At 65.2% G+C, this 115343-nt stretch carries 107 protein-coding genes and 1 pseudogene (1 of these 108 running past the window's edge); 20 read left to right on the forward strand and 88 right to left on the reverse strand.

Annotation, left to right across the window (positions count from 1 at the left end; all coding sequences use genetic code 11):
- Positions 1-523 precede the first annotated feature (523 nt).
- The 13 genes from tyrS to argC all read right to left on the reverse strand — a co-directional run bounded on the left by tyrS (position 524) and on the right by argC (position 15343).
- Positions 524-1834 carry a tyrosine--tRNA ligase gene (gene tyrS, locus AC5RWO_RS00005; RefSeq protein ID WP_498728507.1) on the reverse strand — a complete coding sequence of 437 codons (1311 nt, stop codon included), beginning with the start codon at positions 1832-1834 and terminating at the stop codon, positions 524-526.
- A 13-nt stretch (positions 1835-1847) separates the two neighbouring features.
- Complete coding sequence (locus tag AC5RWO_RS00010; RefSeq protein ID WP_498728508.1) at positions 1848-4103, reverse strand: HelD family protein; 2256 nt, start codon at positions 4101-4103, stop codon at positions 1848-1850.
- Between the two features lie 127 nt (positions 4104-4230).
- A complete protein-coding gene (locus AC5RWO_RS00015; protein ID WP_498728509.1) occupies positions 4231-4770 on the reverse strand; it encodes an adenine phosphoribosyltransferase in 540 nt (179 codons plus the stop codon).
- A 108-nt stretch (positions 4771-4878) separates the two neighbouring features.
- Positions 4879-5523 carry a DNA-3-methyladenine glycosylase gene (locus AC5RWO_RS00020; protein WP_498728510.1) on the reverse strand — a complete coding sequence of 215 codons (645 nt, stop codon included), beginning with the start codon at positions 5521-5523 and terminating at the stop codon, positions 4879-4881.
- Complete coding sequence (locus AC5RWO_RS00025) at positions 5523-6521, reverse strand: SRPBCC domain-containing protein (RefSeq protein ID WP_498728511.1); 999 nt, start codon at positions 6519-6521, stop codon at positions 5523-5525. The genes AC5RWO_RS00020 and AC5RWO_RS00025 overlap by 1 nt, the downstream gene beginning before the upstream one ends.
- A 203-nt stretch (positions 6522-6724) precedes the next feature.
- The gene (gene argH / locus AC5RWO_RS00030) at positions 6725-8146 is read right to left on the reverse strand and encodes an argininosuccinate lyase (protein ID WP_498728512.1); all 1422 of its coding nucleotides are present in this window, start codon (positions 8144-8146) and stop codon (positions 6725-6727) included.
- 2 nt (positions 8147-8148) lie between these two features.
- Entirely contained in the window at positions 8149-9357 is a 1209-nt protein-coding gene (locus AC5RWO_RS00035; protein WP_498728513.1) for an argininosuccinate synthase, read from the reverse strand.
- Between the two features lie 40 nt (positions 9358-9397).
- Positions 9398-9946: an arginine repressor gene (locus AC5RWO_RS00040; RefSeq protein ID WP_498728514.1), complete on the reverse strand. Its 549-nt coding sequence runs from the start codon at positions 9944-9946 to the stop codon at positions 9398-9400.
- Positions 9943-10905 (reverse strand): ornithine carbamoyltransferase, encoded by a 963-nt coding sequence (gene argF / locus AC5RWO_RS00045; RefSeq protein ID WP_498728515.1) that lies wholly within the window; start codon positions 10903-10905, stop codon positions 9943-9945. The genes AC5RWO_RS00040 and argF overlap by 4 nt, the downstream gene beginning before the upstream one ends.
- Positions 10902-12251, reverse strand: coding sequence for an acetylornithine transaminase (locus tag AC5RWO_RS00050; protein WP_498728516.1), 1350 nt, complete (start codon positions 12249-12251; stop codon positions 10902-10904). Before AC5RWO_RS00050 ends, argF begins: the two co-directional genes overlap by 4 nt.
- Positions 12248-13156 (reverse strand): acetylglutamate kinase, encoded by a 909-nt coding sequence (gene argB, locus AC5RWO_RS00055; RefSeq protein ID WP_498728517.1) that lies wholly within the window; start codon positions 13154-13156, stop codon positions 12248-12250. Before argB ends, AC5RWO_RS00050 begins: the two co-directional genes overlap by 4 nt.
- Before the next feature lie 7 nt (positions 13157-13163).
- A complete protein-coding gene (argJ, locus tag AC5RWO_RS00060) occupies positions 13164-14315 on the reverse strand; it encodes a bifunctional glutamate N-acetyltransferase/amino-acid acetyltransferase ArgJ (RefSeq protein WP_498728518.1) in 1152 nt (383 codons plus the stop codon).
- Positions 14312-15343 carry an N-acetyl-gamma-glutamyl-phosphate reductase gene (gene argC, locus AC5RWO_RS00065; protein WP_498728519.1) on the reverse strand — a complete coding sequence of 344 codons (1032 nt, stop codon included), beginning with the start codon at positions 15341-15343 and terminating at the stop codon, positions 14312-14314. The genes argJ and argC overlap by 4 nt, the downstream gene beginning before the upstream one ends.
- A 156-nt stretch (positions 15344-15499) precedes the next feature.
- Here argC and AC5RWO_RS00070 point away from each other — a divergent pair, with 156 nt between their 5' ends.
- From AC5RWO_RS00070 to AC5RWO_RS00080, 3 genes are all read left to right on the forward strand, one after another.
- On the forward strand, positions 15500-16465 hold the full coding sequence (locus AC5RWO_RS00070) for a quinone oxidoreductase family protein (protein WP_498728520.1): 966 nt from the start codon (positions 15500-15502) through the stop codon (positions 16463-16465).
- Positions 16466-16597: 132 nt separating this feature from the next.
- On the forward strand, positions 16598-20413 hold the full coding sequence (locus AC5RWO_RS00075) for a Pls/PosA family non-ribosomal peptide synthetase (protein ID WP_498729295.1): 3816 nt from the start codon (positions 16598-16600) through the stop codon (positions 20411-20413).
- Entirely contained in the window at positions 20410-21822 is a 1413-nt protein-coding gene (locus AC5RWO_RS00080; RefSeq protein WP_498728521.1) for a M1 family metallopeptidase, read from the forward strand. The genes AC5RWO_RS00075 and AC5RWO_RS00080 overlap by 4 nt, the downstream gene beginning before the upstream one ends.
- Here the strand turns inward: AC5RWO_RS00080 and AC5RWO_RS00085 are convergent.
- The 3 genes from AC5RWO_RS00085 to pheS all read right to left on the reverse strand — a co-directional run bounded on the left by AC5RWO_RS00085 (position 21788) and on the right by pheS (position 26216).
- Positions 21788-22510 (reverse strand): 4'-phosphopantetheinyl transferase family protein, encoded by a 723-nt coding sequence (locus tag AC5RWO_RS00085; protein WP_498728522.1) that lies wholly within the window; start codon positions 22508-22510, stop codon positions 21788-21790. The genes AC5RWO_RS00080 and AC5RWO_RS00085 overlap by 35 nt on opposite strands.
- 79 nt (positions 22511-22589) lie before the next feature.
- Positions 22590-25133: a phenylalanine--tRNA ligase subunit beta gene (gene pheT / locus AC5RWO_RS00090; RefSeq protein ID WP_498728523.1), complete on the reverse strand. Its 2544-nt coding sequence runs from the start codon at positions 25131-25133 to the stop codon at positions 22590-22592.
- A 3-nt stretch (positions 25134-25136) separates the two neighbouring features.
- Positions 25137-26216 (reverse strand): phenylalanine--tRNA ligase subunit alpha, encoded by a 1080-nt coding sequence (pheS, locus tag AC5RWO_RS00095; RefSeq protein ID WP_074702669.1) that lies wholly within the window; start codon positions 26214-26216, stop codon positions 25137-25139.
- Positions 26217-26449: 233 nt separating this feature from the next.
- Between pheS and AC5RWO_RS00100 the strand changes: the two genes are divergently transcribed.
- Complete coding sequence (locus tag AC5RWO_RS00100) at positions 26450-26878, forward strand: hypothetical protein (protein ID WP_498728524.1); 429 nt, start codon at positions 26450-26452, stop codon at positions 26876-26878.
- A gap of 54 nt (positions 26879-26932) precedes the next feature.
- Positions 26933-27994 carry an Rv2578c family radical SAM protein gene (locus AC5RWO_RS00105; protein ID WP_498728525.1) on the forward strand — a complete coding sequence of 354 codons (1062 nt, stop codon included), beginning with the start codon at positions 26933-26935 and terminating at the stop codon, positions 27992-27994.
- A 71-nt stretch (positions 27995-28065) separates the two neighbouring features.
- On the opposite strand, the gene AC5RWO_RS00110 is transcribed toward AC5RWO_RS00105, so the two are convergent.
- Both AC5RWO_RS00110 and AC5RWO_RS00115 read right to left on the reverse strand, forming a co-directional pair.
- Complete coding sequence (locus tag AC5RWO_RS00110) at positions 28066-28347, reverse strand: hypothetical protein (RefSeq protein ID WP_498728526.1); 282 nt, start codon at positions 28345-28347, stop codon at positions 28066-28068.
- Positions 28348-28495: 148 nt separating this feature from the next.
- Complete coding sequence (locus AC5RWO_RS00115; protein ID WP_498728527.1) at positions 28496-28942, reverse strand: (deoxy)nucleoside triphosphate pyrophosphohydrolase; 447 nt, start codon at positions 28940-28942, stop codon at positions 28496-28498.
- Positions 28943-29117: 175 nt separating this feature from the next.
- Here AC5RWO_RS00115 and AC5RWO_RS00120 point away from each other — a divergent pair, with 175 nt between their 5' ends.
- On the forward strand, positions 29118-30377 hold the full coding sequence (locus tag AC5RWO_RS00120; RefSeq protein ID WP_498728528.1) for an MFS transporter: 1260 nt from the start codon (positions 29118-29120) through the stop codon (positions 30375-30377).
- Here AC5RWO_RS00120 and AC5RWO_RS00125 read toward each other — a convergent pair.
- The 5 genes from AC5RWO_RS00125 to infC all read right to left on the reverse strand — a co-directional run bounded on the left by AC5RWO_RS00125 (position 30311) and on the right by infC (position 34479).
- Complete coding sequence (locus AC5RWO_RS00125; RefSeq protein WP_498728529.1) at positions 30311-31261, reverse strand: cation diffusion facilitator family transporter; 951 nt, start codon at positions 31259-31261, stop codon at positions 30311-30313. The two genes, AC5RWO_RS00120 and AC5RWO_RS00125, sit on opposite strands and share 67 nt — an antisense overlap.
- A 2-nt stretch (positions 31262-31263) precedes the next feature.
- Complete coding sequence (locus AC5RWO_RS00130) at positions 31264-32229, reverse strand: TrmH family RNA methyltransferase (protein WP_498728530.1); 966 nt, start codon at positions 32227-32229, stop codon at positions 31264-31266.
- Between the two features lie 45 nt (positions 32230-32274).
- Complete coding sequence (gene rplT / locus AC5RWO_RS00135) at positions 32275-32979, reverse strand: 50S ribosomal protein L20, sunset domain variant (RefSeq protein WP_498728531.1); 705 nt, start codon at positions 32977-32979, stop codon at positions 32275-32277.
- 116 nt (positions 32980-33095) lie between these two features.
- Entirely contained in the window at positions 33096-33290 is a 195-nt protein-coding gene (rpmI, locus tag AC5RWO_RS00140) for a 50S ribosomal protein L35 (RefSeq protein WP_074702678.1), read from the reverse strand.
- A 139-nt stretch (positions 33291-33429) separates the two neighbouring features.
- Positions 33430-34479, reverse strand: a complete 1050-nt coding sequence (gene infC / locus AC5RWO_RS00145) for a translation initiation factor IF-3 (protein WP_498728532.1) — start codon at positions 34477-34479, stop codon at positions 33430-33432.
- Between the two features lie 363 nt (positions 34480-34842).
- Here infC and AC5RWO_RS00150 point away from each other — a divergent pair, with 363 nt between their 5' ends.
- Positions 34843-35274 carry a DUF1844 domain-containing protein gene (locus AC5RWO_RS00150; protein WP_498728533.1) on the forward strand — a complete coding sequence of 144 codons (432 nt, stop codon included), beginning with the start codon at positions 34843-34845 and terminating at the stop codon, positions 35272-35274.
- Positions 35275-35332: 58 nt separating this feature from the next.
- Here AC5RWO_RS00150 and AC5RWO_RS00155 read toward each other — a convergent pair whose 3' ends face one another.
- The 6 genes from AC5RWO_RS00155 to AC5RWO_RS00180 form a co-directional block, all read right to left on the reverse strand.
- On the reverse strand, positions 35333-36181 hold the full coding sequence (locus AC5RWO_RS00155; RefSeq protein WP_498728534.1) for an SseB family protein: 849 nt from the start codon (positions 36179-36181) through the stop codon (positions 35333-35335).
- Between the two features lie 5 nt (positions 36182-36186).
- Positions 36187-36930, reverse strand: coding sequence for a bifunctional 1-(5-phosphoribosyl)-5-((5-phosphoribosylamino)methylideneamino)imidazole-4-carboxamide isomerase/phosphoribosylanthranilate isomerase PriA (gene priA, locus AC5RWO_RS00160; RefSeq protein WP_498728535.1), 744 nt, complete (start codon positions 36928-36930; stop codon positions 36187-36189).
- A 199-nt stretch (positions 36931-37129) separates the two neighbouring features.
- Positions 37130-37771, reverse strand: a complete 642-nt coding sequence (hisH, locus tag AC5RWO_RS00165; protein WP_139006014.1) for an imidazole glycerol phosphate synthase subunit HisH — start codon at positions 37769-37771, stop codon at positions 37130-37132.
- The gene (gene hisB, locus AC5RWO_RS00170; protein ID WP_498728536.1) at positions 37768-38385 is read right to left on the reverse strand and encodes an imidazoleglycerol-phosphate dehydratase HisB; all 618 of its coding nucleotides are present in this window, start codon (positions 38383-38385) and stop codon (positions 37768-37770) included. Before hisB ends, hisH begins: the two co-directional genes overlap by 4 nt.
- A 75-nt stretch (positions 38386-38460) precedes the next feature.
- Positions 38461-39555: a histidinol-phosphate transaminase gene (locus AC5RWO_RS00175; RefSeq protein WP_498728537.1), complete on the reverse strand. Its 1095-nt coding sequence runs from the start codon at positions 39553-39555 to the stop codon at positions 38461-38463.
- A gap of 61 nt (positions 39556-39616) precedes the next feature.
- The gene (locus AC5RWO_RS00180; RefSeq protein ID WP_498728538.1) at positions 39617-39991 is read right to left on the reverse strand and encodes a LysM peptidoglycan-binding domain-containing protein; all 375 of its coding nucleotides are present in this window, start codon (positions 39989-39991) and stop codon (positions 39617-39619) included.
- A 354-nt stretch (positions 39992-40345) separates the two neighbouring features.
- Here AC5RWO_RS00180 and lexA point away from each other — a divergent pair.
- A pseudogene (lexA, locus tag AC5RWO_RS00185) lies at positions 40346-41032 on the forward strand (transcriptional repressor LexA); the annotation flags it as partial.
- Between the two features lie 305 nt (positions 41033-41337).
- On the opposite strand, the gene AC5RWO_RS00190 reads toward lexA, so the two are convergent.
- On the reverse strand, positions 41338-43308 hold the full coding sequence (locus AC5RWO_RS00190; protein WP_498729297.1) for an ATP-dependent DNA helicase: 1971 nt from the start codon (positions 43306-43308) through the stop codon (positions 41338-41340).
- 55 nt (positions 43309-43363) lie between these two features.
- Positions 43364-44911: a GTPase HflX gene (gene hflX / locus AC5RWO_RS00195; RefSeq protein WP_498728539.1), complete on the reverse strand. Its 1548-nt coding sequence runs from the start codon at positions 44909-44911 to the stop codon at positions 43364-43366.
- 417 nt (positions 44912-45328) lie between these two features.
- On the opposite strand from hflX, the gene AC5RWO_RS00200 reads away from it, so the two are divergent.
- Positions 45329-45940 carry a class I SAM-dependent methyltransferase gene (locus AC5RWO_RS00200; RefSeq protein ID WP_498728540.1) on the forward strand — a complete coding sequence of 204 codons (612 nt, stop codon included), beginning with the start codon at positions 45329-45331 and terminating at the stop codon, positions 45938-45940.
- A 2-nt stretch (positions 45941-45942) separates the two neighbouring features.
- On the opposite strand, the gene dapF is transcribed toward AC5RWO_RS00200, so the two are convergent.
- The 6 genes from dapF to AC5RWO_RS00230 form a co-directional block, all read right to left on the reverse strand.
- Complete coding sequence (gene dapF, locus AC5RWO_RS00205; RefSeq protein WP_498728541.1) at positions 45943-46878, reverse strand: diaminopimelate epimerase; 936 nt, start codon at positions 46876-46878, stop codon at positions 45943-45945.
- Complete coding sequence (gene miaA / locus AC5RWO_RS00210; protein WP_498728542.1) at positions 46875-47798, reverse strand: tRNA (adenosine(37)-N6)-dimethylallyltransferase MiaA; 924 nt, start codon at positions 47796-47798, stop codon at positions 46875-46877. Before miaA ends, dapF begins: the two co-directional genes overlap by 4 nt.
- A 13-nt stretch (positions 47799-47811) precedes the next feature.
- Positions 47812-49341, reverse strand: a complete 1530-nt coding sequence (gene miaB / locus AC5RWO_RS00215; protein WP_498728543.1) for a tRNA (N6-isopentenyl adenosine(37)-C2)-methylthiotransferase MiaB — start codon at positions 49339-49341, stop codon at positions 47812-47814.
- Between the two features lie 73 nt (positions 49342-49414).
- Positions 49415-49891 (reverse strand): regulatory protein RecX, encoded by a 477-nt coding sequence (locus AC5RWO_RS00220; protein WP_498728544.1) that lies wholly within the window; start codon positions 49889-49891, stop codon positions 49415-49417.
- 87 nt (positions 49892-49978) lie between these two features.
- A complete protein-coding gene (recA, locus tag AC5RWO_RS00225; RefSeq protein ID WP_074702693.1) occupies positions 49979-51031 on the reverse strand; it encodes a recombinase RecA in 1053 nt (350 codons plus the stop codon).
- Between the two features lie 205 nt (positions 51032-51236).
- Positions 51237-51458, reverse strand: coding sequence for a DUF3046 domain-containing protein (locus AC5RWO_RS00230; RefSeq protein WP_498728545.1), 222 nt, complete (start codon positions 51456-51458; stop codon positions 51237-51239).
- A 62-nt stretch (positions 51459-51520) separates the two neighbouring features.
- Here AC5RWO_RS00230 and AC5RWO_RS00235 point away from each other — a divergent pair, with 62 nt between their 5' ends.
- The gene (locus AC5RWO_RS00235; RefSeq protein ID WP_169996361.1) at positions 51521-52015 is read left to right on the forward strand and encodes a MarR family winged helix-turn-helix transcriptional regulator; all 495 of its coding nucleotides are present in this window, start codon (positions 51521-51523) and stop codon (positions 52013-52015) included.
- 97 nt (positions 52016-52112) lie between these two features.
- Here the strand turns inward: AC5RWO_RS00235 and AC5RWO_RS00240 are convergent, their stop codons facing one another.
- The 6 genes from AC5RWO_RS00240 to dapA all read right to left on the reverse strand — a co-directional run bounded on the left by AC5RWO_RS00240 (position 52113) and on the right by dapA (position 59398).
- Positions 52113-52553: a helix-turn-helix domain-containing protein gene (locus AC5RWO_RS00240; RefSeq protein WP_074702696.1), complete on the reverse strand. Its 441-nt coding sequence runs from the start codon at positions 52551-52553 to the stop codon at positions 52113-52115.
- Positions 52554-52694: 141 nt separating this feature from the next.
- Positions 52695-53195: a CinA family protein gene (locus AC5RWO_RS00245; protein ID WP_498728546.1), complete on the reverse strand. Its 501-nt coding sequence runs from the start codon at positions 53193-53195 to the stop codon at positions 52695-52697.
- Entirely contained in the window at positions 53192-53791 is a 600-nt protein-coding gene (pgsA, locus tag AC5RWO_RS00250; RefSeq protein ID WP_498728547.1) for a CDP-diacylglycerol--glycerol-3-phosphate 3-phosphatidyltransferase, read from the reverse strand. The genes AC5RWO_RS00245 and pgsA overlap by 4 nt, the downstream gene beginning before the upstream one ends.
- An 18-nt stretch (positions 53792-53809) precedes the next feature.
- Positions 53810-56650, reverse strand: coding sequence for an FtsK/SpoIIIE family DNA translocase (locus AC5RWO_RS00255; protein WP_498728548.1), 2841 nt, complete (start codon positions 56648-56650; stop codon positions 53810-53812).
- Positions 56651-56787: 137 nt separating this feature from the next.
- Positions 56788-58479, reverse strand: coding sequence for a ribonuclease J (locus AC5RWO_RS00260; RefSeq protein WP_498728549.1), 1692 nt, complete (start codon positions 58477-58479; stop codon positions 56788-56790).
- 7 nt (positions 58480-58486) lie between these two features.
- A complete protein-coding gene (gene dapA, locus AC5RWO_RS00265; RefSeq protein WP_498728550.1) occupies positions 58487-59398 on the reverse strand; it encodes a 4-hydroxy-tetrahydrodipicolinate synthase in 912 nt (303 codons plus the stop codon).
- A gap of 139 nt (positions 59399-59537) precedes the next feature.
- Between dapA and AC5RWO_RS00270 the strand changes: the two genes are divergently transcribed.
- On the forward strand, positions 59538-60740 hold the full coding sequence (locus tag AC5RWO_RS00270) for a heparan-alpha-glucosaminide N-acetyltransferase domain-containing protein (RefSeq protein ID WP_498728551.1): 1203 nt from the start codon (positions 59538-59540) through the stop codon (positions 60738-60740).
- Positions 60741-60768: 28 nt separating this feature from the next.
- Here the strand turns inward: AC5RWO_RS00270 and AC5RWO_RS00275 are convergent, their stop codons facing one another.
- Genes AC5RWO_RS00275 through AC5RWO_RS00330 form a run of 12 tightly spaced genes read right to left on the reverse strand, consistent with a single transcriptional unit; the run spans position 60769 to position 70231 of the window.
- Complete coding sequence (locus AC5RWO_RS00275) at positions 60769-61314, reverse strand: GNAT family N-acetyltransferase (protein WP_498728552.1); 546 nt, start codon at positions 61312-61314, stop codon at positions 60769-60771.
- A 14-nt stretch (positions 61315-61328) separates the two neighbouring features.
- Entirely contained in the window at positions 61329-61817 is a 489-nt protein-coding gene (locus tag AC5RWO_RS00280) for a tetratricopeptide repeat protein (RefSeq protein WP_498728553.1), read from the reverse strand.
- Positions 61810-62568, reverse strand: coding sequence for a 4-hydroxy-tetrahydrodipicolinate reductase (gene dapB, locus AC5RWO_RS00285; protein ID WP_498728554.1), 759 nt, complete (start codon positions 62566-62568; stop codon positions 61810-61812). Before dapB ends, AC5RWO_RS00280 begins: the two co-directional genes overlap by 8 nt.
- A gap of 16 nt (positions 62569-62584) precedes the next feature.
- Complete coding sequence (locus AC5RWO_RS00290) at positions 62585-63016, reverse strand: molybdenum cofactor biosynthesis protein MoaE (RefSeq protein ID WP_074702705.1); 432 nt, start codon at positions 63014-63016, stop codon at positions 62585-62587.
- A complete protein-coding gene (locus AC5RWO_RS00295; RefSeq protein WP_498729298.1) occupies positions 63006-63581 on the reverse strand; it encodes a MogA/MoaB family molybdenum cofactor biosynthesis protein in 576 nt (191 codons plus the stop codon). Before AC5RWO_RS00295 ends, AC5RWO_RS00290 begins: the two co-directional genes overlap by 11 nt.
- 50 nt (positions 63582-63631) lie before the next feature.
- On the reverse strand, positions 63632-64117 hold the full coding sequence (moaC, locus tag AC5RWO_RS00300; protein ID WP_498728555.1) for a cyclic pyranopterin monophosphate synthase MoaC: 486 nt from the start codon (positions 64115-64117) through the stop codon (positions 63632-63634).
- Entirely contained in the window at positions 64105-65319 is a 1215-nt protein-coding gene (locus AC5RWO_RS00305) for a molybdopterin molybdotransferase MoeA (RefSeq protein WP_498728556.1), read from the reverse strand. Before AC5RWO_RS00305 ends, moaC begins: the two co-directional genes overlap by 13 nt.
- Positions 65320-65348: 29 nt before the next feature.
- Positions 65349-66989, reverse strand: coding sequence for a molybdopterin-dependent oxidoreductase (locus AC5RWO_RS00310; protein WP_498728557.1), 1641 nt, complete (start codon positions 66987-66989; stop codon positions 65349-65351).
- A gap of 50 nt (positions 66990-67039) precedes the next feature.
- The gene (locus AC5RWO_RS00315) at positions 67040-68107 is read right to left on the reverse strand and encodes a sulfate/molybdate ABC transporter ATP-binding protein (protein WP_498728558.1); all 1068 of its coding nucleotides are present in this window, start codon (positions 68105-68107) and stop codon (positions 67040-67042) included.
- Positions 68104-68991, reverse strand: a complete 888-nt coding sequence (locus AC5RWO_RS00320; RefSeq protein ID WP_498728559.1) for an ABC transporter permease — start codon at positions 68989-68991, stop codon at positions 68104-68106. The genes AC5RWO_RS00315 and AC5RWO_RS00320 overlap by 4 nt, the downstream gene beginning before the upstream one ends.
- Positions 68988-69815 carry a molybdate ABC transporter substrate-binding protein gene (modA, locus tag AC5RWO_RS00325; RefSeq protein ID WP_498728560.1) on the reverse strand — a complete coding sequence of 276 codons (828 nt, stop codon included), beginning with the start codon at positions 69813-69815 and terminating at the stop codon, positions 68988-68990. The genes AC5RWO_RS00320 and modA overlap by 4 nt, the downstream gene beginning before the upstream one ends.
- On the reverse strand, positions 69812-70231 hold the full coding sequence (locus AC5RWO_RS00330) for a TOBE domain-containing protein (RefSeq protein WP_498728561.1): 420 nt from the start codon (positions 70229-70231) through the stop codon (positions 69812-69814). The genes modA and AC5RWO_RS00330 overlap by 4 nt, the downstream gene beginning before the upstream one ends.
- Positions 70232-70345: 114 nt before the next feature.
- Between AC5RWO_RS00330 and moaA the strand changes: the two genes are divergently transcribed.
- Positions 70346-71452 carry a GTP 3',8-cyclase MoaA gene (moaA, locus tag AC5RWO_RS00335; protein WP_498728562.1) on the forward strand — a complete coding sequence of 369 codons (1107 nt, stop codon included), beginning with the start codon at positions 70346-70348 and terminating at the stop codon, positions 71450-71452.
- Between the two features lie 7 nt (positions 71453-71459).
- A complete protein-coding gene (locus tag AC5RWO_RS00340; protein ID WP_498729300.1) occupies positions 71460-71732 on the forward strand; it encodes a MoaD/ThiS family protein in 273 nt (90 codons plus the stop codon).
- A gap of 123 nt (positions 71733-71855) precedes the next feature.
- Here the strand turns inward: AC5RWO_RS00340 and AC5RWO_RS00345 are convergent, their stop codons facing one another.
- From AC5RWO_RS00345 to AC5RWO_RS00385, 9 genes are all read right to left on the reverse strand, one after another.
- Positions 71856-73343, reverse strand: coding sequence for an alanine/glycine:cation symporter family protein (locus tag AC5RWO_RS00345; protein ID WP_498728563.1), 1488 nt, complete (start codon positions 73341-73343; stop codon positions 71856-71858).
- Positions 73344-73588: 245 nt separating this feature from the next.
- Positions 73589-74965, reverse strand: a complete 1377-nt coding sequence (locus AC5RWO_RS00350) for a M16 family metallopeptidase (RefSeq protein ID WP_498728564.1) — start codon at positions 74963-74965, stop codon at positions 73589-73591.
- Positions 74966-75031: 66 nt separating this feature from the next.
- Entirely contained in the window at positions 75032-77290 is a 2259-nt protein-coding gene (locus tag AC5RWO_RS00355) for a polyribonucleotide nucleotidyltransferase (protein ID WP_498729301.1), read from the reverse strand.
- Positions 77291-77620: 330 nt separating this feature from the next.
- The gene (gene rpsO / locus AC5RWO_RS00360) at positions 77621-77890 is read right to left on the reverse strand and encodes a 30S ribosomal protein S15 (RefSeq protein ID WP_074702713.1); all 270 of its coding nucleotides are present in this window, start codon (positions 77888-77890) and stop codon (positions 77621-77623) included.
- Between the two features lie 150 nt (positions 77891-78040).
- Positions 78041-79021, reverse strand: a complete 981-nt coding sequence (locus tag AC5RWO_RS00365) for a bifunctional riboflavin kinase/FAD synthetase (protein WP_498728565.1) — start codon at positions 79019-79021, stop codon at positions 78041-78043.
- Between the two features lie 102 nt (positions 79022-79123).
- Complete coding sequence (locus tag AC5RWO_RS00370; protein ID WP_498728566.1) at positions 79124-79567, reverse strand: hypothetical protein; 444 nt, start codon at positions 79565-79567, stop codon at positions 79124-79126.
- 14 nt (positions 79568-79581) lie between these two features.
- On the reverse strand, positions 79582-79956 hold the full coding sequence (locus AC5RWO_RS00375; RefSeq protein ID WP_498728567.1) for a hypothetical protein: 375 nt from the start codon (positions 79954-79956) through the stop codon (positions 79582-79584).
- Positions 79956-80945: a tRNA pseudouridine(55) synthase TruB gene (truB, locus tag AC5RWO_RS00380; RefSeq protein ID WP_498728568.1), complete on the reverse strand. Its 990-nt coding sequence runs from the start codon at positions 80943-80945 to the stop codon at positions 79956-79958. The genes AC5RWO_RS00375 and truB overlap by 1 nt, the downstream gene beginning before the upstream one ends.
- Positions 80926-81408, reverse strand: coding sequence for a nucleoside deaminase (locus AC5RWO_RS00385; protein ID WP_498728569.1), 483 nt, complete (start codon positions 81406-81408; stop codon positions 80926-80928). The genes truB and AC5RWO_RS00385 overlap by 20 nt, the downstream gene beginning before the upstream one ends.
- A gap of 197 nt (positions 81409-81605) precedes the next feature.
- On the opposite strand from AC5RWO_RS00385, the gene AC5RWO_RS00390 reads away from it, so the two are divergent.
- Entirely contained in the window at positions 81606-82739 is a 1134-nt protein-coding gene (locus AC5RWO_RS00390) for a ScyD/ScyE family protein (RefSeq protein WP_498728570.1), read from the forward strand.
- A 103-nt stretch (positions 82740-82842) separates the two neighbouring features.
- Here the strand turns inward: AC5RWO_RS00390 and rbfA are convergent, their stop codons facing one another.
- The 5 genes from rbfA to rimP all read right to left on the reverse strand — a co-directional run bounded on the left by rbfA (position 82843) and on the right by rimP (position 88489).
- On the reverse strand, positions 82843-83313 hold the full coding sequence (gene rbfA / locus AC5RWO_RS00395) for a 30S ribosome-binding factor RbfA (RefSeq protein WP_139005976.1): 471 nt from the start codon (positions 83311-83313) through the stop codon (positions 82843-82845).
- Positions 83314-83391: 78 nt separating this feature from the next.
- Positions 83392-86295 (reverse strand): translation initiation factor IF-2, encoded by a 2904-nt coding sequence (gene infB / locus AC5RWO_RS00400; RefSeq protein WP_498728571.1) that lies wholly within the window; start codon positions 86293-86295, stop codon positions 83392-83394.
- 136 nt (positions 86296-86431) lie between these two features.
- A complete protein-coding gene (locus tag AC5RWO_RS00405) occupies positions 86432-86833 on the reverse strand; it encodes a YlxR family protein (protein WP_498728572.1) in 402 nt (133 codons plus the stop codon).
- Between the two features lie 62 nt (positions 86834-86895).
- The gene (nusA, locus tag AC5RWO_RS00410) at positions 86896-87873 is read right to left on the reverse strand and encodes a transcription termination factor NusA (protein WP_498728573.1); all 978 of its coding nucleotides are present in this window, start codon (positions 87871-87873) and stop codon (positions 86896-86898) included.
- Between the two features lies 1 nt (position 87874).
- Positions 87875-88489 carry a ribosome maturation factor RimP gene (gene rimP / locus AC5RWO_RS00415; RefSeq protein ID WP_498728574.1) on the reverse strand — a complete coding sequence of 205 codons (615 nt, stop codon included), beginning with the start codon at positions 88487-88489 and terminating at the stop codon, positions 87875-87877.
- Between the two features lie 113 nt (positions 88490-88602).
- On the opposite strand from rimP, the gene AC5RWO_RS00420 reads away from it, so the two are divergent.
- Positions 88603-89841: a DUF4439 domain-containing protein gene (locus AC5RWO_RS00420; RefSeq protein ID WP_498728575.1), complete on the forward strand. Its 1239-nt coding sequence runs from the start codon at positions 88603-88605 to the stop codon at positions 89839-89841.
- Positions 89842-89846: 5 nt separating this feature from the next.
- Positions 89847-90821, forward strand: coding sequence for an aminoglycoside phosphotransferase family protein (locus AC5RWO_RS00425; RefSeq protein ID WP_498728576.1), 975 nt, complete (start codon positions 89847-89849; stop codon positions 90819-90821).
- A gap of 30 nt (positions 90822-90851) precedes the next feature.
- On the opposite strand, the gene AC5RWO_RS00430 is transcribed toward AC5RWO_RS00425, so the two are convergent.
- From AC5RWO_RS00430 to AC5RWO_RS00505, 16 genes are all read right to left on the reverse strand, one after another.
- A complete protein-coding gene (locus AC5RWO_RS00430; protein ID WP_498728577.1) occupies positions 90852-91661 on the reverse strand; it encodes a sulfite exporter TauE/SafE family protein in 810 nt (269 codons plus the stop codon).
- On the reverse strand, positions 91658-93457 hold the full coding sequence (locus AC5RWO_RS00435) for a proline--tRNA ligase (RefSeq protein ID WP_498728578.1): 1800 nt from the start codon (positions 93455-93457) through the stop codon (positions 91658-91660). The genes AC5RWO_RS00430 and AC5RWO_RS00435 overlap by 4 nt, the downstream gene beginning before the upstream one ends.
- A gap of 131 nt (positions 93458-93588) precedes the next feature.
- Positions 93589-94515, reverse strand: a complete 927-nt coding sequence (locus AC5RWO_RS00440) for a GNAT family N-acetyltransferase (protein ID WP_498728579.1) — start codon at positions 94513-94515, stop codon at positions 93589-93591.
- Positions 94469-95635, reverse strand: coding sequence for a flavodoxin-dependent (E)-4-hydroxy-3-methylbut-2-enyl-diphosphate synthase (ispG, locus tag AC5RWO_RS00445; protein ID WP_139005967.1), 1167 nt, complete (start codon positions 95633-95635; stop codon positions 94469-94471). The genes AC5RWO_RS00440 and ispG overlap by 47 nt, the downstream gene beginning before the upstream one ends.
- Positions 95636-95725: 90 nt before the next feature.
- Positions 95726-96016: a YciI family protein gene (locus AC5RWO_RS00450; protein ID WP_139005966.1), complete on the reverse strand. Its 291-nt coding sequence runs from the start codon at positions 96014-96016 to the stop codon at positions 95726-95728.
- A gap of 34 nt (positions 96017-96050) precedes the next feature.
- The gene (locus tag AC5RWO_RS00455; protein WP_498728580.1) at positions 96051-97691 is read right to left on the reverse strand and encodes a hypothetical protein; all 1641 of its coding nucleotides are present in this window, start codon (positions 97689-97691) and stop codon (positions 96051-96053) included.
- Between the two features lie 92 nt (positions 97692-97783).
- Complete coding sequence (locus AC5RWO_RS00460; RefSeq protein ID WP_498728581.1) at positions 97784-99151, reverse strand: M50 family metallopeptidase; 1368 nt, start codon at positions 99149-99151, stop codon at positions 97784-97786.
- The gene (gene dxr, locus AC5RWO_RS00465; RefSeq protein ID WP_498728582.1) at positions 99148-100359 is read right to left on the reverse strand and encodes a 1-deoxy-D-xylulose-5-phosphate reductoisomerase; all 1212 of its coding nucleotides are present in this window, start codon (positions 100357-100359) and stop codon (positions 99148-99150) included. The genes AC5RWO_RS00460 and dxr overlap by 4 nt, the downstream gene beginning before the upstream one ends.
- 120 nt (positions 100360-100479) lie before the next feature.
- Positions 100480-101145 carry an NAD(P)H-binding protein gene (locus AC5RWO_RS00470; protein WP_498728583.1) on the reverse strand — a complete coding sequence of 222 codons (666 nt, stop codon included), beginning with the start codon at positions 101143-101145 and terminating at the stop codon, positions 100480-100482.
- 61 nt (positions 101146-101206) lie between these two features.
- The gene (locus AC5RWO_RS00475) at positions 101207-102016 is read right to left on the reverse strand and encodes an HpcH/HpaI aldolase/citrate lyase family protein (protein WP_498728584.1); all 810 of its coding nucleotides are present in this window, start codon (positions 102014-102016) and stop codon (positions 101207-101209) included.
- Positions 102016-102570, reverse strand: coding sequence for a MaoC family dehydratase (locus AC5RWO_RS00480; RefSeq protein WP_498728585.1), 555 nt, complete (start codon positions 102568-102570; stop codon positions 102016-102018). Before AC5RWO_RS00480 ends, AC5RWO_RS00475 begins: the two co-directional genes overlap by 1 nt.
- Positions 102567-103220, reverse strand: coding sequence for a CoA transferase subunit B (locus tag AC5RWO_RS00485; protein WP_498728586.1), 654 nt, complete (start codon positions 103218-103220; stop codon positions 102567-102569). Before AC5RWO_RS00485 ends, AC5RWO_RS00480 begins: the two co-directional genes overlap by 4 nt.
- Before the next feature lie 2 nt (positions 103221-103222).
- Positions 103223-103993 carry a CoA transferase subunit A gene (locus tag AC5RWO_RS00490; protein WP_498728587.1) on the reverse strand — a complete coding sequence of 257 codons (771 nt, stop codon included), beginning with the start codon at positions 103991-103993 and terminating at the stop codon, positions 103223-103225.
- A 39-nt stretch (positions 103994-104032) separates the two neighbouring features.
- Positions 104033-105208, reverse strand: a complete 1176-nt coding sequence (locus AC5RWO_RS00495; RefSeq protein WP_498728588.1) for an acyl-CoA dehydrogenase family protein — start codon at positions 105206-105208, stop codon at positions 104033-104035.
- Positions 105201-107330: an acetyl/propionyl/methylcrotonyl-CoA carboxylase subunit alpha gene (locus tag AC5RWO_RS00500; protein WP_498728589.1), complete on the reverse strand. Its 2130-nt coding sequence runs from the start codon at positions 107328-107330 to the stop codon at positions 105201-105203. The genes AC5RWO_RS00495 and AC5RWO_RS00500 overlap by 8 nt, the downstream gene beginning before the upstream one ends.
- A 5-nt stretch (positions 107331-107335) precedes the next feature.
- A complete protein-coding gene (locus AC5RWO_RS00505) occupies positions 107336-108940 on the reverse strand; it encodes a carboxyl transferase domain-containing protein (protein ID WP_498728590.1) in 1605 nt (534 codons plus the stop codon).
- Positions 108941-109150: 210 nt separating this feature from the next.
- Here AC5RWO_RS00505 and AC5RWO_RS00510 point away from each other — a divergent pair, with 210 nt between their 5' ends.
- Positions 109151-109762, forward strand: coding sequence for an SACE_7040 family transcriptional regulator (locus AC5RWO_RS00510; RefSeq protein ID WP_498728591.1), 612 nt, complete (start codon positions 109151-109153; stop codon positions 109760-109762).
- Positions 109763-109796: 34 nt separating this feature from the next.
- Entirely contained in the window at positions 109797-110264 is a 468-nt protein-coding gene (locus AC5RWO_RS00515) for a GNAT family N-acetyltransferase (protein WP_139005954.1), read from the forward strand.
- 5 nt (positions 110265-110269) lie between these two features.
- Here the strand turns inward: AC5RWO_RS00515 and AC5RWO_RS00520 are convergent, their stop codons facing one another.
- The 3 genes from AC5RWO_RS00520 to pdhA are packed head-to-tail and all read right to left on the reverse strand — an operon-like array spanning position 110270 to position 113789.
- Positions 110270-111685 (reverse strand): dihydrolipoamide acetyltransferase family protein, encoded by a 1416-nt coding sequence (locus AC5RWO_RS00520; protein WP_498728592.1) that lies wholly within the window; start codon positions 111683-111685, stop codon positions 110270-110272.
- Positions 111685-112695, reverse strand: coding sequence for an alpha-ketoacid dehydrogenase subunit beta (locus AC5RWO_RS00525; protein WP_498728593.1), 1011 nt, complete (start codon positions 112693-112695; stop codon positions 111685-111687). The genes AC5RWO_RS00520 and AC5RWO_RS00525 overlap by 1 nt, the downstream gene beginning before the upstream one ends.
- Entirely contained in the window at positions 112692-113789 is a 1098-nt protein-coding gene (gene pdhA / locus AC5RWO_RS00530; RefSeq protein WP_498728594.1) for a pyruvate dehydrogenase (acetyl-transferring) E1 component subunit alpha, read from the reverse strand. Before pdhA ends, AC5RWO_RS00525 begins: the two co-directional genes overlap by 4 nt.
- A gap of 213 nt (positions 113790-114002) precedes the next feature.
- Here pdhA and AC5RWO_RS00535 point away from each other — a divergent pair, with 213 nt between their 5' ends.
- Complete coding sequence (locus AC5RWO_RS00535) at positions 114003-114500, forward strand: Lrp/AsnC family transcriptional regulator (protein ID WP_498728595.1); 498 nt, start codon at positions 114003-114005, stop codon at positions 114498-114500.
- Between the two features lie 24 nt (positions 114501-114524).
- A protein-coding gene (gene ald / locus AC5RWO_RS00540) for an alanine dehydrogenase (protein ID WP_498728596.1) crosses the window boundary here: on the forward strand, positions 114525-115343 show its 5' portion. 273 nt of this gene lie beyond the right edge of the window; 819 of the gene's 1092 nt are visible here — the first part of the coding sequence; the start codon lies at positions 114525-114527; the stop codon falls past the right edge of the window.

A 115343-nucleotide genomic window follows, 5' to 3' on the forward strand; every position in this document is an offset into this window, starting at 1 on the left:
CACCACGGAGGCGGTGCCCCACGACAATAATTCAACCAATAAAATAATTGGTATCAACAAACTTGGCACACTATTGAGTTCTCAAACAACAGGAGCAAACGAATACTCTTTGAAACTAGGATTCTTGTCGAATTCTTTTGTGTTTCGCATTTCTTCGCTGCGATGTTCATAAATTTATTTCATTCGATATCTCTTGTCAAATCGGTGTTTTCCGCGATTTTACATTCGATAAAGAATGCACCCGCAACAATTTTCGGCACCCCCGGCTTTTGCATCAAGTGCGTGCCGGAATTGCTTCCGATTTGTCTTGGGATTTTGTCCTCCTGCTCGCTTTGTCTTTTTCAACTCAGCGGCGGCGACTCAGAAAACAATACACAAGGTTTCGGACTCCTGCAAATCCGACTGAATTACCCGCTCCAAACCACAACGGACCCGTCCCCTGCCCGCCGCCTTGTCGGCAGCTGCAGGGACCGGGCCCGCGTTGTTGGCTCTGCCGGAATTGTTCCCGACGCGCAGCCTTTGGCTATGCAGGTACTTCGACCATTGCCAGGGTGCGCTTGCCCCTGCGCATCAGCAGGTACTTGCCGTGCAGCAGCTTCGTAGCGTCGATGACTGCATCCGGATCCGTGATTTTTTCGTTGTTCACGTACGCGCCGCCTTCGGCTACGGTGCGACGCGCGCCGGAATTGCTCGGCACAAGGCCGGAGGCAACGAGCAAACCGATGATGTTCAGGGAGCCGCGCTCCACAGTGGCGCTGGGCAGCTGCGAAGTGGCCGAAACCAACGTGGCTTCGTCCAGCGCTTCCAGTTCTCCCTGCCCGAACAACGCCGCCGAAGCAGCGATCACCTTGTCGGTTGCTTCCTCGCCATGCACCAGCGAGGTCACATCGTAGGCCAGCACGCGCTGGGCCTCGCGGGTATGGGCGCGTTCGGCTACTGCCTTTTCGAGCTCTTCGATTTCCGTTCTGCTCCGGAAGGTAAAGACCTTCAGCCGCTCGACAACGTCGGCATCTGCCGTGTTCAGCCAGAACTGGTACATCGCGTACGGGCTGCACATCGCGGCGTCGAGCCAGATGGCGTTGCCTTCGCTCTTGCCGAACTTCGTTCCATCCGAGTTGGTGATCAGCGGAGTGCCGATGGCGTGAACGGACTTGCCCTCGACCTTGCGGATCAGCTCGGTACCGCTGGTCAGATTGCCCCACTGGTCCGACCCGCCGGTCTGCAGCACACAGCCGTACTGGCGGAACAGTTCCAGGTAATCCATGCCCTGCAGGATCTGGTAGCTGAATTCCGCGTAACTGATCCCTTCCTCGGAGTTCAGCCGGGAAGCGACGATGTCTTTTTTGATCATGGTGCCGACGCGGAAGTGCTTGCCGATCTCGCGCAGGAAGTCCAGCGCGCTCATCGGCGCCGTCCAGTCCAGGTTGTTCACCATCCGGGCCGCGTTCTCGCCCTCGAAGCTGAGGAACCGCTGCACCTGGCCCTGCAGGTAGCCGACCCATTCGGCAACGGTTTCCTTGGTGTTCATCGTCCGCTCTGCGGTGGGGCGCGGATCCCCCACCAGACCGGTGGAACCGCCGACCAGACCGAGGGGCTTGTGGCCGGCCAGCTGCAGGCGGCGCATGGTCAACAGCTGGACGAGGTTGCCCAGATGCAGGCTTGGCGCCGTTGGGTCGAAGCCGCAGTAATACGTGATCGGTTCACCGGCCAGCAGCTTTTCCAGCTCCGCCTCATCGGTGGAGACGTGGACCAATCCGCGCCACTTCAGTTCCTGCCATACATTGGCGAAACTGGGGTCATTGCTTTGGGAACTCAGAAACGTATTAGTTGACACGGACTCTAAAATATCAGCCTTCGATGCCCGGTGGGATATCGCCCTCCGCCAGAAGACGCAGACGCTGGGTGGGACGCGTCATTGCGACGTACAGATCGCCCACCTTGCCACTGACACCGTCAAGCAGTTCCGCCGGTTCCAGCAGGACAACGCCGTCGAATTCCAGCCCCTTGGCTTCCTTCGGTCCAATGACCGTGATGTCCTGGTCCAACCCGCCGGCTCCCGCGCCCACGCGGCTGCCATAGACAGCCTCCAACACCTTGCGTGCTTCTTCCACGCGATGATCCGCGGCGATGACCGCCAACAGGCCGCCATCGAGGGCGTCGAGCTCCTCAGGCATGACCTCGCGCAGTCTGCCGAGGAGTCCGCCGTCGTCCACCTTGTCAATGATCGGATCCCAGATACCGTCCCGGACAGCCTTGGGCGCCGAGACCACAAGTCCGGCCGCATTGGCCATGCGCACCGCAGCTTCCGCAATTTGCGACGGCGTGCGGTAGTTCACCGTCAGCTCTTCCAGCCGCCAGCGGTCCTGGGCAAAGGGCTCAAGGACCTGCTGCCACGAGTGCGCGCCGGCAGCGGAGCTGGTCTGGGCGATGTCGCCCACAACCGTGAAGGACTTCAGCGGGCAGCGGCGCATCAACAGCCGCCACTGCATGGCCGACAGTTCCTGCGCTTCATCGACCACGATGTGGCCGAAGGCCCAAGTCCGGTCCGATGCCGCCCGTTCTGCCGCAGTGAAGCGCGTCTCCTGGATCTGGTTGTGGGCCGCCAAGTCCTCGGCGCTGACGAGACCGTCGATCCCGCTGGCCTTCAACGCCTCGTCCAGGTTCACGAGGGACTGCTCTGCATTCGCGACGTCGCGCGCACGCTGATGCTCCCGCTGGGACTTGTCCCGGGCGCTGGAAACATCCATCGGGCCGAGGAGTTCTGCCGCCTCGTCGAGGAGCGGCACGTCGGCCTCGGTCCATGGCGCAGACGGATCACGCAAGAGCAGTGCCCGTTCCGCGTCGCTCAGCTGGGGCGTAGCGCCTTCCAGATGCGCGGGCTTGCTCAGCAGTTCGCCGATCAGCTGCTCCGGCGTCAGCGGCATCCAGCACAGGTTCAGCGCCACGCGCACGTCACGGGAAGTACGGACATCTTCCGTCAGGTAACTGCGGTCCGCATTGTTGCCCGGCCCGGAGGACTCTTCCAGCGCCTGGGTCAACTGCTCGGTCAGTTCGCGCAGCAGGATCTTCACGAACGTCGTGCGCGCCTCGTTGTGCGGCTTGCCGGTGGACCGTGCCCTGTCCCGGGCGCGGATCACCTGCTTCGGAGTCAGCGTCAGGTTGGTGCCCTCGACATTGAGCTTGCGCGGGCCTGCCGGGATGCGCTGCCGGTTAGCCACCGCGCGCGCCACCACCTTGGCCATGGACGCGCGGCCCTTGAGCTCGGCGACGGCCTGGTTGGTTTCCGGCACGGCGTTAATGCCCGGCATCAGCTTGCCCAGAGTGGACATCACCACACCGGTCTCGCCGAGCGACGGCAGGACACGTTCGATGTACTTCATGAAGGAGTTCGACGGCCCGACCAGCAGGACGCCGGCGGACTTCAGCCGCTCCCGGTGCATATACAGCAGGTACGCCGCGCGGTGCAGGGCAACGGCGGTCTTGCCCGTCCCCGGCCCGCCCTGAACCACCAGCACGCCCGGCATGGGGCTGCGGATGATCCGGTCCTGCTCGGCCTGGATGGTGCCGACGATGTCCGACATCTGGCCGGTGCGTTTCGAGTTCAGCGCTGCCAGCAGGGCGCCTTCTCCTTGCAGGTTGCCCGAATCGAGCATCGACGCGTCCAGCACGTCGTCCTCGACGGCTTTAACGTCGCGGCCCTTCAGGATCAGGTGGCGCCGCCGTCGTACGCCTTGGCGTTCGAAAGCCGTGGCCTGGTAGAAGACTCCGGCCTCCGGCGCCCGCCAGTCCACCATGAGCCGCTGCAGATCAGCCGTGCTCAGGCCGATGCGGCCGATGTAGCGGGATTCCCCGCTGTCCAGATCCAGGCGGCCGAAGACCAGGCGGTCATCGACGGCGTTGAGCTGGGCGAGCCGGTCCTCGTACATGGTGGCGAAGGCGTCACGTTCAGAAATATTCTGCATCGTGCCCACGGCACCGCCGCTGCGGACCCGGTCCAGCTGCTGCTGCTTTTCGGCGCGCAACTCATCCAGACGCTGGTACAAACCCGCGACATAGTCCCGCTCGTGTTCAAGTTCCGCGTGTGCCGAAACCGCTTCCTGCATTATGTGTTCCTCCCGCAAAGGCAGAGCGTCAATCTTACAGTGCCCGGCACGAAAATACATGAACGCGCACGTCAGGGCCCAGCGCGGCGACTGTACCGGAGGCGATCCGGAGAAGATCCGGACGTAATTACTCGCGGACCAGCGACCGGATCCGGTGGCCTGCCAGCGCCGCACGTCCGCGCAGGCCGGTCAGTTCCAGTACGACGCCGAAACCGGACACCTGCACTCCGGCCCTTTCGAACAGCCGGCAGGCCGCACCGAGCGTGCCGCCGGTGGCCAGCACGTCGTCCAGAATGAGCACGCGCATGCCGGGCTTGAGATCGTCGGCATGCAGTTCCAGCGTCGCCGTGCCGTATTCGAGGGTGTAGTCCTCCGAGTAAACCTTGCGCGGCAGTTTGCCCTTCTTCCGGACCGTCACCACGCCTTTGCCCGACGCGTATGCTCCGGCGGCCGCCAGCAGGAAGCCGCGCGCTTCGATGCCGGCCACCGCATCGAACTGCCCTTCGAAGGGGTCGATGAGGGCGTGCACAATAGTGCGCAGTGCGGGACCGTCCGCGAAAACGGGCGTCAGGTCCCGGAAGACAATGCCTGGTTTCGGGTAGTCGGAGACGGTTGCCGAAAGCCGGCTGATGACTGACTCAGCGGACTCAGTAGCTCGTTCACTCACCCCACTACCCTACCGGCCACTGGCCTGCAGGAATGACGGCATGACGGGAAAACCTGCGGTGTGCGGAGACCTGCCGGCACCGTGGCTCAGGATTTGCCGGCGTGACAATTAGCCAGCCGAGCGGCGGCGGGGTTTGGCCGCGCGGTAGGGCGAGACTGTTTTCTCCCCCTCCAGCCAGAACCGCCAGGGGTAGCTATCGGTCCCGCCTTCACCGCTGACGCCCACCCGGGGCCCGCTGCGCACATGGGCCGCCGGAGCGGGCGTGGCCGGCAGCCGGACCTCGAGTTCGCCGGGGACGAAGGCCCGCCCGTTATCCGCCAGCGTCAGCCCCAAAGCCTGCGCAAGACGGCCGGGTCCGCGGGCCAACTCGGTATCGTTTTTCGCCGACGTACGACGGCGGTACGCCAGTTCGCGTCCGAGGGTCACGTCGCCGGCGCGGATCAGGACACCGGTGGCTATTCCGGCATGGCCGCAGACGATGTTGACGCAGTGGTGCATCCCGTAGGTGAAGTAGACGTAGATGTGGCCGGCCGGGCCGAACATGGCCTTGTTGCGGTTGGTCTGGCCGCGGAAGGCATGCGATCCCGGGTCGCTTTCGCCAAGGTAGGCCTCCACCTCGGTGATCCGTACACCCACGGCGCCCTCTGCCGTCGTCCGCAGCAGTTGCGCGCCGAGCAGTCCCGGGGCCACCTCATCGGCTGGACGTGCGAGCCATTTCAGCAGTGCTCCCGGGATAGCGGGGACAGTCTCCACTACGATCCGGCGCTGCCGGCCATCCGGCGGTAAAAGTGCGTCAAGGCTTCCCGGTGGTGCGCGGAAGGGTGGACCTCGGCCCCGGCGAGGTACAGGTCCAGTGCGTCGAGCCGCTCGTGCCACAACGCCATGAGTTCGGCGGCGCGGGCCTTCGAGCGCAGCCCGTGGTGGAGCTTCAGGAGCGTCTTGCCGTCGGAGTTCTCCAGCAGCCAGTGCACCGAGCTTTGCTCCACTTCCGGACTGCGCCAGCTGTACTCCAGCCCCTGCTCGTTCACCAAGTAGGTCACGTCACCGCGCATGGTGAATTTCTCGAAGTCCAGCCGGACGTCTCCGCCGACCTGCAGCTGCAGCGTCCCTGGTGCGAGCCACTTTCCGAACATGTCCGGCTCCGTCAGGGCCTGCCAGATGGTTGCCCGGTCCGCGCCCAGCAGCCGGTCAAAGTGGACGCAGTCGTGGCCGGAGTCCTTGCCGAGGGTGCCCATGGTGTGGGACAGCGAGTACTCGCGGGAGTAGGCTTCGCGCAGCTTGGCCCAGCGGTCCGGCTGCGGCTGCGGCTTACGTCCGGCCGCGACATCCTCGAACGCGTCCAGGATGGTCTCCCAGCCCGCGGCGCCTTCGGTCAGGAACGCCCGGCTCTCGGACCGCGCCCGCAGCTGCACCAGTGTGCCGCCGTTGCTGTTGAGCATCCGCCACTCGAGCACGGACTCGTTGTCCAGCTCGTCTTCCCAGGTGATCTGCAGGCTCAGCGGTGCGTTCAGCTGCAGCACAGTGCCGGTGACGGTGCCGCCGACCTCCAGTTCATAGGGCTGGCCCAATTCCCAGCCGGTGATCAGGTTCCCCAGCCACTTGGCCACGTGTTCCGGCTCGGCCAGCAGGCTCCATAGGTAGCTGTGCGGATAGTCGAGCTGGCGGTCAAAAGCCAGCACATAGTCGGACGCGATCCGTTCGATCCGTCCGGACGGAACTACTTTCTCATCCTGCGGGCTCAGCGTCGTCATCGTCACTTCCTCGGCTCGGCGCTCCGGCTGCATCTCTGTTTCACAAACTACCCCAAAGACCGAAGTTACCGGTCGGTAACTTGGCTTTTCAGGGGAGACTCGGAGGGCATAGCAAGAGTGCAGAAGGGCAGAGAACGACGGCGGATCCGTACCTGCTCGCTGCAGGTGCGGATCCGCCGTGGTTAGCTGGTTTTTCGCCGTGGTCAGGCGCCCGCGGCGTACGCGCGCACCGGCTCCAGCTGCACCTTCAGCGCCTCCAGCTGGCTGGCCACGGCCGAGGGGGCGGTGCCGCCCTGGGAGCTGCGGCTGTTCAGCGAGCCTTCCACGCTCAGGACCTCGCGCACCTGCGGGGTCAGGTGCGCCGAGATGCCGGCGTAGTCCTCATCGCTGAGGTCCCACAGCTCGACGCCGCGGCTTTCGGCCAGCTTCACGGCCGCCCCGGAGAGTTCGTGCGCCTCGCGGAACGGCACGCCCTGGCGGACCAGCCACTCGGCGATGTCCGTGGCGAGGGCAAAGCCCTGCGGAGCCAGCGACTCGAGCCGCTCGGTGTTGAACTTCAGCGTGGCGATCATGCCGGAGACTGCCGGGAGCAGCAGTTCCAGGGTGTCCGCCGCGTCGAACACGGGTTCCTTGTCTTCCTGCAGGTCCCGGTTGTAGGCCAGCGGCAGACCCTTGAGCGTGGCCAGCAGCCCGGTCAGGTTCCCGATCAGGCGTCCGGCCTTGCCGCGGGCCAGTTCGGCCACATCCGGGTTCTTCTTCTGCGGCATGATGGAGGATCCGGTGGAGTAGGAGTCATCCAGCGTGACGAAGGAAAATTCCTTGGTCGCCCAGAAAATGACTTCCTCCGAGATCCTGGACAGATCCACGCCGATCATGGCGGACACCCAGGCGAACTCGGCGAAGGCGTCGCGGGAGGCGGTGCCGTCGATGGAGTTCCAGGCCGCGGAGTCGAAGCCCAGGTCGGCCGCGACGGCGTTCGGGTCCAGACCCAGCGAGGACCCGGCGAGGGCGCCGGAGCCGTAAGGCGAAACAGCAGCGCGCTTGTCCCAGTCGGCCAGCCGCTGCACATCGCGCAGCAGCGCCCAGGCATGGGCCAGCAGATGGTGGCTCAGCAGCACCGGCTGCGCGTGCTGCAGGTGCGTGCGGCCCGGCATGGCCACACCGTCGTGCGCCTCGGCCTGCCCGATCAGGGCGTCCACCGTGGCAAGGACGCCGCCGGCGATAATGCGGGCGTGGTCGCGCAGGTACATCCGGCCCAGCGTGGCAATCTGGTCGTTGCGGGACCGGCCGGCGCGGAGCTTGCCGCCGAGCTGCGTGCCGGCCCGCTCGATCAGGCCACGCTCCAGCGAGCCGTGCACATCCTCGTCCGATTCGGCGGCGACGTAGGCACCGGAGCGGACATCGGCGTCGAGCTCATCGAGGGCGGCCAGCATGCCGGCCAGTTCGCCGTCGTCAAGCAGACCGGCCTTGTGCAGCACCCGGGCGTGGGCGCGCGAGCCGTTGATGTCGTAGAGCGCCAGCCGCCAGTCGAAGTGCGTGGACTTGCTCAGTGCTGCCAGCGCATCCGCGGGGCCGCCGGCAAAGCGTCCGCCCCAGAGTGCGCCTTCATTTGTTCCGTGTGCCATTCTTAGTTGCCTTCCGCTGCGCGCTGGTCGCGTCCGGACGCGACCTTGGAGGAGAGACCGAAGATCTCGATGAAGCCCCGGGCCATGGACTGGTCGAACGTATCGCCGGTGTCGTAGGTGGCCAGGTTGAAGTCGTACAGGGCGGTGTCCGAGCGGCGTCCGGTCACGGTGGCGCGGCCGCCGTGCAGTTCCAGCCGGATTTCGCCGCTGACGTGCTGTTGTGTGTCGTCGATGAACGCATCCAGGGATCGCTTCAGCGGCGAGAACCACTGGCCGTCGTAGACCAGTTCGGTCCAGCGCTGGCCCACGGTCTTCTTGAAGCGGGCCTGCTCACGCTCGATGGTGACGTTTTCGAGTTCCTTGTGCGCCGCGATCAGTGCCATGGCGCCGGGGGCCTCGTAGATTTCTCGGGACTTGATGCCCACCAGGCGATCTTCAACGATGTCGATCCGGCCCACGCCCTGGGCGCCGGCGCGGTGGTTCAGCTGTTCGATGGCCTGCAGCGGCGTTACGGCATGTCCGTCGATGGCCACCGGGATGCCTGCCTTGAACGTAATGACCACCTCATCGGCCACCGGCGGGAATTCCGGCGAGGCGGTGTAGTCGTACACGTCCTTGGTGGGCGCGTTCCAGATGTCCTCGAGGAAGCCTGTCTCCACAGCCCGGCCCCAGACATTCTGGTCAATGGAGAACGGGTTCTTCTTGGTAGTGGCGATCGGCAGGTTCTTGGCTTCCGCATAGGCAATGGCCTTGTCGCGCGTCAGCGCCAGGTCGCGGACCGGGGCGATGCACTTGAGCTCCGGGCCCAGGGTCTGGATGCCCACTTCGAAGCGGACCTGGTCATTGCCCTTGCCCGTGCAGCCGTGGGAAACGGTGGTGGCGCCGAACTTCTGGGCCGCCGCCACGAGGTGCTTGACGATCACCGGGCGGGAGACTGCTGAGACCAGCGGGTAGGCGTCCATGTACAGGGCGTTCGCCTTCAGCGCCGGCATGCAGTATTCGGTGGCGAACTCGTCCCGGGCATCGGCCACGTAGGCCTCGACGGCACCGCAGTCAAGGGCCCGCTGCCGGATGGTTTCCAGCGACTCGCCGCCCTGCCCCACATCCACCGCGACGGCGATTACTTCGGCCCCGGTTGCCTCGGCGATCCAGCCGATGGCAACGGAGGTGTCGAGGCCACCGGAGTAGGCCAGAACAATGCGGTCAGTCACTTGGGGTGTGCTCCTATTGGTTTGCAGGGTTGGTAGGTTTTCAGATCTGGCTGTTGCGGGCGGGTTCGTCCGCGAACTGCAGGAAGCGGGCGGCCAGGTCGGCGCCCCCGTTGGGGTCCCTGGTCACCAGCAGGACGGTGTCGTCGCCGGCGATGGTGCCCAGCACCGAGGGCATGACGGAGTGGTCGATGGCCAGGGCCAGGAAGTTGGCGGCTCCGGGCGGTGTCCGCAAGACCACCAGGTTGCCGGAGGCCTCGGCGGTGACCAGCAGGTCCGCGCACAGCTTGGCCAGGCGGGCATCCAGGATCTCCTGGGTAATGCCGGCCTGCGGGGCGCGTTCTCCGCCCTCGGACCTGACGGCGTAAACCAGCGCGCCGTCCTGGCTGCGCACGCGCACGGCACCGAGCTCCACCAGGTCGCGGGACAGGGTTGCCTGCGTCACCTGGACGCCTTCGGCGCCGAGCAGTGCCGCGAGCTCCGCCTGCGAACGCACGGACTGCCCGGTCAGGATCGCTGTGATGCGGGCCTGGCGGGCGGTCTTGGTGGTGGGCATGCTGGTCACGGCCTGTTGTTCCTTCTCCGCCTTCAAGAAATCTTCTGCAGCGGTGCCAGACCGGCCTTGTCCATCAGCCAGACCATCAGGGCCTTCTGCGCGTGCAGCCGGTTCTCTGCCTCATCCCACACCACGGACTGGTCGCCGTCGATCACGTCCGCCGCGATCTCGTAGCCGCGGTAGGCCGGCAGGCAGTGCAGCACGATGGCGTCCGGCGCTGCCAGCTTCATCGCGGCTGCGTCCACGGCGTAGTCCCTGAACAGTTCCAGCCGCTGGGCCTTTTCCTCTTCCTGGCCCATGCTGACCCAGGTGTCGGTGGCGACGACGTCGGTCCCTGCCAGTGCCTCGGCCGCATCGGAGGTAATGAGCACCGAGCCGCCGGTTTCCGCGGCGCGCGCCTCGGCTTCGGCGACGACGTCGGCAGCGGGCAGGTAGCCAACGGGTCCGCCGACGCGCACATGCATGCCCGCCGTGACGCCGGCCAGCAGGTAGGAGTTGGCCATGTTGTTGGCCGCATCCCCCAGGTAGGTCATGGTCAGGCCGGCGAGTTCGCCCTTGTGCTCCCTGATGGTGAGCAGGTCCGCCAGCAGCTGGCACGGGTGGTAGTCGTCGGAGAGCGAGTTGATCACCGGCACCCGTGAGATGGCGGCCATTTCCTCAAGTCCGGAGTGGGCGTAGGTCCGCCAGACCACGGTCGAGACCATGCGCTCGAGGACCTTGACGGTGTCCGAAATGGACTCCTTGTGGCCCATCTGGGATTCGCCCGGATTGATGATCAGCGGCACGCCGCCCAGGTCCGCCACACCGGTGGCGAAGGACAGCCGGGTCCGGGTGGAGGTCTTGTCGAAGATTACTGCCACGGTCTTGCGCCCGGCGCCGTCCGCGGCATACGGCTGATACAGGTACGGCGACTCCTTCATCTGCGCCGCCAGGTCCAGCACCGAGAGCTGTTCGGCCGGGCTCAGGTCGGTGTCTTTGAGGAAGTGGCGGATCATGGCGTGTCCTTCGGGGCATCGGCGTTGGGCGCGGCGGGATTGGCCGCGGCAGTGGTTTCGGCGGCAGCGGTTTCAGCTGCGGCCGCCAAGATGGCGGGCAGCGCCTGGACAAAGGTCTCGGCCTGCGTGCCGGTGAGGATCAGTGGCGGAGCGAGGCGAAGCGTGCGCGGACCGGGGTTGTTGATGATGAATCCGGCCTCCAGCGCGGCACGGACGGCCGGGGCGGCAATCTCCTCGGCCAGGTCGAAGCCGATCAGCAGGCCTTCGCCGCGGACCTCGGTGACGCCGTCGATACCGGCCAACGCGGCACGAAGCTGCGCGCCGACGTCGTTCGCATGCTGCAGCAGTTGCCGGGCCTCGATCGAGTGCAGCGTGGCCAGTGCGGCGGCAGTCGCCACGGGGTTGCCGCCGAACGTAGTACCGTGCTGTCCGGCGGCAAGCAGGGTGGAAACCGGCTCGCCGAACGTCACCATGGCGCCGATGGGGAACCCGCCGCCCAGGCCCTTGGCCAGGGTGATGGCGTCCGGCAGGATGTCCTCCCCGCCGGCCACGCTGCCCTGGTAGGCGAACCAGTTGCCGGTGCGTCCCACGCCGGTCTGGACTTCGTCCAGGATCAGCAGCGCGCCGGCCTCGCGGGTGATTTCGCGGGCGGCCTTAAGGTAACCCGGCGGAAGCGGCCGTACACCCACTTCGCCCTGGATCGGCTCAAGAACGACGGCGGCAACCGTCCCGTCGACCGCGGCCCGCAGCGCGTCCACATCGCCGAAGGGGATGTGCTCCACGCCGCCGGGCAGGGGCTCGAACGGTTCCCGGTAGGCCTGCTTGGCCGTCAGTGCCAGCGCGCCCATGGTCCGGCCGTGGAAGGCACCGTCCAGGGCGATGATCCTGTTCCGCGTGGCGGTGGAGTTGCGGCGGGCCAGCTTGAAGGCCGCCTCGTTGGCCTCGGTGCCGGAATTGGCGAAGAAGACCTTGGAACCGGCCGTGGCCTGCGTCAGCTCCAGCAGCTTTTCGGCCAGCGCGATCTGCGTCGGGCTGGTGAAGAAGTTGGAAATATGGCCCAGCGTGGACAGCTGGCTGGAGATGATGCTGGTGACGAACGGGTCCGCGTGGCCCAGGGCGTTTACGGCGATGCCGCCGAGCAGATCCAGGTATTCCTTGCCGTCGGCGTCCCAGACGGTGCAGCCGTTGCCGCGGACCAGCACGCGCTGCGGCGTGCCGAACACGCCCATCAGGGACTGGTTGTAGCGGGCCAGCAGTTCCTGGTTGTGCAGCCCGTCGAGGCTGGCCAGCTCCGACGCCGATCCGGCAGCCGGCTGTGGTGTTGCCTGTTGTATTGCCTCGCTCATTTCTCGTCTCCGTCCGGAACAACCTGGGTGCCGATGCCGGCAGCGGTAAATATTTCAAGCAGGATCGAGTGCGCCATCCGGCCGTCGACCACCGCGGCGCGCTCCACTCCCCCGTCGACTGCCTTGAGGCAGGCTTCCATCTTGGGGATCATGCCGGACTCGAGCTTGGGCAGCAGGTCCTGCAGCTCGGAGGCGGTCAGCGAGGATATCAGCGAGGACTTGTCCGGCCAGTTGGCGTACAGCCCCTCGACGTCGGTCAGGATTACCAGGCGCGAGGCATGCAGCGCATCGGCCACGGCAGCCGCGGCTGTGTCCGCGTTGACGTTCAGCACCTGGTTGGTGCCTTCGCCGTCGTTGTTGATCTCCGGGGCCACGGTGGAGATCACCGGGATCCGGCCGGCCTCGAGCAGATCCAGGATGGCGGAAGGATTCACACCGACTACTTCGCCGACGAGGCCCAGATCCACTTCTTCGCCGTCCACGACCGTGCCGGTGCGCACGGCCTGCAGCAGCCCGCCGTCTTCCCCCGAAAGCCCGACGGCGTACGGGCCGTGCGAGTTGATCAGGCCGACCAGTTCCCGGCCCACCTGGCCGGTGAGCACCATCCGGACCACGTCCATGGCCTCCGGCGTAGTCACGCGCAGGCCGCCCTTGAACTCGGATTCAATGCCGAGCTTGGAGAGCATGGCGTTGATCTGCGGGCCGCCGCCGTGCACCACCACTGGCTTGATGCCCACGTGGTGCAGGAAGACGATGTCCTCGGCGAAAGCCCGGCGCAGCTCGTCGTTGACCATGGCGTTGCCGCCATACTTGATGACCATGGTGGTCCCGGCGAAGCGCTGGATCCATGGCAGCGCTTCAATCAGCGTGCCCGCCTTGTCCTGGGCTACAAGCATCGTGTTCATCGGTTCCTCAGCTCGAGTACGCGGAGTTCTCGTGCACGTAGTCGTGCGTGAGGTCGTTGGTCCAGATGGTGGCGGACTCGTTGCCGGCGTTCAGGTCGATCATCACGATGACTTCGCGGGCTTCCAGATCCACCAGGTCTCGGGAGTCCCCCACGCCGCCGTTGCGGCAGACCTGCACGCCGTTCATGGTGACGTTCAGCTGGTCCGGCTCAAAGACTGCGTCGGTGGTGCCGACGGCGGAGAGCACCCGGCCCCAGTTGGGGTCCTTGCCGAAGATGGCGGTCTTGAAGAGGTTGGACCGGGCCACCGCACGGCTGACAACCTCCGCATCCCGTTCGGAGGCGGCGTTGATGGTGGTGACGGCGATGTCGTGGCTGGCGCCCTCGGCGTCGGTGATCAGCTGGCGGGCCAGGTCCGCGCACACGGTGGTCAGTCCGGCACTGAATTGAGCCAGGTCCGGCACCGCCCCGGACGCACCGGAGGCCAGCAGGACCACGGTGTCATTGGTGGACATGCAGCCGTCCGAATCCGTCCGGTCGAAGGTCAGCCGGGTGGCCTCGCGCAGCGCCATGTCCAGGGCAGGGGCTTCGACATAGGCGTCGGTGGTGATGACCACCAGCATGGTGGCCAGGCCGGGGGCCAGCATGCCGGCGCCCTTGGCCATGCCGCCGATCACGTAGCCCGAGCCGTCGAACCGCGACTGTTTGGCCACGCTGTCGGTGGTCATGATCGCGGTGGCGGCGTCAGCGCCGCCGTCGTTGTTCAGGGCCGCCGCGGCCGCCTCGACGCCGGGGAGCAGCTTGTCCATGGGCAGCTGTTCGCCGATCAGCCCGGTGGAGCACACCACCACATCGGAAGCGGAAATTCCGAGCAGCGCGGCGGTTTTCTCTGCGGTGCTGTGGGTGTTCTGGAAACCCTCGGGGCCGGTGCACGCGTTGGCCCCGCCGGAGTTCAGGATCACGGCGTCCGCGCGGCCGTCGCTGATCGCCTGCCGGGACCAGTGGACGGGGGCGGCGGCCACGCGGTTGGACGTGAAAACCGCGGCGGCCGATTTGGCGGGACCGTCGTTGACCACCAGGGCCACGTCCGGATTGCCGGAGGCCTTCAGCCCGGCGGTCACGCCTGCGGCGCGGAAACCTTGTGCAGCGGTGACGCTCACGGTGCTACTCCCTGGTGGGTCAGGCCCGCGGTCTCCTCAAGACCGAGGGCGATGTTCATGGACTGGACGGCGCCGCCGGCGGTGCCCTTGGTCAGGTTGTCGATGGCGCAGCTGACGATCACGCGGCCGGCATGCTCATCGAAGGCGAGCTGCATGGCTACGTGGTTGGAGCCCTGGACCGACTTGGTGTGCGGCCACTGGCCCTCCGGAAGCAGATGCACAAAAGCCTCGTCCGCGTAGGCCTCGGCCCAGGCGCGGCGCAGCGTCGCGGCGTCGGTCCCCGGCTTCACCCTGGCCGTGGCCGTAGCCAGGATGCCGCGGCTCATCGGCGCGAGCGTGGGAGTGAAGGAAACCCGGACGTTTTCGCCGGCGGCAGCGGAAAGCCCCTGTTCGATTTCGGGCGTGTGCCGGTGGCCGCCGCCGACGCCGTACGGACTCATGCCGCCCATGACCTCGGAGCCAAGCAGATTGACCTTCACGGATTTACCCGCACCGGAAGTCCCCGACGCGGCAACGATGACCACGTCCTGGGTCTCCAGCAGGCCCGCGCTGAAGCCCGGCGTCAGGGCGAGCAGCGAGCTGGTGGGATAGCAGCCCGGAACGGCGATCCGCTTGGCCTCGCGCAGGCGTTCGCGGTGGCCCGGCAGCTCGGGCAGGCCGTAGGGCCAGGTGCCGGCATGGACCGTGCCGTAGAACTTTTCCCACACGAGCGGGTCTTCCAGCCGGTGGTCCGCTCCGGCGTCGATCACCAGGGTCTCTTCCGGCAGCTTGGCCGCGATCTCCGCACTGGCGCCGTGCGGCAGGGCCAGGAAGACGACGTCGTGCCCGGCCAGGTTTTCTACGGTGGTTTCCGTCAGCTCACGCTCGGCCAGGGTGTGCAGATGCGGCTGGAGCGCGCCCAATCGCGAGCCGGCATTGCTGTGCGCCGTAATGGCCCCGATGGAGACCTCGGGATGGCTGGCCAGCAGGCGGAGCACTTCTCCGCCGGCGTAGCCACTGGCACCGGAAACAGCTACCGAAAAAGTCATAAGGTCACTATACAGGAAAACTTATTCACGGGGGGTAATAATTATGCACGATACGATGAAGCCAGCGCCTGCAGCGGAGACTGCGGGTGCACGAAAACGCCAGTCTAGCTGCCGCCGCACGCGCGTGCGCGGTTGATTACAGGAGGACCACACGCCATGGCCCAAGCAATAGTTGCCGAAGCGCCCGGAGGACCCGAGGTTATGCAGCTGCAGGAGGTCCGGATTCCCACCCCGGGCCCGGGCCAGCTGCTGGTCAAGGTTGCGGCCGCGGGCGTGAACTTCATCGACACCTATCAGCGCAGCGGCGTGTACAAGGTCCGGTTCCCCTTCACCCCGGGCAGCGAGATCGCCGGAACCGTCGAAGCCTGCGGGGAGGGCATCACGGGTTTTGCCGCCGGCGACCGAGTGGCCACCTCCGAGGCAAGCGCCGGTTACGCACAATATGCACTCGTCGACGCGGACGGCGCCCTGCCTGTCCCGGACGGGGTCAGCGATGAGACGGCCGCGGCCATTCCGCTCCAGGGCATGACGGCACACTATCTGGTCAATTCGAGCTTCAAGGTCCAGTCCGGCCAGACCGTGCTGACGCACGCTGGTGCGGGCGGCATGGGCCTGGTCCTGACCCAGTTGCTCAAGGGCAAGGGTGCCCGGGTCATCACCACGGTCTCCAGCGATGAAAAGGAAAAGCTGGCACGGGAAGCAGGAGCGGACGAAGTGCTGCGCTACGACGGCTTCGCGGAGCAGGTGCGCGAGCTGACCGATGGCACCGGTGTGGACGTGGTGTACGACGGCGTGGGCAAGGATACGTTCGAAGGCTCGCTCGCCAGCCTGCGGACCCGCGGCACGTTGGTGCTCTTCGGGGGCGCGTCCGGGCAGGTTCCGCCGTTCGACCTGCAGCGGCTGAACGCTGCCGGCTCGCTGTTCGTGACCCGGCCCAAGCTGGCCGACCACCTGCTCACCGCGGAAGAACGCCGCTGGCGCTCGGAGGAGCTTTTCGCCGCGGTCCTGGACGGTTCGCTCAAGATCAGGGTGGGCGCGAGCTACCCGCTGGCCGAGGCGGGACAGGCGCACGCCGACCTCGAGTCCCGCCGCACCACGGGCAAGCTCCTGCTGATCCCGTAACCTTCGCCACTTTCGGTCCGGAACCGACCGGTAGGCCACCTCTTGTTCACCTTCATTGGCGATGCTGTTCAGGTGATTGTGCATGAACCCCAGCTGCCCGGTGCCGGCAGCACTCCCCCGCCCCGGACCCTGATGGACATCCTGACGGCGAGCGCGGAGGCCTATCCGGACGCTTCGGCACTGGACGATGGGCAGCAGACCCTGAGCTACGCCGAACTGCTGGAGGCCGTCCGCCGGCAAGCGAAGCTGCTGCATGAGGCCGGGCTCGGGGCGGGCGACAAGGTGGGCATCCGGATTCCATCCGGCACGCGCGAACTGTATGTCAGCATTCTCGCGACCCTCTACATCGGCGCGGCCTACGTTCCGGTAGACGCGGATGACCCCGATGAACGCGCCCGGCTGGTTTTCGGCGAGGCCAAAGTGGCCGGCATCCTGAAAGCCGACGGCGAAATCGTGACATCGCCGGAGCGGCCGGCACCGTTCCCGAATCCCCGGCCGGCCGAACTGACGGACGATGCCTGGGTGATCTTTACCTCCGGCTCCACGGGCACACCGAAGGGCGTGGCCGTCACCCACCGGTCCGCCGCCGCGTTTGTGGACGCCGAGGCCCGGATCTTCCTGCCGGCGGAGCCGCTGGGTCCTCAGGACCGGGTGCTGGCCGGGCTCTCGGTGGCCTTCGATGCCTCCTGCGAGGAAATGTGGCTCGCCTGGCGCCATGGCTCCTGCCTGGTGCCGGCGCCGCGTTCCCTGGTCCGCAGCGGCATGGATCTGGGTCCCTGGCTGCTCAGCCGCGGGATTACGGCGGTTTCCACGGTGCCGACGCTGGCCGCGCTGTGGCCAGCCGAGGCGCTGGAAAATGTCCGCCTGCTCATCTTCGGCGGCGAAGCCTGTCCGCCGGAGCTGGCCCGCCGGCTGGCTGTGGAGGACCGCGAAGTCTGGAACACCTATGGCCCCACGGAGGCAACCGTGGTGGCCTGCGCCGCGCCGCTGAGTGGAAACGCACCCGTGCGGATCGGCCTGCCGCTGCACGGCTGGGACCTGGCCGTGGTGGATTCCGACGGCGTTCCGGTCGCCGAGGGCGGCACGGGCGAACTGATCATCGGCGGCGTGGGCCTGGCCCGCTACCTCGATCCGGCCAAGGACGCGGAGAAGTACGCGCCGATGCCGTCCCTCGGGTGGGAGCGTGCCTACCGCAGCGGCGATCTGGTCACCTATGATCCGGCCGGCCTGCTCTTTGTCGGCCGGGCGGATGAGCAGGTCAAGCTCGGCGGCCGGCGGATTGAACTGGGCGAAGTGGACAGCGCCCTGCAGGCCCTGCCCGGCGTCTCCGGCGCCGCCGCCGCGGTGAAGACCACTGCTGCGGGCAACCAGATACTGGTCGGCTATCTGGCTGCGCCCGATGATTACGACGTCGACAGCGCCCGCGGGCTGTTGGCCGGCCAGTTGCCGGCTCCGTTGATCCCGCTGCTGGCTGTCGTCGACACCCTGCCCACCAAGACCAGCGGCAAGGTGGACCGCAACGCCCTGCCCTGGCCGCTGCCGCGCTCCGAGCCGGCCGACGGCGCAGGCGAGCTCCAGCTGGAGGCGGATGCCGCCTGGATCGCGGAGCAGTGGAACTCGGTGCTCGGCCTGCCGGTCGCCTCGCTGGATGCGGACTTCTTCACCAGCGGCGGGGGTTCGCTGGCTGCAGCCCAGCTCGTGTCGGCCCTGCGGGTCCGGTACCCAACCATTGCCGTGTCGGAGATCTACGCCCACCCCCGCATCGGAGCCCTCATCGAGGCCGCGCGCCAGTCGGTTCCGGACGGAGTGCAGGCCGAGCCGAAGGAACGGCAGGTCCGGCGCACCCAGCGCAAGAGCCAGATCTTCCAGACTTTGATGGGCATCCCGCTGATTGTCCTGGTCGGCATGCGCTGGCTGACGTACCTGATGATCCTCAACAACTCGCTGTCCCTCCTGGGCGTGCTGACCGCGGCGCCGACCTTGTCCTGGTGGTGGGTCATTGCCACCTGGGCGGTCTTCGTCAGCCCGCCGGGACGGATGGCCATTTGCGTGCTCGCCGCCCGGCTGCTGCTGCGGGGGCTCCGGCCCGGCACCTACCCGCGCTCGGGCCGGGTACATCTGCGGTTGTGGCTGGCCGAACAGATCGCGGACATGGCATCGGCCGTCTCCCTCGCCAGTGCCCCGTTCGTCCCGTACTACGCACGGGCCCTCGGCGCCGACGTCGGCCGGGACGTCGATCTGCACTCGGTACCGCCGGTGACCGGCCTGCTCACGCTGGGCCGCGGAGCGTCCGTTGAACCCGAGGTAGACCTCTCCGGCTGGTGGCTCGACGGCGACAGGGTCCATATCGGTGCCATCAGCGTGGGGGCCGGGGCCACCATCGGCGCGCGCAGTACGCTCATGCCCGGCACCAGCATCGGCGCCGGCGCCACGGTGGAGCCCGGCTCCGCTGTCACCGGCAAGGTCAAGGCCGGCCTGAATTTCTCCGGCTCGCCTGCCGAGCGCACCGGCAAGTCAAAGCACGCCTGGCCGGAACCGCCGGCAAAATCGAGCCCGTTGTGGAGCATTTTCTACCCGGTGGCTTCCTCGGCCCTGGCGCTGATCCCGTTTGCCGCAGCGGCGGCCGCGGTCGCCGTCGTGATTTTCCTGGTGCCCGGCAACACCAGCTTGTCGGCAGCTTTTGTACCGTTGCTTGCCGCCGTGCCGGCGGCGGCCTTGGTCTGGTTCCTGACCAACCTGGTGTTGGTCCTCGTCACGGTCCGCCTGCTGGGGCTCGGCGTGAAGGAGGGCTACCACCGGGTGCGCAGCCGGGTGGGCTGGCAGGTCTGGGCCACCGAACGCGTGCTGGACATGGCCCGCGACATCCTCTTCCCCATCTACGCGAGCCTGTTTACCCCCGTCTGGCTGCGCCTGCTGGGTGCCAAGGTCGGGCGCAACGTGGAGGCTTCCACCGTGCTGCTGGTACCCAAAATGACCACCATCGGCGAGGGCGCTTTCCTGGCGGACGACACGATGGTTGCCTCCTATGAACTTGGCGGCGGGTGGATGAAAATCGCCCCGGCCAAGATCGGCAAGCGTTCCTTCCTCGGCAACTCGGGCATGACAGCGGCCGGACGGCGTGTGCCGAAGAACTCGCTGGTTGCCGTCCTGTCCGCAACGCCGTCGAAAGCCAAGGCCGGGTCGTCCTGGCTGGGCAGCCCGCCGGTACGCCTGCGCCGTACTTCCATCGACGCGGATTCCAGCCGCACCTTCGCCCCGCCAGCGAGGCTGAAGCTTGCGCGCACACTCTGGGAACTGTGCCGTTTTGTTCCGGTGGCCGTCACCGTGGCGCTGGCCCTGGTGGTTCTCGCGGTCTTTGACTGGCTGGCCGGAACCTACGGCTACCTCGTGGCCGCCCTCGCCGGCGGCCTGGTCCTCATGCTGGCCGGAGCCGCCGCGGCCGGCTGCTCGGTACTCGCCAAGTGGCTCCTGGTCGGGCGGATCAAGCCCGGCGAGCATCCGCTGTGGAGCTCGTTCATCTGGCGGAACGAAGTGGTGGACACCTTTGTGGAACTGGTCAGCGCGCCCTGGTTCGGCCGCGCCGCTGCCGGCACCCCGGCACTGGTCTGGTGGCTGCGGGCGCTGGGCGCGAAGATCGGCCACGGTGTCTGGTGCGAGAGCTACTGGCTGCCCGAGGCGGACTTGGTAAGCCTCGGCGATGGCTCCACAGTCAACCGCGGCTGCGTGGTCCAGACCCACCTGTTCCATGACCGGATCATGAGCATTGATACGGTGGAACTCGCAGCCGGCGCCACGATGGGTCCGCACGGAGTCATCCTGCCGGCCGCTTCCCTTGCCGACGGCGCCACCGTTGGCCCGGCTTCCCTGGTGATGCGGGGAGAGACCGTGCCCGCGGCGAGCTACTGGATGGGCAATCCCGTACGACCTTGGACGTTTACCGCCTCATGACCTGCCTATCATCAAGCCCCGCCAACGGCTCAGCCGATGGTCCGGCTGCTGCATTGCCAGCAGCGGTGTCTACGCTGCTGCCGGACCCCTATGTACCCGGCCGCGGTACCGGCGACCTGCTCGTCATGCACTACGACCTGGACCTGGAGTGCAAGCTAGCGTCCAACCGGCTGGCCGGACGCGCCGTGCTCACCGGCCGCACGCTCAGGGCCACCAGTCGCCTGGAACTTGACCTGACCGGGCTGCAGGCCGGCCGTGTCCAGGTCAACGGGCAACGCCCCAGGAAAACGTCGCAGCGCAACGGCAAACTGGTTCTGTCGCTGAAGGAACCGCTGCCGGCAGACACCGGACTGGTGCTGGATATCCGATACGAAGGCACTCCCGCGCCGATCAACGGCGACTGGGGCGAAGTGGGGTGGGAGGAACTGACCGACGGCGTGTTGGTCGCCGGGCAGCCCGACGGCGCCTCGTCGTGGTTCCCCTGCAACGACCACCCCAGCCAGAAAGCCACCTTCCGCATCAGCACCACCACGGACGCCGGTTACCGTGCCGTGGCCAACGGCGAACTGGTAAGCCACCATAAAAAGGCCTCCCGGGAAACCTGGGTCTATGAGATGAACGAACCCATGGCAACCTACCTGGCCACGCTCCAGATAGGCCGCTACGTCCTGCAGGATCTTGTGCCTCCCGGGTCAGCCGGTCCGGAAGGCGATGCCGCCGTGGCCCAGCAGGTCGCAGCACCTGCGCCGCTGCTCACGGACGCCGTCGCGGCCCTGTCCCGGCAGGAAGACATGATGGCGGTCTTCGTCCGGTCTTTCGGCCCGTACCCCTTTGCGCGCTACACCGTGGTGGTGGCCGAGGACGAACTGGAAATCCCGCTGGAGGCCCAGTCGCTGTCCATCATCGGCCGCAACCATCTGGACAACGGGTGGGAGGCGCAGCGCTTGATCGCGCATGAGCTCTCGCACCAATGGTTCGGCAATTCGCTGACTGCTGCGAGCTGGAAAGATATATGGCTGCATGAAGGCTTCGCCTGCTATTCCGAGTGGATCTGGTCCGAGGCCTCCGGCTCCCTGCCTGCCGCCGGCCGCGCCAAAGCCGCCTGGCAAATGCTAGCCGCCCTGGAACAGGACATCACAGTGGGCGATCCCGGTCCGCAGCTGATGTTCGATGACCGGGTCTACAAGCGCGGTGCCCTGGCCCTGCACGCCTTGCGGACCGAACTCGGCGACGAGCCGTTTTTCCGCATTCTGCGCCGCTGGTGCGCCGACTACCGGCACAGCTCCGTCTCAACAAGCCAGTTCATCGGGCTTGCTGACGCGGAAGCAGGACGGCCGGACTTTTCCGCCGCCACACTCCTGGAGCCGTGGCTGTTCAGCGCGGGACTGCCAGTGTTTCCCGGAAAATAACACCCGGATCGGCCGAACCGCCGATGGCCAGGGCCGCGGTCAGCGTTGGCGGGACGGCTGTTCCATCGGCCATGGCCGGCGTGAGCTGAAGGTCCACGAGTTGCACACCCGGCCGTTCCCCGGCAGAACCGGGCCAGATGGTCAGCAGTGCGCTGCCTTCCGCATCCGCCACCCCTACCTCATCGGGGGCAAGGCGCAGGCCGTGGCCGGTGGATTTCAGCACGGCTTCTTTCCGTGTCCAGAGCTGCGCGCGGAGCCGCCGGCGGTCAACGGCCCGGGCCAGCAGGGCACGTTCGTCGAGGGTGAGCATCACGGCGTCGATGTTGTCGTCCTCGCCGAAGGCCGCCGATCCGGTGTCTTCCAGGTCCACGCCCAGGAGCACCGGCCGGAAGGACAGCGCGGCCAGCAGCCAGTCCCCGCTGCGGCTGTAGCTGACCCGGACGGGCGCCGGATTACCGTCCAGCAGCAGGTACGGCTGGCCATGGCTGCCATCGTTGCCGCGCAGGCAGTCGCGGCAGTCGAACGCCAACTGCACGCGTTCGGTCCCGACGTCGAGCTCATCCGCCGCCAGGCGCCGCACCGCGTCACGCGACAGGTTGCGGATGGCACCCCGGCGGAAGCCGCGGCTGGACATGCCGGAACCGGAATCGGCCAGGCGGACCAGCCGCAGGATGACCTCACCCCTCATACACTTACCTCCAAGACCGCCAACGACGGCGGGGCCTACCAAGGCGCGCCCCGCCGTCGTTGTTCAGTTCGCTTTTTGCTTAACGCTGGACGGCGCCGAACCGTTCGGCGGCCAGAGCCACCGCGGCGGCCCGGGCCTCCGAGGCTTCATCGGCCGTCAGCGTGCGGTCATCGGCGCGGAAGCGCAGCCCGAAGGCCAGGGACTTCTTGCCGTCTTCAATGCCTGTGCCGGCGTACACGTCGAAGAGCGCGATGTCCTCCAGCAGTTCGCCGGCGCCCTCGCGCAGGGTCTCCCGCACCGCCTCGGCGGCCGTATCCGCATCCACCACCAGCGCCACATCCTGCGTGGCCACCGGGTAGGTGGAAAGGTGCTTGGCGACAATGACGTCCGGGGCGGCCTCGAAGAGCACGTCCGCGTTCAGCTCCAGCGCGGCCGTGCGTTCCGGCAGGTCCTGCGCGGCGAGCAGCTTGGGGTGCAGTTCACCCGCGTAGCCCACGCTCTGGCCGTTGCGCAGCGAGATCCTCGCCGTACGGCCCGGGTGGAAGGCCTGGTGCGAACCTTGCTCCACCACCAGTTCCACGCCGAGCACGTCGCCCACCAGTCGCGCAGCATCCAGCGCGTCTGCCCAGTCCCAGGGGCGCGGGGTGTGGTTGGCGCCGGCGGGCGAATCGTGGCCCATGAAGACGGCCGCAAGGTGCAGCGGCTGCTCCGGAATCCCCGAGTACAGCCCGTCCAGCACGTCTTCCGACGGGCGTACGCCCAGCGGCGGGATCTCCGCCGAGCCGAGGCGGCCGTTGGGCAGGAAGACCAGCCCGGCCTCGTACAGGGCCAGGTCGCGGAAGCCGCGGGAGTGGTTCCGGCGCGCCGTTTCCAGCAGCCCCGGCAGCACGGAGGTCCGCAGGTAGCCATGCTCATCGCTGAGCGGGTTGGCCAGCTTGAGCGCGCTGCGTTCCTCGCCGTCCGCCGCGGCACCGAAGGTGTCATTGGCAGCCTTGGTGACAAACGGGTAGGAAAGCACCTCGGTCAAGCCCGCGTCCGCGAGCGCCTGCATGACGCGGCGGCGCTGCTGCTGTACGCGGGTCAGGCCGCGCCCGGGAGGCGCCACCGGCAGGGTCGCCGGGATCTGGTCGTAGCCGACCAGACGGGCGATCTCTTCAGCCAGGTCTTCCTTGATCTCCAGGTCCTGGCGCCAACTCGGCGCCGTCACCTTGTACCCGCCGTCGTACTTTTCAACGTCCGCGCCCAAGTCCGTGAGCGCCACGGTGATCTGCTCCTCGGTGAAGTCGATGCCGATCCGTTCGGCGGCAAAGCCCGCCGGCAAATCAATAACGACGGCGGCCGGTTCCTGCCCGGCGTCGGTCACCGTGGTGTCCGCGGTACCACCGGCCAGCTCGGTCAGCAGGTCCACGGCGCGCTGCGCGGCCTCATCGGCAACCTGCCAGTCCACGCCCCGCTCGAAGCGCTTGGACGCCTCGGAGGGGAGCTTGTGGCGGCGGCGGGAGCGGGAGATGCTGACCTCTTCGAAGTGGGCCGCTTCGATGAGCACGTTGACCGTGCTGTCCGATACCTCGGTGGCCGCTCCGCCCATCACGCCGGCGATGCCGATGGCGCCGGACGCGTCTGTGATCAGCAGGTCCTCGGGATCCAGCTTGCGCACCTTGTCGTCGAGCGTCCGCAGCGTCTCCCCCGCGTTGGCGCGGCGCACCACAATATCGCCCTGGAGCCGGTCCAGATCGTAGAAGTGCAGCGGCTGGCCCAGCTCGAGCATGACGTAGTTGGAAATGTCCACCACGAGCGAGATGGAACGGATGCCGGCCAGGCGCAGGCGCGAAGCCATCCAGGTCGGCGTCGGCCGGGTGGGGTCCACGCCGCGCACCGTGCGGGCGACAAACCTGTCGCAGCCGGGCTTGCCGTAAATGGGCGCCTGGTCTTCCAGCCGCACCGGGTAGCCGGGGCCGCTGGAAGGATCGACGACGACGGCGGCGGCCGGGTCCTTGAACTCGGTACCCGTAGCATGGGCGAATTCGCGGGCCACACCACGGATGGAGAAGCAGTAGCTGCGGTCCGGGGTCACGTTGATCTCGGCGGCCTCGTCGTAGAGGCTGAGCACCTCGAGGGCGTCCGCCCCGATTTCGGGATCCAGGCCCAGGGTGCCGAGCACCAGGATGCCGTCATGGTCATCGCCGATGCCGAGCTCGCGCACGGACGCGATCATGCCGGCGGAAACGTGGCCGTAGGTCTTGCGCGGGGTGATCCTGAAGTCACCGGGCAGCACGGCGCCGGGCAGGGTGACGACAACCTTGTCCCCCGGCTCGAAGTTGTGCGCGCCGCAGACAACGCCCTGCACGCCGGACGGGTCAATGCCGTCTCCGGTCAGGGTCTGCTCCTGGCCCTCCGGCACCACGCGGACCTGGCACCAGTTGATGGTCTTGCCATTGGACTGCGGTTCCTTTTCGGCCGAGAGCACCTGCCCGACGACCACCGGGCCCTTCAGTTCGTCGAGCGGACGGTGGACGTCCTCCTCTTCGAGACCGACCTTGACCAGCTCGGCCATGACATCTTCAGCGGTTGCTTCCGCCGGTACCTGGGCATACTCGCGCAACCAGGAAAGTGGGATACGCATTACTTAGATCTCCATCCCGAAGTGTTCGCTGAACCGTACATCGCCTTCAATCATGTCGTGCATGTCGCCCACCTCGTTGCGGAACATCAGCGTGCGTTCGATGCCCATACCGAAGGCGAAGCCCGAATAGACCTCCGGATCGATTCCGGCGGCGCGCAGCACGTTGGGGTGCACCATGCCGCAGCCGCCCCACTCGATCCACTGCGGGCCGCCCTTGGCACCCGGATGCCAGATGTCCAGCTCCGCGGAAGGCTCGGTGAAGGGGAAGAAGTTCGGGCGCAGCCGGATGCTGGCGTCGGCGCCGAACATCTGCCGGGCGAAATGCTCCAGCGTCCCGCGCAGGTCAGCCATGCTCAGGCCCTTGTCGATGGCCAGGCCTTCGAACTGGTGGAACACGGGTGTATGGGTGGCGTCCAGTTCGTCGGTCCGGAACACCTTGCCCGGGCACAGCACGTAAATCGGCACCTCGCGCTCCAACATGGAGCGGACCTGGACCGGAGAGGTATGCGTGCGCATCAGCAGGTGGGCTTCCGGCGGCTCCACGAAGAAGGTGTCCTGCATTTCCCGTGCGGGGTGGTCCGGCTTGAAGTTCAGCGCGTCGAAATTGAACCACTCGGACTCCACCTCGGGACCTTCGGCGATTTCCCAGCCCATCCCGACGAAGATGTCGCTCACGCGTTCCTGCAGGATGGACAACGGGTGCCTGGCACCAGCACGACGACGGCGCGGGGCGGCCGTAACGTCCACGGCCTCATCCACGAGGATCTGTGCATCCCGCTCCGCTTCGAGCTCCTCGGTGCGGGTAGCCAGCGCCTTGTTCAGCCGTCCTCGCGCCGGGCCCACAAGCTTGCCGGCCGCAGCCTTCTCTTCCTTGGCGAGCTTGCCGATCTCGCGGTTGGCCAGGCTCAGCGGCGACTTCTCACCGGTGTGGGCGATGCGGGCAGCCTTCAACTCTTCAAGGTTGGCGGCAGCGGCAATCGCGGCCAGCGCCTGCTCGACGGCGGCGCCAATGGCAGCCTCGTCCAGCGGATGCGGCACAGCGGCGGCCTGCGGGGTCTCAGTCCCCAATGTGGTTTCAGACATGTATGTTCTTACCTATTGATTCTGTATGCAGGTGTGTCTTCGGCTCATGAACAGGTGCCTCGAATACGCTATTGCAGCGCTTCAGGTGCCCGGCACTTCGGTCATGTCTCAGCACAAACAGTCTAGTGGACAGTGCCCACACCTCCGACATCGAGGGAGCGCATGCCAGTTGCCAGCTATGAGCAGACGCGCCCTTCGGGAGGCGCTGCACGTGCAGAACCTATGATGTTGACATGACCCCCGGTGAGCGCCTGCGCCGCTACCTGAACCTGATCAACCTCTCCACCCTGGTGGGGCTCGCCGTCGCCAAGGCCGCGGATTGTTCCCTTCAGCATGGCCCCCGCGGCCTGCTTGTTGCGCAGGGTTACACCTGGCCGGCGCCGAAAGCAGCGGCCTTCACGCTGGGAAACGTAGTGCTGCTCCGCCCGACGGCCGCGCATCTGGCGGCCAATCCGGTCCTGATAGGCCACGAGGCACGCCACAGCACCCAGTACGCGTGCTGCCTGGGACTGCCCTTCCTGCCGCTGTACGGCGCGGCCGCGCTCTGGTCGCTGCTGCGGACTGGCGATCCGGCCTCGCGCAATATCTTCGAACGGTGGGCAGGCCTGCGTGAAGGCGGTTATTCCGAGCGGCCACTACGGCGCCGACGCACGAGGGACTAGGACGGATCCGGGCAGCCCTTGCAGAAAACCTCGAACGTGTGTTCGAATTGCTTTATGCGTTGGGACGGGCAAGCTTTGGATTCTGTTGATGATTTGGCATTGCCGGGCCTTGCCAAGATGGCAGGCCTGGTGCGCTCCACGCAAACCCCCGAGTTCAGCGGGGTCACTTTCCACGAAATTGTCTGCAAGTCCGCACTCAGCAAAGTTCCCGCGCAGTCGGCCATGCCGTTCGAATGGACCATCAATCCCACCCGCGGCTGCCTGCACCAATGCACCTACTGCTTTGCGCGCAAGACCCATGAGTACTTGGATCTGGATGCCGGGCGGGACTTTGACACCCAGATCATCGTCAAGACAAACATCGTGGAAGTGCTTCGCCGCGAGCTGGCCCGGCCATCGTGGAAACGGCAACCAGTTGCGCTGGGAACAAACTCGGATCCCTACATGCGTGCCGAGGGCCGCTACAAACTCATGCCCGGCATTATCGAAGCCCTTGCCGAGTCCGGAACGCCGTTCTCCGTCCTCACCAAGGGGCCCTTGCTCAAGCGGGACCTGCCGCTCCTGGCCAAGGCCGCCGAAAGCGTGGACATCGGAATCGGCGTGTCTCTTGCTTTTGCGGATACACGGCTTCAGCAGCAGGTCGAGCCAGGGACACCCACGCCCAAGGCCCGGCTGGACCTCATCAAGGCTGTTGCGGACGCAGGCTTTAATTGCAATGTCATGGCCATGCCAATCCTGCCGTGGCTAACCGACGGGGACGAGCATCTGGACCGCTTGTTCTCCCAGCTGGCTGCCGCTGGAGCGTCGGGCGTCACAGCGGGCGCCCTGCACCTGCGCCCAGGTGCGCGAGAGTGGTACCTGCAGTGGCTGGGTAGGGAATACCCGCAGCTTGTAGGCAGGTACCACGGACTTTACAACGGCGGCACCTACGCGTCCAAGGACTACCGCCAGTGGCTGGCAGGACGGGTGGCAAAGCTCAAAACCCGCTACGCACTATCCGGCGGCGCCGCCCATCTGCGCGTCCGCACGGCCGCCCCGGCAGCCGAGGAGCAGGCTCCGGCCGCTGGAGCGACAACGCCGGAGGCGTCGCCTGCCCTGCAGCCCACGCTTTTCTGACCGTCGGGCACCCTGCCGGCAAGTCGTCGAGGCAAATTTGTGGTGGCTCAGTCAGCGGCCGTCTCCATCCTCTAGCGGGCCGGGAGCCTGTAACCCCACTGGGTGTCCGGTACGGCCTTGCGTATGCGAGCTTCGCCTTCGGCCCGCTTCTGCCCTCTCAACCATGTCGGCAGCACGGCGGCGGGCAGCCAGAACCATACTGTGATCCCTGCCACCAGCAGGGCGGCGAGCAGCAGTCCGTAAACGACCGTCAGCACTGCGGCGTCGATCTCGAGTACGGTCCGGTAAGCGGTCAGGAGCATGAGGAAGATTCCGACGAAGAAGCCTGCGAACGTCGGATAGCTGGTTGTCATGTGGATCCGCGTCCACCAATTGCGCCAGACTCCGGAATGTGCCAGCAGCCCGAGGAGAACTACCAGCAGCCGAACAGGAAAATGCCTACCCAGACACTGGCCCCCATGTTCCTCCGGCTCCTCCGTTCAGTTCACCGTACCCATTCGTTCAGGATCGAGCGATGTCCGCCTGATCAACCGACTCCAGGACAGCCATGATGATCGGAAGATCGGCTGGAATCCAAGGCAGGGCATTGAGTTCCGCGTGCCGCAAGGGCACCCACCGCAGCTCGTCATGGTCCTCAAGCGGGCGAGGTTCGCCGTCGAGAATTCGCGCGTTCCAGACCCGCATCGCGGCAGCATCGTTGAGCTGCCAGCCCTGTTCCAGCGGACCTAGGACCTCCGTACCGAGCTCGACGTCGACACCTAACTCTTCGCGGATTTCACGCAGTAGTGCATCTTCGCAGCTCTCTCCCGGCTCCACCTTGCCTCCCGGAAATTCCCACAGGCCGGCCAAGGATTCCGGTGCCGTTCTCCGGGCGACCAGGAGCTCGGAAGGCTTCGAAAGAGAGTCCAGAATCGCGGCTCCGACGATCTGTTTTAGAGGCTGTTCCACGGAACCGAGTCTACCGACTGTACGACGACTCCCCGGAGACGGCCAAGCCGCCTCGGTTAGAGTGGAAATGGACAACGACGTCGGCGCGTTGCGTTCCCACCATCTGCCGGCAGAAGCCTTGCGCCTATACCTCCGCCTGCTGGCTGCCTGACTTCGACCGAGAGCTTCTGCATTCATGACTTCCAAATCCGTCCGACCCGTCAGACAACCCGGTGACAGCACCCATGTTGTCTGGGCGATCATTGCCCTGGCCGCGGGCGGATTTGGTATTGGAACAACGGAATTCGCCATCATGGGTCTGCTGCAGGACGTGGCTGAAGGTCTGCAAATCAGCATTCCCCAGAGCGGCCAGCTGATCTCGGCCTACGCCCTGGGCGTGGTCGTGGGCGCGCCCATCCTGGCCGCACTCGGTGCCAGAGTTCCGCACAAATACATGGTTCTGGGACTCATGGGGTTGTTCACCATCGGCAACCTCTCGTCGGTGGTGGCGGCGGATTACACAACCATGCTCCTGACCCGCTTCCTTTCCGGTCTCCCCCACGGCGCCTACTTCGGCGTCGCTGCCGTCATCGCGGCCTCCCTTGTTGCCCCGGCCAAGCGCGCCCAGGCCGTGGCCGCCGTCATGCTGGGGCTTTCTGTGGCTAACGTGGTCGGAGTTCCGCTGGTCACTTGGCTTGGCCAGCAATACGGCTGGCGGCTCATGTTCGTGGCCGTGGGCATCATGGGCGTCATTACCTTGGTCCTCCTCCAGCGATTCGTCCCATTCACTCCTACTCATGCCGAAGCGAGCATCCGCAAGGAGCTCAGCGCACTCAAACGCATCCAGGTCTGGCTGGCTTTGCTCATCGGCATCGTCGGCTTCGGCGGTTTTTTCGCGGTGTATTCGTATATCAGCCCAACCATGACGGAGGTCACGGGCGTACCCGAATCGGCGCTGCCGCTGATCGTGGGACTGTACGGCCTCGGCATGGTCGCCGGAAACCTTATCGGCGGCCGGCTTGCCGACCGCTCGGTTATGGGCAGCATCTACATAGTCATGACGGCGATCATTATCGTGCTGGTGCTGTTCTGGGCCGCTGCCGGCATCCCCTGGCTGGCGATCCCGCTCGTCTTCCTGCTTGGCGCCGCAGGCTCCAGTCTGATCCCGGGGCTGCAGACCCGCCTGATGGATGCTTCACCTGATGCACAGACACTGGCTGCCTCACTGAACCATTCGGCCCTCAACATGGCGAACGCACTGGGTGCCTTCCTCGGCGGGGCCGTCATCGCCGCCGGCTGGGGATTCAAAGCACCGGCCCTCGTCGGCGCCGGGTTGGCGTTTCTCGGACTGGCGGTTGCCGCTATTTCCGGCCTCCTTGATCGCCGGGGTCAGGCCCCTGTTGCTTCCGAAGCCGCTGATGCTCTCTCCGCCCGGAAGATATCCGGCTCCAAGTAGATCACGCGGGCAATCGGCACAGCCTCACGGATCCGCTGCTCCGCGGCATCGATCTGTTCGGCGATCTCGCGGCCTGATTCGCTGTGTGCGATAGTGACCTTCGCAGCCACCAGCAACTCCTCGGGGCCCAAGTGCATCGTCTTCAGGTGAATGATTCTGGTCTCGTTGTCGGCGCCGATTGCCTCTTCAATCAGCCTGATGTGTTCCTTGGTCGCAGACTCCCCTAGAAGCAGCGACTTTGTTTCGATCGCCAGGACGACAGCGATTACCACTAGGAGCAGGCCGATCATTGCCGTGCCAACAGCGTCCCAGACCCCGTCGCCGGTCAGCAGAGTCAGACTGACGCCAAAGAGTGCGAAGACCAGCCCCAGCAATGCCCCTATGTCCTCGAGCAGGATGACCGGAAGCTCCGGCGACTTGGCGTTGCGGACGAACTGGACCCAACTCTTCTTTCCACGGACGTGGTTCGACTCGACGATGGCGGTGCGGAGGGAAAACGATTCCGCGATGATCGCACCGATCAGGACAGCGAGCGGAACCCACCACCAGACGCCTTCAATAGGATGCGGGTCCTGCCACTTGTGGTATGCCTCGTACAGCGCAAAGAGCCCTCCGACGCTGAAGAGTACGATCGAGACAATGAAAGCGTAAATGTAACGGTCCCGGCCGTATCCGAACGGATGCTGCGGGCTGGCCTGCCGGGCGGCACGTTTACCGCCGACGAGGAGCAGTACCTGGTTCCCCGAGTCGGCCACGGAGTGTATCGCCTCTGCCAGCATCGAGGATGAAGCGGTGAGGACATAGGCCACGAATTTCAGAACCGCGATGGTCAGGTTCGCCGTCAAAGCCGCAATAATCGCCTTGGTACCTCCGCCGGCTGCCATGGCTACTCCGTTTCTAGACGCTGGGTTTCTAGATTCTCAGTTTCCTCAAAGCTATACCGATCCCGCTGCGCCCGGGCCGAGGCATACAAACAAACTGTCGCTGCGGTTCCAACATTGAGACTTTCGGCTTCCCCGTAAATCGGTACGGCGACACGCCATTGCGCCGCATCCAGTTCAGCGGTCGATAGCCCCTTTGCCTCATTGCCAAAGAACCATGCGGTCGCTTCCTCGAGGCGCGGCATCTTCAATTCTGCACCCACGACGTCGACATCACCTCCGCCCTTGAGCCGGCGCCCGGCGCTTTGGTCCTGCAGCCGATCGAGATCTACGTTTCCGTACCCATCGGCAGCCAGCAGAGCAAGGCCGTGCTTGCGGAGCTCATCGGTGAGCGGGATGAAATCCTGACCCGTGACGATGGGCAGGTGGAAGAGCGATCCGGCGGTCGAGCGGACAGCTTTCGGATTGTAGATGTCAACGCTTCCCTCAGTGAGGATCACCGCATCGGCCCCGGCGGAATCGGCCGCGCGGAGAACCGTCCCTGCGTTGCCAGGATCCTGGACACGGCACATGACTGCCAGCAGCTTCGGGCCTGCCGCCAATACGTCCCTCAGGGGCCGGTCCAGGAAATTGCAGACGGCGACGATGCCCTGCGGGCTGACTGTATCTGCCATGGCAGATACAACTTCCTCGGTGGCGTACCTCAGAGGGACCCCGGCTGCGAGATCGGCCAATTCGGGCAACCGTTCGAGACACGGTTCGGTCGCGAATACTTCAACTACGACGCCCCTTCCACCGGGGACGGCAGCGGCACGGTGCGCAGCCAATGCTTCGCGGACTGCCTGCGGACCTTCGGCCAGGAACTGCCTGCGCTTTAAACGCACTGAGCGCCCGGCAAGCTTGGCTACGTCTTTGACCCGATCTGCTCGGGGGTTCGACATAACGGCTTGCGGGCGCCCAGTAGTGCTCATAAAGCGACTATAGCGTCACCGCAGATGCTGCTTGAAACGGCAGTCTTACTCGGCGATCTTCTGGCGTGCCTCGCCACCTGCAGGCTCGTAGCCGGCAGCCTTGGCGGACGCAACAGAGTCAAACCAGTACTGCGCAGCAGTCTGCTCGTACCAGGTGGAGCCCGGAACGTGGTACTTGTTGGACTCAGCGTTGCCCTTGATGGTGAATCCCTCGGGGGCGGGCTGACCGTCAACCACAAGAACAGCACCGGCGGGAGCTTCGGTGTTCTCAGCGGCAGCAGCTTCGCTCTTTTCGGCCTTTGCAGGGGCCGTCTCGGCCTTCTTCGCAGCCTTGGCAGCTTCGGCCTTCTTCACGGCCGGCTTTGCCTCAGCAACTGCAGGAGCGGAGGTGTCAGCGGGGAGGGAATTCTTGGCGATCTGAACCAGGGCAGCGAATGCGTTGGCATCCGAAACAGCCAGCTCGGCAAGCATGCGACGGTCAACCTGGACCTCGGCGGCCTTCAGGCCCTGGATAAGGCGGTTGTAGGTCAGGCCGTTGGCGCGGGAGGCAGCGTTGATGCGCTGGATCCAGAGACGGCGGAAGTCACCCTTGCGCTTGCGACGGTCGCCATAGCTGTACACGAACGAGTGCAGCAGCTGTTCCTTGGCCTTGCGGTAGAGACGGGACCGCTGTCCGCGGTATCCCTTTGCGCGTTCCAGGATTACCCGGCGCTTCTTATGGGCATTAACCGCCCGCTTCACACGTGCCACGTGCGTACTCCTTAAGTGTTGATACCCAGAAGCCGGAGTTGTTGTTCCTCAGGCTTGGGAGCTAGTTGAAAAGATGTGGCGGACCGGATGATCCCACCGTGAATCAGAAGGAAGAGCTAGATGCCCAGCATCTTCTTGATGTTCTTCACATCAGCCGGAGCCACGATCTTGTCGCTGGCCAAACGGCGCGTGAGAGTGGAAGCCTTGTGCTCCAGGTAGTGACGGCGGTTAGCCTGCTGCCGCTTGAGCTTGCCCGTACCGGTGAGCTTGAAGCGCTTCTTGGCGCCACTGTGGGTCTTCTGCTTCGGCATAGCTGCCGTTCTCCTTACGTCTTCCTCCGGCCATACGGCCATCGGTTCATGCGGTACCCGATTCGGGTACCGGCGGTGTACATGTCTGCCGGACACCGGATGCAAGCTGCAACCGGTACCAGATGAAACCCGGCGTGGTTCAGCTCTTGGAGCTGCTCCGGCCGGAAGGCTTGGGTGCTGCAGGTTTGGCAGGCGCCTTGGCCGCGGCAGGTTTCGGCTTGGCCATGGGCTTTGGCATCGGAGCCGGAGCCTTAGCTGCGGGCTTCGGTGCCGGAGCTTCCGGCTGAGCCGGCGCAACCTTCGCTGCCGGAGCTTCCGCCTCGGCCGGCGGAACCTTCGCTGCCGGAGCTTCCGCCTCGGCCGGCGGAACCTTCGCTGCCGGAGCTTCCGCCTGAGCCGGCGCAGCCTTCGCTGCCGGAGCTTCAGTCTTAGGCGCCGGAGTCTCAGCCTTAGCCGGGGCAGCCTTCGGTTCCGGAGCCTCGACCTCGAGAGCCTGCGCCTCTTCCTTGGGCGCCTCCTGCACGGGTGCAGCTTCTGCCGTCGCCTCAGAAGGAGTCGGCTCTGCGGCGGCCTTGGTCAGCTCTTCGGGCAACAGATCGCCCAAGCTCTGGGTCATCGGAGCCTGATCCGAGGAAACGTCTACGCGCTCCTTCTTGGCTTCGTTGGCTGCCTTTGCTTCGGCTTTCTGGGCTGCCCGACGCGCTTCTGCCTTGGCCTCAGCCTTGTTCTTAAGCGGGCCGATAACCATCACCATGTTGCGGCCGTCAATGCGAGGGCTGGATTCGACCACGCCGACCTCGGCGACATCATCAGCGAACTTCTGGAGCAGGCGAATGCCCATCTCCGGGCGCTGCTGCTCACGGCCACGGAACTGGATCATGGCCTTGACCTTGTCCCCGGCACCGAGGAAACGCATAGCGTGACCACGCTTGGTTTCGTAGTCGTGCTTGTCAATCTTCAGTCGGAAACGGATCTCCTTGAGTACCGTATTCGTCTGGTTCTTGCGCGCTTCACGGGCCTTGACTGCAGCTTCGTACTTATACTTGCCAAAATCCATGAGCTTGCACACCGGAGGCTTGGCCTGCGGTGCGACCTCAACAAGATCCAGATCCGACTCGGAGGCCAGCCGCAGGGCGTCCTCAATACGGACAATACCGACTTGTTCTCCAGCCGGTCCTACCAACCGCACCTCAGGGACGCGGATCCGATCATTGATTCGTGGCTCGCTAATGTGTTGCTCCTGTTGTTCTGGTAACGAGTACCGCCTGCAATAAAAGAAGGCCTCCCATTGCACGCGCAATCGAAGGCCTCGAACGTCGGCTGGGAAACGACACCGTACGACGGGCGCTTCCTGTTCATCCTCGCTGTCCGACAAGACTGCGACAATCAACATGCCGACCAGGAACCCGGCAGCTCTGGAATATCCATGCCAACAGGTGGGAGAGGTCTCCGCTTGCATATTGATTCGGGCTGCTTCCGCCGGCCTGTAATGCCGTGTGCTTTTGGGCACGAAAATAACTTGAATCAATCGGTCTGTGACAAGCTTACCAGTATGAGCACGCCAGATAACAATCCTGCCCCAGAAACAGACCACCGCCACAGTTTCGAATCCGCCGCGGGTTCCGAGCCCGGAGCCAGCACTCAGGAGCAGGAAGTCCTGACCCAGATGCGCGACATCGCCGAAGTTCCGGCGGTAGAGGTCATCACCACCGCCGCTGTCCATCTTATGAGCGCCGCGGCCGTCAAATGCGGCTTGGCCGCCGGCGACGATGCCGAAGAGCTCAAAGATCTGGACGAGGCGCGGAAACTGATTACGGCCTTGGCAGGCTTCGTGACCGCTGCCGCACCGGAAATTGGCAGTCAGCATGCCGGTCCGTTGCGGGATGGACTGCGTTCCCTTCAGCTGGCATTCCGGGAAGCATCGACGATTCAGGACGAACCAGGCAAGGGCCCGGGCGAAAAGTACACCGGTCCGGTCAGCTAAGTCTGTCTCGTCTATATCAAGTTCGACGCCGGAGTCTCGCTCCGGCGTCAAACTTTTATTATCGGGTGAAGCTGATCTCCAGGGAGTCCACCCGCTCCATAAAGTCCGGGTCGCCCCCCAGCCTCCGCTGCAAACGTGCCGCCAAGGCCTGCAGTTCCGCCCGCCCAAGGCCCTCACGAACCTTGAGCACGAGCCGCAACTCAGGACCGACTCCGCCACCGGCAATAATCTTGCCGGTGGCGGTTTTTGCCCCGATTCCTCCACCGGGCGCCAGACCGACACTGCTGATATCGGACTCCACCGCGACTGCCTGCGAAACGATCCCCGTCAACCATTCGTCTTCGTAGGACGGCACCCATTCCTGCTGTTTGGCCAGCGCCCACATGGCCGGCCGACGAACGACGAAAGTAAGTTCAGCACCAGGATCAACAACAAGCAGTTCCGCCTTCTCGGCGACCGCGGAAAGTGCGGCACGTGCGGCGTAGACAGCCACAGGCCGCGCCTCCGAATGCCAGGCTTCCAGGGCGGCGATGGAGGTAAACACGGGTAGCGCGCGTCGACCATCCGGAGCCTGCACCGTCACGAGCGCCATGTCCGCCTGTTTATCCGCAGACAGTCCGTGGACACCGGCTTCTTCCTCTGCCAACTGCGCGACAATCGGTACAAAGACACGCGCCGTCGCCAGAGCGCGGACAATATCCGCTTCGCCACCGCTGCCGTCGATGAGCGCGGACAATGCTTCAGTGTAAGCAGCGTCGGCAGTGCCGTCGTCCTGGCCGAAATTATGCAGCGGATTGCCCTGGCCGCTCAGGTCCCGTCCTTCCCAGGACCGTCCAGCGGAGTCGGTGCTTCCGCCGGCGCCTGCCAGCGCCGCCGCTATGTGTCCGGGAAGCTCTCGCTTTTCCACTTCGGTCAGCGACGGCCGGCGGTATCCAGAGCCTGCGGCAAGGTAAAGGCACCAGCGTAGAGTGCTTTACCCACAATCGCGCCTTCAACACCGTGCGGCACTAGAGCACGCAGGGCGACAAGATCATCGAGACTTGAAATTCCGCCGGAGGCAACGACCGGCTTTTCCGTTCGCGCGGCTACTTCCTGCAGCAGTTCGATGTTCGGGCCCTTGAGGGTACCGTCTTTGGTCACGTCGGTAACAACATAGCGTGCGCAGCCGGCATCCTCCAGACGAGCCAGCACCTCCCACAGATCGCCGCCCTCCTTGGTCCACCCGCGCGCTGCCAACGTCGTGCCGCGTACATCAAGCCCGACGGCGATGGCGTCGCCGAATCGGTCGATCGCCCGGGCGGTCCATTCAGGATTCTCCAGCGCAGCTGTGCCGAGATTCACGCGAGCTGCGCCGAGTTCCAGCGCTCGCTCCAAGGAGGCGTCATCCCGGATGCCTCCCGAAAGCTCAACCTTGATGGACAGTTCCTTGACGACGCGCTGGAGTAATTCGGAGTTCGAACCGCGGCCGAAAGCGGCGTCCAGATCTACCAGGTGGACCCACTCAGCGCCGTCGTTCTGCCAAGCCATCGCAGCGTCCAATGGATCGCCGTAGCTGGTTTCGCTGCCGGCCTCGCCCTGAACGAGGCGGACGGCCTGGCCATCGGCAACGTCCACTGCGGGTAACAGTTCCAGAATCGGGGCGTTGTCTGTAGTCATTCGGTATATCTGCTTTCTGGGTTAGTTGGACAGTTCTACTCGGACGGGCCGAGTGTGAGCAGGTAAGCGGCTAGCAGTGACATTCCAGCTAAGACCCAGAAGCTAATGACAATAGCCTTCGGAGCTTTCTGGCTGCGGAAGGATATGGCGCCGCCGATAAGCAGTCCGGCGACACCCATGAGCATGATGCTCCACATGTCTAGCCCAGCGTCCGGAGCCAGTTGCGCAGCAGCTCAGCTCCGGCATCGCCTGACTTTTCCGGGTGGAACTGCGTGGCGCAAAGAGGGCCGTTTTCGACAGCGGAGATGAACCTTCCTCCGTGTTCGGACCAGGTCACCTGCGGCGGGGTCATGGCCGGCTGGGACACATCGAAGTCCCAGCGCTGCACTCCATAGGAGTGGACGAAATAGAAGCGCTCATCCTCGATGCCTGCAAATAGGCGGCTGCCTTCTGGGGGCTCAACGGTGTTCCACCCCATGTGCGGTACAACATCGGCAGCAAGACGCTCCACCGTTCCAGGCCACTCCCCCATACCCGGGGTACTGACGCCGTGTTCAACACCCTCCTCGAACAACACCTGGAGACCGACGCAGATGCCCAGAACCGGCCTCCCTCCGGCAACGCGGCGCCCAATCCAGCGCAACGCATCCACCTTCTTCAGCTGCTCCATGACAGCGGCGAAAGCGCCGACGCCGGGAACCAGCAGGCCATCCGCATTGAGAACATCCTCGGAGGCATGACTCAGCGTTACTTCCGCGCCGACATGCTCAAGCGCGCGCACGGCGGACCGGACGTTGCCGGATCCATAGTCGAGGACGGTGATTTTTGGGGCTGATTTCACAAGGCCCCCTTCGTGGAGGGAATACCTTCTACCCGCGGGTCAGGTTCGATAGCAGCACGCAACGCCCGCGCAAAAGCCTTGAACTGCGCCTCAACAATGTGGTGCGGGTCCCTGCCGCCCATGACCCGCATATGCAGGCAAATCTGTGCATGCAGGGTGACGGCCTCGAAGACGTGGCGCGTCAGCGAACCCGTGAAGTGACCGCCAATCAGGTGGTACTCCTGGCCGGCAGGTTCCCCGTCGTGCACCAGATAAGGGCGTCCGGAAATGTCTACCACTGCGTTGGCAATGGCTTCATCCAGCGGAACCGTGGCCTCGCCGAACCGCCTGATTCCTGCCTTGTTGCCGAGGGCGCTCTTAACGACCTCCCCCAGAGTGATTGCGACGTCTTCAACGGTGTGGTGGACGTCGATATGGGTATCGCCGGATGCCTTTACCGTCAGATCTATCAGCGAGTGCTTAGCCAGCGCCGTGAGCATGTGGTCATAGAACGGCACGGTCGTGCTGATATCGGATTGGCCCGTGCCATCGAGGTTCAGTTCCACCAGGACGGAGGATTCACTTGTAGTGCGTTCAAGGCGCGCTGTGCGTCCGGTGGCAATGTCCACGGTCATTGGAGTCCTTTGAAGAAAATCGATTTTGGCTGTCCACGAAGACGTGCGCTCTTATATCAGTCTAGGAGAAATCGCTCAGACAAGCTCGCGCAGGCGGTTCAGGAACGCAGTGGTCTCCGCCTCAGTGCCGGCAGTAACCCGAAGATGGCCCGGAATCCCCACGTCACGGATGAGCACCCCGGCATCGAGCAAACCCTGCCACACTGCGTGCGGATTGGCTACTCCCCCGAAGAATACGAAATTCGAATCCGAGGGCGCGGGACGCAGACCCATATCCGTGAGTTCGGCCACGATCCTGTCACGCTGGCCCTTGATGTCTTCAACGTTGGCCAACAGCGCATCCGCATGGTCTAGGGCTGCAACGGCAGTTGCCTGGGTGATGGCGGACAGGTGGTACGGCAGGCGGACCAAGCGCAAGGCATCCGTCACTTCGGGTGCAGCGGCCAGATAGCCGACACGGGCCCCTGCTAAAGCGAACGCCTTACTCATGGTTCGCGAAACGATCAGACGCTCCCTGCCCTGAAGCAATTCCAAAGCGCTGGGGGTGCCGGTGTGAGCAAACTCGGCATATGCCTCGTCCACAATCACCATGGTGTTGTATTCGGCCCCCGCCTCGTACGCAGCTTCTACAACATCCAGGCCCAGAGCTGTCCCGGTGGGGTTGTTGGGGGAACAAAGAATGACGATACTTGCGGCTGATTCCCTGACTGCCCGCGCGGCTGCCTCGGCCGTCAAACTGAAGTCGGCGGAGCGAGCGCCGGTTACATATTCAGTGTCTGTGCCGCTTGCCAGCAACGGATACATCGAATATGTAGGGGGGAAGCTGAGTAAGCGTCGGCCCGGACCGCCAAAAGCCTGCAGAATCTGCTGGAGGACTTCGTTCGAACCGTTGGCGGCCCAAACGTTTTCTTCCGTTAGCCCATGGCCCAGATACCGAGCCAACGATTGACGCAGCTGTGTAAATTCGCGGTCCGGGTAACGGTTCAGCCCCGTGGCTGCCGCATCGACGGCGGCCGCAATGGCCTTGTGAACACTATCGGGAAGTGGATGAGTGTTCTCGTTAACATTCAGCAGCACCGGCACATGTAGCTGGGGTGCGCCATATGGTTCTAACCCTCTGAGGTTTTCCCTGAGAGGCAGGCGATTCAGTCGTTCTAGCTGGTCACTCACCGATCAAGCTTATGCTCCGGCCGGCCCGGGGCAGGAATCGGGCCAGCCGGAGGGTCTCATATTACGGCCGCTGGCCGATGCCGCTGACGGGAACATGGAGTTGCTGTCCGGCTTGCACGATGGATCCCGGAAGGTTGTTCAATTGGGAAATCTCGGCAATCACATCATGCGGATTCCGCTCAGGAGCAACGGCACTGGCGACTTCCCACAAGGTCTGCCCGGAGCCGACCGTGACAGTAATCGTCTCGCCAGCTCCTAGGCCATCGCTGGTGGAGGCCATTGCGGGAGCAGTAAAGAAGCCAATCAGCGTCAATAGAGCAGCAGCCGACAGGATGAGCGGAAGGCCGATCAACAGCAGACGGCCACGACGTGTGAGCTGGAGTGGTTGAGCGTGGCGCGGTACGGCAGGCGACTGCGGTGCGAGCTGTGCAGACATGTTGACACCTTTCCCGATCTTCGAACGCTGACGTCCGAGATCTTCCTATTCGAATTTACGTTCGAATCCTTCTTCCACAGTTTTAGCACTTATGATCGAACATTGTCGAGACTCACTAGAACAAATGTTTGAAAGTTCCTCGTGACTCCCCTAGCGTTAAACCAAAGGTGGCCGTACATGCAGTGCATCAGCTGCCACTGACAAAATAAGATTCCGGTTCGAATTCAGGCACGGCACTGCTGAATCGGACTGGAGAGAGAAACCGGAGTCCGGGCCATGTCGAAGAACGTTTCCAAAGCAGCTGCCACAGCAGACAGCAAACAGACAAAGCCGACTCGGGCTGCAGGGCAGTCCAAGGGCCTGACTGCGCGCCAAAAGAAAATCCTTGAAACCATCCAGGGATCCGTAAGTGCTAATGGCTATCCGCCATCGATGAGGGAAATCGGTGACACCGTCGGACTGGCGAGCCTGTCCAGCGTGACCCACCAACTGATCCAACTCGAAAAGATGGGATACATCCGTCGTGACCCCAAACGTCCCCGCGCCATGGAGGTACTGACTCCGCTCACGGTGGAGGACGGCGCTGTCCAGATGGCCGGGATGGAACAAGCGGACAATGTCCGAAGTATCAACGGTTCCAACGTTTCAGATCTCGGCAGTGCGTCGGATACCGCCATGGTTCCTCTCGTCGGTCGCATCGCCGCCGGCGGCCCCATCCTGGCGGATCAGGTCGTCGAGGACGTTATGCCCCTTCCGAGACAGTTGGTTGGCCATGGCGAGCTGTTCATGCTCAGGGTCTCCGGCGATTCCATGATCGACGCAGCCATCTGTGATGGCGATTGGGTTGTTGTGCGACGGCAGCAAAGCGCCAACAACGGAGATATTGTTGCAGCCCTGCTCAACGACGAGGCAACTGTGAAGACATTCCGGCAGCGGGACGGCCACACATGGTTGCTGCCACAAAATACCCAATACGAACCAATCCTCGGCGACCACGCAACCGTCATGGGCAAAGTGGTTTCAGTGATGCGCACTTTGTAGTCGGATACATTTCGCCGAGGCGGTCTCGCCGCGCCGGCATGCCAGGACTTTCCCACTGGATGCGGCGCCGCGCCCTTACGATTCTTGCGCTGATGTCCATCTCTTCGGCCGGGCCGGAGCATAAGGGCCGGGGTCTTCTGCGATTACTGTGGGCGCCCGTCATCGCACTCCCATGGCCTTCCCGGGTAGGGGTGCGATGGCAGGGCCACCCGTGAAGCTTGGGAGCTCCCGGCTATGATCCAGTATGCCGTTCGGAGTCTGTAGTCTCGCAGTAACATCATCGGCCTCATATGGCGGGAAGCGGATCAGCCCGGCTGACGGGCTGAGAGCCGTTCCAAGATCTGCAACGCTACGCTCCGGTCCTTAGTCGACCAGAATGGTGGCAAAGCAGACCGGAGGAAACTGCCATAACGGGCGTTTGCCAAGCGGGAATCCAGCACTGCGACCATGCCACGATCGCCCGCGGCGCGAATAAGGCGCCCGGCTCCCTGAGCCAGGCGGACTGCGGCGTGGGTAGCGGAGACTGCCATAAAACCGTTGCCGCCGCCTTGCGCCACCGAGCGGGTCCTCGCTGTCATGAGAGGGTCATCCGGACGTGGAAACGGAATCCGATCAATAACGACCAACCTGCAGGCGTCTCCGGGTACGTCCACACCCTGCCAAAGTGTCATCGTCCCGAACAAGCAGGTATCCGGCTCCGCCGCAAACTGTTTGACCAAGGCAGCGATCGATGACTCACCCTGGCACAGGATTTCGTTACTGATCCGCCGTCGCATTTCGGCTGCCGCTTCCTCGGCCGCCCGCCGGGAAGAGAACAGACACAATGCCCCGCCTCCTGAGGCCTTCAGCAGTGCCTCCAGCTCGTCCAGTTGTTCCGCGCTGGTTCCGCGTTCAGGCTTCGGCAAGTGCGAAGCCACATACAGCACTCCCTGCTTCGGATAGTCGAACGGACTTCCAACGTCTGCGCTCGAGTATGCAGGTGCACCGGCCCCCATCAGTCCCAGCGATCCGGCCACCGCATCGAAAGCGTTTCCGATGGCCAACGTCGCCGATGTCAAAACCACTGTGTGGCCGTCAAATAAACCTTCGCGCAGCCTTGAAGCCACGGACAGGGGTGCCACGTTGACCGTTGCGGGCTGCGTATCGTCTTCTGACCCGTAATCGGTTCCGGACGCGAAATTGCTAGGCCTGGTAATCCACACGACTTCCCGAGCCTGGGCCGCCGAGAGAATCCGGTCGCATACCTCTAGCACGACCGTCAGCCTGGAGCGGGCCAGCTGCCGCCCACCGTCCACAGTGTTCGATGTGTCCGATTTGGAGTCGGAAAGTGCGACCCGGCAGGCCTCACGCAACTGCGTCAGAGCCATCTCATGATCGTCACGGAGCCCGGAGGCCATCAGGCCCGTGGCAGTGGCCGCCAAGGCTGCTTCGAGACTCTTCGCTGCGCTGTTGATCGACTCGACGCTGGCCGCAGTATGCTTGCGGGCCATGGACGCCGCTGTATGCACCATCGCCACTGAGAGTTGCCCGGCGACCGCGCTGGTGACGCGGTCCTGCAGTTCATGTGCTTCGTCGATGACTACGACGTCGTATTCCGGGAGTACCGACAGGCCTTCAAAGGCATTGATAGCCAGAAGGGCATGGTTGGTGATCACCACGTCCGCTTCACCGGCCCTCGTGCGGGCTTGCTCGCTGAAACACTCTGCCGCCATCGGGCACTTCTGCGCTCCGAGGCACTCCATAGAACTCACCGAAACCTGACGCCAGGCACGATCGCTGACGCCGGGCACGATCTCATCCCGATCGCCGGTGTCAGTCTCGTCCGCCCATTCCCGCAGCCGTACCACTTCTTTTCCCAGCCCGTAGGCCGGGCCAGCGGTTGCCGGGGCAGGATGCGGTACAGCATCCTCGCCAAGAGCGAAGAGAGCGTCGGGAGCATCTTCCTCGGGGAAGCCACCGGCAAGTTTGTGCCGGCAGAGGTAGTTGTTGCGACCCTTCAGGAGGGCTACATCCACCGGGCGTGGCAGCTCGTCCGAGATAGCCTCGAGCAGCCGCGGCAGGTCGCGTTTGACGATCTGTGACTGCAAGGCCAGCGTCGCGGTGGAAACAACCGCAGGCTTGTCGCTCTCAAGGGCATGGACGATCAGGGGAATGAGATACGCCAATGATTTGCCGGTGCCCGTACCCGCTTGAACAAGCAGATGTTCTTCGTTACTGAACGCCTCAGCAACGCGGTCAGCCATCTCATGCTGCCCGGCGCGGTTCTGCCCGCCCATGGCACGCACCGCAACGTCAAGCAGACGCAACGCTTCCTTCTCGGTCAACGATGCCTCAACCACGATAGAGGAAGGGTCCGAGCTCTGCAGCCAGCCCTTCGCGGACCTTCACTTCCAGCTTCGTTCCGTTTTCGACATGTTCGACGGAGAGAATCTCCGCATCCGGGCTGTGTAGCCGGCTCACGACTTCGCCACGGTCATACGGAATCAACAATTCAAGCTTGACCGTTGGACGTGGAATTCCGTCGTTGATGGCCTCGAGCAGTTCTGGAATTCCTTGACCTGTGCGCGCCGAAACCACCACGTGCCGCGGTTCACGCTGGCGAAGACGCTCGACGACAAACGGGTCGGCTGCGTCCGCCTTGTTCAGGACTACGATTTCCGGGAGCTTTCGCGCGTCGACTTCAGTAAGTACCTCCCGGACGGCGGCAATCTGCCCTTCGGGATCCGGATGGGAAGCGTCGACAACGTGGAGGATGAGATCCGCATCCGCTGCCTCTTCCAAGGTCGAGCGGAATGCCTCAACCAGTTGGGTAGGCAGCGAGCGGACGAAGCCAACCGTGTCGGCCAAGGTATAGCCAAGACCATCCGCGGTTTCTGCCTTCCGCACGGTGGGATCGAGCGTGGCGAAAAGCGCGTTTTCCACCAGGACGCCCGCATTGGTCAGACGGTTCAGCAGCGACGACTTGCCCGCATTGGTGTAGCCGACTATGGCAACGGACGGAACAGCATTGCGTTTTCGATTGGCCCGCTTCGTATCTCGGGCCGGTTTCATCCCTGCGATTTCCCGACGCAGCTTCGCCATACGGGTACGAATCCGGCGGCGGTCCAGCTCGATCTTTGTTTCACCGGGACCGCGAGAACCGATACCGCCGCCGGCGGCACCGACCCGGCCACCGGCCTGCCGGGACATTGATTCGCCCCAGCCGCGCAATCTCGGAAGCAGGTATTCGAGCTGGGCCAGTTCCACCTGCGCTTTGCCTTCGCGGCTCTTGGCATGCTGGGCGAAGATATCAAGGATCAGTGCCGTACGGTCGATCACCTTGACCTTGACGATGTCTTCCAGGCCGCGACGCTGAGATGGAGAAAGTTCGCCGTCAACAATGACGGTATCCGCGCCAGTGCTCATCACGATGTCCCGCAGTTCCTGCGCCTTGCCAGATCCAAGGTACGTGCCGGGGTCCGGCTTGAGCCGCCGCTGCACTATACCGTCAAGCACCTCGGAACCGGCGGTCTCTGCCAGCGCCGCAAGCTCACGCAACGAATTATCGGCGTCGTCGGCGGTACCTTCGGTCCAGAGACCGGCAAGGACCACTCGTTCGAGCCGCAGCTGCCGGTATTCGACCTCGGTAACGTCTTCGAGTTCAGTAGAAAGACCTGCAACACGGCGCAAGGCACGCCGTTCGGCCAAGTCCTGTTGCTCGCCGTCGAATTCCGAGTGTTCCTCGTCCAACGTCGAGATGGCCTGTGCCCTGCCTCTGACACCGCCGGACTTCGTCCGTGCCGCAGAATCCTTGGCCAGAATCCGGTCGATGACCGCCTGGATTTCCTCCGGGCTCAACTCCGGTTCCGGCGAGGGCTGGCTGTTGCTAGTGGTGGACATGCTCTCCTTTGAAAAGTCTGTAGTTCTATCGTAGACCTCAGCGGCCTCGGGCACCGAGGGGCCAGGCGGTCTATGTTGATGAGGGGTCAAGAAATCCTCCTGACAACGGGCAGCGCTCGGCCGCCGGCAATTAATCTGGTGGGAGCCGCCGCCTTTGGCTTCGGCTAATGAAGTAGGGAAAACTGCGGCACACACCGCCACAGGTTCAAGGAGAAGGAACTGGCTTACGTTTCCGGATGGACTGTGCGCCATCTTCCCTCGGAGCTGGGCTCAACGGCAGAGAAGATTCGGTGCGGGCCAGGGCTGCCGCAACGGCACAATCACTTATTCCACATGCAGCTACCATACCAGCACTTCGGCCTGCCTTAGGACTGCCTAGATACACATTCCTCTCCCGGCGCACTACTCTGGCGGATTATGGCCACAGATCATTACTTCAGTGCGGAGCCCGAAAAACCCGAGATTCGCAAGCCTCTGACCGTGGTGTTGGACGGACAGTCCCGCCGGCTAACGACGTCCAACGGCATTTTCAGTCCGGACAGCATCGATAAAGGGACGGCGGTTCTCCTGGCCGACGTGCCCGCACCGCCTGCCGGCGGGAACCTTCTGGATATTGGCTGCGGCTGGGGACCGATCGCTCTCACTCTTGCCTTGAAGTCGCCCGGGGCAGCGGTGACCGCCGTCGATGTCAATACCCGCTGCATCGCCTTGACCAACGACAACGCCCGCGCCCTCGGATTGGCGAACGTCCGCGCTTGCCTGCCTGAAGAAGTGGACCCTGAACTGCGCTTTGATGCGATCTGGTCCAATCCGCCGATCCGGATCGGTAAGAGCGAGCTACACTCGCTGCTCATGCTGTGGCTGCCGCGGCTGGCGCCCGGCGGAAACGCCTGGTTGGTGGTGCAGAAGAATCTCGGGGCCGATTCGCTTCAGCGCTGGTTGGCCGCCGAGCTTCCCGGGGAGTTTTCGGTACGCCGCGAAAGCACGGCGAAGGCCTTCAGAATCCTGCGGGTCACCCGGGCTGCCTGAAGCTAGGCGATGGTCCCGCTGGCCACCAGAACCGCCGGCCCGCTGAGCCGTACATGTTCCTTGCCGTCGATGCCGGGCAGGAAGCTGACATGTACCGTGCCGCCAGGTACCTGCACCTGCCATTCGTTCGGTGCTCCTGCGCCAGCCCAATGCCTGATGGCCACGGCCGAGGCGCAGGCCCCGGTTCCGCATGATTGTGTTTCGCCGACGCCGCGCTCGTGTACCCGCATGGTGATGTGTCCGGCGCCGTCGTGAACCAGTGGCTCGGCCGGAACAACGAATTCGACATTGGTGCCGTTGGCGGGCAGCGGATCGACTTCGGGTGATTCGAACAGCTTGGTGGCCGCCAGCTCGTCGAGTTCAGCCAATGCAACTACGGTATGCGGATTTCCCATGCTGATGCTCAGCGCCGGCCGCGGCACCTCCAATCCCTCCGCATTGACCAGGGAATCCATGGCTTTGGCGACGGCCTGGTCGGGAAAGATGAATTCCCAGGGCCCCATATCCACTGCATAGCCGTCTGTGGAGCGGGTAATGACCTTGAGTCCGGCGCGCGTGCCGATGGTCAGGGACTGGCCCTCGCTCAATGTGACAAGGCCCTGCTCAATCAGGAAGTGCACGAACACACGGACGCCGTTGCCGCACATTTCCGAGAGGGAGCCGTCCCCGTTGCGGTAGTCCATGAACCATTCGGCTTCGGGCGCGGTCGCGAGCAGGTCGCGGCCCTCGGCCAGATGCCTGGAGCGCACAGCGCGGATCAGGCCGTCAGCGCCGATGCCCTGGTGTCGGTCGCAGAGGACAGCCACTGCTTCCGGACTGATCTCTTGTGTCCCATCGGGATCGGCGATCAGGACAAAGTCATTGCCGGTGCCATGACCTTTCGAGAATGCGGTCCCGGAGAGAGAAGTCAGAATTGCTGCACTGGAAGAATCGGTCACTGTCCCAGCTTAGCGACCTCAGCCACCGCCTTGTCCACGAGGAGCTCGTCCTTCCATGGCAGCCACTGGATGCGTGGGTCGGCACGGAACCAGGTCAGTTGGCGGCGGGCGAACTTGCGCGTGGCCACAATCGTTTCCTCAACCGCCCCTTCGATGGAAAGCTGCCCATCGAGGACCTGCAGGAACTGTGAGTAACCTAACGCGCGCGGGGCCGTCTTCCCGTACCGTAACCCGTGCCCTTCCAGCCTACGGACCTCGTCCAACAGGCCCTGCTCGACCATCCGATGGACGCGCAGCGCCAAGTGTTCCTTGAGCTCGTCCCGCTCTACCTCCAAACCAATCTGTACGGTCGGTTGCCAGTATCGGCGGTCAGGCATGTATGAGCTGAAGGGCCGTCCGGTCAGAGCATGGACTTCAAGGGCGCGCACTACCCGTCGCGCATCCCCGAGACGGGCCGCCGAGATCGGATCGACAGCTGCCAGCCGTTCCCGCATGGCCTGCAGGCCTTGCACGTCCAACTGTGCTTCGAGTTGCCCGCGCAGCCCGGGATCGGTTCCGGGGAAATCGATGACATCCAGGGCCGCCCTGACATACAGTCCGGATCCCCCGACGAGAATGGCCCGCCGGGCTCTGCCATGTATGTCGGCGATTGCCGCACGGGCCTGCTGCTGGAACGCCGAGACGCTGGCTTCCTGGTGGACATCAAGAATGTCGAGCAGGTGGTGGGGTATGCCCTGGCGTTCGGCCAAGGTGATCTTCGCCGTGCCGATATCCATGCCGCGGTAGAACTGCATGGCATCGGCGTTGATGATTTCGGCGTCAAGCCGATGCGCCAGCGCGACAGCCAGATCCGATTTCCCCGACCCGGTCGGTCCGACGACCGCGATGACCGGCGGCGCCGCCGTGGACCCGTTGCCCATATGCGTCGCCGGGTTAGTTGCTGCGGACAGGCAGTACCGGCATCCCCAGGGACACGGCGGCCTTGGCCCCGCTGGCGGCCCCTGCCGAAGGCACACCACAGGAATCAGCCTGGGAGCGGTCCCAAGCATCTCCCGCACGGGAGCGGCGTAGCGAGTAATCCGCGGCGCCGTCCGGATCGGCAACGAGATGGAACGGTGCAGCCTCCGTAATGGCCACAGTTACCAGGTCCCCGGGGCGCGGTGGCTCTGCGCCTGCCGGCACCGAGAAGTGGACCAGCCGCTGGTCGCGGGACCGGCCCGACAGCCGATGGGTCTCGCTGGCTTTGCGTCCCTGCTGAGCGGTGACCATGACTTCGACCCGGCGTCCTACCTGCTTGGCGTTCTCCTCCGCGGAGATCCTGTCCTGCAAGGCCGTGAGGCGCACATAGCGTTCCTGGACCACTGATTTGGGAAGTTGGTCGGGCAGCTCCGCAGCCGGTGTCCCCGGACGCTTCGAGTATTGGAACGTGAATGCGGTCGCAAAGCGGGACTTCTCCACCACGTCCAGCGTTGCCTGGAAGTCTTCCTCGGTTTCCCCGGGGAATCCGACGATGATGTCAGTTGAAATAGCTGCGTGCGGAATACGGTCCCGGACTTTGTCCAGGATGCCCAGGAACTTGGTTGACCGGTAGGAACGGCGCATGTCCTTAAGCACTTTGTCCGAACCGGATTGCAACGGCATGTGCAGCTGGGGCATGACATTGGGCGTTTCCGCCATCGCCTCGATGACGTCGTCGGTAAACGCGGCAGGATGCGGACTCGTGAACCGCACCCGCTCGAGACCTTTGATATCACCGCAAGCGCGCAGCAGCTTAGCGAACGCACCGCGGTCGCCGAATTCGACGCCGTAGGAGTTCACGTTCTGCCCCAGCAGCGTGACTTCGATGGCGCCGTCGTCGACCAGTGCCTGGATTTCGGACAGGATGTCCCCGGGTCTGCGGTCCCGCTCTTTGCCTCGAAGCGAGGGAACGATGCAGAACGTGCAGGTGTTGTTGCAACCCACTGAAATGGAGACCCAGCCCGAGTAGACCGCATCCCGCTTGGTCGGCAGCGTGGAGGGGAAAACGTCCAGGGATTCGAGGATCTCCAGCTGTGCCTCGTTATTGTGCCGCGCCCGTTCCAGCAGCGTCGGCAGCGAGCCCACGTTATGCGTGCCGAAAACCACATCAACCCACGGCGCCTTCTTGAGGATCGTCTCCCGGTCCTTCTGCGCCAAACATCCGCCGACGGCGATCTGCATGCCGGGGTTCTGCTCCTTGACAGGAGCCAACTGGCCGAGGTTTCCGTACAGCTTGTTGTCCGCGTTTTCGCGTACAGCGCAGGTATTGAAAACAACGACGTCGGCCTGGCCGCCTTGCGCTTCAACCAGACCTGCATTCTCCAACAGGCCAGACAGGCGTTCGGAGTCATGCACGTTCATTTGGCAGCCAAAGGTCCGTACCTGATAGGTACGCTGGATGCCTTCGGACAGGATCGATTCGGGGGCAGGGATGGTCACGCTCACCTCTTAAGGGTAAGACCTGCGCAGCAGGTCGCCACAATCGGCGCCGGAGGAGCCAAGGCAAACGGCCGGTATGTCAGTCCCAGGGCTCCTGCGGAGCATCAAGTTCCTCGTTCACGACGCGATACGCCATCGATGGCGGATAGCCCTTCCTGGCAAGCATCGCCACCAGACGCCGAACGTGCTTGTCCCTAACGAGGCGGTCGCCCAGATTCCAGTCAGGTCGGATTTTCCGGCGGATCAGCTCTCTGGCGCTGTCCAGCTCGTCCTGGGGCGTCAGCTGGTCGAGCGCTTCTTCCGCTATCTCTCCGTCGATGCCTTTGTCCGACAACTCCCGCTTGAGTGCCGCACGGGCCAGCGCCCGTGTCTGGGAACGGCTGCGCACCCACATTCGGGCGAACTCAGCGTCATCAATGAGCTGCACCTCTTCGAACCTGTCCAGCACGGCAGTCGCGACGTCAGCGGGCACGTCGCGCTCGGCCAGCTTCTCCGCCAGTTGCTTCCTGCTGCGGGGAGCCATCGTAAGCTGGCGCAGAACTATTGAGCGCGCCACCTCATGCGGGTCCGCTTCGGAAGTCTGAACCGCAGGGCTGCCGGGAGTCGGCCCAGCAGCCCTGCCTCGTTTGCCGGTCACGGCAGGCTAGAAGCCGTCGACGGCCTTGAGCTTGGGCTCCCCGCCTTCGCCCTCGTCCGGCACAACCCCGATGCCCAGCTTCTCCCTGATCCGGCGTTCGATCTCGTCTGCCAGGTCCGGGTTGTCTACCAGGAACCTACGCGCATTTTCTTTACCCTGGCCCAGCTGGTCACCGTCGTAGGTAAACCAGGCTCCGGACTTCCTAACCAGGGAATGCTCAACACCCATATCGATCAGGCCGCCCTCGCGGGAGATGCCGATGCCGTACAGTATGTCGAATTCCGCTTGCTTGAAGGGCGGTGCCATCTTGTTCTTGACGATCTTGGCCCGCGTGCGGTTACCAACGGGGTTGGAGCCTTCTTTCAACGTCTCGATCCGCCGAACGTCTATACGCACCGAGGCGTAGAACTTCAGGGCCTTACCACCGGTTGTCGTCTCCGGGCTGCCGAAGAAGACGCCGATCTTTTCGCGCAGCTGGTTAATGAAGATCGCGGTCGTCTTGCTCTGATGCAACCGGCCGGCGATCTTACGCAGAGCCTGGCTCATCAGCCGTGCCTGGAGCCCGACGTGGGTGTCGCCCATTTCGCCTTCAATTTCGGCACGCGGAACGAGCGCCGCAACCGAGTCGATGACGACGATGTCCAACGACCCCGAGCCAATGAGCATGTCCATGATTTCCAACGCCTGCTCGCCGGTATCCGGTTGTGACACGAGCAAAGCGTCGGTATCCACGCCAAGCTTTTTGGCATATTCGGGATCCAGGGCATGTTCCGCATCGATGAACGCGGCGATGCCGCCCTTGCGCTGCGCATTGGCAACAGCGTGCAGTGCCAATGTGGTCTTACCGGAAGACTCCGGACCATAGATTTCCACCACGCGTCCCCGCGGCAGTCCGCCGATGCCCAAGGCGACGTCCAGTGCAATGGAACTGGTGGAAATGGTTTCGATCGGTGCCCGAGTGTCATCGCCGAGGCGCATGATCGAACCCTTGCCAAACTGCTTATCAATTTGTGCAAGCGCTGCTTCCAAAGCCTTCTCGCGGTCAGCTGGTGCGGCCATTCTTCACCTCGGTATCTTGGGGCCCGGCAGGGCCATGTTCATTGCTCACTCTGACCGTAGCTTTCCGCACTGACAGAATCTGATCAGGGATGTCATTTGTGGATAATCCGCGCATCCGGCGCGGATTCCAGCCTCTGTGTAGGAGCATATCCGTTCAAAAGCGCTGGTTCGAACACATCTGCGAATTCTCCTAGGCGTGTCGGAATTAGCGGGAGGGTTTAATGTCGCGGCCCAGACGCCGTTCGACCGGCACATCCTGCATCTCGCACACAGCCAGCCAGACTGACTTTGGCGATATGCCCGCTTCGAGAGCAGCGGCGGCGGTCCTCCCGCCGAGGCTTGTCAGGACCAAATCCGAAGCAAGGACGCGCGAATAGCCCGGCCCGAATTCATCATCCATTAGTCGCCAAAAGTCACTTATGCGCACCTTTCCATCCTCTCACGGCGGCGGCTGCGACGGGAGTTCCACCGCCTCACTACAATGGCTTCATGACCCGACAGGATCCCGCACCGGACGAGACTGGCTTCGACGTCGCAATCGACGCCCTGGAACAACAGCTCAGTCTTCTGTGGCGCCGCGCCCGAGCCAACTCCCATCGCGTGGCACGCCAGGTGCATCCGGACATGGAGCCGGCCGCGTACGGCCTGCTGATGCTGCTGCAGCGGGAAGACTCGATGCGCCTGACCGAGCTGGCAGCCAGCATCGGGGTGGGTAAGCCTTCCGTCAGCCGTCAAGTCGCACTGCTTGAGCAGCTCGGTTTGGTCCAGAAGGAAACGGATCCGTTGGACGCCCGCGCCCAGGCGATTACGCTGACCGAAGCCGGACGGGAGAAGTTGCATTCAGCCCAGACCGCCAGGAAGGCAGCCTTCCATGACCGGCTGGGCGACTGGAGCGTGGATGATCTGACGTCCCTTGCCCAGTTGCTTGACCGCCTCAACGAGTCCTACGCCCATGAACAGCCGGTGGCGCACGACCAACCCTGATTTCAGGCTGCGGGCGCCGCGCCGCGACACAACAATGAGCGCAGCAAAGAACGGGCCGGTTACCTGATCCCAGGTAACCGGCCCGTTTATTGGCTTGTTAGGACCGCGCGGAGGCGAGCCCGCGGCTCAGGCCGTCCGGCAGTTCGTCCGGAATGTCGGCGACAAACTCGCGGGAAAGTTCCTGCGGCACGGTATCCGGTATGACGACCCCTTCTGCATCGGCGACACGATCACTGACTTCGCGGAGCATCAGGGAAAGCGGAACATCAAGTGCCGAGCAGATGGACGAGAGAAGCTCTGAAGATGCTTCCTTCTGGCCACGCTCCACTTCGCTAAGGTAACCGAGGGAAACACGGGCGCTGTGTGAAACTTCGCGCAGGGTGCGGCCCTGCCGCTGCCGGACGTCGCGCAAGACGTCACCGATCTCGTGGCGTAGCACTACCATTTTGCGCTCCTTCTGCTCCCGGTGGGATTCTTCCGTCAGACCCACATCACGCCAACGGACGACGCCGTTTACGGACACGGGTTGCTTGACCATCTGTATCGCCTTACTCCCTCAATGCTTGGCGGCTGCTGCCGCTTGTCTCCAGCTTAGGCCAACTACCGTAACAGTGCTGACACCTTTGATAACTACTGGGCCAATTATTTTGTTCCCGTGACATGAAAGGTGCGGGATAGGTCACCTTTGACCACGCGCCGCCGTGGTCCGCTGGATGGCCCCCAGCAACTGTTCCAAGGCGGCTTCTTCCGCCTGGGCACGGATTTCCGCCCGCCCGCCGCTGAAGGTAAAGGCGACGGCGTCCGAACCGTCGGCGTCGGCAGTTCCAATGAACACGGTGCCTACCGGCTGGCCTCCGTGCGGTTCCGGACCCGCCACACCGGTGGTCGAAACAGTAATGTCGGCGCCAAGGACCCGCCGGGCTCCTTCAGCCATTTGCCTGGCCACATCGGCGTGGACCGCACCCTCTGTGGCCAGCAGGTCCTGATCAACACCGAGCACGCCGGACTTCACCTCGCTCTGGTAGGACACGATGCCGCCCTGCAAGGCAGCCGAGGCGCCTGGAACGGTAGCCAGCGCAGAAGCGATCATTCCGGCGGTCAGGGATTCGGCCGTGCCGATTCTCACGCCGTCCGCCACCGCTGCCAGGACAATTTGCTGCGCCAGCGTATGCTCGTTCACTTTCCGGCCTCCCGCCGAGCCCCGGACCGCAGCCGGACGGCTTTGAGAACATAGTCGACGCCGGTCACCACCGTGACCAGCACCGCCACCAACATGACAATAAAGGCGATCCAGACCGCCCACTCCCCCAGCCAGGTTCCCAGCGGCAGCAGATACAGGAAGATGGCAAGGGTCTGGAGCACGGTCTTCAGCTTGCCGCCGCGCGACGCCGGCATGACGCCGTACTTGATCACCACGAACCGCAGCAAAGTGATGCCGAGTTCGCGCACCAGGATGACCACGGTGATCCACCAAGGCAACTCGCCGAGGACCGACAGGAGGATCAGGGCGGACCCGATCAGCAGCTTGTCGGCGATCGGATCGGCAATCTTGCCGAAGTTGGTGATCAGCCCCCTGCTGCGCGCCAGGTCGCCATCCAGTTTGTCCGTGTAGATAGCAACGGCGAAAACGACGACGGCGAGCCACCGGAACAGCCCATGCTCGGCGTTGTCCGCGAGCAGAAGCCAGATGAAGACCGGCACCAGGAGGATGCGCAGCGTCGTCAGGACGTTGGCGATGTTGAGCGTGGGCACCGGATGGGCAGGTGAATCAGTCACGACGCTAAGGTTACCTGTCTATCTGCCGGTCAGGCTCCAGGCATCTTCCGATCCCTGGTCGTCATCGTCGTCGTAATACTCCGTGGCCTGGGCCCTGGCGTCCAGATCTGCCTGGACAAGATCCTCGGGCCCGTCCTGGTCGAAGTTGTGGTTGGCATTGGCGTTGTCGGCGAGAGCATCCGTCATCGGATCCGCGCCCGGTGCGGCGGCTGCCGGAACATCGTCGCCGCGGATCGCAGCCAGCGTCACGGCGAGGTCGTCCGGCTTCACCAGCACGTCGCGGGCCTTCGAGCCTTCGGACGGTCCCACCACGCCGCGGGACTCGAGCAGGTCCATTAATCGCCCGGCCTTGGCGAAACCGACCCGGAGCTTACGCTGGAGCATCGAGGTGGAGCCGAACTGCGTGGTCACGACCAGCTCGGTGGCCTGCAGCAGCACCTCCAGGTCATCCCCGATATCGTCGTCGATCTGCTTCTTGGGCGCCTCGACGGCGACATCCTCGCGGTACACCGCCTGCAGCTGGCTCTTGACGTGTTCGACAACCTTGTGGATCTCGGTCTCGCTGACCCAGGCGCCCTGGACGCGCATGGGCTTGTTTGCTCCCATCGGCAGGAAGAGCGCGTCGCCCTGGCCAATCAGCTTTTCGGCGCCCGGCTGGTCCAGCACCACGCGGGAGTCGGTGACCGACGACGTGGCAAACGCCATGCGGGAGGGCACGTTGGCCTTGATCAGGCCGGTCACGACGTCGACCGAAGGGCGCTGCGTGGCGAGCACCAAGTGGATGCCAGCAGCGCGGGCCAGCTGGGTGATCCGGACGATGGAATCTTCCACGTCACGCGGGGCGACCATCATCAGGTCCGCAAGCTCGTCGACGATCACCAGCAGGTACGGGTACGGCTTGACGATCCGCTTGGAGCCTTCCGGCGGGATCACCTTGCCGTTGCGCACGGCCTTGTTGAAGTCGTCGATGTGTTTGTAGCCGAAATTGGCCAGGTCGTCGTAGCGGGTGTCCATTTCGCGGACCACCCACTGCAGCGCTTCGGCGGCCTTCTTCGGGTTGGTGATGATGGGCGTGATCAGGTGCGGGACGCCTTCGTAGGCGGTCAGTTCCACGCGCTTCGGATCCACCATGACCATGCGGACCTCGTCCGGCGTCGAGCGCATCAGGATCGAGGTGACCATGGAGTTCACGAACGCGGATTTACCGGCGCCGGTCGCGCCAGCCACGAGCAGGTGGGGCATTTTCGCCAGGTTGGCCACCACATAGCCGCCCTCGACGTCCTTGCCCACGCCCATGACCATCGGATGGTCCGTCTTACGCGCGTTGTTGGACCGCAGCACGTCACCGAGCGACACCGTCTCACGGTCCGTGTTCGGGATTTCGATGCCGATGGCGGACTTGCCCGGGATGGGGCTCAGGATCCGGACGTCCGAGCTGGCCACCGCGTAGGAGATGTTCTTGGACAGCGCCGTCACGCGCTCCACCTTGGTGCCCGGCGAGAGTGCGATTTCGTACCGGGTCACGGTCGGGCCGCGGGAGAACCCGGTCACACGGGCCTCCACCTTGAACTGGTCCAGCGTCTGGGTCAGCGCGGCAACGACCGAGTCGTTCGCCTCGGAGCGTTCCTTGGACGGCGGTCCCGCCGGCAGGTAATCCGAGGGCGGCAGCGTGTACGCCACATCGCCCGAAAGCTGAAGCTGCTCGGTCCGCTGCGGGATGGGGGTCGCCGGCGGCTGCGGCTGGACCGGGTTGGCCGGGACTGCCGCCACGCTAACAGTCGAGGCAGGGGGCACAACGGGGAGGGCCTCGGTGGCACCCTCCGGCATGAGGCCCTGATCGCGCTTGAGCTTCTCGGCGGCAAGCTCGGACTGGGTGGGACGGCGCACGCCCGGCGGCACCTTAGGGGCGGCTGTTCCCAGCGCTGCAGCACTCGGAGCGTCTTCGTCTTCGATGACGGGAGTCTCGAAGGCCTCGTCGCCGTAGTAGCCCTCGTCATGCTCTTCCTCTTCGGGTGCATCCTTGTCCCGACCGAACCTACGCTTCCGGGGCTTCTTGGCCTTCGGCTCGCTCCGGTCCGATTCATAGAGGTAGCTCTGGTCATGGCCGTTGGCCGTGACCTCGTTGAGGTCCTGGCCCATGAGGCCTTCGTAAAGGGCGCGAAGCCGGGCCGGGATATGCCGGAACGGCGTGGCGGTAACGATGAGCAGGCTGACGAAGGCCAGCAAAGAGTAGACCGCAACCGCGAGCCACATGTTGATGGTGGCGAGCGGCGAAGAGATGAGGAAACCGACCATGCCGCCGGCCGCCCACAGCGCATCCAGTCCGTCGGCGAGGCCGGGCTCGCCGCCGATGACGTGTGCCAGGGCTGATCCGGACAGCGTCATCAGAGTCAGCCCGATGGCGATCCGGTTGTTTCCGCGGGCATCCTCCGGGGAGCGCATCAGGCGCACGGTGAAGATCAGCAGGAAAACGGGCAGCAGCAATGCCATCCAGCCGAACGTCCCGCCGGCCACGGCGTGGACGACGTCGGCGAAACCGCCGGTTAGGGCCCACCATTCAACCGCCGCGATGACCACGGCCAGCAGGAGCATGAAGAAACCGGTACCGTCGCGGCGCAGTTCCTTGTCCGGGTGCACATCCGGACCGAGTTTGCGGATGCCCGCCGCGACGATGTGCGCGGTACCCATCCAAGCGCCGCGGACCATCCTCAACGGCAGCGGAAGGTGGTCCTCCGGCTGTACATTGAGAGCTTTGGTTTTGGCCGCGCCGCGTCCCGCAGTAGAGCGCGAAGCACTGCCTGAGTTCTTACCGCGCGACTGCTGGGTGCCTTTTTTGGCAGGAGAAGTACGAGTCGCCATATCGGATACGTTACCCGCAAAGGCCAGGCAACTGGGGGATTTGCCATCCAGCGCGAGCAGGTGTCAGCCGAATCACGGGCGCGCCGGGCGCACCGACTGCAGCATTGGCGGCGTGCCCCGGTGCTGCAGAAAGCAGATCAGGCCTCGAGCACGACCGGCACGATCATGGGCCGCCGACGATGCCGCTTGTTGACCCACGTACCCACGACCCTGCGGACCACCTGCTGCAGCTGGTAGGTGGTGTGCTCCTTCGTCCCGATCACGGCCTCCTCCAGAGCGGAAGTGATTTGGGGCTTGATGTTGTCAAAGACCGCGTCGTCCTCGGCGAAACCGCGCGCATGGATTTCCGGACCGGAGACAATCTTGCCGGTACTGCGGTTGACCACGGTGATCACCGAAATGAAGCCTTCTTCGCCCAGGATCCGGCGGTCCTTCAGGTCCGAGTCGGTTATTTCGCCGATGCTGGAGCCGTCCACATAGACGAAGCCGCATTCGACCTGGCCCACGATGCGCGCCTTGCCGTCGACGAGGTCTACCACGCTGCCGTCATCGGCCAGCAGGACATTCTCGTCGGCCACGCCGGTCTGCCGCGCCAGGTTGCCGTTGGCGATCAGGTGGCGCGTTTCGCCGTGGACCGGCATCGCGTTCTTAGGCTTGAGGATGTTGTAGCAATACAGCAGCTCACCGGCAGCGGCATGGCCGGAGACATGAACCTTGGCGGTGCCCTTGTGGATTACCTCGGCACCCAGCTTGAGCAGGCCGTTGATGATCCGGAAGACGGCGTTTTCGTTGCCCGGGATCAACGACGACGCGAGGATCACGGTGTCGCCCTTGCCCACCTGGATCCGGTGGTCCCCGTTGGCCATCCGCGAGAGGGCAGCCATCGGCTCCCCCTGGGAGCCTGTGGACATGAGCACGATGCGGTCATCCGGGAAGTCTTCGACGTTTTTCAGGTCGACAATGATGCCCGGCGGTACGTTGAGGTAGCCCAGCTTCTCGGCGATGGCCATGTTGCGGACCATGGACCGGCCGACAAAAGCAACGTGGCGGCCGTGGGCGGCGGCGGCATCGAGCACCTGCTGGACACGGTGGATGTGCGAAGAGAACGACGCGACGATGATCCGCTTCTGGACCTGCCCGAAGAGCCGTTCCAGCACCGGTCCGATTTCCTTTTCCGCGGTAGTGAACCCGGGGATGTCGGCGTTGGTCGAATCCGACATAAACAGGTCCACGCCTTCTTCGCCAAGCCGGGCGAAGGCACGCAGGTCCGTCAGGCGCCCGTCCAGCGGCAACTGGTCCATCTTGAAGTCGCCGGTGTGCAGCACATTACCCGCGGCCGTTCGGATGAAGACGGCCAACGCGTCCGGAATGGAGTGGTTGACGGCCACGAATTCGCACTCGAACGGCCCGAACTGCTCGATCTGGCCTTCGGAAACGATCAGCGTGTAGGGCTTGATACGGTGCTCGGTCAGCTTTGCCTCGACCAGTGCCAGCGTCAGCTGGGAACCGATCAGCGGAATGTCCTGGCGCATGCGCAGCAGGTACGGAACCGCGCCGATGTGATCCTCATGCCCGTGGGTCAGGACCACACCAACAATGTCGTCCAGCCGGTCTTCGATATATGAGAAGTCCGGCAGGATCAGATCCACGCCGGGCTGGTGTTCTTCGGGGAAGAGGACACCGCAATCCACAATCAGCAGCTTCGAGTTGATCTCGAACACCGCCATGTTCCGGCCGATCTCGCCCAGGCCCCCCAGCGGTACTACCCGCAGGGTACCCTCGGCGAGTTTTGGCGGGGTACGTAGCTCTGTAATTGTGGACTCGCTCATACTTGGATCAGACCTCCAGGTTCCAGCCGGCCTCTTCGAGGTCTGCGCGGATCAGTGCGATCTCGGCGTCGGACGGCTCAACCAGAGGCAAGCGGACCACCGAGTTGGGCAGTACCGACTGCCACTTAAGAATGAGTTTGGATGCGACCGCCCCTTGGATGTGGGTCATGACGGCCCGCTGGACCGGATCCAGCTCAAAGTGCAGCCGGCGCGCCGTCGCCAGATCACCGGCATGCATGGCATCGACCAGGGCGCGGTATTGCGCCGTCGCAACGTGGGCGCTGACCGACACGAGGCCGACGGCACCGGCGGCCATCAGCGGCAACGTCAGCGAGTCATCGCCGGAGTACACATCCAGATCGGTGTTCGCCAGGACGCGCGTGGTCTCCTGGTAGTCCGCCTTGGCATCCTTCAGCGCGACGATGCGCGGATGTTCGGCCAGCCGGTACAGGGTCTCGGTCTCGATCCGGATGCCGGCGCGGCCGGGGATGTCGTAGACCATCACGGGCAGATCGACCGCGTCCGCGATGGCTTCGATGTGCGCCTGGACACCGGCCTGGCTGGGCTTGTTGTAGTACGGCGCGGTGACCAGGAGTCCGTCCACGCCCAGTTTCGCCGCTTCCTGGGACAGACGGATGGAGTGCCGTGTGTCGTTGGTGGTGGAGCCGGCGATGACCTTTGCACGTCCGCCTACTGCGTCGACCACTGCCCGGAACATGCCAAGGTTTTCCTCGTCGAGCAGAGTGGAGGTCTCCCCCGTGGTCCCAGTGACCACCAGTCCGTCGCAGCCGTCCTCGACGAGCTTCAGGGCCAGCTTTCCAGCGACCTCATAATCCACGTCGCCCTTCTCATTGAAGGGGGTAACCATGGCAGTCACTAAAGATCCGAAGGTGTACTCACGGGAAGAAGACTCAGACATAGACAAAACGTTACCGCGTGGACCTCGGTTTGCCGCAACGGCCCCGGGGAGTTTCGTATCACGGCAGCGCTTACACCTTGCGGCGCTACGATTGTTACGCCGCAAGCCCCAATACAGAGGGCTGTGAGAATATCGGAATATGGCATCCACACACAGCGGTTCCGCCGGGCAGCGGCTGGCCGGAATCGACGCTGCCCGGGGCCTGGCCCTGCTGGGCATGATGGCCACCCATATCTTTCCGTTGTGGACCGCCGGTGCCAACCCCGAGCACAGTTTCAGCGGCCTGGTGCTCTCCGGCCGGTCCTCGGCCCTCTTCGCGGTCCTGGCTGGTGTCGGGCTTGGCCTGTTGACCGGCGGCAGCCGCCCGCACAGCGGCCGGTCGCTGCTGGCCGACCGGTCCGGAATCGCGGTGCGCGCGGCCATTATCGCCGTCGTTGGTTTGATGCTTGGCATGCTGAACGTCAGCATTGCGGTCATCCTCGTCCACTATGCGGTGCTGTTCCTTTGTGCCCTGCCGTTCCTGCAGCTGAGCCTGCCCGTGCTGGCAGCGTGGGCCGGCGGCTGGCTCCTGCTCTCCCCCGTGGCTGCCTATCTGCTGCGCCCGTGGCTGGAAAACACGCTCGGCTTGGAGAGCCTGGGGCACAATCCGATGATTCTCGACGTCTTTGTCCCATCCACGTTCCTGGCCGACATCTTCGTCACCGGGTACTACCCCGTACTGCAGTGGCTCGGCTACATCCTGGTTGGACTTGTCATCGGCCGGCTGGATATCCGCCGCGCCGCGGTCCAGCTGTGGCTGCTTTCCGGCGGCCTGGCGGCAGCGGCGCTGGCCAAGGCCGGCTCGTGGCTCATCATGGACGGCCTGGGCGGCTACCGCCAGTTGGCTTCCACCGAGGCTGCGGAACGCGCGGATTTCGCCCTGATCTACCAGGTGAACCTCAGTTGGGTGGACACGGACGATTCGTGGTGGTGGCTGGGAATCTCCGGCCCGCATTCCGGCACAACCTTCGATCTGCTGCATACCTCCGGTACGGCAGCGGTGGTGCTTGCCATCTGCCTGCTGCTGACCACGAAGAAACCGAATCTGCTGCTGCCGCTCTCGGGCGCCGGTGCCATGACGCTGACCCTGTACACGGTGCATGTCTGGGTCATGAGCCTCATCCCGAAGAATGCGGTCTGGCCCGGGGACAACGAGATTTACTGGGTGCAGGTCATCGTGGCGCTCTCCGTGGGCACGACGCTGCACGTGCTGGACCGGCGCGGACCGTTCGAATTCATCACGTCCACCACCTCGAGGGCAACCCGCGACGCTATCCGCGGCGGCCACCGCCAATACAGCTGACACGCGCAACTTCGGCTACGTATCCAACTTACGACGGCGGCAGCACCTGGGCTGTTTCGGCCGCCAGCAACTGGTACAGATCATGGTCCTGCCACCGGCCGGCGATCCTGAGATACGACGGCGCAGTGCCGTACCGGGCGAAGCCGTTACGCTCCAGGACCCGCTTCGAAGCAGCATTGTGGGGCAAGATCTCGGCTTGGACACGGTGCAGCCCCAGGTCCTCAAAGGCGGTGAGCGCAAGGGATCGGACCGCCGCGGTGGCCAGTCCCCGGCCGTTATGCCCAGCATCCACCCAGTAACCCATGCTGCATGACTGGAGCGCTCCCCGGACAATGCTGTTGAGCGTGATGCGGCCCGCAACCTCGCCCGCCCCGTTCAGGATGACGTGCGGCAAGCACATACCCTGGCGGTGCTCCTGGAGAATGCCGCGGATAACTCCGCGTTGTCCGTCAGCGGTGAAATACTCATCGGCCCGTACCGGCGCCCAAGGTGCAAGGAACTTCCTGTTGGCGCTCAACAGGTCCGCGAGCACCGCGGCATCCTGCAAGGTGATGAGGCGGGTGGGCCGGTCCATGCGGGAACGCGGTTTCAGCTGCGGCTGAGCTCGATGGCCTTGCGCATGGCTTCGCGGGCGCGCTTGCGGTCCCGGGCGGCGTCGTAGGCGCAGGAGAGCCGGAACCAGCTGCGCCAGTCCTCCGGCGTGGCCTCGGCCTCAAGCTTGTACTTTTCGAACTCGGCATCCGCTGCCTCGCGGACGATGCGTCCCCCCGGGGTGCGCGGCAGGTTATCCACCGGCAGCCCGCCCTCAGCCTCAAGAATCCTGGCCAGTTTGGACATGCGCGAGCCGAAGAGGATTTCGCGGATGAGGGCCCAGGCACCCACCGCCGGCAGCACCAGCAGGGCGGCACCGAGGGCAATCGCCACCGGCTGCGGGTCCTGCAGGAGCAGCCAGGCGCGGTGCACAGTCAGCGCCATGTACGCGAGCAGCAGGAAGATGATGGCCGAGACCCAGATCTTCTCGCCGTGGCGCGAATACCAAGAAGCGGAGCCGGTTCCCGGGGTTGCGGAGTCAGTCATTGAGGTCAAGGTATCCGTCCAAGCCGTAGGTCAATCCCGGATGGGCCGCCACGGCGCGCACGCCCAGCAGGACTCCGGGCATAAAGGAGGCACGGTCAAACGAATCGTGCCGGATGGTCAGCTGTTCCCCGGGGCCGCCGAGCAGCACTTCCTGGTGCGCCACCAGGCCGCGCAGCCGCACGCTGTGCACCCGCACCCCGTCAACGTCCGCGCCGCGGGCGCCGTCAAGGGATTTGGTGGTGGCGTCGGGGCTGGCGAAAACGCCGGCCTCTTCGCGCGATGCGGCGACCAGTTGCGCGGTGCGTACCGCGGTGCCGGAGGGCGCGTCGACCTTGTCGGGATGGTGCAGTTCGATGATCTCCACCGATTCGAAGTATCTGGCGGCCTTGGCGGCGAACGCGGAGGCCAGCACCGAGCCCAGCGCGAAGTTCGGCGCGATCAGCACACCGGTTCCCGGGTGCGCTTCCAGCAGTGCCGACAGGTTACGGCGTTTCTGTTCGTCCCAGCCGGTAGTTCCGACCACCGCGTGCATGCCGTGTTCGACGGCGAAACGTACGTTGGCTTCGGTGCTGTCCGGCGTGGTCAGATCCACAACGATCTGTGCGCCGGTGCCGACGAGTGAATCCAGGCTGTCCCCGCGCCCCAGTGCCGCCACAAGTTTGAGGTCTTCGGCGGCGTCAACGGCCTTGACCGCCTCCGCGCCCATTCGTCCGCCGGCACCGAGCACGGCCACCGCAAGTTGTTCAGTCATGGTTTCCAGCGTATCGCTACTGGCCGATGCCTACCCATTCGGTGCGTCCGTCGGCGAAATGCTGTTCCTTCCAGACCGGTACCCGCTCCTTGACGGTGTCCACCAGTTCCGATGCCGCGGCGAACGCTTCGGCACGGTGGGCGGAGGCGACGGCGGCCACCAGCGCCGGGTCCCCGATCTGCAGCGATCCAATCCGGTGCGCAACCCAGATGCGCACGCCGTCGTACTTCGCGGCAATGTCGGCGGCGACCTCGGCAATCACCCGGCCCGCGCTGGGGTGTGCGGAGTAGCCCAATGCGGACACCGCTTCCCCGCCGTCGTGGTTGCGGACTACGCCGCTGAAAGTCACGACGGCGCCGCATTCGGGTGACTCCGCTGCGGCCATCGCCTGTGCAGCGTCCAAAGGGGAATCGGCGACCCCTGCGTACAGCACTTCGCTAGTGCCCATGATGCCCTCCGGTTTTGTGGCTTGTGGTGTGGGTGGAGCTCTCCGCGGCGGCCAGGTGTCCGGCACGTTCGTGTCCGGCATCGCGGCGGCCTTCCAGCTGCGTGCAGATGTGCTCGATCAACGGCTGCAGTACCGCGAGCCCGTCGCGGACGCCGCCCGGCGAGCCCGGAAGATTGATGATGAAGGTCCCGCCTGCCACTCCGGCCACCCCGCGGCTCAGTGCGGCCAGTGGCGTGTGCGGCCGGCCCGCCTCGCGGATTGCTTCCATGATTCCGGGGACTTCCTTGTCCAAGAGCGCAGCGGTGATCTCCGGTGTGCGGTCGTCGCGGGTCAGGCCGGTGCCGCCGCTGGTAATGATGATCCGGACGCCCTCGGCCAGCAGGTCCGCCAGCGCAGCTTTGACCTCGGGGCCGTCCGGGACCACGCGCACGGGCAGCGGCTCGAAGCCTTCGGCGGCCAGCCACTCGGTGATGATCGGCCCGCTGCGGTCCTCATACGTCCCGGCTGCCGCACGGGTGGAGGCGACAACGACGCCGGCGGTACGCCGCGTGCCCGCGCCTCCGATGGTGCTAGCGGTGCCGTTGGTGCTAGCGGTGCTGTTGCTGGGTTCAGTGCTCACAGCGTCCAGTCCCCGCTCTTGCCGCCGGATTTGGCCAGCACCTTGATGTCCCCGATCACGGCGTGCTTGTCCACGGCCTTGATCATGTCGTACAGGCTCAGCGCCGCCACCGAGGCCGCGGTGAGCGCTTCCATCTCGACGCCGGTTACTCCGCGGGTGCGCACGGTCGCCTCGATCCGCACCTCGCTGGTGCCGGGGAAGAAGTCCACTGTGACTTTGCTGATGGGCAGCGGGTGGCACAGCGGAATCAGCGACGGCGTCTGCTTCGCGGCCATGATGCCGGCCACGCGGCTGACTGCCAGGGCGTCGCCTTTGGGAAGGTCGCCGGACGCCAGCAGGGCGACAACGTCGGCCCGCGTAGCCAGCACTGCCTGGGCGGTGGCTTCACGGGTGGTTTCGGCCTTGGCGCTGACGTCCACCATGTGCGCCGTGCCGTCCTCGCGGACATGGGTCAACCGGTCCTGCTCGCTCATAACAGCCATACTTCCACGTTCCGCCCGGCCGGGACCTCCGTTACGCCGATGGGAAAATGCACCAGCGCGTTGGACGCTGCCAGGGCGTGAAGCAGATGCGAGCCGGGACCGCCGATCAAGGTGACGGAGCCGCCGTCGTAATGGCCGCGCCGGATCTGGTGCTTGGCCGCCGGCGACTGGGCAGCCTCGGCCAGCGGCACGTGCAGGACGGTGCGCGGCTCCGGATCGCCCAGCACCTCGGTGAGCGCCGGACGGAGGAAAGTCTCGAAGGACACCATCGAACTGACCGGGTTGCCCGGAAAGCCCAGGTAAGCCACGCCGGCCACCGTGCCGATGGCTTGGGGTCCGCCGGGCTGCATCGCCACCGGGCCGAACTCCACCTGGTCGCGGGCGAGGGCCTGCTTGACGACCTCGAAGGCGCCCTTGCTGATGCCGCCGGAGGTCAGCAGCAGGTCCGGCTGGTGGCGCTCCAGGTCCTCGTGCAGCCGAGCCAGGAAGTCCTCCGGGGAATCGGCCAGGATCCGGCTGCCGGCCACGTCCGCGCCGGCCTCGGCGAGCCCGGCTGCCAGCAAGGTGGTGTTGGCATCGAAAATCTGTCCGGGACCCAGGGTGCCGCCGGGTGCGATGACCTCGTCGCCGGTGCTCAGCAGCAGCACGCGCAGCCGCGGCCGCACCGCAACCTCCGCGATGCCGAGCGCCGCCAGCAGTCCCAGCTGGGCCGGCTTGAGCCGCGTGCCGGCGGCGAGGGCAAGCGTGCCAGCGGCAATGTCGCTGCCCTCGGCGCGCACGAACTGGCCGGCCGGAACGCTGGCCGGCAGCCGCACCATCAGCCCCGGGGCGGGCGTGCGGAAACCATCCGGGTCCGCCTGTTCAATGGGGACGACGGCGTCCGCTCCGGCCGGCAGCATGGCCCCGGTCATGATCGGCGCCGCGAAGCCTGCGGCCAGCGGCGGAGCCGGGTAACCTGCGGCGATGGTTTCGGCCACCGCGAACTCCGGCCGGCCGCCGGCTGCCGCGCTGTCCACCGCGTAGCCGTCCATCTGCGAGTTGGCGAAGGGCGGCAAGCTGACCGGGGCGGTAACGTCCCGGGCCAGGATCCGGTGGCGGGCCTCCAACAGACCGACCGTGTCATCCGGCCGGCCGTTGCGTTGCACGGCGGCGCGGACCAGTTCGGTGACCGCCTTGCGGTGCTCAGCTACTGTAGCGGCCACGCCGGACTCCCTTCTCTTCAGGAGCCATCCTAAGCGACGGTCACGCTCACGGTGTGCCAGCCGGTGGCTCCATCGGGCACCACCGGGGCACTCTCGCCGGTCTGGACCATGCCCGCGGCATCGATGGCACGGACCTGGAGCCGGTGGCGGCCTGCCGGCGCGTTCCACCGGTACCGGTACTGCCGCCAGGTGTCCGCGGAGATGGGGTCGCCCAGTTCGGCCTCCTGCCAGGCGCCGTCGTCGATCCGCAGCTGCACGGCACTGATGCCGGTGTGCTGGGACCAGGCCACACCGCCGATGTCCACCTCGCCGGGCTCGAGCCGTCCGCCATTGCGTGGCGTATCGATCCGCGAGCTCATTTTCACCGGTCCCCGCGCGCTCCAGCCCCGGGTGGTCCAGTACGCGGTCTCGTTCTCGAAACGGGTAAGTTTCAGTTCGGTGACCCACTTGGTGGCGGAGACGTAGCCGAAGAGCCCGGGCACCACCAGCCGCACCGGGAAGCCGTGTTCGAGCGGCAGCGGTTCGCCGTTCATGCCGATGGCCAGCAGGGCGTCCCGCTCGTCGGTCAGCACTTCCAGCGGTGTTGAAGCGGTCCAGCCGTCGACGCTGCGCGAGAGCACCATGTCCGCCCCGGCCTGCGGGCGTGCCCCGGCCAGCAGCTCCCGGACCGGCCAGCCCAGCCATTTCGCATTGCCGATCAGGTCGCCGCCCACGGGGTTGGAGACGCAGCACAGCGTGATGTACCGCTCCGTCAGATCCTGGCCCGCCAGCTCATCGAAGTCCAGCTCCACTTCCTCGTCGACCATGCCGGTCACCTTCAGCCGCCACTGGTCCACCTTGACCACGGGCACCGCGAGGGCAGTGTCGATCCGGTAGAAGTCCGGATTGGGCGTCACGAGCGGCGTGATGCCTGCTACCGGCAGCGTCGCGCCTGCTGGGATCGGTTCCGCAGGATCTGCCGGGGCGGGAAGCCGGAAGGCCTGGCGGAGGCGTGCTGCGCTCTGCTGGGCGCTGCGGATGCTCGAAGCGACGACGGCGGTCAGGGCCGCCGCTGCCGCGGTACCTCCCAGCCACAACAGGAAGGTGCGGCGGGCCGGGTCCTGCCCCGGACCGGCCGGCCGCGACTGAGCGGCGGCGGCTTGGACGCAGCGCCGGACCAGGACCTGCAGTATTACTAGGGCCACGATGCCGGCGACCACCGGGGCGGCCAACGCCAGCTGCTCCGCCTGCGGGCTGGCCAGCACGGCCGCCGCGCCCGCCGCCGCAAAGGCGAGGATGACAACGCTGCCGGCGAATCGCCGTCGTACTTCGAGGACTCCGGCCAGGCCGCCGAGGGCCGCGATGACCAGCGCCATGGCCACGAAGAACGCGGCCTTGTCCGCCGTCCCGAAGACCGCGATCGCCGCGTCCTTCACCACCGGCGGCAGCACGTCGATGACGGCCGATCCAACCGCGGTCAGCGGCGAGACGGAAGGGCTCAGGAACGCCGCGGCCAGTTCGCCGGCCGCGGTTCCCAGCAGTGCAGCAGCGGCCCCGGCGGCCGCCGCCCATCGGTTCGGCGCAGAGCTGTGTGGCGAGGAACTGTACGGCGCGGATTCGATCGGTGCCGCTTCGTTGGTCGCCGGTTGGTTCGGTGCCCCTCGGTTGGGTGTCCCTGGATTCGGTGCCATCGGGCCTCCAGCGTCGCGGGTTTCTCCGGCGGTTGCGGCGACCGAACGGGTCAGGCGCTCTTGGCCGGATAAATGCTGACCTCCGCCGCCTTCACGGCGAAGAACATGCTGCGGCCCGGGTAGATATCCAATTCGGCCGCGGCAGCAGCCGTGACCTCCGCGGCGAGCTGACCGGCCCGTACCTTTAAGTGTCCGGCGGCCGGCTCCAGATCGTCAACGGTCACCGCCAGCACATTGCGCGGGCTGCCGTGCGGCCGCTCGGCAAAGACGGATACGGCAGCGGGGCGGAAGGCGGCCACCGCAGACTCCCCCGGTTCCAGCGGCTGGACTGCAGTCCCCGCCACCGGCGATCCTGCGGGAATACCGGCCTGGCCCTCGCCCGCGAGCAGACCATCCGCGGCCGCCGTGCCGCCGATGACGTTCAGGCCGGCCAGTTCCGCGGTGAAGGCGCTGCGCGGATGCGCGATGAGATGCTTCGGCGTGCCCTGTTCCACCACGCGGCCGTGTTCCAGGACCAGGACGCGGTCCGCCAGCAGCAGGGCATCGAGAATATCGTGGGTTACGATGACGGCGCGGCGGCCAGCGAGCACCCGCCGGAGCATGCGCCGGATCACCGGAGCCACGGTGGCATCCAGCGCCGCGAGCGGTTCGTCCAGCAGCAGCAGGTCCGGTTCCGCCGCCAACGCACGGGCGATCGCCACACGCTGGGCCTGTCCGCCGGACAGCTCGGCCGGGCGGCGCGCGGCCAGATGCGTGGCTTCGGCCTCTGCCAGCCACTCCAGGGCACGTTTCCGGGCAGCGCGCTTCGGGACTCCCTGGCTCCGCGGGCCGAAGGCGGCGTTCTCGAGTGCACTCAGCTGGGGGAACAACAGCGCATCCTGGGACAGTAACGCCACCGACCGCCGGTGCGGTGGCAGGATAGTGCCCGATCCGAACAAGACGCGCCCGTCCAGCACCGCCTCGCCGTGGTCCGGGCGGACCAGCCCCGCGATGATGGCCAGCACGCTGGACTTGCCGGCCCCGTTCGCCCCCATCAGGGCGACGGTCTCACCGTCGTTCACCTTGAAGCTGACGTCCAGCTGCCGCTCAGCCAAGGCGGCCTGCAGGGTAAAACTCACTGCCGGACCCCGTTCCGGCGGCCGGTGCGGCCGTAGGTCAGCGCCACAATGACGACGGCGGCCGCGACCAGCAGCATCGAAAGGGCCACGGCGGCGTCCGGATCCGTCTCGCGCTGGAGGTAGATTTCCAGCGGCAGGGTCCGGGTCACGCCGGTCAGGCTGCCGGCAAAGGTCAAGGTGGCACCGAACTCGCCCAGCGCCCGGGCGAAGCACAACACGGTGCCAGACGCCAGCGCGGGCAGCAGCAGGGGCAGCGTCACCCGGCGCAGCACTGTCGCTGGACGGGCGCCCAGGGTGGCGGCGGCCCGCTCGTAGTGGTTGCCCGCGCTGCGCAGCGACGCTTCAACGCTGAGCACCAGGAACGGCAGCGCAACGAAGCTCTGCGCGAGGACAACGGCCGTGGTGGAGAAGGCGATCTGAATCCCCCAGAGCTCCAAGGTGCTGCCCAGCAGGCCCTGGCGGCCGAAGGTATAGAGCAGGGCCATACCACCGACGACGGGCGGCAGTACCAGCGGCAGCAGGACCAGCGCCCGAAGCAGCTTGCGGCCCGGGAAACTGGAGCGGGCCAGCACCAGTGCCAGCGGCGTGCCCAGCAGCAGGCACACCAGGGTGCTGGCGGAGGCGGTGCGCAGGCTCAGGCCCAAGGCCGCCAGTGCGCCGTCGCTCGTTATCAACGGCCAGAAACCGGCCCAGTCCACGCGCAGCGCCATCGCCAGCAACGGCAGCAGCACCAGCACGGTGCCGGCCGCGGCGAAGAAGAAGACCGCGGCCGGCAGCCCCGTAGTCCCCTGCCGGCCGGACTGCCGCCCCGCCAGGGGCGGCGGCGCGCCGAGGCCGGCTGTTCCGTCCCGTTCGGGGCGTGTGCTGGCTGGACCGATGGTCATGGCCTGCCAAACCCCGCGTCGGTGAGCACACGCTGCCCTGGTTCACCGGTCACATACTCCACGAACTCCCGGGCGAGTTTCTCCCGCCCGGTTCCGGCGGCGCCGGCAGTAACCGCGATCGGGTAGGTCACCGCGGCGTTCGCGGCATGCGGCACGGGGATGGTCCGGACCTTGTCCCCGGCGCGCACGGCGTCGGTCCGGTACACAAAGCCGGCATCCGCCTCGCCCGAGGTCAATTTCCCGAGGACCGCCGTCACCGAATTTTCCTCGCTGACCGGTGCAAGTCTCACGTCGGCGGCCTCGGCCAGTTTCCGGGCCGCGGCACCGCACGGCACCTGCGGGGCGCACAGCACCAGCTTTACGTCCGGCCGTTCCAGGTCCGCCAGCGTTTCGATGCCCGCGGGGTTGGCGGATGGAACCACGAGGGCCGGCGTGTTGGTGGCCAGTTCCTGCACGGCGCCGGCCACTCCCCCGGCCTCCTCCACGCGCGCGAGGGTGGCTGCGTCGGCCGAGGCAAAGACATCGGCCGGCGCACCCTCGATGATCTGGGTGGCGAGATCGGCCGATCCGGCAAAGTTCAGACGCACGGTGCTGCCCGGGACCTCGGCCTCGAAGGATTCCGCCAGCGCAGTGAACGGTGCGGCCAGCGATGCGGCCGCATAGACCGTAATGGTGCTCTCCCCCGCGTCTCCTTGACCGGATGCGCCGCCCGGACCGGTGCCGCAGGCAGCAAGTCCCATGGTTCCCGCCAGCGCCAGCAATGCTGCGACCAGCCGCCCGGGCTTTGCAGTCGTTCGGCTGGCCCGCTGTACCGTCAATCTCACGGCCGGCCCTTCACTGGCTGGGCGGCCGGCGTTTGCACGATCACGTTGGTTGCCTTCACCACGGCGGTGGCCACCGAGCCGGGTTCCAGCCCCAGCTCGCGGACGGCCTCGGCACTCATCAGCGATACGACGCGGTGCGGGCCGCACTGCAGCTCCACCTGCGCCATCACCGTGTCCATCACCACGGAGGTCACCAGCCCCACAAAGCGGTTTCGGGCCGAGCTGCCGGCCGCGGCTTGGTCCGGTGGCAGGGCGGCCTGTTCTTTGGCCAGGGCGGCCAGCTCCGTCCCTGCGACCACGGTCCGCCCGGAGGCGTCGCGCTGCCCAGTCAGCGTGCCGGCCTCGATCCATCGTCGGACGGTGTCGTCACTGACTCCGAGGAAGCGCGCAGCCTCTGCTACTCGTATTTGCGTCACGAGCCTAAGCATAGTTCCGCATCTGCGGGTTGAACAGGCCAACGCCCGGCACCCGTTGTCCACATGGGGAGACGGGGCTCGGCAAGGCAGCCCGCGCTAACGTACCCTCGATACATGAGCGTTAATTTGGGGATGCCGCAGGTAGCGGCCGGCACCCGCGGCACCGCTGCCTTGCCCGCGCGCCCGGTGGACGCCGGCCCCGGGCTGATTGATCGTTTCGGCCGCTCCGCGACGGACCTACGCATCTCCCTGACGGACAAATGCAATCTGCGCTGCACTTACTGCATGCCGGCCGAGGGCCTCGACTGGCTGAACAAGGAGCAGGTCCTCACGGACACTGAAATCGTCCGGCTGGTGGACATCGCCGTCGACCACCTGGGTGTGCGCGAATTGCGCCTGACCGGCGGCGAGCCCCTCGTGCGCGCCGGACTGGCGGACATCATCGCCGGCATCCGGAACAACCATCCGGATCTGCCGGTGTCGCTGACCACCAACGGCCTCGGACTGGACAAGAAGGCCCAGGCCCTCAAAGACGCCGGCCTGACGCGCATCAACGTTTCGATGGATTCCCTGCATCCGGAAACCTTCGCCCAGCTCACCCGCCGGCCTTTCCTGGACCGGGTGCTCAAGGGGATCCAAGAAGCGGACCGGGTGGGCCTCGGCCTGATCAAGATCAATGCGGTACTGATGCGCGGCACTAACGACCAGGAAGCCCCCGGCCTGCTGGAGTGGGCCGTCAGCCACGGCTACGAACTGCGCTTCATTGAGCAAATGCCACTCGACGCGGACCACGGCTGGACCCGGAAAAACATGATTTCGGCCGCGGAGATCCGTGCCCTGCTGGAACAAGAGTTCGTCCTCACTGCGGATCCGCGGCGGCGCGACGGTGCCCCGGCGGAACGGTGGGAAGTGCGACGGCGCTCTGCCCCCGGCGTCGTAGTTGGCACTGTAGGCATCATCGCCTCGGTCACCGAGCCTTTCTGCGCGGACTGCCGCCGGACCCGGATCACGGCCGAAGGCAAGGTCCTTTCCTGCCTGTTCTCGCATGAGGAAATCGACCTGCGCGACCTGCTCCGCAGCGGTGCCGGAGACGAAGCCGTCGCCGAGCGGTGGCGCGAAGCGATGTGGGCCAAACCACGGGCGCACGGAATGGACCATACCGGGCTGGGCGCCGAAGACTTCGTCCAGCCCGAGCGAAGCATGAGCGCGATCGGCGGTTGATTTGTTGTTGTTGATCAGATACTTCGGCGCGGCCCAGGCCGCGGCCGGCGTCGAAGAGGAAAAGGTTGTCCTGCCCGAAGGCAGCACTCTAGCCGACGTTTTGGACGTGCTGATCCGGGAGCACCCGCACCCAGGCACACAGTCCAAGGGTGCACCAGCGCTGGAGTCGGTGATCGCACGCAGCAGTTTCCTGCGCAACGAGATCGCCTGCAAGGACCGTTCGGCAGTCCTTGCAGATCAGGACATCATCGACATCCTCCCGCCCTTCGCCGGCGGCTAACCTCGCGCTTCGAAGAGCCAGTCCGTCCGGGCTGTCCGCTGGCGGACAGCTTCACCCACGAAGGGCCCCGTTTCCGGTAACCGGAAACGGGGCCCTTCATCGTTGCTGACGGCGCTGCTGAGGCTATCGACCCTCGCCCTGCGGCACCTGTCGCTCGCGGTGGTGCGAGGATCCGACAACGTCGCCGGCCTTCCACTCGCCCCAGCCCGGCTGGTCCCGCATGAATGCCTCGATCTCCTCCTTGTTTGCCTTGAGCTCCGGATCATGCTTGAGGTAGTGCCGGGTCTCGCGCACAATCAGGCCGGAGAGAATGAGCAGCCCGAGGAGGTTGGGCAGGGCCATCAGGCCATTCATCACATCGGAGAAGTTCCAGACCACGGCCAGTGGGACCGTGCTTCCGATAAAGACGACAATGGAGAACACGACACGGTAGGGGGTCACCCCGCGGCGTCCGAACAGCCGCTCAACGTTGCGTTCGCCGTAGTACGCCCAACCAAGAATCGTCGAGAAAGCAAACAGAATCAGACCGACGGTGACAATCCAGTGGCCCCACTCGCCCGGAAGTCCGTGAGTGAAAGCTTCGCCGGTCATGACCGCTGCCTGGTCGCCGCCCAGTTCCCAGACACCGGTGGTGATAATGACCAGGCCGGTGCAGCTGACCACGATGATCGTGTCGATGAAGGTCTGGGTCATGGAGACCAGTCCTTGGCGCACTGGATGGGTGGTCTGTGCGGCAGCTGCCGCGATGGCGGCGGAACCGAGGCCTGATTCATTGGAGAAAATTCCTCGTGCCACGCCCATCTGCACCACCAGGATGATCGCCGAACCGGTGAAGCCGCCGACAGCCGCCGTGCCAGTGAAGGCATCGGTGAAGATCAGGGCAAAGGCCGCGGGTAGACCTTCAATATTGGCAATCAGGATATAGATGGCGCCAAGTACGTAGAACACGATCATGATCGGGACCAGCCCTGCCGTCACGCGGCCAATGGACTTGATGCCTCCCACGAGCACCAAAAGAGTCAGCACCGCGAGAATAGCGCCCGTGATCCACAGCGGAAGATTCCAGCTGTTCTCAACATTTGAAGCGATGGCGTTGCCTTGGGTCATGTTGCCGATGCCGAAGGAGGCCAGGAATGCGAAGATGGCGAAGGCGAGGGCCAGAATCTTACCGAAACGGTTTTTAATTCCGCGCTCCAGGTAGTACTGCGGTCCGCCGGACTTTTCTCCGGCGTCGTCCGTCGTGCGGAAACGGACGCCCAGGAACGCCTCCGAGTACTTTGACGCCATCCCCACCATGGCCGTCACCCACATCCAGAACAGCGCGCCGGGGCCACCGATACCAATAGCTGTGGCGACGCCTACAATGTTGCCCGTGCCCACGGTGGCAGCAAGTGCAGTAGTCAGTGCTTGGAACTGCGAAATATCACCCTCGGCCCCTGCATCCCTTCGCGTGAACAGTCCGAGCCGCAGCGCAACGCCCAGTTTCAGGAACTGAAGTCCCCCCAAACGGATAGTCAGGTAAAGACCGGTGCCCAGCAGCAGCGGTATAAGCAGAAATGGACCCCAGACAACCGAACTAACGGCCGATAGAAACTCCGTTAAGTCTTCCAAAACATTCTCCAATTGCGGTGCGGTAGATACATGTGACTGCAGTCACCCACAGCCGAAATCAGTCTAGTCCCCCAGTGGAGTCCATTCATATTTCCTGCCCGCGACAAGCCCGCTAACACGGCGGGACGTGTGTCATTTAACGCGGAATAGCCCGCGGACTCGTCCCGCAGGCGCCCAAAAAACAGCGGCCGGGTGCCCGGATTCTTTCCCGGACACCCGGCCGCCGGGTGGAAATTTGCGGAACCTCAGAGACCAAAGTCCGCGGGTGAATCAAACGGACCGACGACGGTTACTGTGCGCGGGGCGGCGGCCAGTTCGGCGGCCAGCGCCTGCACTTCCTCCGGCGTGACAGCGCGGATCCTCGCCAGCGTCTCGTCCGCGTCCAGGAACTCTCCAGAGACGAGTTCCGCCCGTCCAAGCCGCGACATCCGCGACCCGCTATCTTCCAGCGCCAGGACGATGCCGCCGGACAACTGCCCGACTGCCTTGCGCAGTTCTTCGGCCGTAATTCCGTCCGAGGCCAGCTTGTCCAGCTCGGCACCCAGCAGTTCGATAACCTGCTTGGTCTTCGCCGGAGAGCAGCCCGCGTACATACCGAAGTAGCCGGCATCCGCGTAGGACCCCGCGAAGGAGTACGTGGCGTAGACAAGCCCGCGCTTTTCCCTGACTTCCTGGAACAGCCGCGACGACATGCCGCCACCAAGGACGGCGTTGAGGACGCTCATCACGAACCGGCGCTCGTCGGTGGCGACTATGGATTGGCAGCCCATGACGATGTTGGCCTGCTCGACCGGACGCCGGTGGACGTGGATGCCAGCTACGGAGGTGATCTCCGTGCGCTCGGCGGAGCGGCGCTGTACCGGTGCGGCTCCAGGTTCGAGTACCCAGCCAGCGCCTTCCAGAGCCTGCAGAACCAGCCGGCAGACGTCGTCGTGCTCCAATCCTCCCGCTGCGGTCACAACCAACTCATCCGGGCGGTAGTACCGCTGGTAGTGGTCCCAGACAGCGGTGCGGGGCACGGCCATGATTGCCTCGGGAGTACCGCCGATGGGCCGGCCAAGGGGGTGGCCGGCCAAGACCGCCTCGACGAACTTCTCGTGGCAGACGTCCGAGGGATCGTCATTGTCCATCGCCAGTTCTTCGAGGATGACGTCGCGTTCCTGCTCCAGCTCGCTGTTGTCGAGCACCGCGGAGGTGATCATGTCCGCGATGACGTCGATGGCCATCGGCAGATCCGTGTCGAGCACGCGGGCGTAGTAGCAGGTGTTTTCCTTCGCCGTCGCGGCATTGGATTCCCCGCCGACCTCGTCAAAAGCCGACGCGATGTCGAGCGCCGTGCGCCGCTTCGTTCCCTTGAAGAGCAGGTGCTCCAGGAAGTGCGTCGAGCCGTGCTGGCCCTCCGCCTCGTCCCGGGAGCCGACGCCGACCCAGAAGCCGATAGTCGCCGAACGCTGCCCGGGCATCGCTTCCGTCAGCACTCGGACGCCGCCGGGGAGCACGGAACGCCGCACCACGGAGCCGCCAGGATCACCGTGGATCAACGTGGGATCGGCCCCGCCGAGATCGGTCGCGTCCGTATGGCCTTCAGTGGCGGATAAGGGCAAATGGATTCCTCGGGACATAGCGGAACTCCCCGCCGCAGAGCGTGACTCTGAAGCGGGGAGTTCGTTGCCAAATGCTTCAGGCATTTACTCTGCGGAACCTTCCACCGGCTCCAGGACGTCCTCGCCGGAAGCCTCGTCGCCGGCCGCCTCTTCGGCAACAACCGGAGACAGCGAGAGCTTTCCGCGGTCGTCGATCTTGGTGATCTCGACCTGGACCTTCTGGCCCACGGAGACAACGTCGTCGACATTGTCCACCCGCTTGCCGCCGGACAGCTTGCGCAGCTCGGAAATGTGCAGCAGGCCGTCCTTGCCCGGTGTCAGGGACACGAAGGCGCCGAACGTGGTGGTCTTGACGACCGTGCCCAGGTAACGCTCGCCGACCTCGGGAACCTGCGGGTTCGCGATGGCGTTGATGGCGGAGCGGGCTGCCTCGGCGGAGCCGCCGTCGGTGGCGCCGATCAGCACGGTACCGTCATCTTCGATGGAGATGTCGGCGCCGGTGTCCTCCTGGATCTGGTTGATCATCTTGCCCTTCGGGCCAATGACCTCGCCGATCTTGTCCACGGGGATCTTGACCGAGATGATCCGCGGCGCGAACTCGGAAAGCTCGTCCGGGGTATCGATCGCGGCCTCAAGTACGCCCAGGATGTGCAGGCGCGCTTCGCGGGCCTGCTTCAGCGCGGCGGCCAGAACCGAGGCGGGGATGCCGTCCAGCTTGGTGTCGAGCTGGATCGCGGTGACGAATTCGGCAGTACCGGCAACCTTGAAGTCCATGTCGCCGTAGGCATCTTCGGCACCGAGGATGTCGGTCAGCGCCGCGTAGCGGGTTTCCCCGTCGACCTGGTCGGAAACCAGACCCATGGCAATGCCGGCAACCGGAGCCTTCAGCGGCACACCGGCGTTGAGCAGGGACAGCGTCGAGGCGCAGACCGAGCCCATCGAGGTGGAGCCGTTGGAGCTGAGAGCTTCGGAGACCTGGCGGATGGCGTACGGGAATTCTTCACGCGAGGGCAGCACCGGAACCAGGGCGCGCTCGGCGAGGGCACCGTGGCCGATTTCGCGGCGCTTCGGCGAACCGACACGGCCGGTCTCACCGGTGGAGTAGGGCGGGAAGTTGTAGTTGTGCATGTAGCGCTTGCGCGTTACCGGCGACAGCGAATCGATCTGCTGCTCCATCTTGAGCATGTTCAGCGTGGTGACACCCATGATCTGGGTTTCGCCGCGCTCGAAGATGGCTGAACCGTGGACGCGGGGCAGAACCTCTACCTCGGCGGTCAGCGTGCGGATGTCCGTCAGGCCACGGCCGTCGATGCGGACCTGGTCCTTCAGGATGCGCTGGCGGACGACCTGCTTGGTGACGGAGTTGAAGGCAGCCGAAACTTCCTTCTCGCGCCCGGCGAACTGGGCTTCCTCGGAGCCGCCGAACTGCGCCAGGATCTCGGCCTTGAAGTCGTCCGCAGCATCGTTGCGGGTCTGCTTGTCGGCGATCGAGAAGATCTCGGTCAGCTTGGTGGCAGCAGCGGCTTCCACTGCGACGAACACATCGTCCTCGTAGTCCTTGAAGACCGGGAACTCGACGGTCGGCTTGGCAGCGGCCGCGGCCAGCTGGGCCTGGGCGTCGCACAGGGACTTGATGAACGGCTTGGCCGCTTCCAGACCATCAGCAACAACCTCTTCGGTCGGGGCGGGGGCGCCCTCTTCCTTGATCAGCTGCCAGGCGTTGTCCGTAGCTTCGGCCTCCACCATCATGATGGCGACGTCGTCACCGGCGACACGGCCGGCAACAACCATGCTGAAGACGGCCTTCTCCAGTTCGGTGTGCTTCGGGAACGCCACCCATTGGCCTTCGATCAGCGCCACGCGCACGCCGCCGATAGGGCCGGAGAACGGCAGGCCCGAGAGCTGGGTGGACATGGAGGATGCGTTGATCGCGACGACGTCGTACAGCACGTCCGGGTTGATTGCCAGGACGGTGACAACGATCTGCACCTCGTTGCGCAGACCCTTTACAAAGGCCGGGCGCAGCGGGCGGTCCATCAGGCGGCAGGCCAGGATGGCTTCTGTGGACGGTCGGCCTTCGCGGCGGAAGAACGATCCGGGGATGCGGCCCGCGGCGTACATGCGCTCTTCGACATCCACCGTCAGGGGGAAGAAGTCAAAGCCCTCGCGCGGGGACTTGCCGGCGGTGGTGGCGGACAGCAGTGCGGTGTCTTCGTCGATGTAGACCATCGCCGAGCCTGCGGCCTGCTGCGCAACGCGGCCGGTTTCAAACCGGATAACGCGCTTGCCGAAACGGCCATTGTCAATGACCGCTTCCGAGAACTGAATTTCGGGACCCTCCAAGAGAGTCACCTCCGTTTCTGTGGTGTCGGAGGTAACCAGCATCGGCCCAGACTTGCCTGCTCCCCGCGGTGGGAAGCGCCTGCGGCTGGCCATGGGGCCTGTCAACACCCGGTCTTCGATCGAGACCCCCGGGCGGCTGTGCATTGCTGCACCGGCCACTCCCGGAAATCACTACCGAGGACCGCGAATGCTTACGACGCCGGTCACTCCTGTTTTGTAATTATGGTTGCCCACCTGCCGGATCCCGGCCGGTGGGTTTGCGCCAAGCAAAGCGAAGGCGGCTCTTTCCTATGCCTTCAGCAGTTCAGAAAGAGCCGCCTTCACAGCAGACTAGCGGCGCAGGCCGAGACGCTCAATGAGCGCACGGTAGCGCGTGATGTCGGTGTCGCGCAGGTAAGCCAGCATGCGGCGACGACGACCAACCAGGGCCATCAGGCCGCGGCGGGTGTGGTGGTCATGCTTGTGCATCTTCAGGTGTTCCGTCAGGTCCGAGATGCGGCGGGACAGAACTGCAATCTGTACCTCGGGTGAACCCGTGTCGCCCTCGTGGGTGGCGTATTCCTTGATGATTTCCTGCTTGATAGCGGCGTCTAATGCCACAATAACTCCTAGAAGTTGTGCCGTGAGGCCCGTTTCAGCACTTCGCTGCCGGGGTCTCCGCGCCCGGCCGGGATTGCCGGAACGAGCATAGAGAAATCCAGCCGCCACGGACCGCAGCCGAATTCAGCCCTCAGTTTACCTGTCCGGGCATTAGTCTGTCGAAAGCAGGGCCCGGGACTGGTCGACGTCGATCTCCATTTGGGCGATCAAAGCCTCCGGTCCCGTGTAGGCGACCATGCCGCGCAGCCGGTGGACGAACTCCACCACTACCTGCTGGCCGTAGAGGTCGAAGTCCCCGTTCGCTTCCTTCGGGCGGTCGATGACGTGGGCCTCGACGCGGCGGCTGGCGCCCTCGAAGGTCGGGTTCGAACCCACCGAGATGGCGGCCGGCCAGCGCCGACCGGAAGCGTCGATCAACCAGCCGGCGTAGACGCCGTCGGCGGGGATCAGCCCGCTGGCATCGGGAGAAAGATTAGCGGTCGGGAAACCCAGTTCGCGGCCGCGGGCATCCCCGTGGACCACCTCGCCGCGTACCCGGTGCAGCCGGCCCATCACCTGGGCCGCCGTCATCACATCGCCCTCGGCCAGTGCTTCCCGGACCCAGGAGGAGGAACAGCGCCTGCCCCTGAGGTGGGACTCCGGCGCGTCCGGCTGGTCCGAGCCGTATTCTTCGATCACGTCGACGGCGAAGCCGAACTGCTCACCGAGTTCCTGCATGGTGTTCAGGTCACCGGAATTGCCCTTGCCGAACCGGACATCGTGGCCAATAACGACGGCGGACGCCCCCAGCGCTTCAACGAAAACTTTGCGGACAAACTCCTCCGGCGTGTCCGCTGCCAGTTCGAGCGTGTAGGTCATCATGAGCAGGCCGTCGATACCGGTCTCTTCGAGCGCCTCGATGCGGTCCTCCAGCCCCATAATCTGCTGGGGCGCTGCCTCCGGACGGTGGATCTGTGCAGGATGGGGGTCGAATGAGATGGCGACGGCGTTGGCGCTGTGGCGTGCGGCAGTCTCCACGAGCTTGGCCAGCACCTGCTGGTGGCCGCGGTGCACGCCGTCGAAATTGCCCAGCGTTACCACTGATGGACCAAAACCGGAAGGTACTTCGGCCAGGTCTTTCCAGTAGTGCACAGCAGGCTCCTCGCATCGTTAGCTATTCATGAGCTGTTCAGTCTCGGCGCACCGGTAAAAATCCAGCGGCGCCGTTGTCCATTATGGACGATCGCGGCGGTATTACCGCATTCGTTCCTGCCCGGGCCGGTGCCGCCAAAGCCACCAGAGTCCGAGCAGCGGCAGAACCAGCGGGATGTAGCCATAGCCTTGCCCGAAGCCGGACCACACGGTGTCCTCCGGCAGCAGGGCCGGATCCAGCAGGCTCAGCAGACCCACGGCAACAACTCCGAGCAGTTCAATACTGATGGCAGCGACGGAGATCCAGTACCAGCGCAGGCCCTTCTTGGCCAAAGCGACCGTGGCCAAGATATAGACCAAGGCGGCAAAGGCCGAGAGCAGGTAGGCAACCGGTGCCTCGCTGAATTTCGTGGCGATCTGATAGGAGGCGCGGGCCGTGGCCGAGATGGCGAAGACACCGTATACGGCCACAATCAGCCGACCCGGTCCGCTTGAACGGGAGCCGGTTTCCACCGGTTCTGCCGGGGTTTCCTGAGGGGAAGTCATGCTGTTCTCCGCTTTCATACTGCCAAGGCTCCGTCCCAAATCTGCTCCATCCGCACGAGCATCACAAAAATGGTCAGGCCCACCGCACCCAGGATCAGGTTGCTCCAGCGGGTTCGCTCCAGAATGGACCACCAGAAGGCCGCGACCGGGACCAGCAGGGCGGTAATCCAGTACCCCCAGAACTCCCAGACCTCTCCCGCGACTGCCTCTCCCCCGGCCTGCCGCACGATGGCGGCGATGCCGTACACCAGCAGGAAGAGTTCGACGGCGGCTACCGACAGGATCGTGATGTCATTGGGCGGCTGTTTGATCACCGCAGCGACAATGCAAATCAGTGCGGCGAGAAGGCAAACGACTGCTCCGGTAATGAAAAACCCGTCGACGACCACTAACGCTTACCCTCATCATTCCCGGCGGCGAACACCAGCAGGGGCTTGGCTGTTTCGCCTTTGTTCTCCAGTAGTGCAATCAAAGTTCCATCCGGGGCGAACGCTGCCACAGGAGCAGCACCCTGCCCAGCGGAGATCCGGCGTCCATGGGACAGATCGGCTGCTTCGGCGTCGCTCAATTCCCGCGCCGGGAACAGCGCGCGCGCCGCGTCATCCAACTCGAGCATCTGCAATTCCTCTGCCAGTTTCTCCAGCGTTGACGCGGCCTCAATCGTGTACGGCCCGACCTGCGTCCGGCGAAGGGCCGTCAGGTGTCCGCCCACTCCCAGCGCATTTCCGAGGTCCCGTGCGAGGGCTCGGATGTAGGTTCCGGAAGAGCATTCCACGGTCACGTCCACGTCCAGCAGTTTGCCGCCGCGTTCGCGCCGGATCTGGTGGATATCGAAGCGGCTGACAGTCACTGGCCGGGCAGCCAGTTTCACTTCATTGCCCGCTCTGACCCGTGCGTAGGACCGCTCCCCGTTGACCTTGATGGCGGAAACGCTGCTGGGAACCTGCTGGATTTCGCCCGTAAGTTTGGCGACGGCAGCGTGGATCTCCTGCTCAGTGACCGCCGCGGCGATGGTTTCGTTGAGGACTTCGCCCTCGGCGTCGTCCGTGACCGTGGACTGGCCCAGCCGGATGGTGGCCGTGTAAGTCTTGGACGTACCCACGATGTAAGTCAGGAGCCGGGTGGCCCGGTTGACCCCCACCACCAGCACGCCGGTGGCCATCGGGTCCAAGGTACCGGCGTGGCCAACTTTTCGGGTCCCCGCCAGGCGCCGCATGCGGCCCACCACGTCATGGCTGGTCCACCCCTGCGGCTTGTCCACGATTATTAGTCCTGAACGGACCGGCCCGGAATTCACGCCTTTCAGTATATGGGGTTGGCTGCCCGGTCCAGCCACGCCGGCGGCGGCCCCGGGAACCTCAGTACTCCGTTTTGGCATCGAGTTGTTCCCAGCTGCGGAAGGGTTCTTGCGAGGTCGGCACCACAATCTGCTTCACCGGCATGAGATCAAGATCTCCCCGGCCCTGGATGTAGTCGTAGAAGGCGGCGTCGTCAAAGCCGGCCCGGGCTGCATCGTGGCGGTCGGCGGCAAAATACACGCGGTCCAGCCGGGACCAGAGCGCAGCGGAAAGGCACAGCGGACACGGTTCGCAACTGCTGTAGAGGGAGCAACCGGTGAGATTGAAGGTTCCGAGTTCGCTGCAGGCATGGCGAATGGCCACGACTTCCGCGTGCGCCGTCGGATCGTTGTTGGCGGTCACACGGTTACTGCCCTCGAAGATCCTTCCGTCAGGGGCCACCACAATTGCGCCGAAGGGGCCGCCTTCGGCATCGACGTTGCGCACGGCCAGGGCTACTGTCCGGGCCAGATATTCGGCTACGCGATCGGCATCGTTTTCCATGGTTTCCTTTAATCCTTTGATCGTTGACAGCGGGATGACGCAGGACTACCTTGACCCTACTGCTATCAGGGAAGCAGCCGTTGGGGAGCACCGAGGGCCGCCGGTGCTGTTGCCTCATAGGCATTAACACCTTCATCCAACAGGCCCCATCCGTGCCTGCCGGGCACGCCTGCCGGTCATGCACAGGAGCAATAGCTGTGAAAAGCACCAAGCTATACATCGCCTTGCCCATCGCCCTTGGAATGGTTCTGACCTCCGGGATCGCCCCAGGTAACGCGGCGCACGGTGATGATCCCCGTCCGCGCGACGTTGAAACGCTCACCGTGGATCCCCCGCTGTTCTCTCCGTTGAGCCTGGCGACCGGCAGGCACAACACCGAGGTCTACGTCACACAAAACTTCGCGGGCAACCTCGACCGCATCACGGAGGACGGGGACTTGCGCAATGTTTATAAAACGGCACAGAAGGGAACGGAAGTCGGCGCGGTATCGCGCTACCGTCACACCTTGTATTTCATGGAGGGTACCGGTGCCGGCGAACACGATCCTGCACCGAACGTCCAAGTGATCAAGTCCCGGTCCCATAACGGCAGGATCCATGACATCGCCGATGTTGCCAAGCATGAGGCCAAGCATAATCCGGACGGGAATGTAACCTATGGCTTCCGCCACGTCGACAGCAAGAGCTGCCTCGACCAGATCAAGATGCCCATGGACCGGCCCGACAAGTACAAAGGCGGCGTGGATTCGCACGCCTATGCCACGGCGGTGAACCGGCGAAGCATCTTTGTGGCCGACGCCGGTGCCAACGCGATCTTCCGGATCAACAAAGAGTCCGAACGGGTAAGGACCGTCGCGGTACTTCCCGCGACCAGGGTCAAAATCACCGAGGAGCTGGCCCGGGAGAAGAAACTGCCAAACTGCGTTATCGGGGAACGGCTGTATCTTGAGCCGGTACCTACCGACGTCGAAATCGGCGACGACGGTTGGCTGTACGTCAGCACGCTGCCCGGCGGGTCCGAAGACACCAGCTGGGGAGAGCTCGGCGCCGTCTACAAGGTCCATCCGAGGACGGGAAAGACTATCGAAATAGCGGACGGATTCGCCGGCGCCACCGGGCTGGCATTGAGCAGGCGCGGGGATATTTACGTGGCCGAAATGTTCGGCGACAAGATCTCCGTCGTCAAGGAGGGCAGTGACACAGTGCGTACCTTCCTCAAGACCAAAGTCCCTGGAGCGGTGGAGATCGAGGGCCGGACCCTTTACGCCACCATGAACGCTGCACCGCAGATGCCTGCGGCCGGACAGGTGATCAAGGTCCGTCTCCGGTAACAGCAGGGCGTCACGCCGGGTGCAGCCACCATCGGACTGCCGGGACACCCAGAAGGCGGCAGACGTAAGGTCTGCCGCCTTCTGCACTGCGGACCGGCGTAGGTTACTTGGCTGCCTCGTCCGGTTCGTCGGTAAAGCCCTCTTCGTCGTCGTCCTCTTCGTCCTTGCGGTAAGGATCGGACTCGCCGGCGAAAACTGCGCCTTCTGCCAGGGCCGCAACCTCGGCATCGCGGGCCTTGGCGGCCCGCAGCAGTTCCTCCAGATGACTGGCGTTAACCGGGATCTCGTCCGGGACGAACTCCAGGGTCGGGGTCAGCCGTACCGTGATGTTCTTGCCCACCTCGGAGCGCAGGACCCCCTTCGCGGACTCCAGCGCCTTGCGAGTGTCCGCCTGCTGGGTCTCGTCGCCGAAAACCGTGTAGTAAAGCGTGGCGTGCTGCAAGTCGTTGGTGACGCGGGCGTCCGTAATGGTGACAAAACCGAGCCGCGGGTCCTTGACCCTGCGCTCCAGCGCTTGTGCAACCACAACTTTAATCCGGTCTGCCAGTTTTGCGGCGCGTGCTGGATCGGCCATAGCCCCTCCTCATGGTGTGTTGGTGAAAGTGCAGGCGCCCGGCGGTCGTGACCGCCAGGCGCCTGCATCGGAGATTCCTTAGGCGCGCGGCTTCTCGCGCATCTCGAAGGTCTCGATCATGTCGCCTTCCTTCAGGTCGTTGAACGACCCTAGGCCGATACCGCACTCGAAGCCCTCGCGGACCTCGGTGGCGTCATCCTTGAACCGCTTCAGCGAGTCAACGCTGAGGTTGTCCCCGATGACCTTGCCATCGCGGCTGACACGGGCCTTGGTATTACGCCGGATGATGCCGGAGCGGACGATGGAACCTGCAATGTTTCCGTGCTTGGAAGAACGGAAGATCTCGCGGATTTCCGCCGTTCCAAGCTGGAACTCTTCGTATTCCGGCTTGAGCATGCCCTTGAGGGCCAGCTCGATATCGTCGATGGCCGAGTAGATGACCGAGTAGAAGCGCATGTCCACGCCCTCGCGGTCAGCCAGTTCAGCCACGCGCTCGGCGGGCTTGACGTTGAACCCGATGATGATCGCGTTGTCGACCGTCGCCAGGTTGACGTCGTTCTGCGTGATCGCACCGACACCGCGGTGGATGACGCGCAGCTGAACATCTTCGCCAACGTCGATCTTGAGCAGCGAGTCTTCCAGAGCTTCAACCGCACCGGAAACGTCACCCTTGAGGATGAGGTTGAGGGTATCAACCTTGCCCTCGGCAACAGCCTTGTCGAAGTCTTCCAGGCTGATGCGCTTGCGGCGCTTGGCCAGGGCGGCGTTGCGGTCCGCAGCCTCACGCTTCTCAGCGATCTGGCGGGCGGTCCGCTCGTCGTCGGTAACCAGGAAGGTGTCGCCGGCTCGCGGCACGGTCGACAGACCCAGTACCTGGACCGGACGGGACGGCTCCGCGGCTTCGACCGTGTCGCCGTTCTCGTTGAACATGGCGCGGACGCGGCCGTGGGCAATACCGGCAACGATCGTGTCGCCGACATGCAGCGTACCGGACTGGACCAGCACGGTTGCCACCGCACCACGGCCCTTGTCCAGGTTCGCTTCGATGGCGATACCGCGGGCGTCCTTGTTCGGATTGGCACGCAGGTCCAGCGCGGCGTCTGCAGTCAGCAGCACGGCCGAGAGCAGATCGTCGATGTTCAGGTTCTGACGCGCAGAGACGTCCACGAACATCGTGTCGCCGCCGTACTCTTCCGGAACCAGACCGTACTCGGTCAGCTGGCCGCGGATCTTATCCGGGTTAGCGCCTTCCTTGTCGATCTTGTTCACGGCTACCACGATCGGCACATTGGCCGCCTGGGCGTGGTTGAGCGCCTCGATGGTCTGCGGCATGACGCCGTCATCGGCTGCGACAACCAGGATGGCGATGTCGGTGACCTTCGCACCACGGGCACGCATGGCGGTGAACGCCTCGTGGCCCGGAGTATCGATAAAGGTGATCCGACGGTCGCGTCCATCGTGCTCGACGCCGATCTGGTATGCACCAATGTGCTGGGTAATGCCGCCGTGCTCGCCTTCGACAACCTTGGTGTTGCGGATGGCGTCGAGCAGTCGGGTCTTACCGTGGTCAACGTGGCCCATGACCGTGACAACGGCCGCACGCTTCTCCAGCTCTTCATCGCCCTCAGCCTCAAGTTCGGCTTCGAGGTCGATGTCGAAGGAGTCCAGCAGCTCGCGCTCTTCGTCCTCGGGGGAAACAACCTGGATCTTGTAGCCCAGTTCCTCACCCAGCAGTTCGAAGGTTTCCTCGTCCAGCGACTGAGTGGCCGTGGCCATTTCGCCGAGGTGGAACAGCACGGTGACCAGTGCGGCCGGGTTTGCCTCGATCTTGTCGGCAAAGTCCGTGATCGAAGAACCACGGCGCAGGCGCACAACAGTCTTCCCGTCGCCGCGGGGTACGCTCACGCCACCCAGCGACGGAGCACTCATCTGCTCCAGTTCCTGACGCTTGGCGCGCTTGGACTTGCGCTGCTTGCCGCGGCCGGCGCCTCCCTTACCGAAGGCGCCCTGGGTGCCACCACGTCCGCGGCCACCCTTGCCAAAGCCACCGCCGGCGGGCGCACCGCCACCGGGACCACCTGTACCTGGACGGCCGGGAGCACCCGGACGGCCCGGAGCACCGCCGCGGCCGGCAGGTGCCGGACGCTCGGTACGGTTCGGCATCATGCCCGGAGTCGGACGTGCGCCGCCGGGACCGCCGCCCGGACGGGGCGCACCCGGACGGGGAGCGCCGGGACGCGGGGCACCCGGACGGGGAGCACCCGGACGCGGAGCACCGGGGCGGGGACCGCCCTGGCCTGCAGCCGGACGCGGTCCGCCCTGTCCTGCTGCCGCCGGACGGGGAGCCCCGTCACGACCGCCGCGGGGCATGCCCTGGGACGTTGCAAAAGGATTGTTTCCCGGACGCGGTGCACGCTCGCCATCACGCTCGCGGTCGCCACGGGCGCCGCGGGGCATGCCCTGCGAGGTTGCAAACGGGTTGTTGCCGGGGCGGGGGGCGCCACCTGCACGAGTGCCGCCCGGACGCGGAGCAGCGGCGCCGGGCTTGGCCGGTGCTGCTGCGCCTGGCTTCGCCGGTGCCGGAGTATCGGCCTTGGCAGCCGGAGCCGCCGGTGCTGCAGGCGCGGCCGGAGCCGGAGCCTGGGGAGCCGGGGCTGCAGGAGCCGGAGCCTGGGCGGCCGGCGCAGCAGGCGTTTCGGGCGCACTGGGTGCGGCCGGCTGTGCGGCAGCTGGCTTCACTTCGGTTTTGGGCCCGGGCGTCGGAGCAGCCGCCGGCTTCGGTGCAGCCTTGGCTGCCGGAGCGGGGGAAGCGTTCTTTGCCGGAGCGGCGGGGTAGGCGTCGCGAAGTTTCTTCACGACGGGAGCCTCAATCGTGGATGAGGCGGACCGGACGAATTCGCCCAGTTCCTGCAGTTTTGCTACTGCATCTTTCGAGGTAATACCGAGCTCTTTCGCGAGCTCGTGTACGCGGACCTTGGCCACATTTCTCCTGTCTCGGTCCGCACCGAGCCAGGCACGAACCGTCTATTTCTTGCTGCGGCCTTCCGTGCCGTGCAGAACGCACATCGCACTCAGACCGTGGGCAGCGCACAACAGATAAGTCATCGTTGGGCACTCATCACTTGGCACTCATCGGGTTTCCATCAGTTTTCTGACCCGCTTTCAGGTTGGACGGTTGGTGTGATCCGGTCGCGTTTTCCGCGGCCGAATCAAGTGCTTGGAAGTAACCTTCCACGGCACGGCTATCAACTTTACCCCTAAAGGCCCTGTTGAAGGCACGCCGCTTCACAGCCATTGCCAGGCATTCGGGTTGGGGATGCAGCCAAGCACCCCGCCCGGGCAGGCGGCGAAATTGATCTACGACGACGGTGCTCGCACCATCTGCTGTGACCAAACGCAGCAAACCGGCCTGGTCATCCCGACGGCGGCAGCCCACGCAGGTGCGCTGCGGCGAAGCCACAACGGTGTCCTGCTGGCGGGAATCATGCCCACCGGGCTGGAAGTCGGAAGACCGGACCATGTTTATTCTAGCGCTTTCCCTAGCCAGTCTACGAACTGGAGCTGCGGCCGCAGTTCCGGAGGCTACTGCTGGACCGCCACGGCATCGGACACAATGTCGATCCGCCAGCCGGTGAGCTTGGCAGCCAAACGGGCATTCTGGCCTTCTTTGCCGATGGCCAGGGACAGCTGATAGTCCGGCACGACCACGCGGGCGGAACGCAGGTCCGGGTCCGTGATGGTGACTGAAGACACACGCGAGGGAGACAGGGCATTGCCGATGAACGTCGCCGGGTCCTCGCTGAAATCCACGATGTCGATCTTCTCATCGTGCAGTTCGGTCATGACGGCGCGCACGCGGGAACCCATCTCGCCGATGCAGGCGCCCTTGGCGTTGAGGCCGGGAATGTTGGCCTTCACTGCGATCTTGGTGCGGTGGCCCGCCTCGCGCGCCAGCGCCACGATCTCGACGCTGTTGTCCGCGATCTCCGGGACTTCCAGTTCGAAGAGTTTGCGGACCAGGCCCGGATGCGAGCGGGAAAGCGTAATCGAGGGACCCTTCATGCCACGGTGCACATCCACTACGTAGGCACGCAGGCGCGCACCATGCGGGTACTTCTCCCCCGGCACCTGTTCAGGCGGTGGCAGCAGTGCCTCGACGGTGCCGAGGTCAACCTGGACCATGTTGGGATTGTGGCCCTGCTGGATCAGCCCGGAGACGAGCTCGCCTTCCTTGCCGCGGAAAATGCCGAGCACGTTGTCGTCCTCGGCGTCCCGCAGGCGCTGCAGGATGATCTGGCGCGCGGTGGAAGCCGCAATGCGGCCGAACCCGCTCGGGGTGTCGTCGAACTCGCCGACAACGGTGCCGTCCTCGTCCATTTCGGCGGCCCAGATGGTCACATGCCCGCTCTTGCGGTCCAGCTCGGCGCGGGCTTTATCGATCGAGCCCGGCGTCTTGTGGTAAGCCACCAGCAGCGCCTGCTCAATCGTGGGAATGAGCAGGTCCAGGGGGATTTCGCGTTCACGTTCCAGGAACCGCAGGGCGCTCATGTCGATATCCATGTCAGGCCTCCTCATCTTCTAGTTCGCCGCGCATTTCCGCTGCGGCCAGGTCTTCATCCAAGTGCGTGAATTCTATTTCCACCTTGCCGCTGCGGATGTTCGCAAAGGCCAGTTGGACGGGTTCCCCGTGCTTGGGCTTCATGCCCTTCTTCACGGGGATGTCGGGCCGTATCGTGACGGATTCGTCCCCGACTTCCAGCAGTCGCCCGGTGACGTTGTCGCCGTCGAGAACTTTCACCGACACCTTGCGGCCGAGATTGCGGCGCCAGTGCCGCGGCTCGGTCAGCGGCCGGCTCACGCCGGGGGAAGAAACTTCAAGATCATAGGGGGCGCCCTCATCATGCGGGTCTTCGTCCAGCGCCGCGGACAGGCTCTGCGAGACCTCCGCAATCTTGTCCAGGCTCACGCCGCCCTGCTGGTCCTCGGGCAGATCCACGATCACGTGTACGGTGCGCTGGGTTCCGGCGATGCGCACTTCGATGTCTTCCAAGTACAGGTCGCTGGCAGCCACGGTGGGGGCCAATAGCTCCTTCAGCCGCGCCGCTTCCAATTGGGTCTGGGCGCCGGATGGTTTCCCCGACTGGAACACGCCGGTGTGATCGGGTCGATCCGCCATAGCTGCCTCCCGCTAGATGTTGTTGTAGCTACTAGACTAGCGACTTTCTCAAGCCCTCGTGACACGCTGATGAGCCACGCGCCGCACCGTGTGGTGCGTCCGTGCCTGCTGCCATGACATTATCAACTGTTGTGGGAACAACGTCAGGACGGCCGGCCAAGGGCACGGCCGGCACCAAGGCCGGCGGCAGAGCCGGCCGCTTTTTCCGGCGCACCTTACTGCTTTTGCTTGCCGCCGCACTGGTCGTCAGCATCGGCACCGTCGTCACCAGCCTGGAGACCGTCCCTCCCCCGCTGAGCACCACCGAACAGGCGCGCCTGGACGCCGAGCAGCGGCTTCTGGCGGTAGCCGGAGATCTTCGTCACCTCGCTTCGGTTGAGGGTAATTCAAACAACGACGACGGCGGCTCGGCACCGCTGCTGGCCGCCGCTTCCGCGCTGGAACAGCAGGCCGGCCTGTTCCCGCTGCAGACCTCCTGGCCGTCGGGAGCAGCCGCCCCGGAGCCCGGTCTTGGGAACGGTCCCGGCATCCTCGATGCAGCGGCACCCAGCCCCACAACCACCAAGCGGGCCTCGCGCGAAGCCGGGGCGCCGACGCTCAACGGCACGCTTCAACGGCTGGCCTCGACCTCCCGTTTCCTGCTCTCCGCGTCCTTGGACGTGGACCCCGGCCTTGCGCGCCTGCTGGCCTCCGTCGGCGCGTCGGCCTTCAGCCAGGCATCCTTGCTGCACAAGGCTTATCCGGACACCGAACAACCGGTGCCCTGGAAATCCGCCGTGGTGGACCCGCCGACAGAATGCGGCCGGCCTGACGCGGAAGACCAGGAATCCCAGTCATCGGCTCCCGGGGGCGGACTGCCGGCGGAAGCACAGGCCGTATCCGCCGTCGTTGTTAGTGAATACAAGCTGGCGTTCCTGTACCAGACCGCGCTGCCCCGGATCACGGGTGCACACCGTGAAGCCGCGGCGGAAAACTATGCAGCGCATCGGGACCTGATGGAGCGATGGGAGGAGCTGGCCGCAGACGCCTGCGTGGACCTGCCGCTGCGCGGGCCGGCCTATGCACTTCCCGAGGACTTCCTCGACGAGCCGTGGCAGGGGCTCGGCGATGCGGAACGCGAAGCGGCGCTGGCGCTGGGCGATCTGGTGGCCCTCGGCGACGGCGCACTGCGGGCGGCCGCAGCCTCGGACCTGCCGGGAGCAGCGGAGCGGATCGCGGCCATGACCGGAGAACCGCCACTCACCCCCGGCCTCGACCTTCGGGCAAGCGGCAGCCCAGTCTCCCCTTCCGGAACGTCCGGAACTGCCGGTGCGGCATCGTCGGCGCCGGCGTTGAAAGCCGGCCCGCAATGATCCCGATGGAGCTCCCGGCCGACCTGCGGCTCAACGCGCTGCAGTTGCCCGGCGGCTCCAGCTGGCTCCAGCAGTTCAACAACCTGTGCGCTGCCATGTTAGAAAGCTGGCAGTTGGAGGCAGACCCAGCCGGCGGCGGCCCCTGGTTCGGCCAGCTGGCGGCAGTGGTGCCGGTGCGCACCTCATCCGGCACACCCGCGGTGCTGAAGCTCGCGGTTCCCCACGATGAAGCGCTGCTCGAGTCCGCTGCGCTGCGGATCTGGGACGGCCGCGGTGCCGTGGCCCTGCTGCGTAGCGAGGATGACCCTTTTGTGCAGTTGCTAGAGCGGCTGGACGGCGACCGGTCCCTGCTCGATGTCCCGCTGGACGAGACTGCGGCAGTGTGGGGACCATTGGTGCGGCAGCTGCACCGGTCCCCCGAAGCGGCAGAGAGCTGGCCGCCCTTTGAGACCGTAGCGGCGATGGCCGAGCAGTGGTCGGATTCGCTGCCTGCGGACTGGTCTGCGCTCGGGGAGCCCTTTGACCGCTGGCTGCTCGAATGCGCGCTGGAGGTCTGCCAGGTCCGGGGCACGGTGGGGCGCCGCGAAGCCCGTGATGTTCTGGTCCACACGGACCTGCATTATGGGAACGTGCTGGCCCGGACGCATCCTGCAGGCAGTTTTGCGGCCATCGATCCGAAGCCCATGCTGGGCGAGGCGGAATTCGAGGTGGCGCCGATGCTCTGGAACCGTATTCCGGACCTGCATGCCACGGATCCGGAAGCCCACCTGGTCCGGCGCTGTGAGGAACTCTGTGCCGCGGCGGGATTGGAGACGGAGACCGCGCGGCAGTGGAGTATCGTCCGCGAGGTGGCCAACGCACTGGACTGTCTGCAGCACGGCAACAGCGGCCACGCGCAACGGTCCCTCTGGGTTGCCTCCACGCTCGCCGGACGAACCCTCCCCGGGCTTCCGCCGGCACATGAACTGCAACTGCCGTAAGCGGAGCGGCATCGTGGCATGCCCGGCGGCCTAAGCTGCCGGGTTACCCAGGAAATTCTCCTGCACCACGTCGTAGCCCAGCTTGATGATCAGGGCCGCGACCACGAGCAGGAAGACCACGCGGATGAATTTGCTGCCCTGGGTTACCGCCATCCGGGCGCCCAGGTAGCCGCCGGCCATGTTTGCCAGGCCGAGAATCAGGCCGAGTCCCCACAGCAGGGCGCCGCTGGGCAGGAAGAATAGCAGGGCGCCGAAGTTGGTGGCCATGTTCACGATCTTGGCCTTCGCACTGGCGGCCAGGAAGTTGTACCCGAGCATGGCCACCATCGCGATGATCAGGAACGAGCCCGTTCCGGGGCCGATCAGCCCGTCGTAAAACCCGATGACCATTCCGATGCCTGCGGCGGTGCCGAAATGCCGCACCCCGGTGTAGCGCAGTTTGGTGAGGGTGCCCGCCGTCGGACGCAGGGCAGTGAAAATTGCGACGGCGATGAGCGCCGCTACGATGATCGGCTTGAACACTTCCGAGGGCAGCACCGTGGCAACGATGGCGCCGCCGAAACTGCCCGCCAGCGCGACGCCGGCCATGGGCAGCGCGGTCTTCAGGTCGGGGTGCGCGCGCCGGTAATACGTGATGGCGCTCGTGGTGGTCCCGAAGATCGAGCCCATCTTGTTGGTCGCCAACGCCTGCACAGGGCTGATGCCGGGCACCAGCAGCAGCGCCGGCAACTGGATCAGGCCGCCGCCACCGACCACTGCATCAACCCAGCCTGCGGCGAAACCGGCCACCACCACAAGGATGATGGTGGCCAGTTCCAGTTCCTCCAGTCCGGAGATCACTTCCCGGCGAGAGCGGCCACCTGTGCGACGGCCTCCTCCAGGGGTATGTTCTGCGCTTCCCCGGTGGCGCGGTCCTTGACCTCGACGACACCGTCGGCCAGGCCACGGCCGACCACGAGGATGGTCGGCACCCCGATGAGCTCCGCGTCGCCGAACTTCACGCCGGGGGAAACCTTGGGCCGGTCATCGTAGATGACTTCCAGTCCGGCGGCCGCAAGCTCTTCGGAGAGCTTGTTCGCGGCGTCGAAAATTTCCTGTCCGCGGCCGGTTGCCACGACGTGCACGTCAGCCGGGGCAACGTTGCGGGGCCAGATCAGTCCCTTGTCGTCATGGTTGGATTCGGCCAGGGCAGCTACGGCCCGGGTGACACCGACGCCGTACGAACCCATGGTGACGGTGGCCAGCTTGCCGTTCTTGTCCAGCACCTGCAGCCCCAGCGCCTCGGCGTACTTGCGGCCCAGCTGGAAGATATGGCCCATCTCGATGCCGCGGGCAGCCTCGAGCGGACCGGAGCCGTCGGGCGCTTCGTCTCCGGCGCGCACGTCGACGCTCTCGATGACGCCGTCCCAGGTGAAGTCCCGACCGGCCACCAGCCCGAAGACATGCTTGCCGTCGACGTTGGCACCCGTGATCCAGCTGGTCCCGGAAACCACTCGCGGGTCAACCAGGTAGAGCAGTCCGGTCTTGCCTTCGGTGCCGAGCACTGCAGCATTCAGGCTCTCGCCCGGGCCGATGTAGCCCCGGACCAGTCCCGGGTGCTTCTTGAGGTCGTTCTCGTTGGCGGCCTCGATGCCGATTTCCCCGCCGATCGGCAGGAAGCCGCCGATGTTGGCTTCGACCCTCTTGAGGTCCACAGCGCGGTCGCCCGGCACGCCGAGGACCACGACCTGGCGCTCCCCGGTCGGCAGGGTGACGGCCAGGACCACGTTTTTCAGCGTGCCGGCAGCCGTCCATTCGCCCTCCGGACGCGGTGCCAGCTCGTTGGCTGCGGCCACGAGGGTGTCGATGGTCGGGGTGTCCGGGGTGTCCTTGACCTCCGCCTCGGGCAGGTTGGTGAAGTCGATCTCCGCCGGAACCACGGTGGTGACCGCTTCGACATTGGCCGCGTAGCCGCCGGCCGAGCGGACGAAGGTGTCTTCGCCGACCTCGGTCGGATGCAGGAATTCCTCGCTCTTGGACCCGCCCATGGCGCCCGCCGTGGCCTTCACGGGCACTACTTCGAGTCCCAGCCGCTCGAAAATACGCAAGTAGGCGCCGCGGTGGGCCTGGTAGCTGTCCTCGAGTCCGGCGTCGTCAATATCGAAGGAATACGAATCCTTCATGATGAACTCCCGGCCGCGCAGCAGCCCTGCACGGGGACGGGCTTCGTCGCGGTACTTGGTCTGGATCTGGTACAGGCAGACAGGCAGATCCTTGTACGAGGAGTACAGATCCTTGACCAGCAGCGTGAACATTTCCTCGTGCGTGGGAGCCAGCAGGTAGTCCGCGCCCTTGCGGTCCTGAAGGCGGAAGAGCCCCTCGCCGTACTCGGTCCAGCGGTTGGTGGCCTCGTACGGTTCGCGCGGCAGCAGCGCCGGGAAATGGACTTCCTGGGCACCGATGGCGGACATCTCCTCGCGGATGATGGTTTCCACCTTGGCCAGGACCTTCAGCCCCAGCGGCAGCCAGGAGTAGATGCCCGGAGCCGCGCGGCGGATATACCCGGCGCGCACCAGCAACCGGTGGCTGGCCACCTCGGCGTCGACGGGATCTTCGCGCAGTGTGCGCAGGAACAGGGTGGAGAGTCGCAGGACCACGCTTGGTTTCCGTTTCTAAAGTTCGTTGTGTCGCAACAGCAGATCAGTAACTAATCCTACGGTCGCCGGACGGTTCGGGTGAATTTGGGGCAGAGTGTCGCCGGCAGCGCATCCTGTTGGACGGCAACTTCTTAGAAGAGCACGGTGGCGAAGGTGCCGACCTGCTCAAAGCCCACACGCTGGTAGGCGGAGACGGCGCGCTGGTTGTAGTCGTTGACGTACAGGCTCGCTACCGGGGCGAACTTGCGCGAAAGTTCGACGACGGCGGCCATGTACGCTGCCGCAAGTCCCTTGCCGCGGTAGGCCGGGTTCATCCAGACACCCTGGATCTGCACCGCATCGGCCGAGACGTTGCCCAGCTCGGCCTTGAAAACCACTTCACCGCCGGGCTCGCGGTAGACCAGGGAATGCCCCTTGTCGATCAGGCTCCGCACGCGCTGGCGGTAGTGGTGTCCGCCGGCAGCCATGGGGGAATAGCCGACTTCCTCTTCGAACATGGCCACGCAGGCCGGCAGCAGCACGTCCAGGTCCGCCCCCGTGGAGAAGCGGACCGCGGGATTCGCCGCCACCGCGGGCTTACCGCGCAGTTCCATCAGCGGCTGGTTGGGCCGTACGTCGAAAGGACGGGTGGAATTGTGCTGGAAGGAACTCCAGATGCCCAGCACGGCTTCCGCCGGGCCGAAGATGGACGAGGTCCGGCGGTTGCTGGAGGCTAGAAACTGGCCGAGGTTGGCACCCTGTTCGGCGCTGAGCGCAGTGGGCACCAGATTGACCCCGCTCCAGCATGCACCGGCCAAAGCGCCGTCGGCGAAGTAGCCGAGGATTTCGGCGCCCGAGGGGGTGGGCGCAGCCGATTTTGTGGATTCCAGATGCGCGGCGAGGAACACGTTGGACACCGGATCCTGTTTCACCAGCTCCCAGAGCCGAGGCGTGTCCCCTTCGTCGAGGACCCGGATTTCGGCATGCCCCTGCGCGACCGCGGCTTCGCAGCCGGAATCCGTGCGCAGCCGGTTAGCTGACGTTAACCACGGGGCTACCCTTGACAGCATTTTCGCCATCGGTCTCCCCCATTTCCTCCGCAATTCTCATTGCTTCTTCGATGAGTGTCTCAACAATCTGGTCCTCGGGCACAGTTTTGATGACTTCGCCCTTCACAAAGATCTGGCCCTTGCCGTTGCCGGAGGCTACGCCCAGGTCCGCCTCGCGGGCTTCACCAGGTCCGTTGACAACGCAGCCCATAACAGCCACGCGCAGCGGAACTTCCATGCCTTCCAGCCCGGCGGTGACCTGGTCAGCGAGCGTGTAGACATCCACCTGGGCGCGGCCGCAGGACGGGCAGGACACGATTTCCAGCTTGCGCGGACGCAGGTTCAATGACTGCAGGATCTGGTTGCCAACCTTGATCTCCTCTACCGGCGGTGCCGAGAGAGAAACACGGATGGTGTCGCCGATGCCCTTGGACAGCAGGGCACCGAAAGCGGTGGCGGACTTGATGGTGCCTTGGAAAGCCGGACCGGCCTCGGTAACGCCCAGGTGCAGCGGCCAGTCGCCCCGCTCCGCCAGCAGTTCGTAGGCACGGACCATCACTACCGGATCATTGTGCTTGACGGAGATCTTGAAGTCGTGGAAGTCATGCTCTTCGAACAGCGAGGCTTCCCAGACGGCGGACTCCACCAGGGCCTCCGGGGTGGCCTTGCCGTACTTTTGCATCAGGCGCGGATCCAGCGAGCCGGCGTTGACGCCGATCCGGATGGAGACTCCGGCATCCTTGGCCGCCTTGGCGATCTCTTTGACCTGGTCGTCGAATTTACGGATGTTGCCCGGGTTCACCCGCACCGCCGCACAGCCGGCGTCGATCGCAGCGTAAACATACTTCGGCTGGAAGTGGATGTCCGCAATGACCGGGATCTGCGACTTCTTCGCGATGATGGGCAGCGCCTCGGCGTCATCGGCGCTGGGGCACGCCACCCGGACGATATCGCAGCCGGAAGCCGTCAGCTCGGCGATCTGCTGCAAGGTGGCATTGATGTCCGTGGTCGGCGTGGTGGTCATGGACTGGACGCTGACCGGCGAGTCCGATCCAACGCCAACCGAGCCGACCTTGATCTGGCGCGTTTTACGGCGCGGCGCCAGGACAGGCAGCGGTGCGTTTGGCATTCCAAGGTTGACCGAGGTCAAAACATCCTCCAGGGGGCAGTGTTCAGAACAGCTTTCATTATCCTCCGGCAACCCGGATCTTGCGAAGATACCGGCCAGCTGTGGGAAAGATCATGCGTAGTCGGCGAAAGCTCCGGTCACGGGCTTCCACTCAGTTACCCGCAGGCCGGAAACAAAGTTCTGCACGTTGAACGGGTCCTGCTTCAGTTCCTCCAGCAGGGCGGCTTCGCTCCCGGCGGTGAACAGCAGCAGCGCGCCGGTGCCGTCGGCGTACGGACCCGAAGCCAGCAAACGGCCTTCGTTGACGAACCCCTTCAGCCATTCGCGGTGGGCGGCACGATGCGTGTCGCGGCCCTCTTCGGTATCGGCGGCGTAAACATACTCGACGGCAAAAACACTCATGCCGACACCTTACCTGCCCTCGGGGCCGGGTTAATCATTGGTAGGACACGAACCAAGGGGCCGGTTTGACGTCGCCGTAGGTCCGCTCCGGGGAGAACATCGGGGTGTCCTCATCGTAGAAGTTCTTCCAGCCCATCCACACGTCGTCGGGCAGGTCCTGCCGCAGCGTGCGCCAGGTCTCCAGCTTCTGTCCCGGCCCGCCATGGCCGTCGGCGTGGATGACGACGGCTAGCTCGTCATGCCCGGTCTCAAGCTGCTCCCGGTTGGAGATCATCCGCAACTGGAACTGGTGCAGGATCAGTACCTTCTGCGGCAGATTGTTCTCCCGCGTCAGCGCGGCCAACCAGTCGCTGAGCTGGTTGATCTCCGCTGCGGTGACCGAGCCGATCTGCTCCATGTGCCGCTCGCCGTCCCGCAACCGCCATTCCGGGTCCAGGGCCAGGCCGACATGCGGTTCCTTGAGCAGTTCCTCGTATGCCTTGGCCTGGGTGAGGAAGTCGGTTCGGCCGGGCTGCAGGTCCAGCACCACGTACACGCCGGCCTCGCCTGCGGCGTCTACCCAGGTCCGCAGCAGGTCGATGTCCGTGGCGGAGGAATAATCGCCGTCCTCGCCGGCGGATCCGGTGGCGACCGTGGCAATGATCTCGAACGCCGGAATTACCGGCTCGTCGCTCAGGCCCTTGTACTCGCCGGCCAGCTTCTTGGCCCGGTCGATGGCGGCGTCCACATCCTGTTCGCCGAGGGCACCCAGCGCGGGACCGGACGGGTGGCCGTAGAGCGCGACCATCCGCCGCGTCGGGAAGGCCAGCATGCCTCCGCCGGGCAGTTCCGCTGCCGTTAGGGCGGTTTCGGTCCGGGCCGCGAACTGTGCCGTATTGCCGAAGTCCCCGCCGATCGCGAGAATGTTGTGCTCCGGTTCGGCGCGCAGGAAGTCTACGGTTTCGGGGTTGGCCCGGGGGTCGGCCGCGGCATCGACGTGGGTGCGCACACCGGCGGCCTGAAGCACGGCCACGGTGGCAGGGAGTTCTTTCCTGGCGTCTTCGCCAAGCAGCACCGAGAACGGTGAGGCTTCTTCCGGCCCAGCAACCTCGTCCATTGGCTGGCCCGGACCAAGAATCTCGACGCCGCCCAGTACGCTTTCCCACTCCGCCGCGCCGGAGCCTGCCGCGGATCCGGAGGCTGCGGCGGTTCCGGGGGGTCCCGGCGACCCGGATGGCGCGGCAGACGCCTCAGGAGCCGCGGATTCGGCAGCTCCAGCCGGCGCACCGAAAGTCTTGACCTGGCGGACACCAAGCCGCTCCAGCTCGGCCTCGAGCCCGTCCACCGCCAGCAGCAGCGGCACTCCGGCAGAACTGGCCTCGGCGGCGGCAGCTTCGATGGCGGCGACATCCCCTTCCGGGGCCACCACAGCCACCGGGCTGGACTGGAATAGGGTTTGGCTGGCGTCAAGCGCCGCCTCGGCGTCGTTCCCGGTGATGACAGCAGGCTCCGCGGCGGCAGTGTTGACGTAGACCCGGTTTTCGTCCCGGTCGGACCCGCTTTCCGCTGCGGTCCCGGACGCGCCGGGCCTGCCGTTCTGTCCGGCCGTGCACCCGCTCAGCACCAGCGCCGCGGCCAGTGCCGACGCGGCCAGTGCCCGGGGCCAGCCGGACTTGCCGCTGCCGTGCTTGGACATGCCACCTCCATACGTCGATTCTGCTGCCAGTGTATCCAGCGGCTCCGCCGTCGTTGTGGAGGTTCTGATGCAGGCGGTTCGGGCCTGCGCTGCTACCCGAAGATGTTGACCGGTTTGACGATGTCGGCGTAGATCAGCAGGGCGCCCATGCCCATCATCAGGATGGCCACCACGTAGGTCAGCGGCAGCAATTTGGCAATGTCCACAGGGCCCGGATCCGGCCTGCGGAACAGCTTGGCGAAGCCGCGCCGAACTGCTTCCCACAGCGCCCCGGCGACGTGTCCGCCGTCGAGCGGCAAAAGCGGGATCAGGTTGAACACGAACAGGGCGAGATTCACCGAACCGACCAAACCGATCAGCGACGCCGCCCGTGCCTCGAAGGGAATTTCTTCCATGGCGCTGATCTCGCCGGCAATCCGGCCCACGCCCACCACGCTCATCGGCCCGTTGGGATCGCGCGGGGCATCGCTGAAGGCGGCCTCGGCAACGTCGGCCAACCGCTGCGGCAGATTAAGCACGACGCCGGCAATCGCCTGCAGGTTCTCCCCCACCGCGGGCGGCACGGCCGTGACCGGCTGCGGCACCAGTTCCTGGGTCGAACCCATGCCCACGAAGCCGACCTCTTCCATTACCGGGTCGCCGTTGGCATCGAGCACCAGCTCGTTGGACTCGTCGAAGACCGGACGTTCCGAGAGCACGGGCGTGATGGTGGTGCTGATGCTCTGCCCGTCGCGCTCAAGCGTGATGGGCGTGGCCTCGCCGGCGGCGTCCCGGATCCAGCGGGTGAGTTCGTACCAGTCGGTTACCGGCTTGCCGTCGAAGGAGGTGACGGTATCGCCGGGCAGGATTCCCGCGGCCGTTGCCGGTGCCTGCGGGTCCGACGGCAGGCAGTCGGTCTGCCCGGTTTCGGCCTGCTGCGCGGCGCTGACAACGCACTTGTTGACCTCGCTGATGGTGGTGCTGGGCTGCGCCGAGCCGAAGCCCACCATCACGATCCCGAGCAGGACCACGCCGATCACCAGGTTCACGAACGGGCCGCCGAGCATGATGATCATGCGCTTGTAGACCGGGAGCTTGTAGAACACGCGGTTATCATCGCCCGGTTGCAGCCGTTCCGCCTCGGCCTGCCGGGCATCGTTGGCCAGCTGCTGGAACATACCGGTGCTGGACTGGCGCACTGATGCCGCCGCGCCGGACGCCGCCGCTCCCGCCTTGACCTTCGCCGGCGGGTACATACCGATCATGGAGACATAGCCGCCGAGCGGAATCGCCTTGACGCCGTACTCGGTTTCGCCCTTTTTCTTCGACCAGAGGGTCTTCCCGAAGCCCACCATGTACTGGGTGACCCGGACCTTGAACAGTTTGGCCGGCAGCAGGTGGCCCACTTCGTGCAGCGCGATGGAGAGCGCAATGCCCACCGCGACGAAGAGGACTCCGAGAATAAAGAGAAGTACGGTCACATCATTCCTAAACGTTTGCGGGCCTCGGTTCGTGCCCACGTTTCTGCCGCCAGCACGGACTCCACGGTCAGTTCGGCGGAGCCGGCGTGGTCGGCTACTACTGCGGCGACGGTATCCACGATATCCACAAAACCGATCCGGCCGTCGTGGAAGGCATCCACCGCTTCCTCGTTGGCGGCGTTGTAGACGGCCATGAAGGTGCTGCCCTGGGCGGCGGCCTGCTTGGCCAGCCGGACCGCGGGAAACACCTCGTCGTCCAGCGGCTCAAAGGTCCACGTCACCGCGCTGGACCAGTCGCACGGCCTCGCCGCCCCTGGAACCCGCTCCGGCCAGCCGAGTCCCAGCGCGATGGGCAGGCGCATATCCGGTGGCGACGCCTGGGCGATTGTCGAGCCATCCGCGAACTGGACCATGGAGTGGACCACGGACTGCGGGTGCACCACCACATCGATCTTCTCCAGCGGCACGTCGAAGAGCAGGTGCGCCTCGATGACTTCGAGCGCCTTGTTGACCATGGTGGCCGAATTCGTCGTCACCATCCGGCCCATGTCCCAAGTCGGATGCGCCAGCGCCTGCTGCGGGGTCACGGCGCGCAGTTCGGCGCGGGTCCTGCCGCGGAACGGTCCTCCGGACGCGGTGACGATCAGCCGGTCCACCTCGGCCGCCGAGCCGGAGCGCAGCGCCTGGGCCAGTGCGGAATGCTCCGAGTCCACCGGAACCAGCTGGCCTGGTTTCGCCGCGCGCTTGACCAGCTCGCCGCCGGCGATGAGGGACTCCTTGTTCGCCAGCGCCAGCAGATGGCCGGCTTCCAGCGCAGCCAGGGTCGGCACCAGGCCGATCGAACCGGTAATGCCATTGAGTACGACGTCGGCATTCGGCCAGGCGGCGATCCTCGCCGACGCGTCGTGGCCGGCAAAGAGTTCGGGCTCGTAGCCGCTGATGCCCGTGTCTGCGGCCGCTGCCTTGATCGCCGTTGCCAGGTCCTCCCGCGTACCGTTGGCAATCCCTACGGCTTCCGCCCGGGTGTGGACGGCCTGCCGGGCAACCACTTCCAGATTGCCGCCGCCGGCCGCTATGGCCGTCACCCCGAAACGCTCCGCGGCGCCGTCGATCACGTCGATGCCCTGGGTTCCGATGGAACCGGTGGACCCCAGCAGCACTACTTTCCGTGGTCGGCCGGCTGCCTCTGGGTCGCTAAGAAAATCCATGTCTTCCAGTATCCCGCACCCGACCGCGGCCGGACGCACCCGAAGAAGAGGCAGCGCCCGGTGCGAGGGCATCGCACCGGGCGCTGGGACGGCTCAGGAAGCTGCAGCAATCCTCCGCAACTAGGCGAAGGCGGCTACTGCTTCCTTGACCGGAACATCTCCGGAGATCAGGTTGAGCAGCTGGCGCTCACCGGCGCCCGTGCGCAGCAGTTCCGCCAGCACTGTGGCAACGTCGGCGCGCGGCACCGGACCGCGCTCCTCGACCAGATCCAGGCGGACGAGACCGCTGCCGGCGTCGTCGGTCAGTTGGCCGGGGCGAACGATGGTCCACTTCAGGTCGCGAGTTTTGAGGTCCTCTTCCGCTGCCAGCTTGGCCCGCAGGTAGGCAACGAAGACCTCGTCCATGCACTCCGGGGTAGCGCCGTCGCGAACCAGGTCATTGCCCATCGAGGAAATCTGGATGAAGCGTTCGACGCCGGCGGCCTCGGCGGCATCCGCCAGCAGCACCGCGGCACCCAGGTCCACAGTTTCCTTCCGCTCGACCCCGCTGCCCGGCCCGGCTCCGGCCGCGAAGACCGCCGCATCGGCGCCCTTCAGGATTTTCGCGACCTCGTCCACCGAGGCGCTCTCCAGATCCACCACCTCGGGGATGGCACCGTCCACCATCAGATCGGCGCTCTGCTCCGGTTTGCGGATCAGCCCCACCACCTCATGCTGGTCCGCGGCCAGGATCCTGGTCAGTTCGCGTGCGATTTTTCCATGTCCACCTGCAATAACTATGCGCATGACCGGTGCAACCACACTTCGCTGCAGGCTATTCCAACCCGGCGCTCGTCCTCGTTTCCCGTCATCCTGCCAGCCCGGCCCGGCGCAGCGTCTGCTCTGCGTGCTTGATCAGCGGGCCGTCCACCATCCTGCCGCGGAAACGGAACACACCCGGTTCCGTCCGGGCCGCCTCCAGCAGCGCCGCGGCATCGGCGACGGCCGCCTCGGATGGCAGGTACGCGGCGCGGATGACCGGTATCTGGCTCGGATGGATCACGGCCTTGGCGCCGAATCCGCAGGCCACAGCGTCGTCGGCCTCGGCAGCCAGGCCGTCCAGATCCGGAATGTCCACGTAGACCGAATCGATGGCCGTCTTGCCGTAGGCACCGGCCGCCAGCAGGACCTGCGAGCGCGCCTGCCGGGCGACGTCCCGGTACGGTCCGGCGGGGTTCCGGCTGGAGGTCCCGCCGAGCGAGGCCAGCAGGTCTTCCGCGCCCCACATCAGCGCGACGACGTTCCCGGTGCGCGCGATGTCCGGGGCGGCGAGGATGCCCAGCGCCGTCTCGCACAGCGCCACGACGTCGTACCCGCCCAGCCCGGCAATGGCGTCTGCGTTCTCGGATTTGGCCAGCATGATGGTGGTGTAGCCGGTACGTTGCAGTGCCGCCATGTCCAGGGCATGGTCTTCGGTTGCGAGCGGGTTGACGCGCACGATGGTCCGCTCCGGATCCAGCGGGTGGTCGATGACGGCTTGCCGGGCCCGTGCCCGGTCCCCCGGCGCCACGGCATCTTCCAGGTCCAGGATGACCGCATCCGCCCGGTCCGCCGCCTTGGCATAACGCTCGGCCCGGTCCGCGGGACAGAACAGGATGGCCGGGCCCATGGTAAACATCAGCCGAGCTCCTGGTTCCGGAAGCGGTTCCTGGCCTCCGGCTCGGTCTGGCTCTGCCGGTGCCCTTCTTCGGTCCACATCAGGCAGCTGCGGACCGCCGTGGCGACAATGTCCTCGTGCTGGTTCCGGCCGGTATGGCTCATGGTGACAATCCCCTGGCCGCGCCGCGAGGCCGAGAGCCGTTTGTCCGTCACGGTCGTCTCCGTGTATAACGTGTCGCCGTGGAAGAGCGGATGCGGAAAGTTGATGTCCGTCAGTCCCAGCTGGGCCACAATGGTGCCCTGCGTGAGCTGGGTAACGGATTGGCCCACCACAGTGGCGAGCGTAAACATGGAGTTCACCAGCCGCTGCCCGAACGGCTGCGACGCGGACCAGTCGGCGTCCAGGTGCAGAGCCTGGCTGTTCATGGTCATCGTAGTGAACAGAACGTTGTCCGCTTCGGTAATGGTCCGGCCCGGCCTGTGCGCGTAGACGGTGCCGGGCTGGAGCTCGTCGTAATAGAGGCCGCGCTGCGTGATGGTGGTCCGCAGATCCTCGCCGCTTCCGGTGCTCATACGTCGTCGACCTCGTGCTCCTCGATGTTCAGGTCCGCACCGGTGGCGGCCACGACATCGTCCACGCCGACGCCGGGCGCTACTTCACGCAGCACCAGTCCGTCTTCGGTTACATCGATGACGGCCAGGTCGGTGATGATCCGGTCCACGCAGCCCTTGCCGGTCAGCGGGAGCGAGCAGCTCTTGAGGATCTTCGGGTTGCCCTTCCGGTCCATGTGCTCCATCATCACGATCAGCCGCTTGGCGCCGAAGACCAGGTCCATGGCCCCGCCCATGCCCTTGACCATCTTGCCCGGCACCATCCAGTTGGCCAGGTCCCCGTTTTCGGCGACTTCCATGGCCCCGAGCACCGCCACGTCCACGTGTCCGCCGCGGACCATGCCGAAGGAGGTCGCCGAGTCGAAGATCGCCGCACCCCGGTTGAGCGTGACCGTTTCCTTGCCGGCGTTGATCAGATCCGGGTCAAGGTTCTCCTCGGTGGGATAGGGCCCGACGCCGAGAATGCCGTTCTCGGAATGCAGCACCACCTCCACGCCGTCGGGAATGTAATTGGGGATGAGGGTAGGCATCCCGATGCCTAGGTTCACGTACTGGCCGTTGCGCAGCTCCTTGGCTACCCGGGCGGCGAGTTCGGTGCGCGTCAGTGCCATCGTCAGTTCCCCTTCCCCGCGCCGGCCTCGGTGACCGTACGCTTCTCGATCCGTTTCTCCACGTCACCGGCCACCACCACGCGCTGGACGAAGATGCCCGGCGTGTGGATATGCTGCGGATCCAGCTCGCCCGGTTCCACCAGTTCCTCCACCTCGGCGATGGTGACTTTGCCTGCCATCGCCGCCAGCGGATTGAAGTTCATTGCGGTCACGTGGAAGACCAGGTTGCCCAGCCGGTCGCCTTTCCACGCATGCACCAGCCCGAAGTCCGGCCGCAGCGACTCTTCGAGCACGTAGTCCGCGCCGCCGAAGCTGCGCACCTCCTTAGGTGCCGAAGCAATCGCAACGTTCCCCTCGGCGTCGTACTTTTGCGGCAGTCCCCCCTCGCTGACCTGTGTGCCGACGCCCGCCGTCGTATAGAATGCCGGGATGCCGGCACCGCCGGCGCGCAGTTTCTCGGCCAGCGTGCCCTGCGGGGTCAGCTCCACCTCGAGTTCGCCGGCGAGGTATTGCCGCGCGAACTCCTTGTTCTCGCCCACATAGGAGCTGATGGTGCGGCGGATCCTGCCGTCCGCCAGCAGCACGCCGAGGCCCCAGTCGTCCACGCCGCAGTTGTTGCTGATGGTTTCCAGGTCCTTGGTGCCGCGGTCGTGGAGGGCCTGGATCAGGGTCACCGGGATGCCGCACAGGCCGAAACCTCCCACGGCCAGCGAGGCCCCGTCCTGGATATCGGCCACGGCTTCCGCCGCGCTGCCTACAACCTTGTTAATCACGTTGTCCCTAGCCTTCCGTCGATCGTGGCTGGTGCGCGGTCAGAGCCCCAGTTCGCGGGCGATGAGCATCAGCTGCACCTCGGTGGTCCCTTCGCCGATTTCAAGAATCTTCGAGTCCCGGTAATGCCGTGCCACCCGGGATTCGTTGATGAACCCGAACCCGCCGAAGATCTGCGTGGCGTCGCGGGCGTTGTCCATGGCCGCTTCGCCTGCCACCATCTTTGCAATAGCGGAGTGGGTTTTGAAGGGCTTGCCGGCAAGCATCCGCGCCGCGGCGTCGTAGTAGGCCAGCCGGGCGGTGTGGGCGCGGGCCTTCATGCGGGCGATCTTGAACTGGATCGCCTGGAAGGAACCGATATTGGTCCCGAAGGCCTGGCGGTCCTTGGCGTACCGCACCGATTCGTCCACGCAGCCCTGGGCCGCGCCGGTGGCGAGCGCGGCGATCGCGATGCGGCCCTCATCCAGGATCTGCAGGAAGTTGGCGTAGCCCCGCCCGCGCTCCCCCAGGAGGTTGGCTTCGGGCACGTGCACGTCCTTCAACGTGAGCGGATGCGTGTCCGACGCATTCCAGCCGACCTTGTTGTAGGCCTTCTCCGCGGTAAAGCCGGGCGTGTCCGTAGGCACCAGGATGGTGGAGATTTCCTTCTTGGTGGTTCCGTCCTGCCGCTCCGAGGTGCCCGTGACCGCCGTAACGGTGACCAGCTTGGTGATGTCCGTGCCGGAGTTGGTGATGAACTCCTTGTTCCCGTTGATGACCCATTGGTTGCCCTGGTCCCCTGCCGCCAGCTGGGCCCGGGTCTTGGTGCCGCCCGCGTCCGATCCGGCCTCGGGTTCTGTCAGGCCGAAGCCGGCGAGCGCCTGGCCGCTGGCGAGCATGGGAAGCCACGCAGCCTTCTGCTCCTCGGTGCCGAAGCGATAGATCGGCATGGCGCCCAGCGAGACGCCGGCCTCCAGCGTGATGGCCACCGACTGGTCCACCCGGCCCAGCTCCTCCAAGGCCAGCGCCAGCGCGAAGTAGTCCCCGCCCATGCCGCCGTATTCTTCAGGGAAGGGCAGCCCGAAAAGGCCCATCTCGCCCATCTGTTTGACCACCTCGTAGGGGAAGGTGTGGTCTTCGTCGTGTTTGGCAGACACCGGGGCCACTACTTGGTCGGCGAAGTCCCGGACGGTGTCCACCAGGTCCTGGTGGTCCTCGCTGAGGGAAAAATCAGGCATGCTCGGCTTCCTTCTGTTCCGTTGCTTCCGTCCCGCCGGCAGGATCTGCTGCGGCGACGACGGCGACAATCTGGCCGGCTTTGACCAGATCGCCGGGTTTGAGATGGACACTTACTTCTCCGGCCACGGCCGCGGTGAGCTGGTGCTCCATTTTCATGGCTTCCACGGTCAGCACGGTCTGCCCGGCCTCGACGTGGTCCCCGTTGCTCACGGCGACGGCGGTCACGGTGCCCGGCATCGGCGAGCGCACCTCGGGTGACAGCTCGCCCTCCTCGCGGTGGATCGGCTCCAGCGCCTCGGCCAGGCGGCGCTTCCGGTCCCGTACCGTCAACGCGGCACTGAAGCCGGCGTCGGCGAGCCAGATCGTCCCGGTGCCGGGATCGACAGCGTGGCGGAAGGGCTTGCGCACCCCATTGACGACGGCGGCGCCCGCCTCATGCTCAAGGCTCACCGTAAAGCTGCCGCCGGCTACTTCCGCGCGGAAGCTTGCCAGGCTGCCCGGGCTCCCGGAATCCAGCCGGGTCAGCGCAACCTCGCGCGGTTCCCCGTGGGGCATGGCAAAATTGACCACGGTGGGCACGGCGCCGCCCACCCGCCAGCCATCGCCGGCGGCCCACGGGGAACCAGCCCGCAGGGAGCCAGACTGCGGGGAACCAGCCCTCAGGGACTCCGGCGACCCGGTTTCCTGGGCGCCCCGTCTGCCCTCCAGCCAGGCCACCCCGGCAACCGCGAGTTCGCCGTCGCTGATCCGGCGGAACGCCAGGTGCGGCAGTTTCCGTTCGATCAGCGTGGTGTCCAGGCGGCCGGCGCGCACGTCGTCGTCGTTCAGGAGCAGCCGCAGGTACTCGACGTTGTTGGGCACGCCCAGCACCACGGTCTCCCCCAGCGCCCGGTCCAGCCGGTCCAGCGCCTCCTCCCGGTCCTCGCCCCAGGCAATGACCTTGGCGAGCATCGGGTCGTAGCTGCTGGAAATTTCGAGCCCGGGCAGCAGCGAACTGTCCACCCGGACGCCGTCGCCGGATGCTTCGTGCAGCGCCAGCACCGTACCCGCGGAGGGCAGGAAGTCCTGTTCCGGATTCTCCGCATACACGCGCGCTTCCACCGCATGTCCGATGAGAACGACGTCGGACTGGGCTATCGTCAACTGCCCGCCTGCTGCGATGCGCAGCTGCCATTCGACCAGATCCAGCCCGGTGACCAGTTCCGTCACCGGGTGCTCCACCTGCAGCCGGGTGTTCATCTCCATAAAGTAGAACTCGTCCGGCGCCTCGTCGGAGACCAGGAATTCGACCGTGCCGGCCCCGCTGTAGTCCACACTGCGGGCGGCGTTGCAGGCGGCCTCGCCGATCCGGGCGCGGGTGGCCTCGTCCAGCAGCGGCGAGGGGGCTTCCTCGATCACCTTCTGGTGCCGGCGCTGGAGGGAACACTCGCGTTCGCCCAGGTGGATGATGTTGCCGTGGTTGTCGGCCAGAACCTGCACCTCAATATGGCGCGGGCTGCGGATCAGCTTCTCCAGGAACAACGTGTCGTCCCCAAAGGCGGACGCAGCCACACGGCGGGCGGTGGCCAGGGTCGCCGGCAGCTGGTCCGGGCGGTCGACAACGTGCATGCCCTTGCCGCCGCCTCCGGCCGAGGGCTTGATCAGCAGCGGGTAGCCCACGCCGTCGGCCGCATTGACCAGCTGCTCATCGCTCAGCCCGGGTTCGGCCAGGCCGGGTACCACCGGCACTTGGTAGCCGGCCACGTGGTTCTTGGACCGGATCTTGTCGCCCATGACGCCGATGGCCTTCACATTCGGCCCGATGAAGGTGATGCCGGCGGCCTCCAGCGCCTCGGCAAAGGCGAGGCTTTCGCTCAGGAAGCCGTAGCCGGGGTGGACGGCCTCGGCACCGGTTTGGCGGCAGGCGGAGATGATGGCCTCGATTTTCAGGTAGCTGGCCGTCGGCGCCGGCGGGCCGATCCTGACCGCAAGGTCGGCTTCGCGCACGTGCCGGGCATCGGCGTCGGCGTCGGAATAGACGGCGACCGTTCTGATGCCCAGCCGGCGGCAGGTGCGGATCACCCGGCAGGCTATTTCCCCGCGGTTGGCGATCAGTACCGTAGTGAAGAGCTGTTCGGGCATGGCGCTCACATTCTGAACAGGCCGAAGGACGTCTCCGGCAGCGGCTGGCGGGCACAGACATCCAGCGCGAGGCCAAGGACCCGGCGTGTGTCCGCCGGGTCGATGATCCCGTCATCCCAGAGCCTGGCGGTGGAATAGTACGGGTTGCCCTGCGCCTCGTACTGCTCGCGGATGGGCGCCTTGAAGGCTTCCTCCTCCGCGGCCGGCCATTCGCCGCCCGCGGCTTCGATCTGGTCGCGCTTGACCGTGGAGAGTACCGACGAGGCCTGGTTGCCGCCCATCACCGAGATCCGGCTGGCCGGCCACATCCAGAGGAAGCGCGGCGAGTAGGCGCGCCCGCACATGGAGTAGTTGCCCGCGCCGAACGAGCCGCCGATGATGACGGTCAGTTTGGGCACGCGGGCGGTGGCGACGGCGGTGACCATCTTGGCACCGTGTTTGGCGATGCCGCCTGCCTCGTAATCGCGGCCGACCATGAACCCGGAGAGGTTCTGCAGGAAAACCAGCGGGATGCCGCGCTGGTCGCAGAGCTCGATGAAGTGGGCCCCCTTGAGGGCGGACTCGCTGAACAGCACGCCGTTATTGGCCACGATCCCGACCTGATGCCCGAGGATCCGGGCGAAGCCGGTGACCAGCGTGGCCCCGTACTCCCGCTTGAACTCGTGGAACAGGCTCCCGTCAACCACCCGGGCGATTACCTCCCGGACGTCGTAAGAGGCGTTCACATCCGTGGGGACCGTCCCGTAGAGCTCCGTGGGATCGGCCGACGGCGGTTCGGCGGCTGCCACGTTCCAGGCCGGCTCGACTACGGGCAGGGTGGAAACGATGTCGCGGACGATTTCCAGGGCGTGCTGGTCCGTTTCGGCCAGGTGGTCCGTTACGCCGGAGACCTTGGCATGGACGTCCCCGCCGCCGAGGTCCTCGGCACTGACCACTTCGCCGATGGCTGCCTTCACCAGTGGCGGACCACCCAGGAAGATGGTGCCCTGGTTGCGTACGATGACGGTTTCGTCGCTCATCGCCGGCACGTAGGCCCCGCCGGCCGTGCAGGAACCCAGGACGGCCGCGATCTGCGGAATCTTGCGCGCCGAGAGATTAGCCTGGTTGTAGAAGATCCGGCCGAAATGCTCCCGGTCCGGAAAGACCTCGTCCTGTTTGGGCAGGAAGGCTCCGCCGGAATCCACCAGGTAGATGCACGGCAGGTTGTTTTCCAGCGCCACTTCCTGGGCCCGCAGGTGCTTCTTCACCGTCATCGGGTAATAGGTTCCGCCCTTGACCGTGGCGTCATTGGAGATCACCAGGACATGGCGTCCGTGCACGAGCCCGATCCCGGTGGTGATCCCGGCGCCGGGCGAATCGCCGTCGTACATTCCGTCCGCGGCCAGCGGTGAGAGCTCCAGGAAGGGGCTGCCCTCGTCCAGCAGTGCATCGACGCGCTCGCGCGGCAGCAGTTTGCCGCGGTCCACGTGGCGCCGCCGGGATTTTTCCGGACCGCCAAGCGCCGCCGTCGCGAGCTTGCCGCGCAGTTCCTCAACCAGTGCGCATTGCGCGGATTCGTTCTCCAGGTAGCCCGGGCTGGTAGTGTCCACCCGGGAAGGCAGTGTCTCCATCGACATCTTTCTTCGCGCGGTAGGTGCCGTTTTCCAGTCCCGCTGCTGTTCAGCAAGCTGGCCAACGAACACGCTTTTGGTTAGTCTGTACTAACTGAAATTCAGGTTAGTTCGCGTTAACCGGATTGTCCAGCATTCATCCGAACAGGAGGGACGTACGTGTCCCCTAGCTCAGCCACCGGAACCGGCTCACCAGCGGGCCCAGGGCCTGTGGCCAGTGCCGACACGGGCAGGGTCACCGGCCGGAGCCTGGCGAAGGCCTCGCGCCGCGCGGCCCTGCTGAGCGCCGCCGCGAAACTCTTCGCGGAGCGCGGCTTCAACGGCGTCTCGATCGAGGACCTCGGCTCCGCCGCGGGTGTCAGCGGTCCCGCCGTCTACCGGCACTTCAGCAGCAAGCATGCCGTGCTGTCCGCCCTGCTGACCGGGGTGAGCCAGGACCTGCTCGATGGCGGAAAGGCCGTGGTTGAAAATTCCCCCGGTCCCGAAGAGGCCCTGCGCGGACTGATCGAATTCCAGGTGGACTTTGCTCTGCGCAATCCGGACGTCATCCGTGTCCACGACCGCGACCTGGACAGCCTGCCGCCGGAGGATTCACAGACCGTGCGGGCCCTCCAGCGGGCCTACGTCGAAGTCTGGGTTGCTGTCCTTTCCCGGTTGCTTCCCGAGCACGAGCCCGCCCGCTTGCGGGTGCGTGCCCATGCCGCCTTCGGCCTGATCAACTCCACGCCGCACACCACCCACCGGGGCAAAGCGGTACGCGACAAGGCGTGGCGGCGCAATCTGCTGGAAACAATGGCATGGGCGGCACTGAAAGCCGAGTAGGCTTCAATAAAGACCCCTAGCCGAAAGGTTCGCCATGATTGAGCTTCGCCCCGTGGAACCTGCCGACCTCGACAAGTTCTTCGAGTACCAGCAGGATCCCGACTCCAACCGTATGGCTGCTTTCACCGCCAAAAATCCCTCCGACCGTGGAGTTTTCAACCACCACTGGCAGAACATCCTCAACGACGAGGCCATCACTGTCCGCACCGTCACCGCCGACGGCGAAGTGGTTGGCAGCGTCATGGCCTACCCCTCCGACGGCTACCCGGAACTGACGTTCTGGACCGCGAAGTCGCACTGGGGGCACGGCATCACCACGGCAGCGGTGGAGAAGTTCCTCGGCGAATTCACCGCCCGCCCCATCCGCGCACGGGCCGTCAAAGACAACCTGGGCTCCATCAAGGTCCTGGAGAAGGCCGGCTTCAAGGCCATCGGCGAGGCCCAGGGCTTTGCCAATGCCCGGGCCGCCGTGGTCACCGAAGAAATCCTGGAACTGGTCTAGCCCCCTCACACCATCGTCAGGACCATCCCCGGCTCGGCCAGGATGGTCCCGACGTCGGCCAGGAACGTCGCCCCCTGCTGTCCGTCCACGAGGCGGTGGTCAAAGGACAGGCTGAGCGTGACAACCTGGCGCAGGGCAATGCCGCCCTGGTATTCCCAAGGTTGCCTGCGGACCGCGCCCATGGCCAGGATCGCTGCCTCCCCCGGATTGATGATGGGGGTGCCGGCGTCGATGCCGAAGACACCGATGTTCGTGATCGAAATGGTTCCGCCGGACAAGTCTGCCGGGACTGTCTTCCCCGATCTTGCCGCGCCCGTCAGCTCCCCCAGTGCCTGTGCGAGTTGACGCAGGTCCATTGTGTGGGCGTCCTTGATGTTGGGCACGATCAGTCCGCGTTCGGTCGCGGCGGCGATGCCCAGATTCACATAGTTCTGCCGGATGATCTCCTGGTTGTCGTCGTCCCAGCGCCAGTTCAGCGAGGGATTACGCTCCAGCGCGATACACACAGCCTTGGCCAGGACGGTCAACGGCGTGACCTTGATGTCCCTGAAGGCGCGGCTCTCCCGCAGTTTGGCCAGCAGCTCCATCGTCGGCGTGACATCCACGGTCAGGAACGACGTGGCATGCGGGGCAGTAAACGCACTGGCCACCATGGCGGCGGCGGTATGTTTCCGCACGCCCTTGATCGGAATGCGGCTTTCGCGCTCCGCGGCACCCGCCAGCCATCCGCCCGCACGCGCCGCGGCGGCTGCAGCCAGCTGCTCCTTACCTCGTTCGCCGGCCTCCGCAGTAGCGCCGGCGTGGAAACGCTCGACGTCGGCCCGCTTGATCAACCCCTGCTCACCCGTTCCGGTTACCTTAGCGAGATCAATACCCAGATCCCGGGCCAGCTTGCGGACCGGAGGAGTGGACCGCGGCCGCTCCTGCACGGATTCCGCCCCCTCCCCGGCAGGCCTGGCGGTCGCTGCAACAACGGATTCGCGTGCCCGAGGCGTGCTGGCCGCCGTAACCGCTCCCCCTGCGTCCACGGCACCAGCACGACGGCGGCGCCTGGGCGCGCCTGCTGCTTCGGCCCGTGCGCCGTACCCCACCAGATTCGCCTCGCGGCCACCCGCCGTGGCGGTTGTCGACCCGTCCGACGATTGGCGACCGGTGCCGTTCTCGGACGGGTCGCCGGAGCCGGCCACTTCGAAGGAGACAATCGGTTCTCCCACGTTGACCGTACTGCCCGGCGCTTCATGCAGGGCGGTGATAACGCCGGCAAACGGGGACGGCAATTCCACGACGGCCTTGGCGGTTTCTACTTCGCCCAGGATCTGGTTCAGCTCCACCCTGTCGCCCTCGGCAACGTGCCAGCTGACGATTTCCGACTCCGTGAGACCTTCGCCCAGATCCGGCAGCTTAAAGACCTTGATTCCCATCAATTCCCCTCCAGCCCGCTGAGCGAATTCGTCCGGCCCAGGACGCGGTCCACGCCGTCCAGAATCCGGTCCAGATCGGGAAGATGGTGGTGTTCCATCTTTGCCGGCGGGTAGGGAATATCGAATCCGGTGACACGGACGGGTGCGTGTTCCAGATGGTAGAAGCACCGTTCGGTGATGCTCGCCGCCACCTCCGCACCGAGCCCTCCGGTCATGGCCGCTTCATGGGTGATGACCAGGCGGCCGGTCTTGCGGACCGAGCTCTCCAGCGTGGCGAAGTCCAGCGGGGAAAGCGAGCGCAGGTCGATGACTTCCACCGAGATACCTTCTTCCCGCGCGGCCAGGGCAGCGTCCTTGGCAACCTGCACCAGGGCGCCGTACGCCACCAGGGTCACGTCTTCGCCGGGGATCTCCACGCGAGCCTGCTCGAGGGAGAAGGATTCCAGGTCAACCTCTTCGTCCACCTCCCCCTTGACGTGGTACCGCCGCTTGGGTTCGAAGAAGAGCACCGGGTCATCGCAGGCTATGGCCTGCTGGATCATCGCGAATGCATCCTGCGGGTTGGATACCGAGATCACCCGCAGACCGGAGGTGTGCATGAAATAAGCCTCCGGCGATTCCGAATGATGCTCCGCCGCTCCGATTCCGCCGCCGAACGGAACCCGGATAGTCAGAGGCATCTTGACCCTCCCCTGGGTGCGGTAGTGCAGTTTGGCTACCTGGCTCACTATCTGGTTGAACGCCGGATAGATGAACCCGTCAAACTGTATTTCGCACACCGGCCGGTATCCGCGGTACGCCATACCCACGGCTGTACCCAGAATGGCGGATTCCGCCAGCGGGGCATCGATGACCCGGTGGGCACCGAAGTCTTTCTGCAGTTCATCGGTAATGCGGAAGACACCGCCCAGCTTGCCGATGTCTTCGCCGATCAGCACGACCTTGGAATCGTGTTCCATCGCCTTGCGCAGGCCGGTATTGATAGCCCGGCCAAAAGTCATGGTGCTCATCGTGTGCCTCCCCCTGCCGCCTCGAACGAGGCAAGATAGCGGGAATAGTGCTCCCGTTGGCGCTCCAGCACCGGGTGCGGTGTGGTGTAGACGTTGTTGAAGACGTCCAGTTCGCCGGGCTCGGGCAGGGTCACGCAGCCGTGCCGCAGTAGCCCGGCGACCTCGTCCGCCTTGGCGTTCACCCGGTCGGTGAAGTCACCGGCCAACAGCCCTTCGGCGTCCAGCAGTCTGGCCAGCCGGTCGATTGGATCGCGGCCCTTCCAGTCTTCAAGTTCGTTCGGGTCCCGGTATCTGGTGGGATCGTCCGCCGTCGTATGCGGACCCATGCGGTAGGTGACCGCCTCGATAAAGCTCGGCCCGCCGCCGCTGCGCGCCCGCTCCAGCGCCTCGCGCGTCACGGCCATGCAGCCGAGGACATCGTTGCCGTCCACACGCACGCTCGGAATACCGAAGCCGGGGGCACGGTCCGCGATGTCCCGCTGCGCCTGGAGGGTGACCGGTTCCGAAATGGCCCACTGGTTGTTCTGGCAAAAGAAGACCACCGGCGCCTGGAAGCTGGCCGCGAAGACCATGGCCTCGTTGACGTCGCCCTGGCTGGTGGCCCCGTCGCCGAAATACGCTACGGCCACGGAGTCTGCGCCGTCGAACTTGGTGGCCATGGCGTAGCCGGTTGCGTGCAGGGTCTGGGCCCCAATAATTACCTGCGGCGTGGCCATGTTGATCTCATACGGGTCCCAGCCGGAGGGTGCGTTCCCGCGCCAGACTCTGATCATGTCCGTGTAGTCGACCCCGCGGCAATAGGCCACGCCATTCTCGCGGTAGCTGGAAAAGACGAAATCGTCCTGGCGGAGCGCGCGCCCCGATCCGATCTGCGCCGCCTCCTGTCCCAGCAACGGGGGCCAGAGCGCCAGTTCACCCTGTCGCTGCAGGGCGGTCGCCTCCTGATCTACCCGGCGCACCACCACCATGTCTTCGTACAGCCCCTGGAGGCGGGCCCCGTCGATATCCGCTACCCATTCATCGTAAGGACCGGCAGCCCGGGTTCCCTCCGGTGTCAGCAGCTGGACGAGATTTTCCCCGGATACTGACCTCATGCCATGTAAGGACACTTGATGCACGCAACCTTTTCTCGTTGTGTCGGTCCCGCGGATCTTGTGGATCCGGCGGCACCTTTGCAGACCTTCCGGCGCCTTTGCCGGCAGGTAGTTGTGACGATACTCACAGAATGCAGCAAGCGCAATATCCCCACTCAAAACTGGGCATTATGCTCTGTCGCAGCGGTTTTGACCGTGCTAACGTTGCGCATTATGCAGCCTCTGGATGGCACCGACACACGATTGCTGATGGCCTTGGCGCAGGACCCGCGGCGTACCGTCGTGGCCCTGGCCCAAGAGCTGGGCCTGTCGCGCAATACGGTCCAGGCTCGCATGAGCCAGCTGGAGAAAAAATCTGTTTTCCTCTCCTTCGACCGCCGCATCAGTCCGGCTGCCCTCGGCTACCCGCTTGCTGCCTTCATCCACATCCATGTCCAGCAGCCCAAGCTGGAGCAGATCACTAACGAGCTGGCCCTGATTCCCGAGGTACTGGAGGCTTTCGGCATCACCGGACAGGCCGACATCCTGGCCCGGGTAGTCTCCACCGGCGCCGAAGACCTGTTCCGGATCAACGGGAAGGTCCTCGCCATCGACGGCGTGGAGCGCACGGACACTTCGCTGGCCATGCATGAGCTGGTGCCGTTCCGCATCGGGCCGCTGCTGCAGCGCACCGGTGAAAGGCAGCGCACCGGTGGACCGGACGCGGACTGACGTAGAGAGAAAGGCCAAGATGCCATGCGAGTCGGTGTTCCCCGTGAAGTAAAGAACAACGAGTTCCGGGTCGCCATTACTCCATCCGGTGTGCACGAGCTAACGCTGGCCGGCCATGACGTGCTCGTAGAAACCGGGGCAGGCAACGGCTCCTCCATCATGGACGAGGATTATGCCGCCGCCGGCGCCACTGTGCTCGGCTCGGCGGACGAGACGTGGGCGCGGGCCGAGATGGTGCTGAAGGTCAAGGAACCGGTGGCGGAGGAATACCACCGGCTGCGCGAGGACCTGACCCTCTTCACCTACCTCCATCTGGCCGCCGATGCGGCGCTGACCAAGGAATTGTGCGACCGCGGCGTGACGGCAGTGGCCTACGAAACGGTACAACTACCGGACCGCTCGCTGCCGCTGCTGGCGCCGATGTCCGAGGTGGCAGGCCGGCTCGCACCGCAGGTCGGGGCCTACACACTGATGAAGTCCCAAAGCGGGCGCGGGATCCTGCTCGGCGGCATCCCCGGCACGCACGCGGCCAACGTCGTCGTTATCGGTGCCGGCGTGGCGGGCTCCAACGCGGTTTCCATCGCCGTCGGAATGCGGGCGAATGTCACGGTGCTGGACACGAACGTCCGCCGGCTGCAGGAACTCGACGACCTCTACCAGGGCAGGGTCAATACCATCGTCAGCAATGCCTTGGAACTCGACGCCGCAGTCAGCGACGCGGACTTGGTCATCGGCGCGGTGCTGGTGCCGGGGGCCAAAGCGCCCAAGCTGGTCAGCAACGAACTGGTCAGCCGGATGCGGTCGGGGGCGGTGCTGGTGGACATCTCCATCGACCAGGGCGGC

This window comes from Arthrobacter sp. B055-34, from assembly GCF_059090425.1.

Excerpts from the sequence above, each read along its gene's own strand:
- AC5RWO_RS00505 (WP_498728590.1), bottom strand. The coding sequence starts at position 108,940 with ATGGAGACACTGCCTTCCCGGGTGGACACTACCAGCCCGGGCTACCTG.
- recA (WP_074702693.1), bottom strand. The coding sequence starts at position 51,031 with ATGGCCGCACCAGCTGACCGCGAGAAGGCTTTGGAAGCAGCGCTTGCA.
- hisB (WP_498728536.1), bottom strand. The coding sequence starts at position 38,385 with ATGACCGTGGACATTGCCACCGGACGCACAGCGCGCCTTGAACGCACT.
- rpmI (WP_074702678.1), bottom strand. The coding sequence starts at position 33,290 with ATGCCGAAGCAGAAGACCCACAGTGGCGCCAAGAAGCGCTTCAAGCTC.
- hflX (WP_498728539.1), bottom strand. The coding sequence starts at position 44,911 with ATGTCCACCACTAGCAACAGCCAGCCCTCGCCGGAACCGGAGTTGAGC.
- AC5RWO_RS00270 (WP_498728551.1), top strand. The coding sequence starts at position 59,538 with ATGGCATCCACACACAGCGGTTCCGCCGGGCAGCGGCTGGCCGGAATC.
- AC5RWO_RS00180 (WP_498728538.1), bottom strand. The coding sequence starts at position 39,991 with ATGTCTGCACAGCTCGCACCGCAGTCGCCTGCCGTACCGCGCCACGCT.
- AC5RWO_RS00455 (WP_498728580.1), bottom strand. The coding sequence starts at position 97,691 with ATGTCCAAGCACGGCAGCGGCAAGTCCGGCTGGCCCCGGGCACTGGCC.
- AC5RWO_RS00320 (WP_498728559.1), bottom strand. The coding sequence starts at position 68,991 with ATGACCATCGGTCCAGCCAGCACACGCCCCGAACGGGACGGAACAGCC.
- AC5RWO_RS00085 (WP_498728522.1), bottom strand. The coding sequence starts at position 22,510 with ATGAGGGGTGAGGTCATCCTGCGGCTGGTCCGCCTGGCCGATTCCGGT.
- AC5RWO_RS00385 (WP_498728569.1), bottom strand. The coding sequence starts at position 81,408 with ATGGAAAACGATGCCGATCGCGTAGCCGAATATCTGGCCCGGACAGTA.
- AC5RWO_RS00450 (WP_139005966.1), bottom strand. The coding sequence starts at position 96,016 with ATGAGTGTTTTTGCCGTCGAGTATGTTTACGCCGCCGATACCGAAGAG.
- AC5RWO_RS00150 (WP_498728533.1), top strand. The coding sequence starts at position 34,843 with ATGAGCACGCCAGATAACAATCCTGCCCCAGAAACAGACCACCGCCAC.
- AC5RWO_RS00350 (WP_498728564.1), bottom strand. The coding sequence starts at position 74,965 with ATGTCCCGAGGAATCCATTTGCCCTTATCCGCCACTGAAGGCCATACG.
- AC5RWO_RS00120 (WP_498728528.1), top strand. The coding sequence starts at position 29,118 with ATGACTTCCAAATCCGTCCGACCCGTCAGACAACCCGGTGACAGCACC.
- moaC (WP_498728555.1), bottom strand. The coding sequence starts at position 64,117 with ATGGCTGTTATGAGCGAGCAGGACCGGTTGACCCATGTCCGCGAGGAC.
- AC5RWO_RS00290 (WP_074702705.1), bottom strand. The coding sequence starts at position 63,016 with ATGGGCACTAGCGAAGTGCTGTACGCAGGGGTCGCCGATTCCCCTTTG.
- truB (WP_498728568.1), bottom strand. The coding sequence starts at position 80,945 with ATGCCAAAACGGAGTACTGAGGTTCCCGGGGCCGCCGCCGGCGTGGCT.
- AC5RWO_RS00480 (WP_498728585.1), bottom strand. The coding sequence starts at position 102,570 with ATGAGCACCGGAAGCGGCGAGGATCTGCGGACCACCATCACGCAGCGC.
- AC5RWO_RS00255 (WP_498728548.1), bottom strand. The coding sequence starts at position 56,650 with ATGGCGACTCGTACTTCTCCTGCCAAAAAAGGCACCCAGCAGTCGCGC.
- AC5RWO_RS00070 (WP_498728520.1), top strand. The coding sequence starts at position 15,500 with ATGGCCCAAGCAATAGTTGCCGAAGCGCCCGGAGGACCCGAGGTTATG.
- AC5RWO_RS00125 (WP_498728529.1), bottom strand. The coding sequence starts at position 31,261 with ATGGCAGCCGGCGGAGGTACCAAGGCGATTATTGCGGCTTTGACGGCG.
- AC5RWO_RS00240 (WP_074702696.1), bottom strand. The coding sequence starts at position 52,553 with ATGGTCAAGCAACCCGTGTCCGTAAACGGCGTCGTCCGTTGGCGTGAT.
- AC5RWO_RS00110 (WP_498728526.1), bottom strand. The coding sequence starts at position 28,347 with ATGACAACCAGCTATCCGACGTTCGCAGGCTTCTTCGTCGGAATCTTC.
- dapB (WP_498728554.1), bottom strand. The coding sequence starts at position 62,568 with ATGACTGAACAACTTGCGGTGGCCGTGCTCGGTGCCGGCGGACGAATG.
- pdhA (WP_498728594.1), bottom strand. The coding sequence starts at position 113,789 with ATGAGGTCAGTATCCGGGGAAAATCTCGTCCAGCTGCTGACACCGGAG.
- AC5RWO_RS00190 (WP_498729297.1), bottom strand. The coding sequence starts at position 43,308 with ATGGGCGGGCAGAACCGCGCCGGGCAGCATGAGATGGCTGACCGCGTT.
- AC5RWO_RS00280 (WP_498728553.1), bottom strand. The coding sequence starts at position 61,817 with ATGACTGACTCCGCAACCCCGGGAACCGGCTCCGCTTCTTGGTATTCG.
- AC5RWO_RS00520 (WP_498728592.1), bottom strand. The coding sequence starts at position 111,685 with ATGGGAATCAAGGTCTTTAAGCTGCCGGATCTGGGCGAAGGTCTCACG.
- AC5RWO_RS00260 (WP_498728549.1), bottom strand. The coding sequence starts at position 58,479 with ATGAGCGAGTCCACAATTACAGAGCTACGTACCCCGCCAAAACTCGCC.
- AC5RWO_RS00535 (WP_498728595.1), top strand. The coding sequence starts at position 114,003 with ATGCAGCCTCTGGATGGCACCGACACACGATTGCTGATGGCCTTGGCG.
- argB (WP_498728517.1), bottom strand. The coding sequence starts at position 13,156 with ATGAACACGATGCTTGTAGCCCAGGACAAGGCGGGCACGCTGATTGAA.
- AC5RWO_RS00025 (WP_498728511.1), bottom strand. The coding sequence starts at position 6,521 with ATGACGACGCTGAGCCCGCAGGATGAGAAAGTAGTTCCGTCCGGACGG.
- AC5RWO_RS00200 (WP_498728540.1), top strand. The coding sequence starts at position 45,329 with ATGGCCACAGATCATTACTTCAGTGCGGAGCCCGAAAAACCCGAGATT.
- argH (WP_498728512.1), bottom strand. The coding sequence starts at position 8,146 with ATGGCACACGGAACAAATGAAGGCGCACTCTGGGGCGGACGCTTTGCC.
- argF (WP_498728515.1), bottom strand. The coding sequence starts at position 10,905 with ATGATCCGCCACTTCCTCAAAGACACCGACCTGAGCCCGGCCGAACAG.
- AC5RWO_RS00275 (WP_498728552.1), bottom strand. The coding sequence starts at position 61,314 with ATGGACCGGCCCACCCGCCTCATCACCTTGCAGGATGCCGCGGTGCTC.
- AC5RWO_RS00475 (WP_498728584.1), bottom strand. The coding sequence starts at position 102,016 with ATGTTTACCATGGGCCCGGCCATCCTGTTCTGTCCCGCGGACCGGGCC.
- AC5RWO_RS00080 (WP_498728521.1), top strand. The coding sequence starts at position 20,410 with ATGACCTGCCTATCATCAAGCCCCGCCAACGGCTCAGCCGATGGTCCG.
- AC5RWO_RS00405 (WP_498728572.1), bottom strand. The coding sequence starts at position 86,833 with ATGGTCCGGTCTTCCGACTTCCAGCCCGGTGGGCATGATTCCCGCCAG.
- dapA (WP_498728550.1), bottom strand. The coding sequence starts at position 59,398 with ATGTCTGAGTCTTCTTCCCGTGAGTACACCTTCGGATCTTTAGTGACT.
- AC5RWO_RS00420 (WP_498728575.1), top strand. The coding sequence starts at position 88,603 with ATGACATTATCAACTGTTGTGGGAACAACGTCAGGACGGCCGGCCAAG.
- pheS (WP_074702669.1), bottom strand. The coding sequence starts at position 26,216 with ATGTCTGAAACCACATTGGGGACTGAGACCCCGCAGGCCGCCGCTGTG.
- AC5RWO_RS00440 (WP_498728579.1), bottom strand. The coding sequence starts at position 94,515 with ATGGCGAAAATGCTGTCAAGGGTAGCCCCGTGGTTAACGTCAGCTAAC.
- AC5RWO_RS00485 (WP_498728586.1), bottom strand. The coding sequence starts at position 103,220 with ATGGCACTGACGCGCACCGAACTCGCCGCCCGGGTAGCCAAGGAGCTG.
- dxr (WP_498728582.1), bottom strand. The coding sequence starts at position 100,359 with ATGGATTTTCTTAGCGACCCAGAGGCAGCCGGCCGACCACGGAAAGTA.
- AC5RWO_RS00100 (WP_498728524.1), top strand. The coding sequence starts at position 26,450 with ATGACCCCCGGTGAGCGCCTGCGCCGCTACCTGAACCTGATCAACCTC.
- AC5RWO_RS00235 (WP_169996361.1), top strand. The coding sequence starts at position 51,521 with ATGACCCGACAGGATCCCGCACCGGACGAGACTGGCTTCGACGTCGCA.
- pheT (WP_498728523.1), bottom strand. The coding sequence starts at position 25,133 with ATGCGTATCCCACTTTCCTGGTTGCGCGAGTATGCCCAGGTACCGGCG.
- AC5RWO_RS00105 (WP_498728525.1), top strand. The coding sequence starts at position 26,933 with ATGCGTTGGGACGGGCAAGCTTTGGATTCTGTTGATGATTTGGCATTG.
- argC (WP_498728519.1), bottom strand. The coding sequence starts at position 15,343 with ATGACTTTTTCGGTAGCTGTTTCCGGTGCCAGTGGCTACGCCGGCGGA.
- AC5RWO_RS00425 (WP_498728576.1), top strand. The coding sequence starts at position 89,847 with ATGGAGCTCCCGGCCGACCTGCGGCTCAACGCGCTGCAGTTGCCCGGC.
- AC5RWO_RS00370 (WP_498728566.1), bottom strand. The coding sequence starts at position 79,567 with ATGACTTCCCCTCAGGAAACCCCGGCAGAACCGGTGGAAACCGGCTCC.
- rbfA (WP_139005976.1), bottom strand. The coding sequence starts at position 83,313 with ATGGCCGATCCAGCACGCGCCGCAAAACTGGCAGACCGGATTAAAGTT.
- AC5RWO_RS00050 (WP_498728516.1), bottom strand. The coding sequence starts at position 12,251 with ATGAGCGAGGCAATACAACAGGCAACACCACAGCCGGCTGCCGGATCG.
- moaA (WP_498728562.1), top strand. The coding sequence starts at position 70,346 with ATGAGCGTTAATTTGGGGATGCCGCAGGTAGCGGCCGGCACCCGCGGC.
- rimP (WP_498728574.1), bottom strand. The coding sequence starts at position 88,489 with ATGGCGGATCGACCCGATCACACCGGCGTGTTCCAGTCGGGGAAACCA.
- miaA (WP_498728542.1), bottom strand. The coding sequence starts at position 47,798 with ATGGGCAACGGGTCCACGGCGGCGCCGCCGGTCATCGCGGTCGTCGGA.
- AC5RWO_RS00515 (WP_139005954.1), top strand. The coding sequence starts at position 109,797 with ATGATTGAGCTTCGCCCCGTGGAACCTGCCGACCTCGACAAGTTCTTC.
- AC5RWO_RS00500 (WP_498728589.1), bottom strand. The coding sequence starts at position 107,330 with ATGCCCGAACAGCTCTTCACTACGGTACTGATCGCCAACCGCGGGGAA.
- AC5RWO_RS00010 (WP_498728508.1), bottom strand. The coding sequence starts at position 4,103 with ATGCAGGAAGCGGTTTCGGCACACGCGGAACTTGAACACGAGCGGGAC.
- AC5RWO_RS00130 (WP_498728530.1), bottom strand. The coding sequence starts at position 32,229 with ATGAGCACTACTGGGCGCCCGCAAGCCGTTATGTCGAACCCCCGAGCA.
- nusA (WP_498728573.1), bottom strand. The coding sequence starts at position 87,873 with ATGGATATCGACATGAGCGCCCTGCGGTTCCTGGAACGTGAACGCGAA.
- priA (WP_498728535.1), bottom strand. The coding sequence starts at position 36,930 with ATGACTACAGACAACGCCCCGATTCTGGAACTGTTACCCGCAGTGGAC.
- AC5RWO_RS00310 (WP_498728557.1), bottom strand. The coding sequence starts at position 66,989 with ATGGCACCGAATCCAGGGACACCCAACCGAGGGGCACCGAACCAACCG.
- AC5RWO_RS00470 (WP_498728583.1), bottom strand. The coding sequence starts at position 101,145 with ATGCGCATAGTTATTGCAGGTGGACATGGAAAAATCGCACGCGAACTG.
- AC5RWO_RS00495 (WP_498728588.1), bottom strand. The coding sequence starts at position 105,208 with ATGCCTGATTTTTCCCTCAGCGAGGACCACCAGGACCTGGTGGACACC.
- AC5RWO_RS00075 (WP_498729295.1), top strand. The coding sequence starts at position 16,598 with ATGGACATCCTGACGGCGAGCGCGGAGGCCTATCCGGACGCTTCGGCA.
- AC5RWO_RS00525 (WP_498728593.1), bottom strand. The coding sequence starts at position 112,695 with ATGAGCACCATGACTTTTGGCCGGGCTATCAATACCGGCCTGCGCAAG.